The organism is Amycolatopsis ultiminotia, from assembly GCF_039536925.1.
Taxonomy (GTDB): Bacteria; Actinomycetota; Actinomycetes; order Mycobacteriales; family Pseudonocardiaceae; genus Amycolatopsis; species Amycolatopsis ultiminotia.
Genome location: NZ_BAAAZN010000002.1, coordinates 1 through 115,343, shown reverse-complemented (window position 1 = coordinate 115,343; position 115,343 = coordinate 1). Strand labels below are relative to the sequence as shown.

Sequence of the window (115,343 nt, the reverse complement as noted above, 5' to 3'; positions counted from 1 at the left end):
CGTGGAGGCATGCCGCCGGGTGACCGGGCACCCGATCCCCGCGGTGGTCGCGCCACGCCGCGCCGGTGACCCTTCGGTGCTCGTGGCGTCGAGCGAGAAGGCGGGCGACGAACTCGGCTGGAAGCCCGAGCGGACCGACCTGGACGGCATCGTCTCCGACGCATGGGATTTCACCCAGAGCCGTCGTTCCTGAGACCGAGGTTCCCGGCAGCCCCGGCTCACCCGAGCCGGAACGGTCACCCGTTCACGTCGCCCCGGCCAAGCCCAGATCCACCCCGCCGTTGCCGGTGGCCAGGCCGATGAGCTTGCCCGGGTCGACGCCGGCGTTCCAGACCGAGTGCAGGAGAGACGCCAGAAGGCTTCCCGGGTCGGCCTCGACCGCGTTGGCCACCGCCATACCGGCGAGTGCACCGTCGCCGCGCAGCAGCGTGGAGTAGGCGAGCAAACAGGCCGCGCCGGCCCGGTGAGGCGCAGGTAGTTCGCGAACGAGGGCGAGCCACACCTCCTCCGCCTCGCAGGCGAGCGGACTTCCCAGCGGAACGGCGGTGGCGAGACAGGCATCGCGGATCGGTACCAGGCTGAGAGCGTGCGCGAGACGGACGGCCTGCGCATCGTTGGGCGGGCCTTCGCGGCGACGGTGGCGGAGGAATGCGGCTCGAACCTCGGCTGCCGCGCGCTCGAGTAGGACGCCGCTGGACAACTCGGCACCGGGATCGCCCGATGCCGTGCTCGTGATTTCCGGATCGCACAGTGGTGCGGGCGAGCGCGTCAAGAGCGCCGCCCGACGCTCGAGTGCTCTGCGGGAACGGGGTTCGAACAGGGCAGCGACCTCGTCCCGGCTGCGGAACACGACGTAGCCGGCCCTCGTGGTGGCTGCTGCGATCACGGTGTCCCGCGGATCGGGCAGTATCCCGCCGCAATCGGGATCGCGATAGCAGGCCCACGGTGCGCCGGCGGCCACTTCCGCTGTCCACAGTGGATGGAAGAGGTGGAGCTCGTGTTCGGCGAGTGCGCGCCGCAGCTCGTCGACGAAATCCGCGTGCGGTGGACCGCAGTCGTCGGGATCACCGCCGACGATGACAGCGGTGACCCCGGCGTGCGCCTCGTGGAGGAAGCGCGGGACGAGTGAATCCACTTGGATGGCAAAGAGTTCCCTCGGCGGCAGATCGGCGCGCAGGATCAGGCCGATGGCGGTGCCTGGCGACAGATGGCCGAGCAGGACGACGGACTCGGTGGGACAGAACCCCAGCAGGTACGGCAGCGACGCGATGAGCTGGGCTGGGTCTCGGAGGATGACCCGGTCGATGCCGGGTGGGGTCGAGGTGGTCACGCCTCCACTGTGCGGCGGAAAGCGGATTCCGGGAGCGGCGGCGGGAAATCTGTGGGCAGCGAGGGCCGTTGTGGACAAACCGTCGGCCGGGGCACCGCCGACGCAGGAATTGTCAGTGGTACGTGCATCCGGCGACAGGACCGGCGCGGCAGGACACTGTTTCCTTGCCACACAAGGAAGATCCCAGCCGGGAGCCGGGCCCGGCAGCGGGAAAGAGATGCCCGTCGAGGTCCTGGAGGATGTGCAGGACCTCGACGGGCGCTGGTCACGGGAAACCCGGCCAGAGTCGGTACCGCGGCGAAGAGTGGGGCGTCGGCACGGCGGTGAAGTTCGGGGAAAGTACCGGGTGACGCTGTGGTGGGTGGAGGGCCAGGTGAGAGCCGACGGGTGGGAGCCGACTGACGAAGTGGCAGACGAAGGAACCAGGACAGAAGTAACAGGCAGGAACCAACCGACGAAGTGGCAGACGAACGGACCAGGACAGAAGTAACAGGCAGGAACCAACCGACGAAGTGGCCAGTAGTCCCGGGCGGCGAGCACAGTGGCTCAGGTACACCGCCGGGCACCGCGCAGTCCCGGGAGACGCCGCTGGGTGTCAGCCGCAGTGTTCGAACGGGCTTTCGTAGGTGGCGGAGCCCACTGAACCACCCCATTGCACGCAGGTCTTGCCTGCCGTCTTCTTCACCGGGCCTGCGTAGTAGGTGTAGCTGCCCTTGTCAGTGGTGCGAGCCGAACCCTTCACCTCCAGGAACGCCGAGGCCGGGCTCGCGGTGCCCAGGGATGTCGCCTTCAGGGTCGTCACGCAGTTGGCCTTCGACGTGGCGTTGTACAGCAGGTACGCCGTGCCCGCGGTGCCCAGTGCCTGCTGGTCGAGCACGGAAAAGCCGGTTCCACAGATCTCGGTGGCCGAGTACGGGTTGCCGCCGCACTTGTTCTTGCTCGTGAAATCCTTCTTGCCGTAATAGGGCACTGCGGCGCCGTTCAGGACGGCCTTCTGCGTCGCGCCGTTCAGGTTCTCCTCAAAATGCAGGTGCGGGCCCGTCACTCCGCCGGTTGCGCCTGCCTTGCCGATCTGTGCTCCCTGTCCGACGTTCTGGCCCACCGACACCTCTTGGGCGGACAGGTGCGCGTACCGGGTCCGCCAGCCGCCGCCGTGGTCGAGTTCGATCCAGCGGCCGTAGCTGGTGCTGCCCTCGTTCTCCACGCGGGTGACCTTGCCCGGCGCCGACGCCACGACCGGCATTCCGGTGATACCGGACTTCTGGAAGTCGACGGAGTTCGCCGGGTTGTGTCCGCTGAAGGTCGCCGCGGTCACGGTGACCCCGCATTTGAACGGCACCTGGAAGTTCGGCGCCGCGGACGCCGGGGCGGCGCAGGTCAGGCCGAACGCGAACACTGCCGCGGCGGCGAATGCGAACCGTCTCATGGACCTACCTCCGTGGGGCGGAAATCCCGGACGGCGCCCAGGAAAGCCGGAGCCAGTACATTTTCCGTACAAGCGGGGAGGTGCGGCCGATGAACGCGGTACGACGGCTCGAAGGCATCGACTGGGTGCGCTGGGGCATCATCACGGTGCCGACGCTGTTCGCGATCTCGTCCGCGTCCGCCGTGACCTGGCCGCTGATCGTGCTGGTCGCGGTGGTGTCCCTGCCGGTCCTGCTGCACGACCGGACCGCCCCGCCACGGTGGCTGCTGCCCGCGGCGCTGGTCCTGGTGATCGCCGCGACCGGGGCGCTGTGGGTGCTCCGGCCGAGCGGCTTCACCTCGGTGTCGATGTTCGGGGCGACCTTCTACACACTGCGCTCGTCCGGCCGCGTCGCCTCCGGGTTCGCGGTGGCCGCCGCGGCGGGGACGATCATCGCCTGGGCGATCTCCCAGCAGCCCAGCTGGCTCAACGCGCTCGCGCCTCTCGCGGCGCTCATCGTGATGGTCCTGCTGGCCGCCAACCGGCGGGGCCGGGTGGCGCGGCTGGAGCAAACCGAGCTGGCGCTGGCTCGTGCGCAGACCGCCACCGAGGAGCACGCCCGTGCCGCCGCGCTCGCCGAACGCGCACGTATCGCCCGCGAAGTGCACGACGTGCTGGCGCATTCCCTCGCCGGGCTCGCGCTGAACCTGCAGGGGACACGGCTCATGCTGGTCCGTGACGGCGCGAGCGCCGACACGCTCGCACAGATCGAACGCGCCCAGAAGCTCGCTTCGGACGGGCTCGCGGAGGCGCGCAAGGCCGTCGCTGCGCTTCGTGAGGACGCCGTACCCGTGGAGCGCACTGTCTCCGATCTCCTCGCGTCGTACCGGCTCGACAGCGGTGCGCGCGCCGACCTCGTGGTCGAAGGCGAGCCTCGCGAACTGGACGCAGCAGTGGGCACCACGCTGGTGCGCGCCGTCCAGGAAGCTCTCTCGAACACCCGTAAACACGCCGCAGGTGCCGCAGTGGAGGTCAAGCTGGTGTTCGGCACGGACGAAGTCGCCCTGACCGTCGTCGATCGGCAGGGCAGGCGCCCACCGGACGCACCGACGGCCGGATACGGTTTGCGGGGCATGGGCGAGCGCGCCGCACTGCTGGAGGGAAAGTTCGAAAGCGGACCTGGGGAGGACGGATGGCGGATTCACCTGACGGTTCCGGCGTGACCTTGCGCGTGGTGCTGGCCGACGACCAGGCCGTGGTGCGTGAAGGGCTGGTCACCCTGCTCGGCCTGCTGCCCGAGGTGGAGGTGGTCGGGGCGGCGGCCGACGGCGTACAGGCGCTGGAGCTGGTCGCCGAACACCGGCCGGACGTGCTGCTGGTCGACTTGCGGATGCCGAAGCGGAACGGGGTGGAGACCACCGAACTGGTTCGCGCGCGGTATCCGGAGACCGAGGTCGTCGTGCTCACCACCTACACCGACGACGATTCACTGCTCGGCGCGCTGAAGGCCGGCGCGCGCGGGTTCCTCACCAAGGACGCCGACGCCGAAGCGATCGCCCGCGCGCTTCGCTCGGCCGCGGCCGGCCAGTCGACTGTGGACGGCGCGTTGCAGGCACGGCTGGTGGCCGCCGCGACCAGCCGTGCGCCGGTGCGCACGCAGGAACTCGAAGGGCTCACCACGCGCGAAGTGGAAGTACTGCGGCTGATCGCGGCGGGCCTGTCGAACGCGGAGATCGCGCGCACGCTGGTGGTCAGCGAAGCGACCGTGAAGACGCACGTCAACCATCTGTTCGCCAAAGCCGGCCTACGCGATCGCGCGCAGGCCGTGGCGTTCGCCTACCGCGCCGGGATCGCCGACTAGAACGACTCCCCCAACGCCGCTTTCCCGCCCACGACCGGCACCGTCACCGTGGTCCCGGTGAGGTCGAGCGACAATCCGGCGCCCGGCCGCGGCCGAAGCGTGTAGTCGTGGTCGCTGGAAGCCAGCAGGAACTCCAGCCGGTGCCCAGTCGCCAGCACGTAGTCCTTCGGCATCAAGTCCACCCGGATGCGGTACTGCTCGCCGGGGGTGATCGGCGACGTCACCGCCGGGCTCTGCCGGTTCTGCGGGTCCGTCCAGCCGCGGCTGATCACGTGCGAGCTGCCGTCGGGGGCGCGGTCGAGCAGGACCGCGGTGACGTTCGCGGCCGGACGGTCGAACGCGAGCCGCAGGTCGGCGTGCGGAGTGCCGGACAGGCGCAACGGGCGTGTCGCGGCGGACGACGCGTAGCGCAGCCGGTTGCCCGACGACGGGGCATCGGCGAGCTGTTCGACCGTCTTGCTCGCGTCGTCGGCCAGGGATTCGACGGCCGGGTTGCCAGGCACGGGTTGTGCCGCGAGAGTCCCCGTCGCGCCGCCGCCCGGCCACGGGTGCAGCGAAGCGTCCGCGGCTCCCGGTGCGGGCCACTCGGGCTCGTCGGTCCACGACTCGTCCTCACGCTGGATCGTGACCTTCGGCTCCCGTTCGATGCCGTTGTCCACGCCGTAGAGGTAATGCGACATCCACTTGTTCAGCGTCACGAGCCACACATCGCGGCGCAGCGAGATCGGGTCGGCGTGGCCGGCTTGGTGCAGCCAGATCTTGTGCTCGACGCCGTGTGCCTTCAGCGCCTCATACCACTCCGTGACCTGATCGGTCTTCACGTTCCAGTCGTTCAGCCCGTGCACCGCGAGCACCGAAGCACGCACCTTGCCGACGTCGTTACGGTAGTTCCGTGCGTCCCAGTACGGGCTGTAGTCACCGGTCACCCGATCCTGTGCAGCGGTCAGCCCATCGATCACCGGACGGCAGATTTCCCGGTCGGCACGCGTGTACACGTAGTTCGCGAGCACGTCGGTGTCCTCGCCCTGGAAGCCGCCGGCGGCCACGACCGCGCCATCGTTGCGGTAGTACTGGTACCAACTGGAGATCGCCGCGATCGGCACGATCGTCTCCAGCCCCTCGACGCCGGTGCTCGCCACCGCCTCGGGCAGGGTGCCGTTGTAGGACACGCCCATCATGCCGGTCTTCCCCGTGCTCCAGGCCGCCGTCACGGACGCGCCCGCGGCGTCGTGCGCGGGTGCCCGGCCGTTCAGCCAGTCGACCACGGAACGGGCGCCGACGGTTTCGTTCACATCGCCCGAGGTCGGGCAGCCGGTGGACAGGCCGCTGCCCAGTGATTCCCCGTACACCACCGCGAATCCACGCGCGGTGAAGTAGTCCTGGTAAGCCCATTTGATCGGTTCCGCGGCGTGCGGTCCCGGCACGTACAGCTCCTTGTCGACGTCGTGGTTCGCGACGTCGTTGCCTCCGGCGAAATACGGGCTCGCCTCGTACACGACGGGGACCTTCATGCCCTGTTCGGTCGCTTTCGGACGCACCACTTGGGCATGCACGACGTCCTCGCGACCGTCGTGGTCACTGTCCACCGGCGCGGTGACCCACACGTCTTCGCGCACCACGTCGGCCGGGTCGAACACCGCTTGTGCCTGGCCGTCCGCGAAGACCGCCTCGGGTGGCGAAGCGGCCGCGACAAGCGGTGCCGAAAGCGTGACCACAGTGGCGAAGACGAAGGCAACCCGAGCAGCGGTCCTCACAGCACCCCCAAGCCGGACGAAGCAGACGAGTCCGTCCGACACTTCCGGCAACCGCGTACGCCGTCAACCGACTAACGTCGGAGCCATGGACGCACCTATCGTCGCCGTCACGGTCTATCCGCAGCACGCGCGGATCACCCGGCGCGGACGGGTCGATCCGGCCGCGGGCAACCGAGTGGCGATCACCGGCCTGCCGATCTCCCTCGACGCCGGGTCGGTCCGGGTCGGCGGCATCGGCGACGCGCTGGTCACCGGCGTCGACGTGGGGGCAGCCCGGCACGCCGGTCCGGCCGACACCGCGCTGCGGACGCTCGTCGAGCAGCGCCACGCGGAACAAGCCATCGTCGACGCGGTAGCCGACGAGGAAGCCGCCGCGTCGGCGCAGGTCGATCTGCTCACCGGGGTGACCCGGCGCAGCGGAGCCAGCTTCGCCAAGGCACTCGCTGCCGGCACGACCGAGCCCGGCCGCGTCGAGGAGGTCAGTACGGCACTCGGCCGGCAGCTGGCTGCCGCGCTCAAGGACCGGCGTGTGCTCAGCACCCGGCTGTCCCGGCTGCGCGAAGACCTCGCCGCGCTCGACCGGCGGATCGAAAGCCACAGTGCACAGTCCGAACAGGACAGTTCAACGGTCACCGTGGACATCGAGCCGTCCGGTGACGGGGAACTGGAACTGTCCTATGTGGTCCCCGGAGCCGGCTGGGAACCGGGTTACGACGTGCGGGTGCGCGGCGCGGACGTCTCGGTCACTTCGTACGGCCTGGTCAGCCAGCACACCGGCGAGGACTGGCCGGAATGCGAGCTGACCCTGTCCACCGCCCGGCCGGCGAACACCGTGACACTCCCGGAGCTGCAACCCTGGTACCTCGACCGGGAACAGCCTGCGCCGCCGCCGCAACGGGCGTTCGCCGCCGCGTCGGTGTCCGCGGAGAGCCGGGTGGCACCGAAACTGGCCACCGTGGAGCAGGGCGCCACCGCGGTGACCTTTCGGCCGCCCAGTCCGATCGCCGTTCCCTCCGGCGCCCAAGGACACCGGACCACGTTGGCGCAGCTGGATTTGACCGCCGAACTGGATTACCTGACCGCGCCGGCGCAGGCGCCAGAGGCCTACCTTCGAGCGAAGGTGGTCAACGCCGGCGCGTACCCGCTGCAACCGGGTCGCGCGTCGGTGTTCCACGAGTCGGAGTTCGTCGGCACCACGCGGCTGGATCTGTGGGCTCCGGGCGAAGAGCTGGAACTGGCGCTCGGCGTGGATGACCGGATCCGCGTCGAGCGGGAACTCGTGCGGCGCACGGCGGGCAAGGCGGCGCTGTCCGGGCAGCGCCGCCGCGAAGCGGAATACCGCACCACGGTGACCAACCACAGCCCACGTGAAGCAGTGGTGACCGTGCTCGATCAAGCCCCGGTGTCGCGCGACGAAGCAATCACCGTGCGGGACGTGCACAGCGCACCGGATCCGGCCGAGCGGACCGAACTCGGCGAGTTCACCTGGCGGCTCACCGTGGCGTCCGGCGCGTCCGCGGAGGTTTCGCTCGGTTACCGCGTGGACGTGGCGAAAGGCGTGCGGCCGGCAGGCCGGCGCGAGTGATCAGCCCTGGGCGATGTAGGCCTCGAGCTGTTCCTGGCTGCGCTCCAGCTGCTCCATCCGGGTCTTCACCACGTCGCCGATGCTGACGATGCCGGCCAGCCTGCCGTCGGCGAGCACCGGGACGTGCCGGATCCGCTTCTCCGTCATCAGCACGCTGAGCTGGTCGAGTGAATCGTCCGGACCGCAACTGGCCACGAGTTTCGTCATGATGTCCGCGACCGGGCCGTCGAGCACCGCAGGGCCGTGCTCGTTGAGGCGCCGCGCGACATCGCGTTCGGACACGATCCCGGCGATGCCGCCGTCGGCCGTGACCACCACCATCGCGCCGATGTTGTGCCTGGCCAGGCCCGCCAGGAGTTCCGTGACCGTGGTTCCGGGAGAGACGGTGGCAACGGTGGTGCCCTTGCGCTGGAGCAGATCCGCGATTCGCATGGCGATCCCTTCTCCTCGGTGAGCCGGGTCACCACAGGTTAGGGCCCGGATGCCGAGTGCGAAAGTCCGGCAGGACGCGTCCGTTCGTGGTATTGCGGTTCAGCCGAGCCGCTCGGCCAGCCCGTCGAGGGCCAGCCGGATGCCCTCGGCGTAGTCGTCCTCGCCCAGTGCGTCGAGCTTTTCGCGGGCGGCGGCGAGATGTCTGCGGGCGGCCGCGAGGTCACCCAGTTTGCGGTAGTCCTCGCCGAGGTTCAGGTGCAGCGACGGGTAGAACCCGCGCACCGCGAGGGTCGAATGGTGCTCCTGGACACGCGCGTCGGTGAGACCGTCCGCGGCGGCGAGTGCCCGCAGGTCCCATTCGAGTTCCTCGGCCGGGTCGGCGCAGACGTCGGCGAGGTGGTGCGCGAGCGCGCAGCGGTGCAGGGGATCGCCGTCTTCCCCGATGCGCTCCCACAGCGCGAGGAGGTCGGCCTTCGCGCCGGACCGGTCTCCGGCGAGGTGCTTGCGCAGCCCGGAGTCGATCGCCACCAGCACGTCGTCGGTCATCGCTCTCCCTCGTCGAACAACCGGCGCAACCGGGCGAGCCCCGGTCCGATCCGGTCGGCCGTGATCGCACCGTAGCCGAAGAGCAGGCCGTTCCGGCGGGTGGTGACGCAGAAGCCGCCGAGGGAGAACAGCCACACCCCGCGGTCGCGTGCCCTTCGCGCGACCGCCCGCAGGTCCTGCCCGGCCGTCGCGCTGAGGTGCAGTCCCGCGGCCGAGGGCACCGGCGCCAGCACGTCCCCGAGTTCACTGCGGAGTCCGTCGACGAGCAGGTCGTGGCGTTCCCGGTAGACCCCGCGCATCCGCCGGATGTGCCGCGCGAACCCGCCTTCGGCCAGGAAAGCCGCCAGCACCGCCTGTTCGATGCCGGGGGAATGCCAGTCGGCGAGGTACTTCGCCTTCACGATCGCCTCGGTCAACGCCGGTGGCGCGGCGAGGAAACCCAGCCGGAGCGCGGGCGAGAGCACCTTGGAGAACGAGCCGGCATAGGCCACCCGGCCGTGGGAATCCAAGCTGTGCAACGGTTCCAGCGGACGACCGGAGTAGCGGAACTCGGTGTCGTAGTCGTCTTCCAGCACCACCGCGCCGGTGCGCTCGGCCCAGTCGAGCAGCGCGCGCCGCCGGGCCAGCGACATCGCGACCCCGAGCGGGTACTGGTGCGACGGGGTCACGTGCACCAGCCGGGTGCCGGCCGGGATCGCGTCGACCACGATGCCCTCCTCGTCGACCGGGACGGCCGCGACGCGGACCCCGAGCGTGCCCAGCAGCAGCCGTGGCGGCGGATAGCCGGGATCCTCGACCGCGGCCAGGTCGCCGGGCCGCAGCAGCACGCGTGCGACGAGATCGGTCGTCTGCTGGGCACCCGAGGTGATCACGACGTCCTCCGGCCGCACCCGGACGTTGCGGGACACCGCCAGATGCCGCGCGAGTTCCGTGCGCAGCCGGGGATCGCCCTGCGGTTCGCCGTAGGTCAGCAGACCGGGCCGGGACGCGCGCAGCGACTGCGTGGTCAGCCGTCGCCAGGTGTCGAACGGGAATCGCCGCACATCCGGTACGCCGGCGCGGAAGTCGAACTCCGGCGCGGTGGCGAACGAACCCGGCGGCGCGGGCAGCTCCGTCCACTCCGGACGCGGCTGCACGCCGTCCGCCGGTGCCGCAACCGGTTCGGCCGGATCGGGGGCAGCCCCGGCGCGGACGTAGGTGCCCGCGCCTGCCCGGCCGGTGAGGAAGCCCTCGGCGGTCAGCCGGTCGTAGGCCGCGGTCACCGTGGTCCGTGAGACGGCAAGCCGCTGGGCCAGCTCCCGCGACGGCGGCAGCGCGTCGCCGTCACGGAGCCTGCCGTCGAGCACAGCCGCGCGGATCTGGCGGTAGATCTCGTCGCGGTGCCCCCGCGTGCCGGACAGATCGAGGTGGAGGTCCACCGGAACGAGTCTAGATTGGTCCACCGAAGTTCTTGTGGATGTGGTCCTCCTGCTGGGCCGATCATGGGGTTAGCGTCGGTCCATGACCACGTTCGACCTCGATCGCCAGTCCCTGCTCGTCCTCGACCGGATCGTCGCCGGGATCACCGCCGCGGACCTGGACCGGCCCACTCCGTGCGCGGGCTGGACGCTGCGTGACCTCCTGCGCCACCAGGTCGGTGAAAACCACGCCTTCGCCCAGGCTGCTCGCGACGGATCCGCACCGGACTGGGACGGCGGCCGCCTCGGCGACGACCACTACGCCGCGTACACCGCGTCGGTGGAGGACTACCTGACCGCGTTCGGCGAACCGGGCGTCGCGGAACGGTCGGTGAAGATCAACACCTTCGGCACCTTCCCCGGTGAAGTCGCCACTGCGATGCACCTCGTCGACACTGTCGCGCACGGCTGGGACCTGGCCCGGTCCGTCGGCGTGCAGTACGAACCGGTGCCGGAAGCGGTGCGGACCGCGCTGCAGTTCGCGGCGGTGATCCCCACAGATCCCGCGAAACGCGCCGAGAACGGGACTTTCGGCGCGGTCGTCCCGGTCGCAGGTGAAGCGGCCGAGCTCGACCGGTTCCTCGGGCTCCTCGGCCGCGACCCGGCCTGGCGGGTCAGCTGACCTGGTCCTCCGGGGCCGACCAGGTGTTGCACGCGACCGGCCCGGCGCCGGAGTAGCCGGCCTTCGCCCACGCGATCTGGTGGTCGCGGGTGCCGTGGTCACCGCTGTCGTCGGCCCGGCCGTAGTCGGCCACCGCGGCGTTCGCGGTGGCCCGCCCGATCGAACCGCGGCCCGCCGCGACCGCGAGAAAAAGCGCGCCGAAGCAGTTGGCCTGCAGTTCGATCCGGCGCACCACCGCCTGGTCGGCCGGATCGCTCGGCTGGGACGAACTCATCCGTTCCGCCGCCGCATCGAGGATGCCGCTCTCGCGCTGCACGTGGTGGCCGTACTCGTGCGCGATGGTCGCCAGGTGCCGGGCGCGCTTCGCCCCGGCGTCCGACATCATCCACTCCGTGGGGGCGTAGATCGTGGTGTCGCCGCCGCAGTAGTACGCGACGGCCTCTTCACGCGACGGCGCCGAGCCGCACGCGCTCACCTTCGGCAACGTGACCGAGACCTTGACGTCGATCACCGGCTCCCCTGCCCGCTCCAGCGCCGGACGCCAGGCTTGCCCCAGACAGCCGGTGAGCGCGTGGTAGTACGCCTCGAGCCGCGCGCCCGACTGGCCGAGTTCCGGCAGATCGCAGGTAACCGGACTGAGCACGACCCCTTCGCCCAGCAGCGGGTTGGTGGCCAGCTCGCGCACCGGACTTCCGCCGTCCTCGCGTGACCGCGCCGTGGCACCCCCGGGGACCGCGACCGCGTGACCGGTCACCTCGTTCGGGACCGCGGCCATGAGCCCGACCGCGACCACGACGACCACGACGGCCGCCAGCACGCCGAGCGCCTTCCCCGGCCCACGGCGACGCGGCGGCGCGATCATCGATCCCCCACGCGGTCCAGCATACGGAGGCGGCCGAGCGAGCCGGATCACGAAACGGGAACACCGGCCCACTTGGCCGGACGGCGCGCGGGCGGCGAGACTGGGCGGCATGACTGTCGAAGATCCGTACCTGTGGCTGGAGGACGTGACCGGCGAAGCGGCGCTCGACTGGGTCCGCGCCCGCAACGCCGGGACACTGGACGTGCTGACGTCGGGCGAACGGTTCGGGCAGCTGCGGGACGCGATCCGCGAGGTGCTCGACGCGGGCGGCCGGATCCCGTACGTGGTGCGCCGGGGGTCGCACCTCTACAACTTCTGGCAGGACGCCGAGCACCCGCGCGGGCTGTGGCGGCGTACCACGCTCGAGCAGTACCGCAGCGCCGAGCCGGAATGGGAACTGCTGCTCGACGTCGACGCGCTCGCCGGGGCCGAGGGCGAGAACTGGGTGTGGAAGGGCGCCGCGGTGCTGCGTCCCGGCCACCGGCTCGGGCTCGTGCAGCTCTCCCGCGGCGGGGCCGACGCGACCGTGGTCCGGGAGTTCGACCTCGACGCGCACGAGTTCGTCGAGGGTGGCTTTTTCCTGCCCGAGGCGAAGAACCGGGTCAGCTGGATCGACGCCGACCGGCTGTACCTCGGCACCGACTTCGGGCCGGGCACGCTCACCACCTCCGGCTATCCGCGGCTGGTGAAGGAATGGCGGCGGGGCACCGCGCCCGAGGACGCGGTGCCGGTGTTCGAGGCCAAGCCCGACGACGTCGCGGTCTCCGGCCACCACGATCCGACCGAGGGCTTCGAGCGCGACTTCGTGTACCGCGCGATCGACTTCTTCCGTACCGAAGTGTTCGAACGGACCCCGGCCGGACTGCTGAAGCTCGACCTGCCGCACGACGTCGACGTGTCGGTGCACCGCGAATGGCTGCTGGTGCAGCCACGGACCTCGTGGACCGTCGGAGGCACGGAGCATCCGGCCGGCGCGCTGCTCGCCATCCGGTACGAGGCGTTCAAGGCGGGCGAACGGGACTTCACCGCGCTGTTCACCCCGGACGCGCACACCTCGCTGGACTACTACACGTGGACCCGGCACCACCTGCTGCTCGGGACGTTGCGCGATGTCAAGACGGAGCTGCGCGTGCTCACCCCCGGTCCGGACGGCTGGTCCGAGGCAGCGCTCGCCGGTGCGCCGGAGTTCGGCAGTGCGCAGATCGTGGACACCGAACCCGACCTCGACGACGAGTACCTGGTCGACTCGTCCAGCTACGTCCAGCCGTCCACGCTCAGCCGCGGCGTGGTCGGCGGCGAGGTCGAGGTGCTCAAGCAGGCGCCCGGGTTCTTCGACACCGACGGGATCGAAGTGAGCCAGCACTTCGCGACGTCCGAGGACGGCACGAAGATCCCGTACTTCGTGCTCCGCCCGGCGGATGCCGAAGGCGGACCGACGCTGCTGAGCGGGTACGGCGGCTTCGAAGTGTCGCTCACCCCGTCCTACAGCGGCTCGATCGGCCGGTCCTGGCTCTCCCGTGGGGGCACCTACGTGGTCGCGAACATCCGCGGCGGCGGCGAATACGGCCCCGAATGGCACGCGCAGGCGGTGAAGGCCAACCGGCACAAGGTGTACGAGGACTTCTCCGCGGTCGCCCGTGATCTCGTCACGCGGGGCATCACCACCGCGAAGCGGCTCGGCATCCAGGGCGGCAGCAACGGCGGACTGCTGATGGGCGTGATGCTCACGCAGTACCCGGAGCTGTTCGGCGCGATCGTGTGCCAGGTGCCGCTGCTCGACATGAAGCGTTACCACCTGTTGCCGGCGGGTGCGTCGTGGATGGCCGAATGGGGTGACCCGGACGTACCGGCCGAATGGGAGTACATCTCGAAGTATTCGCCGTACCAGAACGTGCACGCGGACCGGACGTATCCGCCGATCCTGTTCGTCACCTCGACCAGGGACGACCGCGTGCATCCGGGCCACGCACGGAAGATGGTGGCCCGGATGCGCGAACAGGGACACCCCGAAGTCGAGTACTTCGAGAACATCGAAGGCGGCCACGGCGCGGCAGCCGACAACGGGCAACTGGCCTTCCGGACCGCGCTGGCGTACGAGTTCCTGTGGTCGAAGCTGACCGACGGCCGCGCGGAAAAAGGGGATGCAGCAACGAGATCGACGTCCTCGTCGCCGAGGGGAAGGGGCTCGGCCGGTCCCGACGCGGACTGAGCACCACGATCCGTCCGGCCGTCGATGGGCGTGGCCTGCCGATGCGGTTCCTGCTCACCCGGACCAGCCGGGCGACAACCGGCAACTACTTCCGTTGCTGGATGCCATCGGTGTGGCCCGGCCCGAGCCGGCCACGCTGCAGACCCAAGACGGTGATCGCTGACAAAACGTACTCGCATCGCCCGACCCGCCAAGCGATGCGCGGCCGGCGAACCACGTTGATCAGCCCGCAGCGCGACGACCAGATCGCCCGCAGAACTGCCACCGGCTCCCGCGGCGGACGACCAGCCGTGTTCGATGCCGAGGTCTACCAGCAGCGCAACGTTGCTGCTTCAACCTTGCCACCCGCTACGCCCAACGCACCGCCTGCTACCGGACCGAACCCACCATCGCCGCCATCGTGTTCCGGCTTCGACGACTTACCGGACACTGCCTAGACGAGTCCCCGGGGCCGCGCCCGCAACCGCGGTCCCGGGACCGGCGACGGTCCTCTGTGGACGTCCACGAGCACCTGTTCGAACCGTGCCCAGGTCTCGGCGGCGAACGCGATCCGCGGGACCCCCAGCCCCCGCAGTGCCCTGCCGTGTCCGAACAGGACGATCCCCACCGCGCCCGCGGTCAGCACGCGCCACACCGCGCGCACGAACCCGTGAATCCCCCGCTCCCGCAACCGATCGACGTGGAACGGGACGTGCCGCTCTTCGTCGGCGAGGATGCGCGCGGCGACCTCCGTGGTGAGCGCGTCGCCGGCGCCGTCGCGTAACGCGCGGTAGTAGCCCAGTGCGACGACCTCGGCGATCAGCAGCACCATCAGTTCCAGTCGCGGCCCGCACGCGCGGCGCACCCGGATGAACAGCGCATCGGACCAGTGCCCGTCGATGGTCCGGGCACCGGCCGCTTCGAGCAGGCGCGCGAGCAGCCGCGCGTGCGTCCGCTCCTCCTCGACGAACAACTCCACCGCAGCCCGGTGCCTGCCCGCCGAGGCGATCAGGTTCTCCCCGTCCCCCGACTCCCCGACCTGGAACCGCTGCACACTCCGTACGACGACCGGATCCAGCACTGCCCCGCAGGCCCATTCGGGCTCCGGACGCAGCTGCCGCCGCCGCGCTTGCCCTGCAAACTCCGCGTACCAGTCCATGTCGGTCATGCTGCCGACCGGATGTGCTGCCGTGGCGCGGAAAATGTGCAGGTTCGGTGCGGAAATCCGGCGTGCCGCCAGTGCAAGTCGCGCGCACCGACGGACACGAACAGGAACCGGCGCACCCGTCTGCTGCCGGGACCTGATGCTGACACCGTCGCGTTACGGCGTCCCTGCAGCTCACCACGGTCATCGTCGAGGCTGGCCGCCCACCCGGCACGGCAGACCGCACCCGGCGACAGCTGCGTCGGGTGCGGTCCGAGGGGTGCCGGTCAGCTGCAGCCGGACGTGGCGCCGCAGCCCTCGCACGCGTAGCAGGAGCCTGCGGGGCGCATCTTGGTTCCGCAGGTCATGCACAGCGGGGCGTCGGCGGCCTTGCCGAGGTGCAGTTCCATCAGCTCGGCCGTGCTGTGCGCGTCGGCTTCCGTCTCCGACTCCGGTTTCCCCGCACGCGCGGCGACCGGCGAGGAGTCCACGCTGGTGCGCAAGGCCTCCAGGTCCATGGTGCCGCCGTAGTTCGCCTCGACTTCGGCCGAACGCTCGTCGGCGGTGAAGATGCCGAGCTGAACGCGCTTCTCGTAGGGCAGGTAGTCGAGAGCGAGGCGGCGGAACAGGTAGTCCATGACGCTGGTCGCGATCCGGATGTCCGGATCGTCGGTCATCCCGGCCGGTTCGAAACGCAGGTTGGAGAACTTCGAGACGTAGAACTCCAGCGGGATGCCGTGCTGCAGGCCCACCGAGATGGACATCGAGAACGCGTCCATCACACCGGCCAGCGTGGAGCCCTGCTTACCGAGCTTCACGAAAATCTCGCCGAGGCCGTCGTCCGGGTACGAGCCGGCGTGCAGATAGCCCTCCGCGCCGCCGACGGTGAACGACACCGTCTGGCTCGGGCGCTTCTTCGGCAGCCGACGGCGCACCGGCCGGTACTCGACGACCTTCTCCGCCTCGGTTTCGGCCTCGGCTTCCTTCTTCTTCGCGGTGGACAGCGGCTGGCCGACCTTGCAGTTGTCGCGGTAGATCGCAAGTGCCTTGAGGCCGAGTTTCCAGCCCTGGAAGTAGATCTCCTCGACGTCCTCGACGGTGGCCGACTCCGGCATGTTCACCGTCTTGGAGATCGCGCCCGAGATGAACGGCTGTACCGCGGCCATCATCCGCACGTGTCCCATCGGCGCGATGGACCGATCGCCGACCGCGCAGTCGAACACCTCGTAGTGCTCCGGACGCAGGCCCGGCGCGTCGACCACGTGGCCGTGCTGTGCGACGTACTCGACGATCGCCTCGACCTGCTCGTCCTGGTAACCGAGCACGTGCAGGGCCCGCGGCACGGTCTGGTTCACGATCTGCATGGACCCGCCGCCGACCAGCTTCTTGAACTTCACCAGCGAGAAGTCCGGCTCGACGCCGGTGGTGTCGCAGTCCATCATGAAGCCGATGGTGCCGGTGGGCGCGAGCACCGAGGCCTGTGCGTTGCGCCAGCCGTTGCGGCCGCCCAGTTCGATGCCCCGCTGCCACTCCTGGGAAGCCAGCGCGCGGACCGCCGCGTCGTTGGAGTGGTGGGTGCGGATGAGCTCGTTGGCCGCGGCGTGCTTGCGCATCACCTGCTGGTGCGCTTCGGCGTTGCGGGCGTAGCCCTCGTACGGTCCGACCACCCCGGCCAGCTCGGCCGAACGGCGGTAGGAGACGCCGGTCATCAGCGAGGTGATCGCGCCGGCGAGCGCGCGGCCGCCCTCGGAATCGTAGGCGTGGCCCAGCGCCATGAGCAGCGCGCCGAGGTTCGCGTAGCCGATGCCCAGCTGGCGGAACTTGCGGGTGGTCTCGGCGATCGGCTCGGTCGGGAAGTCGGCGAAGCAGATCGAGACGTCCATCGCGGTGATGACGAACTCGACCGCCTTCGCAAACAGCGGCGCGTCGAAGGTGCCGTCCTCGGACACGAACTTCAGCAGGTTGAGCGACGCGAGGTTGCAGCTGGAGTTGTCCAGGTGCATGTACTCGCTGCACGGGTTGGACGCGCTGATCCGGCCGGACTCGGGGCAGGTGTGCCAGTCGTTGATCGTGCCGTCGTACTGCATGCCCGGATCGGCGCACTCCCACGCGGCCTTGGCCATGCCACGGAACAGCTTCTTCGCGTCGGTGCGTTCGAGCACCTCGCCGGTGAGCCGGGCACGCAGGCCGAAGTCGGTGCCGTTCTCCACAGCCTGCATGAACTCGTCGGTCACCCGGACGGAGTTGTTCGCGTTCTGGTACTGCACCGAGGAGATGTCCGCACCGGAGAGGTCCATGTCGAACCCGGCGTCGCGGAGGACCTTGATCTTCTCCTCCTCGCGCGCCTTCGTCGCGATGAACTCCTCGATGTCGGGGTGGTCCACGTCGAGCACGACCATCTTCGCCGCGCGCCGGGTGGCGCCGCCGGACTTGATGGTGCCCGCGGAGGCGTCGGCGCCGCGCATGAAGGAGACCGGTCCGGACGCGGTGCCGCCAGAGGAGAGCAGCTCCTTCGAGGACCGGATCCGGGAGAGGTTGAGGCCCGCACCGGAGCCGCCCTTGAAGATCAGGCCCTCCTCGCGGTACCAGTTCAGGATCGACTCCATCGTGTCGTCGACGGCGAGGATGAAGCACGCGGACACCTGCTGCTTGGACGAGGTGCCGACGTTGAACCACACCGGGGAGTTGAAGCTGAAGACCTGGTGCAACAACATCCAGGTGAGCTCGTGCTCGAAGATCTCGAGGTCGGCGGGACCGGCGAAGTAGCCGTGCTTGGCGGCCGCGCCGACGTAGGTCTTCACCACCCGGTCGATGAGCTGCTTGAGGCTGCCCTCCCGCTGCGCGGTGCCGACCGCGCCGCGGAAGTACTTGCTGGTGACGATGTTCGTCGCGTTGACCGACCAGAACTCGGGGAACTCGACCCCGCGTTGCTCGAAGTTGACGCTGCCGTCGCGCCAGTTGGTCATCACGACGTCGCGCTTCTCCCACGCGACCTCGTCGTACGGGTGCACCCCTTCGGTGGTGAACACCCGCTGGACGCTCAGCCCGTTCGTGGCCTTCTTCTTGCTGCGTCCGGCGGCCGCGCCGGTTCCCACGGTTTCGGTCATGCGGTCCTGTCCCTCACTCCCCACGCACCGGCGACGTTCAGTCGGCCTCGGCGCGCTCGCCTGCTGTGTCCTCCGCGCTGCCCGCCATGGCTTCCCTCAGGTCGGAGATCTCCTTCTCGAAGTCCTCGACCGAGGAGAACGAGCGGTAGACGCTGGCGAACCGGAGGTAGGCGACCCCGTCGAGTTCCCGGAGCGGGCCGAGGATGGCAAGGCCGACCTCGTGGCTCGGGATCTCCGCCAACCCGGCGGAACGGATCGACTCCTCCACCCGCTGCGCGAGCTTCTGCAGCGCGTCGTCGTCGACCGGCCTGCCCTGGCAGGCCCGCCGTACGCCGTTGACCACCTTGTCCCTGCTGAATTGCTCGGTGACGCCGGATCGCTTGACGACGGCGAGCACCATCGTCTCCGACGTGGTGAAGCGCCGGCCGCACTGCGCGCACGAGCGCCGCCGCCGGATCGCCTGACCCTCATCCACCTCTCGGGAGTCGACGACCCGAGAGTCCGCATGCCGGCAGAACGGGCACCTCATCCGCCGATCACCTTCCCTCCGCGCCGGCCGATTCCTGTTCCCGTCCGGCCCCTGCCGCCACGCTACGGCCTGAGCCCCGATCACCCCACGCGACCCCGCGCCTGGTGATCGACATGTGGACATCCGGTGGGTGAACGCCGGTCAGCTGTGGATAACTGACTCCAGTCTACCCCTACCTGTGGACCAACTACAGCGGTGTAACTACTAGATATAGGGGTAGACCTTAGATCGCCCCTCGAATGGACGCAAGCGGCACGAGCGGGTGAAAGACGGTTCCGGCGGCCCGCGACCGCACCGTTTCCGAGGGTCACGACCCGGCGCTCGGCGCACCTTCGGCAACCGGCACGGTGAGCGGCAACCCGGGCACGAGGACGGCGTCGTCCAGGCGGTTCAGCGTTTTGATGCGGTCGACCACGGCGGCCTGATCGGCGTCGGGCGCGAACCGGGCGGCGAGAGCGCTCAGCGTGTCACCGGCCCGTACCGAGACCGACGCGGTCTGCTCCGGGACCGCACCGCCCGGAACCCCGGCGCCGAAAACACCCAGTCCGGTGACGATCAGGCAGGCCGCCGCCGCGATCGCGAGCAGCCAGGGCCACCGCACCGCAGGCCGCCGCGTCTCCGGGCAGGTGGCCGGCCCACCCCGTCGCCCCGCGACGACCCGCGCCCGCGTGGGCGGCCGCACCAGTTCACCACGCCGCTCCCGCGCGGTGCGCCCCGGACCGGGCGGCGCCACAGGAACGTGCCGGACCCCGCTCCGTCGAGCCGGCACCTCCCGGATGGCCGGTTCGACCACGGACGCCTGCCGGGCACAGGCTCCGCCCGCCGACCCCGCCCGCAGACGGGACCCAGCCGCGAATCCGGGCCGGACATCGGACCCGGCCACCTGCTCGTGCCCGACACCGGGCTCGTCCACCGGCACCTGCCGGAGACGAGCTCCACCTGCCCGCGCCCGCTGAGCACGGGACTCCTCCACCGACGCTTGCCGAACGCGAGGTCCGTCCTCCGCCGGGCGAGCAAGCGACCGACCTGCCCGCGCCCGCTGAACACGAGCCCCGTCCTCAGACGCTTGCCGAACACGCGGGTCGTCCCCCGGCACCTGCGGAGCACGATGCCCGCCCGCCACCACCTGCCGAGCACGGGACTCCTCCACCGACGCGCGGCGGGTGTGGGACCCGGCCGCTGCCTGCCCGGTACGCGCGCCGTCTTCCCGGGTCGGGCGCGTCTGGGACTCGGGCGCCTTCCCCTCGCGGCAGCCGGGCTCGTCGGCCGGTGCGCGCCGTGTCGGAAAACCACCCGTGCGAGTGATCCGGGTACCGGTCCGCGGGGGGTGCGTCTCGCGGGTGGCCGACTCGTCCTCCGGTGCCTCCGCGGTGTTCTGCCGTCCGGTGCGGTCGCGCCGGGCAGCCCCTCCGGAGCCGGTGCGGTCGCGCCGGGCAGCCCCTCCGGAGCCGGTTCGGGCCGGGGTGTCCGGCGTGGTGGCGTCGGCCGCCCGGCCGGCGGGGGCGGGCATGAGCGGGCGGACGAACCCGCGGTCGGCCAGGATCGACATGACGAAACCTCCTCGTGACCTGCTGCTCCGTCCGGCCCGGGGTGCCTGCCGCGGCGATGCGACCCAAGTCGAACAGGCGTTCTATCGAACGTCCGTGCGAAGGTCTACCACCCCGCACCGACAAAATCGAGAGGACACGGCGTGTCGATCGAACAGATGTTTGAAATCGTCGCTCGCGGTGGCTAACGTCGTTGATCAGGAGATCTGCCCAGGCAGATTGCGCCGGCGCGCGGAAGCGGGGCCGGTGTGCGCGGCAAAGCGCGGGACGCCGACCGGCGGCCGCGGGAGGAGCTGGAGGCGACGCAGCGTTGGAGAAGGACACGGCTAGGAGCACTGTGGCGAAGGGGCCCGGACCCGATCCGGACCCGGCCGGCGGTGGCAAGGTCAGCGCGCTGCCGGAGGTGTACGACGTGGACGAGACACTGACCGTCCGCCAGCAACAGGTGCTGGACGTGATCCGCACCTGGGTGAGCCGGTTCGGCTACCCGCCGAGCGTGCGCGAGATCGGCGAAGCGGTGGGGCTCACGTCCACCTCCTCGGTGTCGCACCAGCTGCGGTCGCTGCAGCGCAAGGGCTACCTGCGCCGCGACGCGAACCGCCCGCGCGCAGTCGGGGTGCTCGCATCCACCGACGACAACCCGATGGGCATCGACATCGATCAGCAGCCGCCCATGCCGAAGGCGGCGTACGTACCGCTGGTCGGCCGGATCGCCGCCGGTGGGCCGGTGCTCGCGGAGCAGGCGGTCGAGGACGTCTTCCCGCTGCCGAGGGAGATCGTCGGCGAGGGCGAGCTGTTCCTGCTGAGCGTCACCGGCGATTCGATGGTCGACGCCGCGATCACCGACGGCGACTGGGTCGTGGTCCGCCAGCAGCCTGCCGCCGAGAACGGCGACATCGTGGCCGCCATGATCGACGGCGAGGCCACGGTGAAGACCTTCAAGCGCACCGAAGACCACGTCTGGCTGATGCCGCACAACGAGGCGTACGAGCCGATCCCCGGCGACGACGCGACGATCCTCGGCAAGGTCGTCGCGGTACTGCGCCGGCTCTGATCCACGGCGGGGGCGCCGGAACACGACCTGTGGTGCCCCCGCGAACGGTTCCGCGTCCCGTGCGACGAGCCCGGTCCGGCACAGCCCGGTCCGGCACGTCGCCGACCGCACGCAGTGGGAGTTCGATCCCGCCAGCGCGTCCGCCCGACGCCGAATCTCCACGCTGACGCGCCGTGGCCGGATGGAGCGCCCGGCCGCGGCGGCTGACGGCGCGGCAACACCTTCCGCATCGACAGTGTGTCCACTGAGGACGGACTACACCGCCGGCGGCAGGCTCGGCCGGAAGCAACGGCCCTGCAGCAGGAACCCCGACGTCGACAGTGCGTACCGCTCAGCAGAAGCCGACCTCCGGGCGGCGCACCAGCACAGCAGGAAAGCCAGCCGCCGCACCACGACCAGCCCGACAGAAACCCGATCACCACCCAGCACGACACAAAACCACGTGGGCGCCCGAACAGGACCCCGCCGCCGAGCGGCACACTCCGCCCGGCCGGAAAGCCACCGGCCAGACCACGGCCGGCCGGGCAGAAATCCGCCCGCCGACGGGTGCAAGCCGGCACGGCACGAAAGTCATCGGCCACATCGCGACCAGGCCCGCGGAGACGCATCGCCGCCAGCACAACTCCGCACAGTGGAACGCCACCCAGCCACACCATGGCTGGGCCAGCGGAAACCAGACGACCGCAAGCACAGCCCCACCCGACAGCGAAACCACCCAGCACCGCGCAGCCCATCCGGCACCAACCTCACCACCACAAACACACCCCACCCGACAGCGAAACCACCCAGCACCGCGCAGCCCATCCGACACCAACCTCACCACCACAAACACATCCCGCCTGACGGCGAAACCACCGACCAAGCTCACCGTCGGCAGTGCATGCTGGGCGGCGCGGAGGTTACCGGCGGCGGCGTAGGCGGCTCAGCAGGAACCAGCCGCCGAAGACCACTGCCACTGCGATGCCGGCGGCGGGCAGCATGGGTACGCCGTTGCTGTTCTCCGCCGACGATGATGACGACGCCGACGGCTGGTCGGCGGTGCCATCCGGTGGGGTGGGTGATGGGGCCGCGACGAGCGACGTCGCGTTCCGGATCGTGCGGACCGGCTGGCCGGTGCCCTCACCGGCGGAGAGCAGGGTGCCGTCCGGTTCGAATGCGAGTGCTTCGCCCTGTTTCTCGTTCGGCAAGGCTACGCGTACCGGCTCGCGGCGCAGTGCCGCGGCCACATCGCCGTCCGGGGCCGGGTACAGGTACGCGTCGGTGTAGGTGCGCACGGCGACCACCGTCCCGTCGGCGCTGGTGGCTCCGCCGGTGACGAGCACCGAACCGAACGACCCGACCGGGCCGCCCGGGGTGTCGGTGCTGTGCACCCGCAGCGTCCCCACCTGCTCGAGCGGGGTCGGGCCCGGCGATGCCAGCGGACCGGTCGGCCGGTACACCTTCGCGTCGCCCAGCACGTCCTTGGTCACGAGATACGGCGTGCCTGCCCGATCGAGCAGCAGGGCCTCGGCGTCGTGTGCGCCGTCGGGGTAGGTCAGCCGGTGCAGGACGACCGAGCCGCCTGCGGGCTTCATCTCCAGCAGTGCCACGGTGCTGCGCTGGTGCCGGTTGTCGCCGGTGTCGGAAAGCCACAGTGTGCCGTCGGCGGCGCGGGCCAGATCCTCGACGTCGTACGGGTCGGTGGGCGCGGACAGCACCCGCTGCACCGCGCACTTGCGGTCGAGCACGAAAACCTGCACCTTCGTGCCGCCGTCGTTGATCGCGTACCAGTGCGCACCGTCCGAAACCAGGCCGGACAGCTCGTTCACCCGCGAATCGGTGATCCGGCATGCCGTTTCCGGCGCCGGGGCGGCCGCCGCGGGCATCGCCCCGATCAGCATCAGCACCGCAGCCACGGCCAGTACCACCCGCACCCGCTCACCTCCGTAGTGCGCGGGCCGGGTCGCCCGCGCACTACGGAAGACGTTCAGAGCGCCGAGGAGTTGGTCTCGAACCGGCGCAGCGCCGCGGCGAGGTCCGGGCGGACCCGCACCCGCAGCCGCGTGCCGTCGGCGAGGTGCTCCTCCTCCAGCACCTGGCCCTCCGCATGCGCCCTGGCCACGAAATCGCCCCGCGCGTACGGCACCAGCACCTCGACCAGCGTGTCCGGCCTCGGCAGCTGCTCCGCGAGCACCTCGGCCAGCTCGGACACGCCCGCACCGGTGCGGGCGGACACCTGTACCGAACCGGGCAGCGCGTGCCGCAGCCGGGCCGGGGTGACCTCGTCGGCGGTATCGGCCTTGTTGATCACCAGCAGTTCCGGCGGCAACGGGTCCTTGCGGCTCCGGGTGATCTCGGCGAGCACCTCGCGCACCGCGTTCACCTGTTCCTCCGGTGCCGGATCGGAACCGTCGACGACGTGCAGCAGCAGGTCGGCGTCGGCGGCCTCCTCCAGCGTGGAGCGGAACGCGTCCACCAGCTGGTGCGGCAGGTGCCGGACGAACCCGACGGTGTCGGTGAGCGTGAACGCACGGCCGTCGGCGGTGCGCGAACGCCGCGTGGTCGGGTCCAAGGTGGCGAACAGCGCGTCCTCCACCAGCACCCCGGCCCCGGTCAACGCGTTGAGCAGGCTCGATTTACCGGCGTTGGTGTAGCCGATGATGGCAACGCTGGGCACCTCGTTGGCCACCCGCCTGCCGCGCTTGGTCTCGCGGATGGTGTCCATCGCGGCGATCTCCCGGCGCAGCTTGGACAGCCGCTTGCCGATCCGCCGCCGGTCGGTCTCCAGCTTGGTCTCACCGGGACCGCGCAGGCCCACGCCGCCGTTCGCGCCGCCTGCCCGGCCACCGGCCTGACGCGACAGCGCCGAACCCCATCCGCGCAGCCGCGGGATCAGGTACTGCAGCTGGGCAAGCTCGACCTGCGCCTTGCCCTCGCGCGAGCGGGCGTGCTGGGCGAAGATGTCCAGGATCAGGGCGGTCCGGTCGATCACCTTGACCTTGACCTTGTCCTCCAGCTGGCGCAGCTGGCCCGGCGAAAGCTCGCCGTCACAGATCACCGTGTCGGAGCCGGTCGCCACCACCACGTCACGCAGCTCCCGCACCTTGCCGGAACCGATGTAGGTGGCCGGATCGGGCTTCGTGCGCCGCTGGACGAGGCCTTCGAGCACCTGCGAACCGGCCGTCTCGGCCAGCCTGGCCAGCTCGGCCAGCGAGGCGGCGGACTGTGCGGCGGTGCCTTCGGTCCACACGCCGACCAGCACGACCCGCTCCAGGCGCAGCTGCCGGTATTCGACCTCGGTGACGTCCTCCAGCTCGGTGGACAGGCCCGCGACGCGGCGCAGTGACGCGCGGTCCTCGAGCTCCATCTCGCCGACGGAGGGGTCGTCGTACAGGTCGGTGTCGTTCGGGTCGTTGTCGTTCGGGTCGGTGTGTGTCAGTTCTGTCATCGTGCCTCCATGGTCCCACGTTTCCGCGCGGGAGCCGAGCGCATTACCTGCTGGGATAGATCGAGACGTAGACCGCGGTGCGTTCCGCGGCCGGATCGCGGGGCCGCCGGCGGAACTCGTCGAGCAGATCGCCCATCCGGGCCTTGAACTCCTCGATCTCCTCCGGCGGAAGCTGGAACACGAGCCTGCTCGCGTCGACCTCGGCAGGTTCGGCCTCGGCAAGCTCGGCGAGGAACGCCTCCAACATGGCCTCGCCGACCCCGGTCGACGGCTCGTCGTACGACAGTTCCCAGGAAAGACCGGTGGAGAGGTACGGGATCTCCTTCGCCCCGCGAGCACCTCGCCGCGGCTGTTGCGGGACGAGGAAACCGGTGTCGACCAGACGTCGCACGTGATGCAGCGTGGTCGCCGGATCGCGGCCGAGCCGCTGCGCCAGTTCCTGGTTGGTCATGGCCTCGAAAGAAGTCAACCGGATGATCCGCAGCCGTATTCCGGACGCGAGCGCGGCCGCCTCGGCCTCGGTGGAGCGACGTCGTTTCCTCGGCACTCCGCCAGCCTAGGCGGAGTGAGTAATTGACACTTTCCAATCGCTTGACAACACTCGGCCGTGTGAACCGCGACTCGTTGTTCTTCCACGCCGGTTTCCGCCGGCTCTGGGCAGGCGACAGCGCGAGTCAGCTCGGCACGTTCGTCGGGATGACCGCCATCCCGCTGCTGGCGGCGGTGACGCTCGCCGCGACGCCGTTCGAGATGGGCCTGCTGACCGCGGCCGAGACACTGGGTTTCCTGCTCATCGGGCTGCCCGCCGGGGTGTGGGTGGACCGGCTGCGCAAACGGCCGCTGATGCTGACTGCCGATCTGGTGCGCGCGGTGCTGCTGCTCAGCATCCCGTTCGCGTGGTGGGCGGGCGTGCTGACCATGGCACACGTGCTCATCGCCGTGCTGCTCACCGGTTTCGCAACGGTGTTGTTCGACGTGTCCTACCAGGCCTACCTGCCCGCACTGGTGGGCCGCGCCCGGCTGCTGGAGGGCAACGCGAAACTGCAGGGCGTGCAGTCGTCCGCGCAGATCGCCGGGCCGAGCCTGGCCGGCGTACTCGTGCAGTTCCTTGGCGCAGCGAGCACGGTCGTGGTCACCGGCGCCGGATACCTCACCTCGGCGCTGTGCCTGTGGCGCATCCGCACCGTGGAGGACCGGCCGTCCCGCACCGGGCACGATCGCCTGCTGCCGCAGATGCTGGAAGGCCTGCGGTTCGTGATGACCGACCGGCCGTTGCGCGCGATCGTGGCGTGCACCGCGACCTCGAACCTGTTCGGCGCGGCCGGGCAGGCGGTGGAAGTGGTGTTCCTGACCAGGACGGCCGGGCTCGCCCCGGCCGAGGTCGGCGTGCTGCTCGCGGTGGGCGGCATCGGCGGGATCCTCGCCGCACTGTGCGCCGGACCGGTCATCCGGCGGCTCGGACAGGCCCGTTCGATCTGGCTCGTCCCGGTACTGAGCTGGCCCGGCGCCCTGCTGGTGCCGTTCGCCGGTCCGGGCTGGCGGCTCCCGCTCGCCGGGCTCGGCCTCGCCGCGGCGGGCTTCGGCGCGATCCTCTACAACATCGCGCAGGTCTCCTACCGGCAGGCGATCACGCCGGACCGGTTGCTGGGCCGGATGAACGCCAGCGTCCGGTTCGTCGTGTGGGGCGCGATGCCGCTCGGCGGGCTGCTCGGCGGCGCGCTCGGCGAAGGGCTGGGCCTGACCGGCGCGCTGTGGGCGGCGATGGGCGGGCAGCTCATCGGTGCGCTCTGGGTGATCTGCTCGCCGCTGCGGCGGATGCGGGACCTCCCGGTCGCGCCGGAAACGCCGGCACCCGCCGCGCAGCCCGGATCCTGAGGACCGCGGCTACTGGACGCCGAGGGACGTCGACGTCGCGGAAACCCCGGGCCTTCCGGCAATCCTCGTGACGGACGAGACTGACCCACCACGCCCGGCCGGACGAGCCGCCATCGGTGGTTCGCCACCGCACCGTGGTCCTGCCCAGCCGAACGCAACGGCCGGATCCACTTCTCGCCATCCACCGGCGCGAGGCCGACGAGCATCGTCCGGTGACGGGTCCCGATGCGGACCTTCGCACCGGGGACACCGGGGCCCGCTCACCGACTTCGACCCGTCACGCCGCGGACAGCCGGGGCACGGCCGTGGCCGACGGTCAGGGCTGGATCTTCTCCAGGTCCTCCAGCAGACGCGGCTGCTTCGGCTCCCAGCCGAGCACCTGCCGGGTGTGGGCGCTGGACGAGGGCTGGTCGGCCGAGAAGATCCCGCCGAGCGGACCGTAGATCTCCGGGTCCACCTGCTCGACCGGCAGGCCCAGCCGACGGCCGATGACCGCGGCGATGTCGCGTACCTGGTCCCCCTCGTCGGCCACGGCGTGCCAGGCGGTGCCGGCTTCGGCCTTCTCCAGGGCGAGCCGGAAGAGGACTGCCGCGTCGAGCGCGTGCACGGCGGGCCAGCGCTGGGTGCCGTCGCCCGGGTAACCGGACACTCCGCTCTGGCGCGCGATATTGGTCAGGATGCCGGCGAACCCGCCCGCGCCTTCGTTGTGCACTGTGCGCGGCAGGCGGATCCCCGAGGTCCGGACCCCGCGCGAGGCCAGGTCCAATACCGCCGTGACCGCGCGAGCGCGACCTCCGACCGGCCCCTCGGTCGACAGCGGGTCGGCCTCGGTGGAGGCGCGCCCCGGCACATCAGGCGTGCCCGAGACCGTGACGATCGGACGGTCGCTGCCGATGAGCTCCTCACCGAGAGTGGTGAGGGCGGTGCTTTCTTCGGCGACCGTCTTCGCCAATGCCTCGGCGCTGCTGAAGTCATTGCCGAACGCCAGGTGGATCACCCCGTCGGTCTGCGCGACGCCGGCGCGGAGGACGTCCAGATCGGCCAGGCCGCCCCGGAGCGGTTCGGCACCGGCCTTCTCGACGGCCTGCGCGGACGCCTCGGACCGGGCGAGTGCGAGGACGGTGTGACCGTTGCCGAGCAGCTCGGCAACGACAGCGGAGCCGATCAGGCCGGTACCGCCGGTGACAAAGACGCGCATGGAACTCTCCCGCAAGTGATGGGACTCTTGTCTCGTCACCCTAGCAGAGTAACGGGACAAGAGTGCCATCACATAGGATGAACTCATGGCTCGGTGGGAACCCGGCGCACGGGAACGCCTCGTAATGGCTGCGGTCGATCTGTTCACCGAACAGGGGTACGACGCCACCACGGTGGCGCAGATCGCCGAACGGGCCGGGGTCACCAAAAGCACCTTCTTCCGGCACTTCCCGGACAAGCGCGAGGTGCTGGTGGCCGGGCAGGAGACGCTGAGCCGGTTGCTGGTCGAGGGCATCTCCGGCGCGCCCGATGACGCCGGTCCGCTCGACGCGGTCGCGGCCGGGCTCGAGCGCGCCTCGAGCGCGATGGGCCCGATGAATCGCGAGATCGCCCCTCGGCTGAAGGCGGCCGTCGCCGCCAGCGCCGAACTTCAGGCGCGCGACGCGCTCAAGACCGTCAGCCTCGCGGCCGCGATGGCCGACGCACTGGTCGCCCGCGGCGTACCCGACGCGACCGCTGCGGTCGCCAGCGAACTGGCTTCCCTCGCCTTCAAACGCGGGTACGCCGAATGGTCCGACGGCAACCGTGCCGCCGAAGACGAGCTCGCCGACTACACCCTGGCGGCGCTGGACGAGCTGCGGGCGGCAAGCGCATCGCTGAGTTGACCCGGACGCCCGGTGACCACCCCGGCACAAGGCCACGACGGCACGTTTAGAGTCGTTCCATGAACGCCACTCCCGAGGTCCCACGCAAGGTCGGTGTCGACGGACTGGAAGCGAAGTGGGTACCGGTATGGGAGCACGAGGGCGTTTACCGCTTCGACCGCACGCGCGACGAGGTCTACTCGATCGACACCCCGCCGCTCACCGCGAGCGGTTCACTGCACATCGGGCACGTGTTCTCCTACACCCACACCGACGTCATCGCGCGCTACCAGCGGATGCGGGGACGTTCGGTGTTCTACCCGGTCGGCTGGGACGACAACGGCCTGCCCACCGAACGCCGGGTGCAGAACCACTTCGGCGTGCGCTGCGAACCGGCACTGCCCTACGATCCGTCGTTCGCCCCGCCGGAAAAGCCGGGCAAGAACGTGATTCCGGTGTCGCGGCGCAATTTCGTGGAGCTGTGCCGCCTGCTGTCCGAGGACGACGAGAAGGTCTTCGAACAGGTCTGGCGGCGGATCGGGCTCTCGGTGGACTGGACGCTGGCCTACCAGACCATCGATCCGGCGACCACACGCATTTCGCAACGCGCGTTCCTGCGCAACCTCGCCCGCGGCGAGGCTTACCAATCCGAAGCGCCGACCCTGTGGGACGTCACCTTCCGCACCGCCGTCGCGCAGGCCGAACTCGAGGACCGGGAGCGGCCGAGCGCCTACCACGATCTGGTGTTCACCTCCGATGACGGCGCCGAGGTGCTGATTTCCACCACCCGGCCGGAGTTGCTGCCCGCCTGCGTCGCACTCGTGACACACCCGGACGACGAGCGCTACCGCCACCTCGTCGGCCGGACCGTCCGCACGCCGGTGTTCGGCGCCGAGGTGCCGGTGCACGCGCATCATCTGGCCGACCCGGAGAAAGGCACCGGCATCGCGATGGTGTGCACTTTCGGCGACACCACCGACGTCACCTGGTGGCGCGCGCTGCAGCTGGACACCCGACCGGTCCTCGGGCGCGACGGGCGGTTCCGGCCCGAGGCACCGCACGGCATCCGGGCCGAAGCGTATGCGCCGCTGGCCGGCAAGACCGTCCACACCGGACGGCAGATCGTCGTGGACCTGCTGCGGGAGGCCGGCGCACTGCGGGGTGAACCGCGGCCGATCACGCATCCGGTGAAGTTCTACGAGAAGGGCGACAAACCGCTCGAGATCGTCACCAGCAGGCAGTGGTACCTGCGCAACGGCGGGCGCGACGAGGACCTGCGCGCGAAACTGCTCGACCGCGGGGCCGAACTCAACTGGGTGCCGCCGCACATGCAGGTGCGCTACCGCGGCTGGGTCGAAGGCCTCACGAGCGACTGGCTGATCAGCAGGCAGCGGTTCTTCGGCGTGCCGATCCCGGTCTGGTACCCGCTCGACGGGACCGGCGAACCCGACCACGATGCGGTGCTGGTGCCTGCCGAAGCGAGCCTGCCGGTGGACCCGAGCACCGACCTGCCGCCGGGGTACACCGAGGCACAGCGCGACGTGCCCGGCGGGTTCACCGCCGAGCCGGACGTGATGGACACCTGGGCCACGTCGTCGCTCACCCCGCAGATCGCCGGCCGCTGGGGCACCGACGACGCGCTGTTCCGCCGCGTCTTCCCGTACTCGCTGCGGCCGCAGGCGCACGAGATCATCCGGACCTGGCTGTTCTCCACCACGGTGCGCGCCGAGCTGGAGGAGGGCGTGCTGCCGTGGCGGGACGCGGTGATCTCCGGCTGGGTGCTCGATCCGGACCGTAAGAAGATGTCGAAATCGGTGGGCAACGTCGTCACGCCGGCGGATCTGCTGGAGCGGCACGGTTCCGACGCCGTGCGCTACTGGGCGGCGAGCGCCCGTCCGGGCGTGGACACGGCGGTGGACGAAGGCCAGATGAAGGTCGGGCGACGGCTCGCGACGAAGCTGCTGAACGTGAGCCGGTTCGTGCTCGGGCTCGGCCTGCCCGCCCCGGACGCGGTCGCCACCGAAGCACTGGACCGATCCGTGCTCGCCGCGTTGGGCCGGGTGATCGGCGACGCCACCGCGGCGTTCGAGGCGCTGGACCAGGCCCGCGCACTGCAGGCGACCGAGACGTTCTTCTGGACCTTCTGCGACGACTACGTGGAGCTGGTGAAGGGCCGCGCGTACGGCGACCGGGGCGAGGCCGCCGCCGGATCCGCCAAGGTGGCGCTGACGACCGTGCTCTCCGCACTGGTCCGGATGCTCGCGCCGGTCCTGCCGTTCGCGGCCGAAGAGGTGTGGTCGTGGTGGCAGGAGGGCTCCGTGCACAGCGCGCCGTGGCCGAGCGCACCCGATACCGACGGGGACACCGCGTTGCTGCCGCTCGCGGGTTCGGTCATCGCAGCGGTGCGCCGGGCCAAAACCGATGCGAAGGTGTCGATGCGGTCCGCGGTGGAAACGCTCGCCGTGGCCGGGCCGCCGGACGTGCTCACCGGCTTCGCCGCGGTGTCCGACGACGTGCGCACCGCCGGCGCGGTCGGCACGGTGACCACCCGCCACGGCGACGGCGAGCTGTCCGTGGAGGTGACGATCGGCTGAGCTGCCGCGGTCGGCCGCCGGAACCACCCTTCGCCCGCTCGGCCGCAGCAGCGAGCCGCGGGCAAGGAGATCCCGGCCGGCGCGCGACCACCCGGGCACGCACCCGGGAACTCCTTACCTGCCGGCGGCGGCCCACCAGGCTTCGTCCAGTTCGCCGCGCGCAACGATCTCCGCCGGGCCGGTGAGGGTGGCCGAACCGCGTTCGACGGTAACCAGCACCCGTCCGCCCGGGATGTCCACTGTGGACTCCCCGGCGTCGGTGCCGGCCAGGTGCAGTGCGGCGGCCACCGCGGCGACCGTGCCGGTGCCGCAGGCCCGGGTCTCCCCCACGCCGCGCTCGTGCACGCGCATCCGCAGTGCGCCGTCGCCGAGCACGTTGACGAATTCCAGGTTCACCCCGGACGGGAACACGTCGTGGTCGAAATCGGGCTGATCGCGCAGGTCCAGCACGGCCACGTCGTCGTCGAGCACGGACACCAGATGCGGGTTGCCGACGTCGACGGCCACACCGGAGAACGGCCGTCCGCCGACCACCGTGACCGAGGTGCCGGTGATCGTGGCCGGTCCCATGTGGACGGTGACCGAGCGGTCCGGGTGCACGGTGACCGGCCGGTCGCCCGCACGGGTACCCACGGTGAACCCGCCCTGTCCGGCCAGGCCCGCGTCGACGAGGTAGCGGGCGAAGACGCGCACGCCGTTGCCGCACATCTCGGCGATCGAGCCGTCGGCATTGCGGTAGTCCATGAACCACTCGCCCTCCGACGCCACGCCGAGCGCGCTCGCGCGGACCACCCGCAGCACCCCGTCGGCACCGAGGCCACGCTGCCGGTCGCACAGTGCGGCGACCCGCTCCGTCGTCAGATCGAGGCGGCCGCACAGGTCGGGCAACAGCACGAAGTCGTTCTGCGTGCCGTGGCCCTTCAGGAATTCGATACCGCCCATGGGGCCAGGCTACTGGGCGAGCGCGGTGAGAACTCCCTCGGCCAGGTCCGGTTCCGCACCGTCGAACCACCGGATCCGCCGGTCGCGGCGGAACCACGACCGCTGCCGTCGCACGAACCTGCGAGTGGCCTGTGCGGTGGCCGCGGCGGCCGCCGCGAAATCCCCTTCGCCGTCCAGCTCGGCCAGTACCTGCTGGTAGCCCAGCGCGCGCGAGGCGGTCTTGCCTTCCCGTAGTCCGCGGCCTGCCAGCTCGCGGACCTCGTCGACCAGACCGGCCGCGAACATCCGCTCCACCCGCAGGTCGACCCGGTCGTCCAGTTCGGCGGCAGCCCGATCGACACCGATCAGCACGGTGCCGTAGCGCGCCGGACCCGGTTTCGGCAGATTCGCCGAGAACGGCTCGCCGGTGATCTCGATGACCTCCAGCGCCCGCACGATGCGGCGGGTGTTCGTCGGCAGGATCGCCGCCGCGGCCGCCGGGTCCCGCTCCCCCAGCCGGGTGTGCAGTGCGGCGGTACCGACCTCGGACGCCTCGGCGTCCAGCCGCGCGCGGACCGCCGGATCGGTGCCGGGGAACCGCAGATCGTCGAGCACCGCCTGGACGTAGAGCCCGGAGCCGCCGGTCAGCACCGGGGTCCGGCCTGCCGCGAGTATCCCTTCGATCGTGCTCCGGGCAGCACGCTGATAGGCGGCGACGGACGCCGTTTCGGTCACGTCGAGTACGTCGAGCAGGTGGTGCGGCACTCCCCGGCGTTCCTCCGGCGTCGCTTTCGCGGTGCCGATGTCCATCCCCCGGTAGAGCTGCAGCGCGTCCGCGTTCACCACTTCGCCATCGAGCGCCAGCGCCAGGTGTACGGCCAGCGCCGTCTTCCCGGTGGCGGTCGGACCGACGACGGCCACCGGGAAGGGCGGCTGAGCTGGGCTGATCACGCTGGTGAAGGCTACCCGGGCGGACGCGGAGGAGGGCACGGAGCGTCCGGGAGAAGTAGGATCACTGGTTTCAGGCGGCTCTTCCGGTACCACGGCGGGCGCTGAGCTGCTTGAATGCCGCTGGGGCCCCATGCCCCCGCACGACAGCGCAACCCGGCCCCGCCGCACGGTGGGGCGCCCGCAGCCGCGGGCGTACAGGCGATAAGGAGCCTGCGATGGCCCAGGAGAACACGTCCCCCGGTACCCCGGCGCCGCACCCGGTGCCGCACGCGCACGGCGCAGGCTCTGCCGCGCCGGCCGTGCCGCCCGCGGAAACCGCCCCGTCCACCTGGGGACGGATCGACGAAGAGGGCACCGTCTATGTCTTCACCGCCGAGGGTGAGCGGACCGTCGGGGTGTGGCAGGCCGGCACCCCGGAGGAGGGCCTGCTGCACTACGCCCGCCGCTTCGACGACGTGCGGACCGAGGTGGAGCTGCTCGAGACGCGGCTGAAGTCCGGTGCGGGCGATCCGAAGCACGCGCTGGCCACCGCGACGCAGATCAGGGACGGGCTCGGCGAGGCCGCCGTGGTCGGCGACCTCGCCGCGCTGGCGGCCAGGGTCGAGTACGTGCTCGGCGTCGCGGAGAAGGCGCTGGCCAGCGTCAAGCACGAACGCGAGGAGGCGCGGGCGGCGGCCGTCGCGCGCAAGCAGGTGCTGGCCGAGGAAGCGGAGAAGATCGCCGCCGAATCCACCCAGTGGAAGGTCGCGGGCGACCGGCTGCGCGCGATCCTCGACGAGTGGAAGACGGTCAAGGGCGTCGACCGCAAGACCGACGACGAGCTGTGGAAGCGGTTCTCGAAGGCGCGCGAAGCGTTCAACCGGCGCCGCGGTTCGCACTTCGCCGAGCTGGACAAGCAGCGGGCAAGCGCGAAGCACCGCAAGGAGGAGCTGATCGCCGAGGCCGAGGCGCTGTCCGATTCGGCGGACTGGGGCCCCACCGCGGGCCGGTACAAGGACCTGATGGCCGAGTGGAAAGCCGCGGGCCGGGCTCCGAAGGACAGTGACGAAGCGCTGTGGCAGCGCTTCCGCGCCGCGCAGGACGCCTTCTTCGCGCGCCGTTCGGCAGTGTTCTCCGAACGGGACGCGGAATTCGCCGGTAACGCAACGCGCAAGGAGGAGCTGCTGGTCGAGGCGGAGAAGATCGACGCCTCGGCGAACCTCGACGCGGCCAAGGCGGCGCTGCGCCGTATCCAGGAGCAGTGGGACGAGATCGGCAAGGTGCCGCGCGAGCGCATCCGTGAGCTGGACGGCAGGCTGAAGGCGGTACAGGACAAGGTGAAGGCGGCGGAGGACAGCCGCTGGCGCCGCACCGATCCGGAGGCACAGGCCCGCGCCGCGCAGTTCCGCGAACGCGTCGAGCAGTTCGAGACGCAGGCCGAGAAGGCCCGTGCCGCCGGTGACGAGCGCCGCGCGAAGAAGGCCGAGGACCAGGCCGCGCAGTGGCGGGAGTGGATGCAGGCCGCAGAGGCCGCCGTCGCCGACCGCTGATCCGCCCGCCGATGCCGGGCCGCCTCCCCACCGGGAGGCGGCCCTCACCGTCAACGACGCGAAAACGCCGTACGCATCCACAACGTCGCCAACACGAGCGTCGCGATCCAGGCGATGATCATGCCGAGGCCGGGACCGCCGCCGGTGGCCCCGCTGGCGTGCGCGGACTGCTGGGACCAGATGGCCAGCAGGCCGTCGACCGAGGCGAACCAGCCACCGGCCGCACAGCACCAGGCCACCCACCAGCGGCGGCTCACCAGTGCCACCGCACCCGCGAGCACGCCGATCCCGGTGGACGTCGCGGCGAACAGCTGCGGGATGCCGCCTGCCGCCCCGGCCAGCGCCTGCCAGCCCGCATGCCCTTCGGCCCACGGCAGCAACAGCGCGACCAGCAACACGAAGATCAGCACCGAGATGGTGAACCCGCGCCGGCCCAGTTCGACCGTGCGCGCCGCACGACGGCCCGCCTCGTCGATCTCCTCGCTCAGTTCCCGGTCCATTTCGGCCGGGGTACCCGTCTCGCTCACCGTGCACACTCGCTCACCGGGGCAGCCTGCGCGGCCGGGGCACCGAAGCCCGGCAGGCCCAGCGTGACCCCGTTCGTCGTGGGCCGAAGGCCCGCCTCGGCGTTGTCGCCCGCCCGGGTGCGGCGGTGCGTGCGGAGGTCGCCGTCGGCGACCAGGTGGTGCGGTGCTCCGTAGCTGATCACGGTTTCCACCACGTCCCCGGGCCGCACCGCGCGGTCCACGGCCGGGCCGGTCGGGGTGAAGTGCACCAGCCGCCCGTCGCGGGCCCGTCCGCTCATCCGGTGGGTCGCGGCGTCCTTGCGCCCCTCGCCCTCGGCGACCAGCAGCTCGACCTTTCGGCCCACCAGTGCCCGGTTCTCCTCCCAGGAGATCTCGTTCTGCAGCTCGACCAGCCGGTCGTAGCGCTCCTGCACGACCTGCTTCGGCAGCTGGCCGGGCATCGTCGCGGCCGGCGTGCCGGGGCGTTTCGAGTACTGGAAGGTGAACGCGCTCGCGAAGCGAGCCTCGCGGACCACGTCGAGAGTGGCCTGGAAGTCCTCCTCGGTCTCGCCCGGGAAGCCCACGATGATGTCGGTGGTGATCGCCGCGTCCGGCATCACCGACCGCACCTGCTCGAGAATCCCGAGGAACCGCGTGGACCGGTAGGAACGGCGCATCTCGCGCAGCACCCGGTCGGAGCCGGACTGCAGCGGCATGTGCAGCTGGTGGCACACGTTCGGGGTCTCGGCCATCGCGTCGATCACGTCGGAGGTGAAGGCGGCCGGATGCGGCGAGGTGAACCGCACGCGCTCCAGCCCGTCGATGCCGCCGCAGGCACGCAGCAGCTTGCCGAACGCGAGCCGGTCGCCGAATTCGACACCGTAGGAGTTCACGTTCTGCCCCAGCAGCGTCACCTCCAGCACGCCTTCGGCGACCAGCGCCCCGACCTCGGCGAGGATCTCGCCCGGCCGGCGGTCGCGTTCCTTGCCGCGCAACGACGGCACGATGCAGAACGTGCAGGTGTTGTTGCAGCCGACCGAAACCGACACCCAGCTCGCGTAGGACGATTCGCGGCGCGCGGGCAGCATGGACGGGAAGGTCTCGAGCGATTCGAGGATCTCCACCTCGGCTTCGGTGTTGTGCCGCGCGCGCTCCAGCAGCGTCGGCAGCGAGCCGAGGTTGTGCGTACCGAACACGACGTCGACCCACGGCGCGCGCTTGACGATCTCGCCCCGGTCCTTCTGCGCCAGGCAGCCGCCGACCGCGATCTGCATACCGGGGTTCGCGACCTTGTCCGGGCGCAGGTGCCCGAGCGTGCCGTACAGCTTGTTGTCCGCGTTTTCGCGCACCGCGCAGGTGTTGAACACGACCAGGTCCGGCTTCCCCGCCGCGTCCGCGGGGACGTAGCCGGCCTCCTCGAGCTGCCCGGCGAGGCGCTCCGAGTCGTGCACGTTCATCTGGCAGCCGAACGTACGGATCTGGTAGGTTTTGCGAACCTGGGTCTCGGTCATCGCCCCCCAGACTATCCCCCGTGCCACCTGTCCGGGCCGCGCCCTGCCCGCTCGTCGCCGCTTCCGCGGCCGGTCTGGCACGATCCCCCCATGCGGAGGTGTCGGAGGCGCACGGCAATGGCGGCCGCGCTGATCGCAGCGGGGGCGCTGCTGACCGGCTGCGGACCGGGGTTTCCCGGCCTGCACCTGCGTATCGCGGCGGGCGCGGCCGGCGGGGTCTACCACGATCTGGCCGGGCCGCTGGCCGACGCGTGGGCCAGCGGGCTCGGCATCGACCGGCCCGAGGTGCTGGGCACCCAGGGCTCCGGCGACAATCTCAACCGCGTGCTCTCCGGCAAGGCCGACATTGCGTTCGTCGCCGCCGACCTGGCCACCGACTCGGCCACCGCACATCCGGGGAAACTGGCCGCACTCGCCCGCATCCACGACGACTACCTGCACATCGTGGTGCGCGCCGATTCCCCCTACTCCTCGGTGCAGATGCTGCGCGGCCACCACATCGCGGTCGGCTCGCCGGAGTCGGGCGTGGAGTACATCGCCGGACGGGTGCTGCAGGTCGCCGGGCTGCGCGGTTCGGTCACCGTGCAGGACCTCGGCCTGGAGGATTCGCTCACCGCGCTCGCCGAGCGCAAGGTCGACGCGCTGTTCTGGTCCGGCGGGCTGCCCACCCCGCTGATCACGCAGTACACCCGCAAGGTCGGCCTGCGGTTGCTCGACATGGCCGACCTGATGCCGGGCATGCAGGAGTTCAGCCCGGTCTACAGCACCGCGACCATCCCCGCCGTCACCTACGATCAGCCGAATCCGGTGACCACGCTCGTGGTACCGAACTTCCTGGTCGTGCCCACCTCGATGCCCGCCGACGTGGCCGAGGAGCTGACCAAGGGCCTCTACGCCGCACGCCCGGCGCTGGCCAGGGCCAACCGCGCGGCGCTGTCCATCGACGTGCACCCGGGCATCGAGACCGAACCGGTACCACTGCACCAGGGCGCGCTGGACTACTACCGGGCCGGGAAGCTCTAGCCGGCAGGCAGCTCCAGCTCGACCCGCAGGCCGCCGCCCTCCGGCAGGGACAGCCGCAGTTCGCCGCCGGAGTGCCGGGCGATCTCGCGCACGATCGCCAGTCCCAGTCCGGAACCGGGCACGTTCTGGTGCGCGGTGCTGCGCCAGAACCGGTCCACGGCGCGCGCCAGCTCCTGCTCGCGCAGGCCCGGCCCGTGGTCACGCACGGCCAGCGTCACCCGTCCGCCGGTGCGTTCCGCGGTGACCAGGACCGAAGTCCCCGCGGCGGTGAACTTGAGCGCGTTGTCGAGCAGTGCGTCGAGGACGACCTCCAGCCCGCGGGGCGGCACCTGCACCCGTGCGCCGGGCACGTCGACTTCGCTTTCCAAGGCGACCTCGCGTGCGGCGCCGACCACCGACCAGTCCGCGACGCGGTCGGCGACCACCGCGGCGAGATCTTCGGACACCAGCTCGCCGCCTGCCGATTCGGCCCGCGCCATGGACAGCAGCTCGTCGAGAATCTCGTTGAGCCGCTGGGCATCCACCCGGGCGGCTTCGAGATCGGCGGCGGCGGTCTCGTCGCCGACCTGACCGTCCAGGTTGCCGAGGCGGATCTTCAACGCGGTGAGCGGATTGCGCAGCTGGTGCGAGGCGTCGGCCACGAAGGCGCGCTGCGCGGCCAGCGCCTCGGACACACTCGCCGCCATCCGGTCGAACGAGCGGCCCAGCTGACGCAGCTCGGGCGGCCCGCCGCTCTCCCCGACCGGCACCGCCTCGCGCCCGCTGACCACGGAGGCGACCAGTGCCCCGGTCGCCTCGTCGAGCCGCCGGACCGGGCGCAGCGTCCAGCGCACCACCGGGAGCATCACCAGCAGCGCGAGACCGAACGCCACCACGGCGCCGGCAGCCAGCAGCAGCCACCGCCACAGCAGCAGCGTGCGTGCGTGGTCGGTCGCGGACTCGGTCACGACGACCCCGCGTACTTCGCCGTCGATGAGGATCGGCTCGGCCAGCACCAGCGGATCACCCGCCCACGGCAGCAGCGGCGAACCGGGTTCCGGGGGACGGCCCGCGAGCGCCTCGTTCACCGGTGCCTCGATGGCCGCCCGGTCGATGCCGGCCGCGTTCGCGGCGCCGAGCGAACTGAGCACGGCGGCGCCGTCCTGGTTCACCACGACCACCCGGACCCCGTACACCTCGGTGTACCGGCGCAGTTCGGGTGCCAGCAGGGAAATCCGGTTGTCGATCAGCGGCTGCTGGGCGAGCGAGGCGAGCCGGGCGGTGTCGGTGAGCCGGTCGAGGAACAGCTGCTGCTTCAGGCTGCCTGCGATGCTCAGCGCGAGCGGGATGCCGAGACCGAACACGAGCAGTGCGACGAGCGTGACGACGATGCCCTGCAGCCGGACGCGCACCGCTCAGCCCTGCCCGCCCAGCCGGTAGCCGACCCCGCGCACGGTCTCGATCAGTGCCGGACGGCCGAGCTTGGTGCGCAGCGTGGCCACGTGCACGTCCAGTGACCGGCTTTCCGCCGCGCCGCGGTGCCCCCACACCTCGTTCAGCACCTGCTCGCGCGAGCACACCGCGCCGCGTGCGCCCGCCACCAGCGCGAGCACCTGGAACTCCTTGCGCGACAAGGCGACCGGCCGGCCGGCCACGAGCACCTCGTGCCGGGCCGTGTCGATCCGCACGTCGCCGACCTCCACCACGGGCGCCGCGGAGACCGACGGATCGCCGCGGCGGCGGCGCACCGCCTCGACCCTGGCCAGCAGTTCCTCCACGTCGTAGGGCTTCACCAGGTAGTCGTCGGCACCGGCGCGCAAGCCCTGCACCCGGTCGTCCACCTCACCGCGCGCGGACACCACGATCACCGCCACGTCGCTCACCGCGCGGATCCGGCGGCACAGCTGCACGCCGTCCACATCGGGCAGGCCGAGGTCGAGCAGCACCACGTCGACGTCGTGCACCCGCTCGAGCACCCCGGCGCCGGCGGCCAGCCGCTGCATCGTCAGCCCGCGGCGGGACAGTGCGGGCACGAGCGCACCGGCCACCCGGTCGTCGTCCTCCACCAGCAGCACCCGCACCGTTCGCCTCCCCGGTGATCCAGACCACGGTAGCCGCGAACTCTAGGGCACCCCCGCGCCGCCGGTGCCGGGTGGCGGGCGAGCCCGGCCCGGCTAGGCTGAGCAGCGCCCGGCCGCCACGGCGGCCGTCTTCGATACGTAGTTGAGACCCTAAGGATTGCTCAAGCGACCTTTACACGAGGGCCGACGGGAGTAGGTTTCCGCCATCGACGTGGGATCTCGTTCCCGCAGCCACCGACGAACAAGGAGCTCTGGAGGCCAGATGACCACGGACGTGGCGACGCCGATGATCAAGGCGGTCGCCGTGAACAAGTACTTCGGCGACCTGCACGTGCTGCGGGAGATCACCCTCGAGGTGCCGCGCGGGCAGGTCGTGGTGGTGCTCGGGCCGTCCGGATCGGGCAAGTCGACGCTGTGCCGGGCGATCAACCGGCTCGAGCCGGTCAACTCCGGCGAGGTCGCGGTGGACGGTGTGCCGCTGCCCGCGGAGGGCAAGGCGCTCGCCTCGCTGCGTGCCGACGTCGGGATGGTCTTCCAGCAGTTCAACCTGTTCGCGCACAAGACGATCCTCGAGAACGTGATGCTCGCGCCGGTGAAGGTGCGCAAGACCGCCGCCGCGCAGGCCCGCGCCACCGCGATGGAGCTGCTGGAGCGGGTCGGCATCGCCGACCAGGCGGACAAGTACCCGGCGCAGCTTTCCGGCGGGCAGCAGCAGCGCGTGGCCATCGCGCGCGCGCTCGCCATGCGCCCCAAGGTGATGCTGTTCGACGAGCCGACCTCGGCACTGGACCCGGAGATGGTCCAGGAGGTGCTCGACGTGATGGCAGGCCTCGCCAAGGACGGTATGACGATGCTCGTGGTCACCCACGAAATGGGCTTCGCCCGCCGCGCCGCGGACCGGGTGATCTTCATGGCCGACGGCGAGATCGTCGAGGACACCACCCCGGAGGAGTTCTTCACCAAACCGCGCAGCGAGCGCGCGAAGGACTTCCTGGGCAAGATCCTGACCCACTGACCCGTTCACCGGAATTCCGGACCGACACAGGAGAGATTCAGATGAGGATCCGCACCCTCGCGGTGGGACTGCTGGCAGGCGGTCTGCTGCTCACGGCCTGCGGCAAGGAAGGCACCCCGGACTCGTCCGGCGGCGACCAGAGCGGGGCGGCCTCGTCCGCGCCGCTGCCGACCTACCCCGTGGCGCAGAACGTGGACGTGGCGGGTTCGCCGGTGTTCGCGAAGATGAAGGCTGCCCCCAAGATCATCGTCGGCGCCAAGGACGACCAGCCGGGTCTCGGCCTGAAGGACCCGACGACCGGGCAGTACACCGGTTTCGACATCGAGATCTCCAAGCTGGTCGCGGCCGGCCTCGGCTTCGCCCCGGACAAGATCGAGTACAAGGTGGTCGACTCCGGCGCCCGTGAGCAGGCCATCCAGAACGGCGACGTGAACTACATGGTGGGCACCTACACCATCTCCGACTCGCGCAAGAAGCTCGTCTCCTTCGCCGGGCCGTACTACCAGGCGGGCCAGGACCTGCTGGTGCGCGCGGACGACGACTCGATCACCGGCCCGCAGTCGCTGAAGGGCAAGAAGGTCTGCTCGATCACCGGATCGACCCCGATCCAGCGGGTGCGCGAGCAGAAGCTGACCGACCCGGGCAACATCGTCGAGTTCCAGAAGTACTCGCAGTGCGTGGAGAAGCTGTCCACGAAGGACGTCGACGCGGTGACCACCGACGACGCGATCCTGCGTGGCTTCGCCAAGCAGGACCCGGAGAGCTTCAAGGTCGTCGGCAAGCCGTTCTCGGAAGAGCCCTACGGCATCGGCCTCGACAAGAACGACAAGGCGCTGCGCGACAAGATCGACGACATCCTGCAGAAGGCGCTGGACGACGGCACCTGGCAGAAGATCTACGACGCCACCCTCGGCACGCCCGGCTCGACCGTGGCGAAGCCGACCATCAAGCGGTACTGACCTCGAGGTCACGGCCGGTGGACGGGGCTCCCGTCCACCGGCCGCTCCACATCCACCACCAGCCCACGGACGCGGGGAAGGCTCCATGGACGTCCTGCTCGACAATCTGGACCTGTTCGGTCCGTTCTTCCTCACCACGATCGAACTGTTCCTGATCGCCGGGGTCGCCAGCCTGGTGCTCGGCACGATCCTGGCCATGCTGCGGGTGAGCCCGGTCCCGGTGCTGCGCGCGATCGGCGCAACCTACGTGACCCTGCTGCGCAACACGCCGCTCACCCTGGTGTTCGCGTTCCTCGTGTTCGCCTACCCGCTGCTCGACATCGTGAAGATCGACTACTTCCCGACCGCCGCGGTCGCGCTGACCCTCTACACCTCGGCGTTCATCTGCGAGGTCGTGCGGTCGGGCATCAACACGGTGCCGGTCGGGCAGGCGGAGGCGGCCCGCGCACTGGGCCTGAACTTCGGCCAGGTGCTCGGCCAGGTGGTCCTGCCCCAGGCGATGCGCTCGGTGGCGCCACCGATGATCAGCACGCTCATCGCACTGCTGAAGAACACCACGATCGCGAGCGGGTTCTCGGTCACCGAGGCCGGCGCGATCCGTCAGTACGTTTCCGAGCGCGGTGGCGACCAGATGGTCGCCCTCCTGTGGGTGGCGCTCGGCTTCATCATCCTGGTGCTGGTGCTGTCGCTGCTCCAGCGCAGCCTGGAGAAGCGCTGGAGCGTGGCCCGATGAGTACGGTTCTGTTCGACACCCCCGGGCCGAAGTCCCGGATCCGCTACCGGCTGTACGCGGCGCTCGGCATCATCGTGGTGCTCGCGTTGATCGCGTTCGTGGTCTACCGCTTCGCCGACAGCGGCCAGTTCGCCGGCCGCAAGTGGGAGTGGCTGCAGTACGCGCAGGTGCAGCGCGACCTCGGCAGCGCCGTGGTCGCCACGCTGGAGGCCTTCGCGCTCGGCGCCGTGTTCGCACTGGTCTTCGGCGCGATCTTCGCCGCCGGACGGCTTTCCGAGCACGCGTGGCTGCGCTGGATCTGCACGGTTATCGTGGAGTTCTTCCGCGCGATCCCGCTGCTGATCATGATGTTCTTCTTCTACTACGGCCTGCCGACGTTCGGGGTGCAGACCTCGCCGCTGTTCGCGGTGGTGCTCGGCCTGACGCTGTACAACGGCTCGGTGCTGGCCGAGGTCTTCCGCGCCGGCGTGCTGTCCCTGCCGAAGGGGCAGAGCGAAGCCGCGTACGCGCTCGGCATGCGCAAGACGCAGGTGATGTTCTCCATCCTGCTGCCGCAGGCGATCCGCGCGATGCTGCCGAGCATCATCAGCCAGCTGGTGGTGCTGCTCAAGGACACCGCGCTCGGCTTCCTGGTCACCTACCCGGAGCTGCTGTACTACGCGCGCTACATCGGCACCCAGGGCGCGTTCGGCAGGCCGCTCGTCCCGTCCACTCTCGTGGCGGCCGCGATCTACATCGTGATGTGCCTGTTGCTGACCGCGCTCGCGACGTACCTGGAAAAGCACAACCGGCGCAACAAGAAGCACATCGAGACCACCGACAACCGGGCCGAGCAGATCGTGCTCGGCGCCGCCGGCGGCGGTGCCGGCGCACCCGGCATCTGACCACAGTGGACAAACGAAGGCCCCCGGTACGCCGGGGGCCTTCCTCGCGCGCGGTCAGCGCCGCACGGGCTGTCCTGCCTGCCAGACGGTGCGGATGCGAGAGGCCAGATCCCGCACGTCGATTTCGGCGTCGCGCAGGAGCACCAGGTCCGCGCGCAGCCCGGGGGCTATCCGGCCGCGGTCGGGTAGCCGCAGCAGCCGGGCCGCCTCGCCGGTGGCCGCGCGCAACGCCCCCGCCGGTCCGAGCCCGGCCTCGGACAGCAGGCTCAGCTCGGTCAGCAAGTCGACATGGGGACGGACCGCGAGATCGGATCCGGCCGCGATCGGCACGCCCGCTTCCAGCGCGAGCCCCAGCGAACGCCGATGGGCATCGCTGTGTTCGGGCGGGATCGGTGCGAGCGTCGGCACGTACCAGCATTCGTTGCGGCGCAAGGCGGATATCGCGTCCTCGTCGAGAAAGACGCCATGTTCGACGCTGCGCACGCCCGCTTCTGCCGCCGCGGTCGCCGCAGCCGCACTGTGCGCGTGGGCCAGCACGTCACGACCCGCGCGCCGGGCCTCGTCGACGACCGCGCGCAGTTCGTCGTCGGTCGGCTCGACAGTGCGACGGGCGCGCAGCTGCGCCATCGACCCGCTCGCGCCCAACTTCACCCAGTCGGCTCCCGCGCGCACCATCCGCCGCACCGCCGCACGTGCCTGGTCCGGGCCGTCGAACACGGGATCCGGCAGCGACGGATCGGCGAACCCGTCGGCGTCGCCCACGTCTGGGCCCCAGGCATCCCCCAGCCCACCGGTCGGCGACAGCTGCCGCAGGCTGATCAGCAACTCGGGCCCGGCGATCCAGCCCTCCCGCACCGCGTGCCGCACGCCCGCGTCGGCACCCCAGGCATCGCGGGCGGTCGTGATCCCGCGGTTCAGCAACCTGGCGAGCACCGGCACCGCTTCGAGGACGCGCGCACTGCGCGGCAACGGCTCCCGGCGAGGGAAGGCGACATGCACGTGGCAGTCGATCAACCCGGGCAGCAGCAGCCCGCCCGCACCGTCCACCGCGTCCGGACCGTCCACATCGGACCCGACGGCCTCGATCCGGTCCCCGGACAGCAGTACGTCGGCGGGTTCGGCACCACCGGTCACCGGATCGAAGACCCGCACGTTCCGGATCAGCATGCCGTTGCGCGATCACCACGAAACGCCATCCGGCTCACGGCGTGTCCACTCGCGACAGCTCCGCCTCGGCGAGCGCGATGGTCTCCTCCGCCGGCGCGGCCGGCTCCGGTTCCCCGGCCACGGCGGCACCGGCCAGGCGGGGCACCGCCGTGACCCGGCGTCCGCCCGCCGGGTCACCGTCGCCGATCCGGACGAACCCGCGATCGAGCGGGCCACGAACGTCGGCGAGCCGGACCGCTGCGAGCGAATCACGCAGTTCCGCCCGCGATCCCGGGCGCGCCGCGGCGAGCGCCGGCACACTCGCGTGCGCCGGGTCCGCACGCGAGCACGTCACCGGTTGCGCCGGAAGAGCTTGTCGCCGAGCCAGACGATCGGATCGTACTTGCGGTCGGCCACCCGCTCCTTCATCGGGATCAGCGCGTTGTCGGTGATGTGGATGCCTTCCGGGCACACCTCGGTGCAGCACTTGGTGATGTTGCACAGGCCGAGGCCGTGCTCGTCCTGCGCGGCGTCGCGGCGATCGGCCGCGTCGAGCGGGTGCATCTCCAGTTCCGCGATCCGCATCAGGTACCGCGGACCGGCGAAGTTCTCCTTGTTCTCCTCGTGGTCGCGCACCACATGGCAGGTGTTCTGGCACAGGTAGCACTCGATGCACTTGCGGAATTCCTGCGAGCGCTCCACGTCGACCTGCTGCATCCGGTACTCGCCCGGTTTCAGCCCTTCGGGCGGGGTGAACGACGGGATCTCGCGGGCCTTGGTGTAGTTGAACGACACGTCGGTCACCAGGTCGCGGATCACCGGGAAAGTGCGCATCGGCGTCACCGTGATCACCTCGTCCTCGGTGAACGTCGACATCCGCGTCATGCACAGCAGCCGCGGTTTGCCGTTGATCTCCGCGGAACAGGACCCGCATTTGCCCGCCTTGCAGTTCCAGCGGACCGCGAGATCGGAGGCCTGGGTGGCCTGCAACCGGTGGATGATGTCGAGGACGACCTCGCCCTCGTTCACCTCGACGGTGAAGTCCTGCAGCGCACCGCCGGTCTCGTCGCCACGCCACACCCGGAAATCTGCCTGGTAGCTCACGCGTTCCTCCCCGGGTGGTTGGCCAGTTCGGCATCGGTGAAGTACTTCCCGAGCTCGTCGAGCTCGAACAGCTCCAGCAGGTCGTCGCGCAGCGGGATCTGGTCTTTCGCCGTCACCGCGACGCCGGGGATCACCGGGTCCTCCCCCGCGACCGCCGAACAGACCAGGAGCTGGTGGCGCCACTCGGCGTCCATACTGGGATAGTCGTCGCGGGTGTGGCCGCCGCGGCTTTCCGTGCGCAGCAGGGCCGCGCGTGCCACGCATTCGCTGACCAGCAGCATGTTGCGCAGGTCGACGGCGAGGTGCCAGCCGGGGTTGAACTGCCGATGCCCCTCCACGGTCACCCGCTTCATCCGTGCCCTGATCTCGCCGAGTTTCTCCAGCGCCCGCTCGATTTCCGGCGCCTTGCGGATGATCCCGACCAGATCGTTCATCGACTGCTGCAGCTCGGTGTGCAGGGTGTAGGGGTTCTCCGCAGTGCCGTCGGCGGGCGGGTCGAACGGTGCGAGCGCGGTACGCGCCGCCGAGTCCACATCGGACGGGGCGACCTTCGGCCGGTTCCCGCCGAGACCGTCCACATAGGAAGAAGCGCCGAGGCCGGCACGGCGGCCGAACACCAGCAGGTCCGACAGCGAGTTGCCGCCGAGCCGGTTGGACCCGTGCATGCCGCCGGAACACTCGCCCGCGGCGAACAGCCCCGGCACGCTCGCCGCACCGGTGTCCGGATCGACCTCGACACCCCCCATCACGTAGTGACAGGTGGGGCCGACCTCCATCGCCTCCTTGGTGATGTCGACGTCGGCGAGTTCCTTGAACTGGTGGTACATCGAGGGCAGCCGGCGCTGGATCTCCTCGGTGGGCAGCCGGCTCGCGATGTCCAGGAACACGCCACCGTGCGGGGAACCGCGGCCCTCCTTGACCTCGGAGTTGATCGCGCGGGCCACCTCGTCGCGAGGCAGCAGATCCGGCGTGCGGCGGTTGTTGTCCGCGTCGCGGTACCATCGGTCGGCCTCGTCCGGGCTGTCCGCGTACTGGCCTTTGAAGACGTCCGGCACGTACTCGAACATGAACCGCTTGCCTTCGGAGTTCTTCAGCACGCCGCCGTCGCCGCGCACGCCCTCGGTGACGAGGATGCCCTTCACGCTCGGCGGCCAGACCATCCCGGTGGGGTGGAACTGCACGAACTCCATGTTGATCAGTTTCGCGCCCGCGCGCAGGGCCAGCGCGTGCCCGTCCCCGGTGTACTCCCACGAGTTCGAGGTGACCTTGAACGATTTGCCGATCCCGCCCGTCGCCAGCACCACCGCGGGTGCCTCGAAGAGCACGAACCGGCCGCTCTCGCGCCAGTAGCCGAAGGCGCCGGCGACCGCGCCGTCGTCCAGCAGCAGTTCGGTGACGGTGCATTCGGCGAACACCCGGATCCGGGCCTCGTAGTCGCCGAACTCCTTGAAGTCTTCCTGTTGCAGCGAAACGATCTTCTGCTGCATGGTGCGGATCAGCTCGAGCCCGGTGCGGTCCCCGACGTGCGCCAGCCGCGGATAGGTGTGCCCGCCGAAGTTGCGCTGGCTGATCCGGCCGTCCGCGGTGCGGTCGAACAGCGCGCCGTAGGTCTCCAGCTCCCAGACGCGGTCCGGGGCTTCCTTGGCGTGCAGTTCGGCCATCCGCCAGTTGTTGAGGAACTTCCCGCCGCGCATGGTGTCGCGGAAGTGCACCTGCCAGTTGTCGTTCGCGTTCGCGTTGCCCATCGACGCCGCGCAGCCGCCTTCGGCCATCACGGTGTGCGCCTTGCCGAACAGTGATTTGCACACCACCGCGACGCTCAGCCCGCGTTCGCGTGCCTCGATCACCGCACGCAGACCGGCGCCGCCGGCACCGATCACCACCACGTCGTAGTTGTGCCGTTCGACCTCGGTCATGAAGTGCGCCACCTCGGAGCTTGTTGCTAGGTCTGCCTGCAGTGCGAAAGGGTGCCGGCGCTAGCCGACGAAACGCAGATCCGCGATCGCCCCGCTCGACACCAGCATCACGTACAGGTCGGTCAGCACCAGGGTGCCGAGCGTGGTCCACGCGAGTGTCATGTGCCGGGTGTTGAGCTTCGTGATCTGCGTCCAGATCCAGTACCGGACCGGATGTTTCGAGAAGTGCTTGAGCCTGCCGCCGGTGACGTGCCGGCACGAATGGCACGACAGCGTGTACGCCCAGAGCAGCACCACGTTCGCGACGATGATGATGTTGCCGAGCCCGAAACCGAATCCGCCGGGGCTCTGGAAGGAAACCACCGCGTCGTAGGTGTTCACCAGCGACACGATCACCGCGACGTAGAAGAAGTACCGGTGCACGTTCTGCACGATCAGCGGCAGCCGCGTCTCACCGGTGTAGCGCCCGTGCGGCTCGGCGACCGCGCACGCCGGCGGTGAGAACCACACCGAGCGGTAGTAGGCCTTGCGGTAGTAGTAGCAGGTGAGCCGGAACCCGAGCAGGAACGGCAGCACGAGCACGCCGAGCGGGAGCCAGCCGGGGAAATCCCCGAACCAGTGCCCGAAGTGGCTCGACCCTTCGACGCACGAGGTGGACACGCAGGGCGAGTAGAACGGCGTCAGGTAGTGGTAGTCCGGCACCCAGTAGGCGGTGCGCACGAACGCCCGGATCGTCGCGTAGACGATGAAGGTGGCGAGCCCCAGCACGGTGAGCAGGGGCTGCAGCCACCACCGGTCGGTCCGCAATGTCCGGTCGGCGAGCAGCGCCCGCCCCGGTGCGCGGACGCCGGTCCCGGCCCGGCTGACGTCGTTGTCAGCGGGCGCGCTCACCGCTGGTCGCGCTTGTAGCCGCCGACACCTTCGTCATCCGCGCCGCTCCACAGCGCCGGATCGTAGGGGGTGTCCGGGACTGGTACGCGATCCACCGGTTTCGCCTGCGTCGGCACCGGCTGCGGGTGCCCGTCGAGATCCGCGGTGTCGATGTCGAGCCGTTCGACGTCGTTCGCCAGCCGGCGGACCGCCGAAGCGTCGCCGTAACGGGAGCGCAAGGCGCCCACGCACTGCCGTAACTGGCCGATGGTGCGCCGCAGTTCGGCGAGTTCTGTGGTGGACATCGAAGCCTCCCTTGTCGGTGGGGCCGTCAGTGCGGGATGACGATCACCTCGTCACTCACGACTCTGCCTTTCGTAGTGCGCTGTGACAAGTAGCACATTGACTACACAAGACGTGACGAGGGTCACCCACAGAAACATTCTGAATCGATTTTGTTTCGGGCCTGTTGTCAGGTTACCGTGGTGGGCGTCACGTTCCTGCGACGCCAGAGCTGCCGTCCCGCGAACCCACCACACCCTTTGTGAGCCGGGAGCCGGACATGAGCAGCAGCCCGAATCCGCCCACCGTGGTCCACCCGATCGTCGCCGAAGTCACCGCGCGCATCGCCGAGCGCAGCGCGCAGACCCGCGCGGCCTACCTCGCCCGCAGTGCGGCGGCCTACGAAGAGGGCCCGGTCCGCCGCGGGCTCGCGTGCAGCAATCTCGCACACGGTTTCGCCGCGATGGAGGGCGTGGACAAGCAGGCGCTGCGGCAGCTGCGCGCGCCGGGTGTGGCGATCGTGTCCTCCTACAACGACTTGCTTTCCGCGCACCAGCCGATGCGGGAGTACCCGGAATGGTTGAAGAAGTCCGTGCGCACCGCCGGGGGTGTCGCGCAGTTCGCCGGTGGTGTGCCGGCGATGTGCGACGGCGTCACCCAGGGACGGCCGGGCATGGAGCTGTCGCTGTTCAGCCGTGAGGTGATCGCGATGGCCACCGCGATTGCACTGTCGCACGACATGTTCGACGCGGCGTTGCTGCTGGGCGTGTGCGACAAGATCGTGCCGGGCCTGCTCATCGGCGCACTGTCGTTCGGGCACCTGCCTGCTCTGCTCGTGCCGGCCGGTCCGATGAACTCGGGGCTGCCGAACAAGGAGAAGGCGCAGGTGCGGCAGCGGTACGCGGAGGGCCGCGCCACGCGGGAGGAACTGCTCGACGCCGAGGCGGCGTCCTACCACTCGGCGGGCACCTGCACGTTCTACGGCACCGCGAACTCCAACCAGATGGTCGTGGAGGTGATGGGCCTGCACCTGCCCGGCGCGAGCTTCGTACAGCCGAACTCGCCGCTGCGGCAGGCGCTCACCGAAGAGGCGGGGCGGCGTGTGGTCTCGCTGTCGCGCGGCGAGGAGTACACGCCGGTTTCGCAGGTGCTGGACGAAAAGGCCTTCGTGAACGGCATCATCGCGCTGCTGGCCACCGGCGGGTCGACGAATCACACGATGCACCTGGTCGCGGTCGCCGCGGCCGCGGGCATCCAGTTGAGCTGGGACGATTTCTCGGACCTCTCGGCGGTGGTGCCGCTGCTGGCGCGGGTGTACCCGAACGGCAGCGCGGACATCAACCACTTCCACGCGGCAGGCGGAATCCAGTTCCTGGTGGGCACATTGCTCGACGCGGGGCTGCTGCACGAGGACGTGCACACGGTCGCCGGCTTCGGGCTGCGCCGCTACACCCAGGAGCCGATCCTGTCCGAGGGCGAACTGGTGTGGCGGGACGTGCCTGCCCACAGCCTCGACGAGGAGGTGCTGCGCCCGGCGTGGCGGCCGTTCGCGCCGGACGGCGGCCTGCGGATGGTGGCGGGCAACCTCGGCCGTGCGGTCACGAAGGTGTCGGCGGTCGCGCCCGAGCATCGGACCGTCGAGGCCCCGGCCAGGGTGTTCACCTCGCAGGAGGCGTTCACGACGGCGTTCCGTGCCGGGGAACTGGATCGCGACGTGGTCGTGGTGCTGCGGCAGCAGGGCCCGCAGGCCAACGGCATGCCGGAGCTGCACGGCCTGACGCCTGCGCTCGGCGTGCTGATGGACCGCGGGTTCCGCGTCGCGCTGCTCACCGACGGGCGGATGTCCGGCGCGTCGGGCAAGGTCCCTGCGGCGATCCAGGTGACACCGGAAGCCGCGGTGGGCGGGCCGATCGCCCGGATCTCCGACGGCGATGTGGTCCGCTTCGACGCCCGCGCAGGCACCCTCGACGTACTGGTCGCCGACGAGGTGCTGGCCCGCCGTGACCTGGCGGACGCACCGCCGGCGGACGCGGAGTGGAGCGGCACCGGCCGGGAGCTGTTCGGCGCGCTGCGTCGCGCAGTGGGCCCCGCCGACCAGGGTGCGAGCGTCTTCGGGGCGCTCACGCCGGAGCTCGATCTCGCCCGCGGCGTCCCGGCATTCGGGCAGGGGACAATGGCCGTGCCCTCGTACGCGCTCCACACCCAGGAGGTCGGTCAGTGACCACCGGTACGGATCTGCTCACCCTCTCCCCCGTGATGCCCGTCGTGGTGATCGACGACGCAGACGACGCGGTGCCCACCGCCCGTGCCCTGCTCGCCGGCGGGATCGGCGTGATCGAGCTGACGCTGCGCACGCCCGCGGCGCTGACCGCGATCGAGCGGGTGGCTCGGGAAGTCCCGGACATCGTGGTCGGCGCGGGCACCGTGACGTCTCCGGACCAGGCGAAGCAGTCCGCGGACGCGGGTGCGAAGTTCCTGGTGACCCCGGGGTGCACGGACACCCTCCTCGACGCCGCCTTCGCCACCGGCCTGCCGTTCCTGCCGGGCGCGAGCACGGTGTCGGAAGCGCTGCGGCTCGCCGAACGGGGTCTGACCGCGCTGAAGTTCTTCCCCGCCGAGGCCAGCGGAGGCACGGCGTTCCTGAAGTCCATCGCCGGCCCGCTGCCGGATCTGCGCTTCTGCCCGACCGGCGGCATCACGGTCGATTCGGCACCGTCGTACCTGGCCCTGCCCAACGTCGGCTGCCTCGGCGGCTCCTGGCTGACTCCGGCGAAGCTGTTGTCCGCCAAAGACTTCGGAACCGTACAGACACTCGCCACGGAGGCAGCTGCGTTGCGGTGACCCGGCCCGGCCGCCGCATGGCCGTGGCCCGGCCCGGCCGCCGCATGGCTGTGGCCGGGGCACTGCATCGCCGTGGCCGGGTCACTGCGTCGGCTGGGTTGCTTCGTGGCCGGGCCGGTCACCGCATGGCCGTGGCCCGGCCCGGCCGCCGCATGGCCGTGGCCGGGGCACTGCATCGCCGTGGCCGGGTCACTGCGCCGGCTGGGTTGCTTCGTGGCCGGGCCGGTCACCGCGTGGCCGGGTCCAGGTGCGCTTCGATGATCGGACGCAGCGGGCGCATCCGGGCTCGGGTGTAGAGGATCGCGAGCACCAGCAGCACGATCAGCGGCGCCTGGGACAGCAGGAAGGACTGGTCGATTTCCTGCCTGCGGTAGCTGTACACGATGATCGTGCGCAACACGGCGTCGGCGAGGAAGGCCAGCGCCCACACCACGGTCACCGACCGGATGGTCTTCCGCAATCGTGCCGAGCGGTCCCAGGCCCGTTCGTATGCGCTGAGCATCGCGGGGTTTCCCTTGGTGGCGAACGGCTTTCCCGATTCGTACGCCAGCGGTTTGCCGACGAAACACGTGACCAGCGCGTAAATCCCCGCGACACCGATCAGGAAACCCGGTTTGAGCAGGATGATCCGCGGATCCACGGTGAGTGCCAGCAACGCGAGCGAGAGTGCCAGTTCGATGAGGACGAGCAGGCCGAAGGCGTCGATCCTCCGCGCCCGCACGGTGTTGACGACCGTGCCGATCCCGGTGGCGGTGCCGGAGATCGCCAGCGCCCAGAACTCGTCGACTCCGAAGACCTTGCTGAGCAGGAAATAGCCGCCGATCGGGACCACGAGGTCGAGCAGCAACGGGAGCGCGGCACGCATTTTCGGGGTCACGGGCGCGCTCCGGGAACGAGCGGGCGCGCGGCGATCGCCGAGTTTTCGACGGCCTCGAACGCGTAATCGCGCATGTCCCGTTCGTATGCCGCGATCGCCGGCACGAGGTCCGATTCGCCGCGCTCGACGGCGGCCAGTGCACCGCTGAGCCGTGCGGCGTCCCGCAGTGCGGTGTTCGCACCTGCCCCGCCCGCCGGGTTCATCGCGTGGATCGCGTCGCCGAGCACGGTCAGCCGCCCGCTCTGCCACGCCCCGACGCGAGCCGAGGTGCGGATCGTGATGCCGAAGGTGTCGCCGACCTGTGCGCCGGCCACGATGTCGCGGAGCGCCGGATCCCAGTCCTGCACCACCTCGAGTGCGTACCGGTGCAGCTCGGCAGCGTCGCCGGGCAGGTCCTCGGTGGTGAGCAACGCCCACATCAGGTATCCGTCGACGGGATCGAGTGCCACCTGCGTCTGCAGTTCGGCGATCGGGCGCCGCGGGTTGTATGCGCCGAACACCAGCGTCGCGCCGGCCGGGCCGAGCGCGGCACAGAACGCGGTCCGCTCGTCGTCGCGCAGCGGGGAACGTCCGTAGACGCAGCGGAGCCCGGTGTCGGTGACCTCGGCTTCCGGTGCGATCACGGTCCGCAGCACCGAACCGACGCCGTCCGCGGCGACCAGTACGTCACCGTCCACATGAGACCCGTCGGCGAGCAGCGCGCGGACGCCGTCTGCTCGTTCTTCGGCGCCGGTAACCCTGCTCCCGAACCGGACCGGCAGACCATCGAGCAGGACCTGCCGCAAGGTCTGCCGGTTCACCGCGGTGTGCTCGACCGGACCGTCCTGCACCGGCAGATCGATGGCGTGCAGTTCGGTGCCGTGGTGGTCGAGCGTGACGAGCCGGCGTGCGCCCGCTTTGGTCGAGGTCGCCTGGTAGAGGTCGAACAGTTCGGCGGTCAGGACCTGCCGCAGCGCCGCGCCGCCGTTGTCGTCGATGTGGATTCGGTAGCCCTGGCCGCGGATGGCGGAGGACGGATCGCGTTCAAGGACGGTCACCTCGGTTCCGGCGCGGGTCAGACCCTGTGCGAGTGCGAGACCGCCGATACCCCCACCGGCGACGATCACATGCAGACTCATGGATTCCCCTTCTTTTGCCAGCGCCGTCCGCCGGGAGCGCTCTCCCTGGCTTTCACTTCGGCGATGGACTCTTCGAATTTGGTCAGCAACGATCCGAACTGACGGACCTCCTCGGCGTCCCACGACTCGAGGAAGTCCGCGAACCGGTCGAAGCCGAGTGCGGTCAGCCGGCGCACCTCGTCCCAGCCGGCGTCGGTCAGCGAGATCAGACAGGACCGCCGGTCGTCGGGATCGGGGTCGACCTTCACCTGCCCCGCGTCCTCCAGCACGCGGGTGGACCTGGCGATCGAGGATTGGTGAAGCCCCAGTTCAGAAGCAATCTCCGACGGCCTGACCTGGCCCCTTGTCCCGGACTCGCGCAGAATCGCGATCTTGGTCGGATCGTAGTTGCGCGCCTGTGCCCGACGCATCCCCTCGGCGATCCGGGTGAGCGGGTAGACGATCCGCTCCAGCTCCTCGTCACTCGGCCTCATGGGAACGACCATAGATGTATTTGCGAGACGCAAACAAGTGATTTGGGGAAAGTTCAGGGTCATCCCTGAGCCGATTCAGGGTTCACATCACGAGCGCCGCCCGGCACGTTCCCGAAGAGGCCCGCCAGGCCCGCCGGTTCCGACTACCGCCTCGGCACCACTCGGCAAAGGGCCGTCAGACAAACAACCTGACGACGGCAGGTCCACAGCAGGCAACCTGCCCTCACACCGTGCCCACAGCAGGCAACCTGCCCTCACGCCGTGCCCACAGCAGGCACCCCCACCCACTCCAGTCCACGGCCCGCTGCCCCACGCCGGGCCCACGACAGGCACCCCACCCACGCCAGGCCCACGGCCGGCAACCTGCTCCATGCCGGGCCCACGACAGGCAAACCGACCTCGCGTCAGACCATCGACAGACAACCTGACTACGCCAGGCCCACGGCAGGCAACCCGCCCATACCGGGCCACGACAGGCAATCTGCCCATGCCAGGCCCGTGGCAGCCCAGCCACCACCGCGACACGCCGACTCGTCCGGTCCCCAACCACTCACCACGGCACCCCAGCCCGTCACCGGCCACCTGAACTCACGGTGCCCAGCCCATCCGCCGGGCCTCAATCCACGCCACGGCCCCGACTTCATCACAGGAACTCACCACGCCACGAGGCACCACCCACCCCAGCACCCCGACGCACCGACGCACCGACGCACCGACGCACCGACGCACCGACGCACCGTGCCAGCGCGGCGCACCAAGGGCCTCGATGTCGGCCCGGCGACTCCACCCTGCGATGCAGCGACGCGGCGATGCAGCGATGCAACGACCGCTGCGCCTGCCGTGATCTTCGCCTAGAACGACGTCCGCGCACGCGACACCATCCGGCGCCATTCCCGGGCAGCGACGTCCGGGCATGCACCACCATCGCCCGGCGCTCGCTCCGGGCAGGGGCGCTCGTTCGGGCGGGAGGCGGTCAGTCGAGGGTGACGTCGTCGAGGAGTGCGGATTCGGCGCCGTAGGTGCGGAGTTCGTCGCGGATCACGGTGTAGGCGAGGCCTTGCGGGTAGCCCTTGCGGGCGAGGAATCCGAGCAGCCGGCGAATCGCGGTCTGCTCGTCGACGGAGCCGAGCGAGCCGAGACGTTTGCGCACGAGTTCCCGTGCCCGTTCCTCTTCGGATTCCCGATCGACTTCCTCCGCGGCCTGGTTCGCGATCTCCTCGTCGACACCTTTGCGCCGCAGTTCCGCGACGAGCGCCGTGCGGGACAGGCCCTGGTGTGCGTGCCGGTTGCGGACCCACGTCTCGGCGAACTCGGCGTCGTTCACGAGCCCCGAGCGATCGAGTTTGCCCAGCAGTTCTTCCACGGTCTCGTCGTCGAATCCCTTGCGCCGCAACGTCTGCCGCAGCTCGTCGACCGTACGCGGCCGCGCCGCGAGCAGGTCGAAACAGATCTCCTTGGCCTTCTTGGCCCGCTCCTCCGGCGGCAACTCCGCCGGCTCGACCTTCGGCGCCCTCGCCACGGCTTCACTCCCCACTTCCCGGCACCGCCAGGCGGCACCCTGATCACGACACCACCGACGTCGCCGCCCGAGCTTCACACGACCACACTGCCGTCACCATGACCGGCCAACGCCAATCACCGCCACGCCGACACGACGCTCCACAGCGAGCCCACACCGCTTCACCGCGACGAAGCCCACACCGGCCCAGCACATCGGCACCGACTCCCCCGCGCAACACGAGCCATCACCGCAGCCGCCACGGCGCGAGGACCGACCGGCATCCCCACCACGACGCGAGAGCCGACCGGCTTCACACCGCAGGCCCGCTCGCACGCAACGCAGAGACCATCCGCCGACCCAGTCAGCCCGCCCCATCGCCCACGGGACGAACACCGGCCCGCCAGGCTGGCCCACCGACCAGGGCTACCGCCCCTGACCCCGCGCACACCGGCGCACCGACCAACCGGCAACCCCGGTTACCAGGTCGGCCGCTGCCGTCAGCCCTCACCGATGCAAGGCCCGGCACTCACGGCCAACGCGCCGGAAGGTGCACCGCCACGAGCGGCCAGCGCTGCCGGAAAGCCACCCGGCGCAGGCACCCACCCCGACACACTCGACCGACCCAGCGGAAAGTGCACCGCCACGAGCAGCCAGCGCCACCGGCAGGCGACCTTGGCGCACGACGTGCACCTCGACGCTCTCGGCCGGCGCGCCGGAAAGTGACCCGCCGCGAACGTCCAGCAGCCGGAAAGCCCGCCCAAGGCAAGACGTCCTACCCGGCACACTCGACCGACCGGCCGAAGGTGCACCGCCACGAACGGTCGGCGCGCCACCGGAAGCCGACCGGCCATCTTGTACCCGGAGCGTGCCAAGGCACCCGCCCCGGCGCTCTCGGCCAGCGCGTCGGAAGGTGGCCCGGCGTAAAGCGTGCATCGCCCGGCGTTCTCGGTCAGGTCGGCGGAAAGTGCACCGCCACGAGCAGTCAGCGCTGCCGGAAAGGGCACCGGCGCAAGCGGCGGCCGGTCAGAAGTCGACCGGTGCCGGCACTGCTTCGACGACCTCGGCGTCGAGCTGCGGACCGATACCGAGCTTCTCCTTGATGCGCTTCTCGACCTCGTTGGCGATGTCCGGGTTGTCGCGCAGGAAGCGGCGGGCATTCTCCTTGCCCTGGCCGAGCTGGTCGCCCTCGTAGGTGTACCAGGCGCCCGACTTGCGCAGGATGCCCTGGTCCACGCCCATGTCGATGAGCGAGCCCTCGCGGGACACCCCCTGGCCGTAGAGGATGTCGAACTCGGCCTGCTTGAACGGCGGTGCCACCTTGTTCTTGACGACCTTGACCCGGGTGCGGTTGCCGACGGCCTCGCCACCGTCCTTGAGGGTCTCGATGCGGCGTACGTCGAGCCGGACCGACGCGTAGAACTTCAGCGCCTTGCCACCGGTGGTGGTCTCCGGCGAGCCGAACATCACGCCGACCTTCTCACGCAGCTGGTTGATGAAGACCGCGGTGGTACCGGAGTTGGACAGCGCACCGGTGATCTTCCGCAGTGCCTGGCTCATCAGGCGGGCCTGCAGGCCGACGTGCGAATCACCCATCTCGCCCTCGATCTCGGCCCGCGGCACGAGTGCCGCGACGGAGTCGATGACCAGGATGTCGAGCGCGCCGGAGCGGATCAGCATGTCGGCGATCTCGAGCGCCTGCTCCCCGGTGTCCGGCTGCGAGACGAGCAGCGCGTCGGTGTCGACGCCGAGCGCCTTCGCGTACTCCGGGTCGAGCGCGTGCTCCGCGTCGATGAACGCGGCGATCCCGCCGCCCCGCTGCGCATTGGCCACCGCATGCAGGGCGACCGTGGTCTTACCGGAGGACTCCGGGCCGTAGACCTCGACGACCCGGCCGCGCGGCAGTCCGCCGATGCCGAGCGCGACGTCCAGTGCGATCGCACCGGTGGGGATCACGGCGATGGGCGGACGGCTGTCCTCGCCGAGGCGCATCACCGAACCCTTGCCGTACTGCTTGTCGATCTGCGCAAGGGCGAGCTCGAGCGCCTTGTCCTTGTCGGGTGCTGCTGGCATGGAAGTCCACCTCGCTGGTTGGGTCTTGTTCGGTTGTCCAGATCGAGCTTGTCCGGGGGTCAAACTCCGTTCCGGTCCGACGCTACGGGGCGGGACCGACAATTCCGGGCGCGGCGGCCGATCTGTGGATCGCCGGCCCGGTTGTGGACAACACCCTAGACGAACAGGTGTTCGAGCCCGGCACCGACACGCCCGCGCGCTGGTCTTTTTCGCCGGCCCCGACCGGACCTGCGAGAGAAACCGCAGGTCAGCGCCGCTCGGGCGGAACGTCGAACGCGGCGCAGACCGCACGCCAGATTTCCTTGGCCGGGACCCCCGCGGTCAGTGCCTGCTCGACCGTCCGGCCGTCGAGCCCGCTGAACACGTGGTCCTGGGAAAGCACATCGGCGCGACCGGCCCCGAACTCTTCGGCCATCAGCCGCCGGAACACCGTGATACGCATCGGCCGAATGCTAGCTCCCGTGCCGGGACCGGGGTCACTCCCCCGGCTGGACGTTCTGCTCGAAGTAGTCGGCGAGCGCACTCGGCGTGGTCGCCTGGTCCCCGGAATTCACCTGGTAGATGAACCCGACGAGCGGCCGGTCCTGTACCGCGAACACAAGCACCGCAGACGTCCGCCCGGCCGCCGAGGAGTAGTGCCCCTGCAGGTCGTTGCCCTTCCAGTCCGCCTCGATCCGGTCACCGCCCGCCGAGGTGAGCAACCCGTCGGTATAGGTCTTCAGTTCCGCTGCCGACTGTCCGTGGATGTAGGTCACCTGCGTGCCCGCCCTGCCCGGCGCAGCGCACGTCACGGTGGCACCGAGGCTCTTCGGTGGAGCTGCCGGCCCGTTGCCGGTACCGGCACGACAGCCGCCCGAATCGGCGACCTTCCCGGCAAGCTGACGCATACAGTCGGTCAGCCCGGACGAGTCGGTTTGCCCCGGCGTACGGCACTGGTCAGCGGTATACGTCTGCACTGACGAGCTGGTTGTGAAGAACACCGTGAGCCCCGCAGCGAGCAACACCACCACAGCAGCGGCAATGCCGATCCACAGCTTCGTACGGCGGTTCTTCTCCGGCTTCTCCGGCGCGGCGGGCGAGTACGTCGGAAAGTTGGACGGAGCCGGTCCCGAGGGGAATGAAGGTGCAGGCGGCGCGTACGCGGGATAGCTGCTCGGCGGAGGACCTGCAGGAGGCACGTACGCGCCCGAAGCGACCTGTCCCTCCACGTTCTGCGTACGCATCGACAGCCCGTCTCGAGCGACGTGCTGTGCGCCCAGCGCCACGGCGGTCTCCGGCTGGTCGAGGCTCGCGGGTACGACGCCGAGCTTCTCCGCGATCATCGATCCGACCAGCGGCAGCCGGCTCGAACCACCGACGAGGTAAATACCCGCGAGACGGTCCTGCGTGAGCCCGGCAGAACGCAGTGTCCGCGAAAGCAGCTCCACACTGCGCAGCATCGCCGGGCGTACCAGGCCTTCGAGCTCACCGCGCGTGACGAGCACGTCCTTGAACGGCTCCGGCATGGGCACCTCGGTCTGCGGATGCCGCGACAGTGCTTCCTTCGCGGCCTTCACGTCTTCCTGCAGCGCACGCCGGGTACGGCGGTCCGCAGTGGACTCAGGGCGCAGGAGCCGTTGCCAGCGCTGCGGATCCGAATGCGACACCTCGCGTCCGACGTGCACCATCAGCGCTTGGTCCACGTCGAGACCACCGAGGTCCGGCAAACCGTCTTCGGCGAGCACGGTGTACCCGTTCTGGTTCGCGCCCACGACGGCGACGTCGAAAGTGCCCGCGCCGAGGTCGTACACCGCAAGCGCCTGTCCCGGCGCCAGTGCGTGCCCGGGGTAGGAGGCGAAGTGCGCCGCGGCGGCGACAGGTTCGGGCACGAGTACGAGGTTCCCGCGGATCCCGGAGAGCCGGGCAGCCGACAACAACACGTTGCGCCGCACCGGGCCCCATTGCGCGGGGTGTGTGAGCCGTACCTCGTCAGGCTGGTCGCCACCGAGCTGGCGGGTGGTCTCGTCCAGCACCCGGCGCAGGACCGCGGCGAGCGCCGCGTTGACGGGTACGACGTCGGTGCCCAGCAGCAGCGTCTGCTCGTCGATCCGGCGTTTGGGGTTGGGTTCGAACCGGGTCGGGTCGAGCCGCGCGCGGCGCTCGGCGTCGCGGCCGACCATGAGCGTGCCGTCTTCGCCTGCGTAGACGGCCGACGCCATGTTGGCCGATCCGTCCACCTCCACGACGCGCGGCGGCCTGCCGTGCGCCGAAAGGACGGCGACGGTGTTGGACGTCCCGAGGTCCACCGACAGGATCCGCACAGAACTCCCCCTCGTCGTGACAGTGCTGGCGCAGATGCTGCCACGAGCCCGGTCACCGTGCGGGCGGACCCGGGAAACGCGACGCAGGCAACACCCGGCGAACCACCGGCCAGGTCACCCACACGAGGGCTGTTCGGCCCGGGTGCGGCGACCGGGGCCCGGAAATTGTCGGGGGTGCCGCGCATCATGGACGACGTGGCACCAGACGTCCTCGACCTCTTCTCCCCGGCGACCCGCACCTGGTTCGCCGGGGCCTTCGCCGCCCCGACCGCGGCGCAGGAAGGGGCCTGGCGGGCCGCGCACGCCGGGCAACATGCCCTGGTCGTGGCGCCCACCGGGTCCGGCAAGACGCTGTCCGCGTTCCTCTGGGCGCTGGACCGGCTGTCGGTGGAACCACCGCCGCCGAGCCCTCGGGAACGGTGCCGGATCCTCTACGTTTCGCCGCTGAAAGCGCTGGCCGTCGACGTGCAGCGCAATCTGCGCGCGCCGCTGGCCGGGATCTCCCAGTCGGCCCGCAGGCTCGGGCTGCCCGCGCCGGAGATCGAGGTCGGCATGCGCACCGGGGACACCACCGCGGCCGAACGTCGTTCGTTCGGCAAGACCCCGCCGGACGTGCTGGTGACCACCCCGGAGTCGCTGTTTCTCATCCTCACCTCGTCGGCGCGCGAATCGCTGAAGGGCGTCGAGACGGTCATCGTCGACGAGGTGCACGCGGTCGCCGGCAGCAAGCGCGGGGCGCACCTCGCGCTGTCGCTGGAACGGCTCGACACGCTGCTGCCGCGGCCCGCGCAACGGATCGGACTGTCCGCGACGGTCCGCCCGGTCGACGAGGTCAGCGCGTTCCTCGCGGGCGGGCGTCCGGTCACCGTGGTGCAGCCGAAACTCGCCAAGACGATCCAGGTGCGAGTGGAGGTGCCGGTCGAGGACATGGCGAACCTCGACGGCCCGGCACCGTCACCGATGGAGCGGCTCGAAGAGCTCACTTCTCTGTCGCAACTGCCGTCCGAAGGCGGCCGCAACGAGGAGACCGACGGTGCGGAAGTGCGGCGGCCGTCGATCTGGCCTGCGGTCGAAGAACGGGTGCTGGAGCTGATCCAGGCACACCGCTCGACCATCGTGTTCGGCAATTCGCGGCGGCTCACCGAACGGCTCACCGCCCGGCTCAACGAGCTGGCCGCCGAACAGACCGAACTGCCCGCAGGCAGCGATTTCCCGGCCGAGGCGATCGGCCAGTCCGGACTCACCACGGGTGCGGCGCCGGTGATCGCACGGGCACACCACGGGTCGATGTCGCGCGAGCAGCGCACGCACGTCGAAGAGGAGCTGAAGTCCGGACGGCTGCCGTGCGTGGTGGCCACGTCGTCGCTCGAGCTGGGCATCGACATGGGCGCGGTGGACCTGGTCGTGCAGATCGAGGCGCCGCCGACGGTCGCCTCCGGACTGCAGCGCGTCGGCCGGGCGGGGCACCAGGTCGGCGCCGTGTCGTCCGGCGTGATGTTCCCGAAGTTCCGCGGCGACCTGGTGTCCTGCGCGGTGGTCGCGGAGCGGATGGCGGAGGGCGCGATCGAAGCCGTGCGCTACCCGCGCAACCCGCTCGACGTGCTGGCCCAGCACGTGGTCGCGATGGTGGCGCTCGAATCGTGGACGGTGCCCGAGGTCGCTTCGCTGGTACGCCGGGCAGCGCCGTTCACCGCGCTGCCGGACGACGCACTGCACGCCGTGCTCGACATGCTCGCCGGGCGTTATCCGAGCGAGGAGTTCGGTGAGCTGCGCGCGCGGATCACCTGGGACCGGGTCGCCGGCGAACTGCGCGGACGGCCGGGATCGCAGCGGCTCGCGGTCACCTCCGGCGGCACGATCCCCGACCGCGGGTTGTTCACCGTGATGACGCCGGGCGAAGAGGGCAAGTCCGGATCGAGGGTCGGCGAGTTCGACGAGGAGATGGTCTACGAATCGAGGGTCGGCGACACGATCCTGCTCGGCACCTCGTCGTGGCGGATCACCGACATCACGCACGACCGGGTGCTCGTGGTCCCGGCACCGGGCCAGCCGGCCCGGATGCCGTTCTGGAAGGGCGACGCAGCAGGCAGGCCGCTGGAGCTGGGGCGGGCACTGGGTGCGTTCGTCCGCGAACTGTCCACTTCGGACTCGGCAGCCGCGCGCGACCGGGCCGCGGCGGCCGGTCTCGACCGTAAGGCGTGCGACAACCTGCTGGCGTACCTGGAGGAACAGAAAGCGGCGACCCGGCACGTGCCGAACGACCGCACGATCCTGCTGGAGCGCTACCGCGACGAACTGGGCGACTGGCGGATCGTGCTGCACTCGCCGTTCGGTGCGCAGGTCAACGCACCGTGGGCGTTGGCGATCGCGGCCCGGCTGCGGGAAAACCGCGGGGTCGACGCGCAGGTCGCGCACTCCGACGACGGGATCGTGCTGCGGTTGCCCGACGCACTCGACGCGGACGGCGGTGAGGTCACCATCGGCTCCGACGACGTGCTGCTCGATCCCGACGAGGTCGAGCAGCTGATCGTCGCGGAGGTCGGTGGTTCGGCGGTGTTCGCGGCCCGGTTCCGGGAATGCGCGGCCCGTTCGCTGCTGCTGCCGCGGCGGGATCCCGGGCGGCGCACCCCGTTGTGGCAACAGCGGCAGCGGGCGTCGCAGCTGTTGTCGGTGGCGGCGAAGTACGAACGGTTCCCGGTCGTACTGGAGGCCATGCGCGAGGTCCTGCAGGACGTCTACGACGTAGGCGGCCTGCGGGAGCTGATGACGGACGTCCGGACACGCAAGGTGCGGCTGGTCGAGGTGGAGACGCCGGCCGCGTCCCCGTTCGCGCGGAGCCTGCTGTTCGGCTACGTCGGCATGTTCCTGTACGAGACGGACGCGCCGCTGGCCGAACGGCGGGCGGCCGCGCTGTCACTGGATTCCGCGCTGCTCGCCGAATTGCTGGGCACCGAGGCGATCCGCGAACTGCTCGATCCGGAGGCGGTGGCCGAGGTCGAACGGTCGTTGCAACGGCTCGATCCGGAGCGGCTCGCCCGGTCCGAGGAGGATGCAGCGGATCTGCTGCGGTTCCTCGGCGATTTGTCCACAGTGGAGGCTTCGGCACGCGGGATCCGGCCGGAGTGGCTGGCGGAGCTCGTCTCGGCACGGAGAGCGATCGAGGTCCGCATTGCCGGCGAGGAGCGGTATCTGGCGATCGAGGACGCCGGGCGGGTGCGGGACGCGCTGGGGGCCGCGCTGCCGGTGGGCGTGCCCGAGGCGTTCACCGAACCGGTCGCGGACCCGTTGGGCGACCTGCTTGCCCGTTACGCGCGCATCCGCGGCCCGTTCAGCGCGGCGGCCGCGGCGACCCGGTTCGGGCTGGGCACGGCCGTGGTCACCGGGGTGCTCGACCGGTTGACCGGCGAGGGCAGGCTGGTGCGCGGCGAGCTGAGCCCGGTCGGGCACCCAGACACCCACGGCGTCGGCGTCGAGTACTGCGACGCCGCAGTGCTGCGCAGGCTGCGGCGGGCCTCGCTGGCGCGGCTGCGGGCCGAGGTCGAACCCGTGGAACCCGAGGTGCTGGGCCGGTTCCTGCCCTCGTGGCACGGGATCGGCGCGCGGGTGCGGTCCGCGCCGACCGCCGACGATGTGCTGTCGGTGGTCGAGCAGCTGGCCGGTGCGCCGTTGCCGGCCAGTGCCGTGGAATCGCTGATCCTGCCGAGCCGGCTGCCCGGATACTCGCCGGCGCTGCTCGACGAGCTCACCGCGGCCGGTGAGGTGACCTGGGCGGGGTGCGGCGCGCTCTCCGGCGGGGACGGCTGGCTGGCGCTGGCGCCCTCCGACGTCGCGGACCTGCTGCTGCCCGAGGTGGAGGAGAACCCGCCGGACAGTCCGCTGCACGAGGCGATCGTGGTGGCGCTGGAAGGTGGGGCGCTGTTCTTCCGGCAGCTCGTGGACCGCGTCGCACCCGCGTTGGAAACCCCGCCGAACGACGGTGACGTGGTGTCGGCGCTGTGGGACCTGGTGTGGGCCGGGCTGGTCACCGGCGACACGCTCGCACCGCTGCGGGCCCAGGTCGCCGGGCACGGCGCGCACAAACCACGACGGTCGGCGCCGCGGGGCCGTTACGCCCGCATGCGAGCGGGCCGGCCCGCGATGCCGTCCCGCACCGGCCCGCCCACCGCGGCCGGCCGATGGGCTCGCACGCCGGTCCGCGAAACCGACCCGACCCGTCGCGCGCACGCTCGCACCGAGGCATTTCTCGAACGGCACGGCGTACTCACCCGCGGGGCTCTCGACACCGAACGGGTCACCGGCGGATTCTCCGGCATCTACAAGGTCCTGCGCGGGATGGAGGACACCGGCCAGGTCGTGCGCGGCTACGTGGTCGAGGGCCTCGGTGCGGCCCAGTTCGCCGCCAAGGGCGCCGTCGACCGGCTGCGTGCGCTGTCCGGGCCGGCCTCCTCCACTGACCGTGGACGAGGCAGTGCGGTGGTCCTCGCCGCCGCGGATCCGGCGCAGCCGTACGGCGCCGCGCTGCAGTGGCCCGCCGCGACAGGGGACACGAAACACCGTCCGGCACGCAAAGCGGGCGCGTTGGCCGTCCTGGTCGACGGACTGCCCGCGTTGTACGTCGAACGCGGCGGCCGTTCCCTGCTGAGCTTCACCGAGGAACGAGCGCCTCTGCAAGCCGCCGCGGCCGCCCTGTCCACCGCCGTGCGAGAGGGCTGGCTGGGCCAGCTGGCCGTCCAGCGCGCGGACGGCGAACACGCCCTGACCTCCGAGCTGGCCGAAATCCTCCGGGAGGCCGGTTTCCGGGCAACGCCGAAGGGACTCCGTTTGCGCGCTTGACCACCGATACGCAACTCGCCACCGGCCGAGAGCCGGCCGCGATGGTCCGGTCACGCCGCCGGTAGGTGCACCTCGACCATGAGCCCACCGCTGTCCCGTGGCCGGGCGGTCGCCGAACCACCGTGTGCTTCGGCGATCGCGCGGACGACCGACAGGCCGAGACCGGAGCCGGGCGGCCGGGACGGGTGATCGAGGCACAACCGAAGGAACGGCTCGAACAGCCGGGTGGCGTCGTCCTGGCCGAGCGGTGCTCCGGTGTTGGCGATCTCGAGCACGCACTCCCCGGTGTCGGCCGACCGGGCTGTGCGCGCGGACAACCAACCTTCGGGCGTGTTGTACCGGAACGCGTTGTCGACGAGATTGCGGACGAGCTGCTCGAGCAGCACCGGGTCGCCGCGGACCTCGGCCGAGTCGAAGTCTTCCCGCACCTCGATCCCGTGTCCCGGATGTGCCCGTACGATCTCGCCGGTGAGCTGGGCGAGGTCGACGACGTCGCTCTCTGCCACGGTCCCGGGGTTCTGGGCCAGTGCCAGCAGGCTGTCCAGCAAACGCTGCTGATGCGCGGTGCTGACCAGGAATTTGCGTCCCAGCGCAACGGTCTCGGCAGGTGCGCCGGGGTGAGCGACGGCCACTTCGGCGACCGCGCGCTGGCCGGCCACGGGCGTCTTCAGTTCGTGGGCGGCGTTCGCGATGAATCTGCGTTGCCCGGCGAACGACCATTCCAGGCGGGCCAGCATCCGGTCGAACGTGTCGGCGAGCTCCTTGATCTCGTCGTCCGGGCCGGACATCTGGATCCGAGTTCCGAGGTCCTGGTCGGCCACCTGCTGCGCGGTGGCGGTGATGTGCCGGACCGGGCGCAGCGCGCGCCGGGCCATGAACCATCCCAGCAGCGCGGCCACTGCCGCCGCGGCCAGCAAAGCGACAGCACCGGTCCGTACCAACGAATCCTGGACGGCGGCGCGGAGGTCGACGATCTCCGTGTCCTTCGGGAACGAGCTGGCGGCATCGGCGTGGCCCGGACCGAGAGCCAGCTGCCCCTTGACCCCTTCCTCCGGAAGCACCGAACTAGCCAGGAGCAGGGTCAGACCGAGCAGCGCCGCGCCGGTGACCGCCGTGAGCACGGTGTAGATGAGCGTCAGACGAGCACCCAGGGTCCAGCGTTTCACGGGATCCGGTACCCCACCCCGGCGACGGTCTCGATCACCGGGGGTTCCGCCAGCTTCCGCCGGAGTCCGGTCATAGTCACCCGGAGCGCGTTGGTGAACGGATTGACATTCTCGTCCCACGCGCGTTCCAGGAGTTCCTCCGCCGACACCACCGAGCCGTTCGCTCGAAGTAGTTCCTCGAGCACGATGAATTCCTTCTTGGTCAGCGAAACCAGGCGGTCGTGGCGGATCACCCGGTGCCTTGCCGGATCGAGGACGACGCCCGCCCGTTCCAGTACCGGTGGCGCGGCCAGCCTGCTGCGGCGGCCGAGCGCGCGGACCCGTGCGATGAGCTCGGTGAAGGCGAACGGTTTCGGCAGGTAGTCGTCCGCGCCGAGCTCGAGCCCGAAAACGCGATCCGGGACCGTCGCGGCGGCCGTGAGCAACAGCACCCTGGTCGCCGCCTGGCCGTCGGCCAGTGCACGACACACCTCGTCACCGTGCACCGCCGGCAGATTGCGGTCGAGTACCACCACGTCGTAGTCGGTGATCTCGCACCGTTCCAGCGCGGCGGCGCCGTCGTAGACCACATCCACGGCCAGATCGTGGTCCCGCAGGCCCTCACCCACCGCATCCGCCAGCATGCGGTCGTCCTCAGCCACCAGAATGCGCACGAGACATCGTTACCACATCCGGTACGCGCCGAGCCGGCAGTGAGGGACTTAGGGGCAAGAAAGAGCCACTTTTTTCGCTAAGAAAAGGATAAGGCGACGGCTGGCGCTCAGCTGATACCCGAGCAGGCACGCTTTCCCTGGTTCCGGCGTCCGGCCGGAAACCAGGAATCCGAATATGGGAGTAATGCCATGAAATTGTCTCGTGTCCTGGGCTCGCTCACCTTGGCGGGTCTGGCGGCCTCCGGGCTCGCCGTGCTGGTGTCCCCGGCCTCCGCCGCGGAAAACGCCCCGTCGCTGACGTGCAGCGGCTCGAGTGTGCCCGGCGGCACCGGAGCATCGCCGGTAGAAACCACCCCTGGGGCACCCCTCGGGTCTCCGGAACGTCTTTTCGCCGCCACGGACGTGCCTTGCCAGCTTGGCGTGCCGGCGCTGGACGGGGTCCCGGGCGCGCCCGGTGGCCCAGGCGGCTCCGACCTGCCGGGACTGCCAGGGCTGCCCGGCAACGGCGGACCGAGCGTACCGGGTGCACCGGGTGCACCGGCGCAGCACGCCGGACGCTGACCCACCCGTTGCCGGGCGGGCCGTCCCGCCCGGCAACGGCGCTCGGCCGGCTTCGACCACGACGTCCTCCCGGCGCGCCGGCCGACCCGCGCCATCGCCGGTCGCACGGGCATTCCGGCGACCCTCGCCGGGTGCCGGGGGGTGGTCACTAGACTCTGCGGGGCCCACGGTGACATAAGGACGTTCGAACATGGCTATGCGCGAGCTGCGCTACTTCGGTGACCCGGTGCTGAAGTCCGTCTGCGACCCGGTGACCTCCTTCGACGGCAAGATCGAGGCACTGGTGAAGGACCTGCTGGACAGCGTGCAGCCGGAGGGCCGTGCGGGGCTCGCAGCACCGCAGATCGGGGTGGGGCTGCGGGTGTTCAGCTACGACGTCGGCGGGCTGAGCGGGTACGTGATCAACCCGGAGATCGCCCACCTTTCCGAGGAGACGCACGAGATCGGCGAGGGCTGCCTGTCCGTGCCGGAGCTGTGGTACCCCACCGTACGGGCGAAGCACGCCGTGGTGCGCGGAGTCGATCTGCGCAACGAGCCGATCGAGGTCGAAGGCGTCGACGTGCTGGCGCAGTGCCTCCAGCACGAAACCGACCATCTCGACGGCAAGCTCTACCTCGACCGGCTCACCGCCGAGCGGAAGAAGCAGGCCCTGCGCGAAGCACGCGGCAAGGACTGGTTCTGGAACCGCTGAACACCCGTCACGGCAAGGGCAGCCGTACCGTCACGAGGTCACCCGGCATCGGGATCGGGCGCAGGCCGGCGCGCGTGGCGGTGCGGATCATCGCGTCGTCGCCGGGGAGCCGGATCGCGGTGAGTTCCGTGATCGCCATGGACTCGGCCACCACGGCGAGCCGTGAAAGCAACGCGGTGCCGATTCCCTGGCGCTGCCAGGAGTCCTCGACGAGCAGGGAGATCTCGGCGGTCCGATCGGGCTGCGGGATCAGCTGACCCAGTCCCAGCACGTCCCGGCCGCAGACCGCGAGCACGCTCACACCCCTCGGCGGCGTGAGCAGTTTGTGCAGCCATCTTCGCGGCACCGTCCGAACCCCGGTGTGGTAACGGCTGAACAGCGTTCTGCTCGAACAGCGCTGGTGCAAGGCGACCACGGCGTCGGTGTCCCGCGGGGTCCCGCGGCGCAGGATCACCGCGGCACCGTCCGGGCGGTCGAGCACGACGGCGCCTGCCACGTTGTTCCGCGCCGCGGTGAGCAAGTCGACCAGCGCGGCCGCGCGGGTGAGTTCGAGATCGACGAACGGCGCCCACCGCCGCCGAACAACCAGCGATTTCCCCGCGCCGACCGGGAAAACGGCCCGATGTCCGCCCTCGGTACGGCCGGGGTTGGCCTCCGCCGACGGAACGCGCGTGACCAGATCGGCCGCCAGCACCTGCCGCAGCACGTCGATGAGCCGCTCCGGCGCGTCGACCGCCTCCCGCGCGGCGGCGAGCGCGGCGGTCGACGGATCCCGCAGCTCGTGCACGTCGGCCTCGACGATTCCCGAGCATTCGCACCCCTCGTCCCGGATCGCGTCGAGGAGCAACTCCTTCGGCAAGCCGGTCGCCGGACGCAGCACGATCTCGTCGAGTACCCCGCCGGGTACCGGGAGCACGGCGAGCCCGAGGATGTTGCACTCCAGGTCGGCCAGCCGGATCGCGATGCGCGCGAGCGTGCCCGGCCGGTCGTCCATCCGCACCCGAACCCGCCATGCCGAAGCCGCCGCCTGCTCCGCCTCGACCGGTTGGCCATGTCCCGGCCGCACTCGGAATGTCTCCATGTCCCCACCGTCCACGGCACAGGTAACCGGCCCTGTCTCCGGGTGTTTCGCCCTTGTCAGCGCTCCCCCCCGGTTGCGTGATCAGGGCGAAACATCCGGCCCGGCCGGTCCGCCGCGGGCACGCGAAGTCCGGCGTGATCACCGGTTTTCGGTTGACAGCCGTGCCACCGTTGATCTTCGTGGACGAACAGAACAGCGCTGCGCTCCGCGATCTCGCCGATCTGGCCACGCCGATGGCTCTGCGGGTCGCGGTCACCTTGGGGCTGCCGGATCGGTTGCGCACGGAGGCGGTCGGCGGCGACGTCCTCGCGGCTGAACTCGGGGCGTCGCCGGTCGCACTCGAGTTACTGCTGGGACACCTGGTCACCCTCGGGGTCCTCGGGCACGGTTCCGACGGGTACCGGACCACCGGCTACGGCGCGGCGCTCTGCGCGGACGCGGGCAACGGCCTGGTCGACCTTCTGGATCTGCACGCGGCAGGCGGACGGGCCGAGCTGGCGTTCACCGAACTCCTGCACAGTGTCACCACCGGCGAGGCGGCTTACCCCCGCCGTTACGGGCAGGATTTCTGGGCGGATCTCGCCGAACAGCCGATTCTGCGGGAATCGTTCGACCGGCAGATGGCGCACCGGTTCCACGATCAGGTTCCGCAGATCGTCGCCGGTTACGACTGGGGCCGGTTCGCGACCGTGGTCGACGTCGGCGGTGGCCGCGGTGCCGTTCTCGCCGGGATACTGGCGGCACATCCCGGAATGCGCGGGCACCTGGTCGATCTCGATCCCACCGCGGCCGCGGCCACCCGCACGTTCCACACACACGGTCTGAGCGAGCGGACGCGCGTGAGCGCCGGCAGCTTCTTCGACCCGCTGCCGGCCGGGGCGGAGGCCTATCTGCTGTCCGACATCCTGCACGACTGGGACGACGAGCACGCGCACCGGATCCTGAGCCGCTGCGTCGAGGCCGCCGGGCCGGCCGGCCGGGTCCTGATCATCGAACCGGTCGGCGGACGACGTGGGGAAACCGCAATGGACCTGGCAATGCTCACGATCTTCGGCAGCCGCGAACGACGAGTTGACGAATTCCGCACTCTCGCCTCCGCCCACGGACTGGCCCTCGACCACGTGACCGACCTGAGCGATCAGCGCTGCCTGCTGGAATTCCGCCGCACCGACGGCTGACCCGGCCGTAGGCGCAGCACGGACCCGGTGCTCTCGTGTACGCGGAGCGTCCGACCGGTCGGCACAACGGCTCGGCCCCGGACCATCCCGCGACACCACCGGTCGCCACCACAAGCGTTCAGCCCCAAGACATCCCACGGGTACACGCCAATCCGGCCGCGGTGTCGCAGCACCTCCCACCCCTCCGCGATACGGGAGAAGACGATGCTCGCCGAGCAATCAGGCGGCGAGTGGTAGTGCTTAGGCGGGCGGGGTACTCGCGTAGCGGCCGTGTCCGACAGGCGATCGTGCGGGATGCCTCGCCGGTCGATTCGGCTGCCGGTGGTTCTGCGCAGCGCAACCGTGCAACGAGAGCCAGCGGATGGCGACGACGGAAGTCACGGACCAGGACGGGCTGCGTCGGGTCGGCCGAGGAAGGCACAGAAGCGAGCAGTACCAAAGCCCGTCGGCCAAGGAAAGCAGTACCAAAGCAGGCCGGACCGAAGCGGATCCGCCAAGGCGGCAGTGCCGAAGCAGGAAGCAAGACCAAAAAGGCCGGGCCGAGATGGGTTGCGCCGGAACAGGCCGCGCCGAAGCAAGCCACAACGAGGCCAATTGCGCCGAAGCCAGCCGTACCAAGGCGGGCCGTACCAAGGCGGGCCGTACCAAGGCGGACCGTACCGAAGCAGGCCATACCGAAGCAGGCCATACCGAGGCGGGTTGTGCCGAGGCAGGCTGTGCCGAGGCAGGCTGTGCCGAAGCGAGTTTCCAAAGCGAGGTGCTGAGGCGAAATACCGAAGCGACCTGCCGAAGATCGGTACCGAGGCGACATACCGAGAGGCCGCGTACCAAAGTGGCGTGCCGGAGGGTGCTGCCGTGCTGTGGGTGAATCGCGGAAGCTTCCCCGCTTTCTGGCTCGCCAGCTCAGCGACTCGGCAGCTCAACGAGTCAGCGACTCGCCAGCTCGGGCAGCTCGTCAGCTCCGCCACTCGGCAGCTCAACGAGTCAGTGACTCGGCAGCTCGGGCAGCTCGTCAGCTCCGCGGCTCGGGCAGCTCAGCGAGTCAACGGCTCCGCGACTCGGCTCGGCGGCTCAGCGGGTGGCCAGGCGGAGCAATGCCCAGGTTTGGGCGGCCAGTTCGTGGTCTCCCTCGGTGTGTGTCGTGGTTACCGGGGCGCGGCCCCACAGCCACAGGTAGACCTGCGGTGCGGAGCCGGTGACCACGGCGTCTGCGGCGTCGGTCTCGGCGGGTGCGCAGCGCCAGGCTTCTGTCTCGCCAGGGCCTGCTCTGGCGATCCAGCTGTGGCCACCGGTGCGGAAACCCACTGTGCCGCGGCGGGTTCCGGAAATGCCCATCGTGGTGAGTTTGTGTCCGAAGTAGAGGGTGAGCGCCTCGTCGACGCCGTCGGCGGCCAGATCGGCGGACACCTCGGGCTCGCCGCCACCGGTGACGCGTTCGGCGTCGACCCGGTGCACGAGGGTTTCGTGGAGGGCCCGGCGGCGCCAGAAACCGTACGTCGGGTCGGCGGGCCACCAGGTGGCTGCGCGGGCGGCCGGATCGCGCCCGGCCAGCTCGGCGGCCAGTTCCTCGTGCCCCGACTCGTAGAACACGGACACGGACTGGTCCGGGCGCGGACCGCGCTGCCAGTGCTCGGGGCGGCGGCCCTCGCGCAGCCACGCGAGCACGAACCGGTGCATGCCTGCGACGTGCCGGAGCAGGTCGCTCAGCGTCCAGCCGGGAGTGGTGGGTACCGGTGCGTCGGGCGGCGCCGTGTGCGCCACCTCCCCCAGCAGCCTGGCCTCGATCCGGAACGCCTCGAGCAACCGGCCGTGGTCGACCGTGCCGAGCTCATGCGACATGGGCTTCGCCGGAGATCGCCAGACCGTGCACGACCCGGCGGACCAGCTCGAGAAACTGGCCGGTGGCCTGCACCAGCCCGGTGGCCGATTCGGCGGTGACCCGGCCGGTGATGCCTGCCTCGGCGGCAGCCCTGGTTTCGGAGTTGGCGGCGAAGAACGCCGACCACTCCCGCAGCTCGGGCGCCACCGCGTCGAGCAGCACCCAGCCGCTGGCCGGACGGCCCCGGCCGCGGCGCGGACGCCCGCGCACCGCGAGCACCGCCGCCGCCCCGCGCAACGCCGCCAGGTAGGCGGTGATGAAGCGCTCGGCCGGGTCCCGCTCGTTCACGGCGTGCTCCAGTCCGCGTTTCGCCTGGGTGAGCAGGGCGGCCGCGGCCGGTGGTGCCGGCGGGCGCAGGGACAGCGGCAGCTGCGGCTGCCCATGGTCGGACGAACGGCCGGGCGAACGGTCCGCGGAAGACACGACCGAAACCGACATGACGACCCTCCTCCTGCTCAGGCGGGCCCGGCCCGGTCCCGAGGCGCTTCCCCCACCCCGGGGCCGGGGCCGGTGCATTCCCACCGGATATCGAACGTCTGTTCGAACGCTTTCCAGAGTAGCTCCGGTGGCGGGTCCGCTCAACCCCGGCGGCGGAATCCGGGGACGTGGTGCGGGACACGGCCACCGTCGCGTGGTCTCATAACCGCATGAGCTCCCACGACCATCCCGCTGTCGCCAAGGTCACCGCCGCGTTGGCCGAAGCAGGACAGCACTCCGCCGCCGACCGCGTGCGGATGCTGCCCGCCGAGGTCCGCACCGCCGCGCAGGCCGCGGAGGCGCTCGGGGTACCGGTCGGCGCCATCGCCAACAGCCTGGTGTTCCGTGCCCGTACCACCGGCGGCGCCGAGGTGGCCCTGCTCGCGCTCACCTCGGGCGCGCACCGGGCGCGGGAGTCCCGGCTGGCCGAGCTGGCCGGCTTGGCCGAAGTGGGCAAAGCCGACGCCGGCTTCGTCCGGGAGCACACCGGGCAGGCGATCGGCGGCGTCGCCCCGATCGGGCACCCCGCCACGATCGTCACGCTCGTGGACACCGCGTTGCGCGAGCATCCCGAGGTGTGGGCCGCGGCGGGGCACCCGAAGTCGATCTTCCCGACCACGTTCGACCGGCTCGTCGAGCTCACCGGGGGCACCGCGGGCGCGCTCGCCGGCGAGGGGGAGGATGGACGACCGTGACCGCCATGTCCTCAGGGTGCTCCCGGTACGTGCAGTTCTCCCCCGACGACTTCCGCGCGCGGCTGCCCGAAGCGCTCGCCATCTACGTGAGCGCCATGCGCTATCCCGAGGGCACGGCCGAGCAACGCGCGCCGATGTGGCTCACCCACGCGCTGCGCGAAGGCTGGCGGTGCATGGCCGCCCTCGACGCCGACGGGGCGCTGCTCGGCCTCGCCTACGGATATCACGGCCGGGCCGGGCAGTGGTGGCACGAGCAGGTGCGCCAGGGCCTCACCCGCCGGGCAGGCCAGGAGGAGGCCGACCGGTGGCTGTCGGACTACTTCGAGCTCACCGAGATCCACGTGCGCCCGGAGAAGCAGGGCAAGCAGATCGGCGAGGACCTGCTGCGCCGGCTGCTCGACGGCATCCCCAAGGAGAACGTGCTGCTCTCCACGCCCGAAGGCACCAACCGGGCGTGGAACCTGTACCGCCGCACCGGATTCACCGACGTGCTGCGCGACTACCACTTCACCGGCGACCCGCGTCCGTTCGCGATCCTCGGCAGGCCGCTGCCGCTGGAGCCGCACTAGGGCACCGCGGTTCGGGCCGCCAGTAGCCCACGGCCAGCGCGGCCACCAGCAGTACGGCGCCGGTCAAGGCGGGTGCGCTCAGCCGCTCGTGCAGGAAGGCGACCGAGAGGATCGTCGCGGTGAGCGGTTCCAGCAGCGCGGACAGCGCGCCGAGCACCGGATGCGCGCCGGCGAGGCCACGGAAGTACGCGGCGTAGGCGGCAGCTGTCGGCACGATGCCGAAGTACGCAGCGACGAAGAGCACGTCCAGGTGCAGCGGCAACGCCATGCCCAGATACGCGGCAACGGGCGTCAGCAGCGCTCCGCCGACCAGGCAGCCGTACGCCGTGGTGGCCATCGAATCCAGGCCGGGCACCGGTTTCGCGGTAACGAGGGTCAGCACGGCGAATCCCGTTCCGGCGAGGAACGCCAACGCGATGCCCGCCAGGTGCGGAGCCTCAGCTGACCAACGCAGCAAGACCAGGCCACCGACCGAACCGACCAGCGACACGAGCGTGTACGGCCGCGGCACGCGACGGCTGCGAACGGCGGAAACCACCGCGAGCACGATGGGCGAACTGCCGATCGTGGTCATGGTCGCGATGCTGACGGAACTGAGTGAGACTGCGGCGAAGTAGCTGGCCTGGAAGAAGGCGAACAAACCGCCGACGACGAGCAGACGGCGTAGCGCAGCACGGGTCGGCGTACGCAGGCCACCGGTGACGGCGACATACAACAGACCTGCGACCCCACCCAGCAACAGCCGGTAGGTGGCAACGGCGAGTGGATGCAGCCCGGCGAGCTGGCCGAGCAGTGCACCGGAGAGACCGCCGGTCCCCCACAGCACCCCGGCCACGACGAGCGCGGCCGACGAACGGGCGCGCGAGGACAGGACAAACGAAACGGACATCGGGAAAACGCTCCTGCGTCGAAGGAATCCGGAAATCGACGACGCGGGGCGGCTTTCCACGGGCGACACCGTTTTCCGGCGTCACCGACCAGCCGCGGGCCATCCGGCACACGCGGCGAGGACCACCCCGCTCAGGCGCGCGGCGGTGGGGTGACGAACAAGATCCGACGCATGGAGCGGGAGTGTAGCGGGAGCCTGGAAGGGAGCCAACGGATTTGCCCGGACGGCCGTGCGAAGGAAGCGGGGCCTGCCGGACGGGCCAGGCCGGCACGCTGACCGGCAGAGCCGGGGACGGTGACCGGCAGAGCCGGCACACCGCTCAGCACGGTCAGGACTCCGGCAGGCAGGACCGGCACACTGCGCAACCGGACCGGGCACGCGGGCTGCGACCCCATCGCACCGCCGAAAGAGCCAGGACACCCGGAACCTGCTTCCCGTCGCACGGCAGCCGTAGAGGGGCCTGCCGAGCGAGCCACGAACACCGCATCCCCGGCCAGCGGCCCAGACACCCACCATCCAGCCGGGCAGGCGATCGCAGGACGCTCCAAGGGCACGCAGTCACCCGGCCGAGGTGCGCCGGGTGAGCGGCCGCATCTCCCCGGTCAGGTGGGGACGTCGTCGACGAGATAGTGCTCCAGTACGGGGCGCAGCCAGCCGATCAGCGTGCCGTCGTCCATGGTGGCCAGCGGCGGGGTGCCCAGCACATAGCGGGCCACCGCGACGCCGAGCAGTTGCGCGCCGACCAGAGCGGCTCGTTCGGCAGGGCGGTCGACGGCGATGGTGGCCAGTGCCGGGGTCACCTGATCGGTCAGGACTTCCAGCAGCGCTTCGGCCGCCACCGGGTTCGAGGTGGCCGCTCGCAGCAGCGGCAGGAACGGCCCGTCCGGTCCCCAGAGGTCGATGAACACCGGCAGCAGCGCGTCGGCGGCGCGCGAGGGGGCCGTGCCGGACAGGTTCGGCAGGACGATGTCCAGCCGGGAGATCGCGGCGAACAAGCCGTCCTTGTTGCGGAAATACCGCATCACCAGCGCCGGGTCGACACCGGCCTGCGCGGCGACCGAACGGATCGTCGTGCGCTCGAATCCGTGCTCCCCGAACTGCACCCGGGCCGCTGCCAGGATCGACGCCCTGCTGGCGTCGGCGTCGCGCGTCCTCCGGTTCATGGGGGACCATGGTAATCAACAGTTGTTGACATCGCTCGCCGGGGCCTCTACCTTCCAAGTCAACACCTGTTGACCTCACTCGGCCGAACCGGGAGGACCCCATGCCCGTGACCGTCATCCAGATCGGACTGGATGCGGAAGTCATCGACTGCACATCGCCGGATTTCGCGCAGTTTCCCGGAATTACCAGGGAAGGCCTGCGGAAAGCCAATGACGACAACGTCGCCACGCTCCGTGCGGCCGACTACCAGGTCGACAACTGCCTGATCGGCTTCGGAGAGGAAGGCGCCGCAAAAGCCCGCAAATGGCTCGAAGCAGGCCGCTACGACGCGGTGCTGATCGGCGCGGGCGTGCGGCTCGTCGCGAGCAACTCCCTGCTGTTCGAGTCGATCGTCAACGACGCGCACCGCACCCAGCCGGGCTGCCGGTTCGTGTTCAACCACTCGCCCGAGTCGACCCCGGAGGACATCCGGCGCTGGTACTCCGGCCCCGAAACCGCGGCCCCGGTCCGGTGAACGGCGTGGATCGGACCGACGTGCTCGTCATCGGCGGCGGGCCGACCGGGATGACCGTGGCGGGTGACGTCGCCCGCGCGGGCCGGTCGGCCACCGTTCTCGAGCGCTGGCCGAGCATCAACCCGTCGAGCCGGGCGTTCGCGACCATGGCGCGCACGCTCGAGGTGCTGGACGCCAGGGAGCCGGCGGACGATCTGCTTGCGGACGCGAACCGGGCGACGGGCGTCGAGCTCTTCGCAGGCGCCCGGCTGGACCTGCAGTACCTGCGTTCGCGGCACCAGTACGTCATGATCACGCCACAGACCAATGTGGACACTGCGCTCGGCAGGTACGCGAAGGCGCAGGGGGCCGACATCCGCCGCGGGATCGAGGTCGTCGGGCTCCGGCAGGACGACGACGGCGTCACCGTCACCGCTCGGCCGAAGGGCGAACCCGGGCCGCGCACCACGTTGCGGGCGAGTTACGTGGTCGCCGCGGACGGCGCGCACAGCACGGTTCGCGGCCTGCTGGGGATCGGCTTCCCCGGCAAGACGGTGTTGTCGTCGCTCGTGCTCGCCGATGTCAAGCTGCGCAACGGTCCCGACGGCGGGCTCACATTGGGCAGCACACGGGAGGAGTTCGGTTTCCTCGCCCCGTACGGCAGGCACGAACCGGACGGCTCGTGGTACCGGGCGATGGTGTGGGACCGCGGCCGCCAGGTCTCCGACCACGTCCCGGTCGAGGACTCCGAGGTGGTCGACGTGCTGCGCCGGGCGATGGGTACCGACTTCGGGGTGCTGGAAATCGGTTCGCCGTCCCGATTCCACTGCGACGAACGGCAGGTCGAGCGCTACCGGCACGGCCGGGTGTTCCTCGCCGGCGACGCGGCGCACGTGCATTCGCCGATGGGTGGGCAGGGTATGAACACCGGCATCCAGGACGGCGCCAACCTCGCCTGGAAACTCGCCGCGGTGCTCGACGGTGCCCCGGATTCCGTGCTCGGCACCTACCACGACGAACGGCATCCGGTCGGCAAGCGCGTGCTGCGGCAGTCCGGGCTCATGGCACGCGGCGTCACACTGCATCCACGGATCGCACGCGGGATGCGCAACCTGGTGGTACCGCGGCTCCTGCGCATCCCGGCGGCGCGCGACGCGATCGCCGGCAGCTTCGCCGGGACCGAGCTGCGCTATCCGCGACGCAGTGGGCAACATCGGCTCGTCGGCACCCGCGCCACCGAGATCCCGCTTGCCGGGGAACGGCTCACACTGCTGCAACGCGCACCCGGTTTCGTGTTCATCCGGGAGCGCGGCGGGCACAGACCGGACGAACCGGAGCTGCTGCACGCAGAACGCACCGATGCCGGACCGGCCGTCCTCGTCCGGCCCGATGGCTACATCGCCTGGGCCGGGTCGTCGGCCGAGAGCGCCTGGCGCGACACGCTGCGCGAGTGGACAGGCCGATGACCCGGCCGCGGCACCAGCCACGGCCGGGTCATGCGGACTCAGTCCAGCTGTGCCAGCTGTTCCCGGAGCGTGTCGAGTCCCATGCCGCCCATCCGGAGGGCCTTCGTGTGGAACTGCTTCACGTCGAAAGCCTCACCCTGGCGGCGGCGGGCGTCCTCGCGGGCGGCGAGCCACAGGCGTTCGCCCAGCTTGTACGCCGGGGCCTGGCCCGGCCAGCCCAGGTAGCGGTCGATCTCGTCGCGGACGTGCGCCTCGTCGGTGATGGTGCGGGTCAGGAGGAACTCGAGGCCGAGTTCGGGGGTCCAGCGTTCACCCTCGTGGAAGCCCGTTCCGGCAGGGATCTCCAGCTCGAGGTGCATGCCGAGGTCCACGACCACGCGGGCGGCGCGGAACAGCTGGTCCGACAGCATGCCCAGCAGGTTGCCGTCGTCGGAGAGGTAGCCCAGTTCCCGCATCAGGCGTTCCGCGTACAGCGCCCAGCCCTCGCCGTGCGCGGAGATGAAGGCCATCAGGCGCTGGTACTTGGTCAGCGTCTTCGCCTGGTTCACCGCGGTCGCGATCTGCAGGTGGTGACCCGGTACGCCCTCGTGGTACACGGTCGAGACCTCGCGCCAGGTGATGAACTCCTCGCGGTCGGCGGGCACCGACCACCACATCCGGCCGGGGCGGCTGAAGTCCTCGCTCGGCCCGGTGTAGTACGCGCCCACGCCACCGCCGGGCGGGGCGATCCGGCATTCCAGCCCCATCAACGGGTCCGGAATGTCGAAGTGCTTGCCGCGCAACGACTTCAGTGCTTCGTCGGACAGCGACTGCATCCACGCCTCGAACTGCGGACGGCCGTGCACGTGGTAACGCGGATCGGCGTCCAGCACCTCGGCGGCCTCGGCGACCGAGGCACCGGGACGGATCCGGCCTGCCACCTCGCGCATGTCGGCCTCGATCCGGGCGAACTCCTGCCAGCCCCAGTCGTAGGCCTCGCGCAGGTCGAGCGCGGCGCCGACGAAGTACCGCGACCACAGCCGGTACACGTCCTCGCCGACGGCGTCCTTCGCCGGTGCCCGCGGGGCCAGTTCGGCACGCAGGAATCCGGCGAACTCGGCGAACGCCTCCTCGGCGGCGCGAGCACCCGAGGACAGATCGTCGCGCAGGGTATCGATCTTCGCGCCGGAGACCAGCTCACTGAAGAAACCGGGTCCGTCTTTGAGACCGGCCCAGGTCTCGCACTGCTCGGCGACCTTGCCGATCTGCCGCAGCGCGGACACCTGCCCGGCGTCGGCCGCGGCGAGCAGCGATGTCCGCACCCCGGTGAGCGCACCGGGGATCGCGCGCTGCCGGGCCGCGATGTTCGCCCAGTCCTCGGCGGTTTCGGCGGGCATCAGGTCGAACACCATGCGCAGGTTCTGCACCGGGCTGTCGATCACGTTGAGCGAGGCCAGGTCGAGACCCGCGTCGTGGATCTCGAGCTCGAGGCCGGTCCGTTCGGTGAAGACCGCTTTCGCGATCCGCTCCCGCTCGTCGGCAGGCTCGGCGGCGTTCACCGCGGCGAGCGCGCGCCGCGCCAGTTCGGCCCGCGCGGCGTGCCCGTCCGGCGAATAGTCGGTCAGCCGGTCGTCGTAACCCGGGACGCCGAGCATGGTCGCCGCGACCGGGTCCACGGCCACGTAATCGTCGACGTACCGGTCGCAGATCCCCTGCACGCTCTGTTCGGTGGAAGCCATGCGGGCACGCTACCGCCCCACCCGCGCCGGCGGCACGCGATTACGCGCGCGCAGGCACGAGCCCCAGCCTGGTCACCACCTCACGCGTGGCCTTGGACCGGTTGAACGTGTAGAAGTGCAGGTCGGGCACGCCTTCGGCGATGAGCTTCTCGCACAGTTCGGTGACCGCGTCGAGCCCGGCCGCGCGGAACGCCTTGGGGTCGTCCTCAAGGGGCTCGAGGCGGTCCAGCAGCCGCTGCGACGCCGGTGCGCCGGACAGCTTGATCGTGGTCCGCAGCGTGCGCGGCGTGGTCAGCGGCATGATGCCCGGCAGTACCAGTGCGTCGCAGCCGGCGGCGGCCACCCGGTCGCGCAGCCGCAGGAAGTCCTCGGCCTCGAAGAACAGCTGCGCGATGGCGAAATCCGCACCCGCGCGGAACTTGCGGACCAGGTACTTGGTGTCCGTTTCCAGGTCGGCCGAGCGTGGATGGCCGTACGGGAACGCCGACACGCCCACGCAGAAGTCGCCGAGCGAACGGACCAGCTCCACCAGTTCCTCGGCGTAGCTGAGGCCCTCCGGATGCGGAACCCAGTCGCCGTAGACGTCGCCGGGCGGGTCCCCGCGCAGCGCAAGGATGTTGCGCACGCCGACCGCCGCGTACCAGCCGATCACGTTGCGCAGTTCGGCCACCGAGTGGTCGACCGCCGTCAGGTGGGCCATCGGGCACAGCGTGGTCTCGGTGGCGACGCGGGCGATGCTGCGGATGGTGCCGTCGCGGCTCGAGCCGCCCGCACCGTAGGTGATCGACATGTACGCCGGGTCCAGCGGTTCGAGCTCGCGGATCGCGCGCCACAGCACAGCCTCGTCCGCCTCGTCCCTTGGCGGGAAGAACTCGACGGAGAACGCGGGCGCGTCCCCCTGCAGCCGCTCGATCACCGACGTCATGGTGGGAAATGGTAGTGGCTCGCCGCGATCTCCGGCAGGTCCGGCACGTGGCCTTGACCACGGCTCGGGCGTAGCGTCGGTCCGGATCCTCCGGAAAAGGAGCAGCCGGTGAGCAGCGACGACGATCTGTCCTGGGACGAGGACGTGCGGGTGGCCGTCTACCGGGCGTTCGCCACCCGCGGCCGCCCGCCCACCGCGCCGGAGCTGGCCGACGCCGCGCACGGTTCTCTCGCGGTCGCGAAGCAGGCACTGCACCGGATGGCCGACCGGCACTGGCTCTGGCTCGACGAACGGGAGCACGTCGCACTGGCCGCACCGTTCGCCGCGGTCCCCCTCGGGTTCGCCGTGATGGGCGAGCGCACGCTGTGGTGGGGCGGTTGCGCGTGGGATTCGTTCGCAATTCCGCACGTCGTGGCCGACGAACCCGAGGTGCTGGTCGCCACGCGCTGTCCTGGCTGCGGCGAGCCTGCCGCACTGGTCGTGCACCGCGACCGGCCACCGGACGCCACGCTGGTCGCGTACTTCCCCGACTCCCCCGACCGGCTGGCCGACCAGCGCGGTGCGCAACGACTGTACTGCGCCGAGTCCTGTGTGGACAGTCCGGGAGAGGTGCTCGACCTGGGCGCACTGTGGCATCTGGCGAAGGACTGGTACACCGGCTGTCTCGAACCCGGCTACCGGCCGCGCGGCCACGAGGAGGCGGCGGACTACTTCGCTTCGGCAGGCCTCACCGGCGCGTTCTGGACGAGCTGAGTGCAGCGAAGCCACTCCGCCCGAAGGCGCCGGAAGGCAAAGCGGCTGCGGAACGGCCGACGAAGCAGCGGAAGAGCGGCCAGCGAAGCAGCAGACGGAGTGGCTGCGGCGCGGCGGGCGAAGCAGCTGAGGTGCGGCAGGCGAAGCGGAGGGAGGCCGGCCAGCGAAGCAGCTGAGGTACGACAGACGGAGTGGCGGGAGGCCGGCCGGCGAAGCAGCTGCGGTGCAACAGACGGAGTGGCAGAGGAACGGAACGCCAAGCAGAGGAAGTGCGGCCAACGAAGCGGCGGAGCAGCAGCAGAAGGGCGGCCGACGAACCAGCTGAGGAGCAGCAGGCGAAGCGGCGGAAAGCCGGCCGGCAGAGCGGCTGCGGTGCAGCAGGCGAAGCGGCGGAAAGCCAGCTGGCAGAAGCGGCTGCGGTGCAGCAGACGGAGTGGCTGCGGCGCGGCCGGCGAAGCAGCAGACGGAGCGGCGGAGGAGCAGCAGAAGGGCGCCCCACGAAGCAGCTGAGGTGCGGCAGGCGAAGCGGCGGAGCGCGTCTCGTTCGCCACATCCGGGGGCACCCGCCGCGACTGCGGGCATCCGCGTCGGTGAGGATGGCGGTATGGACGGGCCCGGATTCGATGCCGATTTCCCCGCGCACGTGGAGCGTGCGCTGGCCGAGTTCCTCGGCCGTGCGGGGAACGCGATCGTGGCCACCGAGCCGAGCGTGGCGGCGGGGATCGACGCGCTGTCCGGTTTCGTGCTGGGTGGCGGCAAGCGGCTCCGGCCGACGTTCGCGTGGTGGGGCTGGCGGGGCGCGGGCGGCGCGGCCGCCGGACCGGCCGCCGACGGCGCGTTGCAGGTGGTGTCGAGCCTGGAGCTGATCCAGGCGTGCGCGTTGATCCATGACGACCTCATCGACTCCTCGGACTCACGCCGCGGCCACCCGACGGTGCACGTCGCCTCCGCGAAACTGCACGCCGACCAGGGCTGGCTCGGTTCACCGGCGACATTCGGGCTGGCCAGCGCCGTGCTGGTCGGCGACCTCGCGCTGGCCTGGGCCGACGACATGTTCGCCGATGCCCCGCTGCCCGCGGCCACGCTCGCCGCCGCGCGGCCGGCCTGGCGCGCGATGCGCACCGAAGTACTCGCCGGGCAGTACCTCGACGTGCGCACCCAGGCGGTGGGCGACGCCTCACCGGAGGCCGCGCTGCGGATCGACCGGTTGAAGACGGCCGCCTACACGGTGCAGCGGCCGCTGCACCTGGGTGCCGCGCTCGCCGGGGCCGGCGACGAGCTGATCACCACCCTGCTCGAGTTCGGCGGCGACGTCGGCGTGGCGTTCCAGCTGCGGGACGATCTGCTCGGGGTGTTCGGCGATCCGTCGGTCACCGGCAAGCCCGCCGGCGACGACCTGCGCGAGGGCAAGCGCACTCTGCTCGTCGCGCTGGGCCTGCAGCTGGCGGCCGAGCGGGGCGACGAGGCCGCGGCGCGGGTGATCGCGGACGCGATCGGGGCCACCGACCTGGCGGGCGCCGCGGTGGACCGGGTCCGCGACGCGCTCACCTCGGTGGGCGCGGTGGCCGCGGTGGAGCGCCGGATCGACGAGCTGACCACGTCGGCGGCGGCCGCGCTGGAGCGCGCGCACCTGGCCGAGCCCGCCCCGTCGGCACTCGCCGAGCTGATCCGGCTGGCCACCCAGCGGACCTCGTGATGCGGACCGTCGGCGCGCACGCCGACCACGTGGTGGTCGTGGGTGCCGGGCTGGCCGGGCTGTCGGCCGCACTGCACCTGCTCGGCGCCGGACGCCGGGTCACGCTGCTGGAGCAGCACAAGACGCCCGGCGGACGGGCCGGGCAGCAGGACATCGGCGCGAATGCGGTCGACACCGGCGCCAGCGTGCTCACCATGCCGGAGCTGGTGGACGAGGCGCTGCACGCGGTCGGCGAATCTCTCTCGGGCACCGTGGAGCTCACCCGGCTCGACCCGGCCTACCGTGCCCGGTTCGCCGACGGCAGTACGCTCGCGCTGCGCACAGACGGCGAAGCGATGGAAGCCGAGATCCGCGATTTCGCCGGGCCGGCCGAAGCACTGGGTTACCGACGGCTGCGGCGCTGGCTGACCGAGTTGTACGCGGTGCAGAAGGACCACTTCATCGGCGCCAACTTCGATTCGCCGCTCGACCTCGTGCGGCCGGAGCTGGTGAAGCTCGCCGCGTTGGGCGGCTTCGGACGGCTGGGCCCGCGCGTCGCGCATTTTCTCCGCGACGAACGCGTACGGCGGTTGTTCTCGTTCCAGGCGCTGTACGCGGGCCTTGACCCCACGCGCGCTCTGGGCGCCTACGGCGTAATTGCGTACATGGACACAGTCGGCGGCGTCTACTACCCGCGCGGCGGTATGGGCGCCATCGCGCGCGCGATGGCCGATGCGGCGACGCGCGCCGGTGGCGAACTGCGGTTCGGCACTGAAGCAGCTTGGCTGGAGCGCGTTTCGTCTCGCGTACGCGCGGTACGCACGCGGGCGGGTGAACGCATCGCTTGTGACGCTGTGGTGCTCGCAACCGAGCTGTCGGCCGCGTACCGCCTCATCGGTGCCCGTCCACGGCGGGTATTGCCGCTGCGGTATTCGCCGTCCGCTTTCGTGCTGCACGGACACGCCCGCCGCTCCTGGCCGGAGCTGGACCACCACACGATCTTCTTCGGCCAGGCGTGGCAACGGACCTTCACCGAGATCGTGCGCGAGGGCAAGCTGATGAGCGATCCGTCGCTGCTGGTCACCCGTCCGACCGCGACCGAACCGGCGCTCGCCGGCGACGGCGGCGAGATCGTCTCCGTACTCGCCCCCGCGCCGAACCTGCGTACCGGCAGGCTCGACTGGGCGGGCGTCGGACCCGCTTACCGCGAAGAACTCCTGCGTACGCTCGAATCCCGCGGCCTCAACGGATTCTCCGGAGAGTTCACTGTGGACGAACAACGCACGCCGGCGGACTGGGCGGCCAGCGGACTCGCCGCGGGCACGCCGTTCTCGCTCGCGCACACCTTCGCGCAGACCGGCCCGTTCCGGCCGGCCAACCTGGTGCGGGCGGCGGGCAACGTGGTGCTCGCCGGATGCGGCACCACCCCCGGCGTCGGCATCCCGCCGGTGCTGATCTCCGGACGTCTCGCCGCGGAAAGGATCATCGGCCGGTGACCGAACTCGACGCCGCCGGCATCACCGATCCCGGCTTGCGGGCCGCCTACACTGAATGCCGGCGCATCAACGCCCACCACGGCCGCACGTTCTTCCTCGCCACCCGGCTGCTGCCACCCCGTGCGCGCCCTGCCGCACACGCGCTGTACGGCTTCGCTCGGATGGCCGACGAACTGGTCGACAACCCGGAACCCGGTATCGATCCGGCGGTCGCGCTGGACAAGGTCGCCGGGTTCGTCGACGAGGTCTACGCAGGCGGCGAACCGGCGCATCCGGTGCTGCGCGCGCTGGCCGACACCGTGCACCGGCACGGCATCCGGCGCGAGCTGGTGGATGCGTTCCTGCATTCGATGCGGATGGACCTCACCGTCACCGAATACGCGACCTACGCCGATCTCGCCGAGTACGTCCACGGTTCGGCTTCGGTGATCGGCCTGCAGATGCTGCCGGTGTTCGGCACCGTCGGCCCCGAGGCCGCGGCCGAACCGGGGGCAGCCGCGCTCGGCGAAGCTTTCCAGCTCACCAATTTCCTGCGTGACGTCGGCGAAGACCTCGACCGCGGCCGGCTGTACCTGCCGACCGAGGAGCTGGCGGCGTTCGGCGTGGACCGTGAAGTGCTGCTGGCCGCACGGCGCGCGGACCGTCCGGACCCGCGGGTGCGTGCGGCACTCGCCGTCGCGGTGTCGCGCACCCACGCCGTGTACCGCCGCGCCGAGGCCGGAATTCCCTTGCTGCGCCCGGAATCCCGGACCTGCGTGCGCACCGCGATCACGCTGTACGAAGGCATTCTGGACGAGATCGAGGCACTGGACTACGACGTGCTCAACCGCCGTGCGGTGGTCAGCCGCACCCGGCGGCTCGCGGTCGCGCTCCCCCGGTTGTTCGGCGTGTGGTTGCGGCGCTGAGCGGTTCTCCCCGTCCGGCGCACCGCAGGCCGGACCACGCCCACCGGCCATCCCCGCGCCCGGCCGCCGTGGTGGTATTACGCTCTGATCATGACCACTCCCACGAACCGCAAGCTGCGGGTCGGACTTCAGCTCCATCCGCAACACGCCGACTATGCGAACATCCGCCGCACCGCTGCGCAGGCCGAAGACCTCGGCGTCGACATCGTCTTCAACTGGGACCACTTCTACCCGCTCTACGGCGAGCCCGAGGGCAAGCACTTCGAATGCTGGACCATGCTCGGCGCATGGGCGGAGTCGACGTCGCGGGTCGAAATCGGCGCGCTGGTGACCTGCAACAGCTACCGCAACCCGGAGCTGCTCGCGGACATGGCCCGCACGGTCGACCACATCTCCGACGGCAGGCTGATCCTCGGCATCGGCTCGGGCTGGTTCGAGAAGGACTACGACGAGTACGGCTACGAGTTCGGCACCGCGGGCGGGCGGCTGAACGACCTCGCCGATTCGCTGCCGCGGATCGAATCCCGGCTGGCCAAGCTCAACCCGGCACCGACGCGCAAGATCCCGGTGCTGATCGGCGGCGGTGGCGAGAAGAAGACGCTCAAGCTGGTCGCGAGGCACGCGGACATCTGGCACGGCTTCGGTGACCCGGACGTGGTGCAGCGCAAGGTCGAGGTGCTCGACCGGCACTGCGCGGACCTCGGCCGCGATCCGGGCGAGATCGAACGTTCCTGCGGCGTGCAGGGCGAACCGGACGAACTCGGCCCGAAGCTCGTGGAGCTGGGCGTGTCCACCTTCACCGTCGGAGTCGGCGGGCCGGACTACGACCTGTCCGAACTGCGCAAGTGGGTGGAGTGGCGCGACCGGCAGAACGGCTGAGCTGCCTGCGGGAGGCCTTCTCGCCACGGCGGGGAGGCCTCCCGCGTTTCGGCCGGACCCTCGCCGATCGGCACCCCGGCCGTTGCCTTTCGGCCGATGTTCCGGACGCGGCGGCTGCCTACCGTCTGCGTGCGTGACCGAAACAGAGCGGGAAAACGGGTCCCGGAACGCCAGGATGCCGATCCGGGACCGGCTGCGGTCGGCGTGCCTGCGCGAATGGGTGGTGTTCCTCGGCGGGATGCCGGCCGGGGTCGCGGTGGGCGCGCTGGTGCTCTCCGTCTTCGGCATCACCGACACGGTCCTGGTCTGGCACACCACGGCCGGCGACGTGACCACCGTGCCGGCCGGGCTGCTCGGCAGCCTGCTCGCCGCGAAGCTCCTGTTACCGCCTACCGAGCAGGTGCGCTGGGCGCGCATTCCGGCAACCACCGGGGACGCGTGGCCCGGCGCCCGATTCGGCGGTGCTGCGCTGGTCGCCGCCCCGCTGCTGCTGGTCGCCGGCGAGGTGCTGCGGATCCGCTACCACTACTACTTCCCGGCGCAGCTGGCCGCGGTGGCCGGGGACCGCGGCTTGATCCTCGTTTCCTACGCCCTCTACTCGACCGGGCTGCTCCTGCTGGTACCCGCGTTCCTCGCGTTCGCGAACCTGATCAAGGCCGAGCTCCCGGGCTGGGCGTTCTGGGGCGCCACCCTGGCCGTGCTCGGCGATCTGGTCCGGCTGTTCCACGAGGGCGTGAACCATCTGGCCCTGCACCTGGTCCCGGTGGACGGGCTCGCGGCCGCCACGCACGGCGTGTCCGCCACCTACCAGTCCTGGTACGTGTTCTACCCGCTGGTGTTCGCCGACAACCTGGGCTGGCTCGTGCTCGCCATCGGGGCGTACCGGGCCCGGGTGCTCAGCCGGCTGCCGGCGATCGCGCTCGCGGTGATGGCGGTGCACTCCAGCGGGGTGCTCAAGGGCAGCGATCTCGGCAGCCTGAGCGCCGATCTGGCGATCTGCGCGGCGCTCGTGCCGCTGGGTGTGGCCCGGTACCGCCGCGCCGCACCGGCCGCGCGCACCACCCGGCTCGGCGGATGGGCCGCACTCGTCGCGCTGGCCGTGCTCTACGCCTACCACCTGCTGGTGGTGCTCCCGCACAGTCCGTAACGGGCCGGGGTCAGAAGGCCATCGCCTGGGCGCGGCGTTTGACCTCGGTGCCGTGGCTGGTGCGCAGCGCGTTGATCGGGGTGGTGCCCGGCAGCGTGTCGTCCGCGGTGAAGAGCCAGCGCAGCATCTCGGTCCGGGTGAACCCGGAGTCCGCGAGCACGGTGATGGTGCCCGCCAGGCCCTTGACCACGCCGTCCTTCACGAAGAAGGCGCTCGGCACGCAGAGTTCGCCTTCGCGCCGCACGGCGATCAGATGGCCGTCGCGCAGCAGCTGGCGCACCTTGTTGCCGGAGAGCCCCAATGCTGCGGCCACCTCCGGCAACGGCAGGACCGCGACCGCGGTGTCGAGGACGTCGTCGGCGACAGGTATCCCACTCACACGTGACACTGTGCCACATCGGCCCGGCTTCCCCACTGGTACGCACGGGTGACCCACCCCGGTCCGAGTGCCCTTCCGTACGATTGCCCACCGTGACACGCACGGATCCGTCCCTCGTCGGCACGCTGCTCGAACGCCGTTACCGCGTGGACCGGCTGCTGGCCAAGGGTGGGATGTCCGCGGTCTACCGTGGCCTGGACACCCGGCTCGACCGCCAGGTCGCGATCAAGATCATGGATCCCCGCTTCGCCGACGACCGGTCGTTCGTGGACCGGTTCGTACGCGAGGCGCGATCGGCCGCACAGCTGCATCACCCGAACGTGGTCGCGGTGCACGATCAGGGCTTCGACACCCCGGCCGGCACCGATTCCGGGCTGGCGTTCCTCGTGATGGAACTCGTCGACGGCGGCACGCTGCGCGATCTGCTGGCCGAACAGGGCAGGCTCGACGTGCCGCTCGCGTTCGGCGTGGCCGAGCCGGTGCTGTCCGCGCTGGCCGCGGCGCATGCGGCCGGTCTGGTGCACCGCGACGTGAAGCCGGAGAACGTGCTGATCGGCCGCAGCGGCCCGCTCACCGGCGGCGTCGTGAAGGTCGGCGACTTCGGTCTCGTACGAGCCGTCGCCAGCGCGGGTACGACCAGTTCCAGCGTCATTCTCGGCACCGTCGCCTACCTCTCGCCGGAGCAGGTGGCCACCGGCGCCACCACGGCCCGCGGCGACGTCTACTCGACCGGCATCCTGCTGTACGAGATGCTGACCGGCCGTCCGCCCTACACCGGCGACACCGCGCTGTCGGTCGCCTACCGGCACGTGAACGACGACGTACCGCGCCCGAGCGAGCTGCGCCCGGATCTGCCGCCCGCGCTCGACGAGCTGATCCTGCGTGCCACCCGGCGCGATCCGGAGCTGCGTCCTGCCGACGCCGACGAATTCCTCACCGAGCTGCAGGCCGTGCGTACCGGGCTGGGGGTCTCCCCGGTCGCGGTGCCGGTGCCCCCGCCGCCGGACGCGGGCCGGGTCTCCGACGTCGAGCGCACGCTGCCGCGGATCCCGGTCGCCGAGCAGACGCTCCCGGTCTCCGGGCCGCGCGGTACCCGGGCGATGACCAGGGCCGTGCCTGCCGGGCCGCCGCCGTCGGCACCCCCGCAGCCGCCCCATCCGACGCCGCCGCCGGAAGAGCCGAAGCCCGGCAACCGGCGCAAGGTGCTCGCGCTGGCGGTCGCCGGGGTGCTCGTGCTCGGCGGGCTGATCGGTGCGTTCGCCTTCATCCTGACCGATTCCGGACCGACCACCAGCAGCGTGCCGCGGCTGGCCGGGCTCACCCAGGCCGAAGCAGGCGACAAGCTGCGCGCGGCCAAGCTGAACCCGCGCTACAGCCAGGAGTTCAGCAACACCGTGCCTGCCAACACGGTGATCAAGGCGGATCCGGCCGAGGGCACCCAGCTCGAGCAGAACGCCACGGTGTCGGTGGTGGTGTCGAAGGGCAGGCCGAAGGTGCCCGACATCCAGGTCGGCGCCCCGGCCGCGGACGCCACGAAGGCGATCCAGGACCAGCAGCTCACCGTCGCACAGGGCCCGCCGGAGTACAGCGACACCGCGCCGCAGGGCACCGTGGTGAGCGTCAGTCCCGCGGCAGGCACGCCGCTGGACGTCGGCGGCCAGGTGACGCTCGTGCTGTCCAAGGGCCCGGAGCCGCTGCCACCGGTCCCGGACGTCACCGGACGGCCGAAGGACGAGGCGTTCGACCTGCTGAGCCAGGCCGGATTCCAACCGGTGGACGGCGGCGAGGAGTTCTCCCCGACGGTGCCGGGCGGCGCCGTCACCCGGACCGACCCGGCGGCCGACGCGCCGGGCACCAAACAGGTCAAGGTCTGGATCTCCAACGCGGTCCAGGTCCCCGACGTGCGGTTCAAGCAGTTCGCCGAGGCGGAGAAGATCCTCAAGGCGGCCGGTCTCGACGTCGACCGCGAGGGCGGTGGCCGCGGCGGCGGGCACGGCGGCTTCAGCTTCGTCTTCCAGCAGGATCCGCAGCCGGGCTCGCTCGTCGCGAAGGGCACGAAGGTGCACATCCAGGGCTGGGGCGGCTGAGCGCGCACTGGCGGAGCCCCCGTCGGCTGTGGTAGCACAACAGCTGGTCAAGCGCCGGCTGGGAAGCATCGCGGCCGGTGGGCGGTCTCGGTAGCGTGGCCGCATGGTGGCTCGGCACGGCGTGGACGGGATGTCGGACATGTGCACCCAGGCGTTGCTCCCCTGCGGCACCGGCCGCCGGTCGCCGGGTGCGCCCGGAAACCGGACCGGCCGGGTCGCCGCGGGCGCACGTCACGTCGTGGCCGGGCAGTTCGCGGCCGGGCAGTGATGACCTTCTTCGGGGAAAGTTCTCGCGAGCGGCCGCTGTTCCCGGTCCGGGAGCAGGAGCTCTACGGGTACGAGGGGCGGCCGTGGACCGGGCCTCCGTCCGACCACATCGTGCCGGCGTTGCTGCCGTGGGCGTTGCCGTTGGGCCGGTCCGATCGCACCGTCGTCGCGCTGCGTGCGGTGGAGGTCTGGCCGGAGGCGATGACGCTGGTGCTCGGGGTGTATTCGCGCGACGCGATGGACGGCGGGGTGCCGATCGCGCACCGCCGGATCCCGGACTACCACGCGTTGCTGGTCGGGGTGCTGTTCCCGGACGGGCACCGGGCCAGTTCGGAGACCATCTCGGTGCCGAGCGCGAGCAGGCCGGACGAGCCGGTGCTGCGCGTGCAGGGCGGCAGCGGCTCGCAGTTCCACCAGGAGCAGCGGATCTTCGTGTGGCCGCTGCCCGGCGACGGGCCGATGGAGCTCGTCGTACAGTGGCTCGACCGCGGGATCCCGGAAACCCACACCGAATTCGACGGCCGCCGGGTCCGCGCCGCCGCACGCGACGCCGGCGAGCTGTGGCCGGGGCTGCCACGCCGTCCCGGAAACGGTTCCGCACTGCGGCAGATCGCGTCTTTCGCCGAGTCGAACACAGCGGCGCACGGTGTACTGCCGCAGCGCCGCCCCGGCCGCGGCACAGGGAGCGAAAACGCGGGCAATTAGCGCCCGCGAAACACGCAGACCACCGTCCGGTCATGTCCGGGTGGTGTCGTGGGTGTTCTCCGTTCCCGCCGCCGGAGGAGGACGACCGCGATGGCGCCGACCCCGCTCAGCCCGCTCGACGTCGCCTTTCTCTGCCTGGAGCGGACAACCGCGCCCATGCACATGGGAGCGGTGCTCACCTTCGCACCCGATGGCCCGGTCGATCCGGGCAGGCTGACCGCGGTGCTCGCCCGTCGGGCGGCGGAAATCCCGCTGCTGCGCCGGAAAACCCGCGACGCACGGTTTCCGCCGGGTGCCGCGGTCTGTGTGGACGATCCGGATTTCGAGGCCGCACAGCACATTCACCACCATCGGCTGAGCGCACTGGACGGACCCGATCCGCTCGCGGAGTTCGCGTCCCGGTGGATCGCCGGACCACTCGACCCCGGCCGTCCGCGGTGGGACCTGACGGTGCTGACCGGGCCTGCGGACGACGGTTTCGCGGTCCTGCTCAAACTGCACCACGCACTCACCGACGGGGCAGGGGCTTACGCCGTCGGCGCCGGTCTGCTCGACGGCAGCCGGCCGGCGCGGCACCGGGCCACCGCAGTCCCACGGCCGCGGTCGCCGCTGGACGCGGTGCGCGACACGATCGAGACGGCAGGCATCGCCTCGTCGGTGGTCCGGGCCGCCCGGCCGCCGCGCTCACCGGTATCCGCGCCCGCCACGGCGGGACGGCGGCTCGGTTTCGCCCAGCTGCCCGTCGCCGATCTGCGGCGCATCCGCCGGGCGCACGGCGGCACCACCAACGACGTCGTGCTCGCCGTGCTCTCCGGCGCGTTGCGCGACTGGCTGGTGAACCGCGGCATCCGCGCGGACGGACGCACCTTGCGGGCGCTCGTCCCGGTCAGCGTGCGTGGCCGCGCCGCAGGGCAGACCGGCGGCAACAAACTCTCCGGGTACCTGTGCGAGCTGCCGGTCGGGCAGGCCGATCCGGTCCGCAGGCTGCAGCTCGTACGAGCCGCGATGACGCGCAACAAGGCCGCCGGTCCGGCCCGCGGCGCCGGTGCGTTCCCGCTGCTGGCCGACCGGGTGCCCGCAGCGCTGCACCGCCTGGGCACCCGCACCGCCGGACTGGCCGCACCGCTGCTGTTCGACCTCGTGGTGACGACCGTGCCGCTGCCGTCGGCCCCGCTGGCACTGGCCGGTGCGCCGCTGACGCAGATCCACCCGTTCGTGCCATTGGCACCGCGGCAGGCGGTCGCCGTCGCCGTCGCGCCGTACCGCGACACCGTCCACATCGGACTTCAGGCGAACGCGGACGCGGCCGGGCACCTGGGCTCGCTGCGGGACGCGGTCGCCAAGTCCGCGGCGGAACTGCTGCACACCTCGTGAGGGCTCAGCCCCGCAGCATCTCCGCCACCAGGAAGGCCAGCTCCAGCGACTGCTGGGTGTTCAACCGCGGATCGCACGCGGTCTCGTAGCGGCCGCCGAGGTCACCGTCGGAGATCGCCTGCGCGCCACCGAGGCATTCGGTGACGTCCTCGCCGGTGAGCTCCACGTGGATGCCGCCGGGGTAGCTGCCGAGCTTGTGGTGCACCTCGAAGAACCCCTGCACCTCGTCGACGATGCGGTCGAAGTGGCGGGTCTTGTAGCCGCTCGGCGATTCGTGCGTGTTGCCGTGCATCGGGTCGCACTGCCAGATGACCTTGTGCCCGGACGCCTCCACCTTCTCCACGACGCCGGGCAGCACCTCGCGGACCTTGCCGTTGCCCATCCGCGAGATCAGCGTGAGCCTGCCCGGCTCGTTGCGCGGATCGAGCCGCTCGACGTACTCCAGCGCCTGCTCCGGCGTGGTCGTGGGGCCGATCTTGAGCCCGATCGGGTTGCTCAGCAGCTCGGCGAACGCGATGTGCGCGCCGTCCAGCTGCCGGGTGCGCTCGCCGATCCACAGGAAGTGCGAGGACAGGCTGTACAGCTTCGGGGTGACCGCGTCGGCTCGGTCCAGCCGCAGCAGCGCGCGCTCGTAGTCCAGCAGCAGCGCCTCGTGGCTGGCGAAGATCTCGGTGGAGTGCAGCGACGTGTCACTGACCCCGCAGGCGTTCATGAACCGCAGGCCACGGTCGATTTCGGCGGCCAGCGCCTCGTAGCGCTCCCCGGCCGGGGACGAGGCCACGAAGTCCTTGTTCCAGTCGTGCACCTGGTGCAGATCGGCCATCCCGGCCCCGGTCAGTGCGCGGACCAGGTTCATCGCGGCGCCCGCGTTCGCGTAGGCGCGGATCATCCGGCCGGGATCGGGCACCCGCAGCTCCGGCTTGGGCACCAGTGAGTTGATGATGTCGCCGCGGTAGACCGGCAGGCCGAGCGCGTCGGTCGCGGCCGAACGCGGTTTGGCGTACTGGCCCGCGATCCGGCTGACCTTGACCACCGGCAGGCTCGCGCCGTAGGTGAGCACCACGGCCATCTGCAGCAGCGTGCGCAGATTGGCCCGGATGTGCGGTTCGGTGTTGGACTCGAAGGTCTCCGCGCAGTCACCGCCCTGCAGCAGGAACGCCTCGCCGCGGGCGACCATCGCGAGCCGCTCCTGCAACCGGTCGATCTCGGCGGGAACGGTGATCGGCGGGACGCTCTCCAGTACGCCGCGCACGCGGTTGGTCAGCTCGGCGTCGGGCCAGTCGGGCTGCTGGGCGGCGGGCAGGGCCAGCGCCGCGTCGAGTCGGGCACGCAGCTCCGGCGGCAGCGGCGGGAGTTCGGGAAGCGTGTCGACGGGAACGTCCACTGTCCAGTTCACACCTGCCAGGATAGGTCTCGCGGACTTCACCTGCTCCGGTGGGCGGCTGCCGCAGGCCTGCCGCACGTCGGCCCGGCCGTACTCGGCCGGTGCCCCGTCCCCTGGTCGACAGCACTTCCGCGGTTCAGCGCGACGGTTCAGCGCGACACTGCCGTCCGCAGCACCTGCGCCAGACGGGACAGATCTCCTTCGAGGTCGATCTCCGGGTCGAGCAGCCACTGGGCCTGGAGACCGTCGGACGCGGCGATGAGGATGCGTGCCGCGAACTCCGGGGTGATCCCGGCGGGGGCCGCCGGCGGCGGGGTTGCAGCCGAGCGCCGGAACTTGCCGGTGAGGATTTCCCGGAGGTGGCGGTAGCGGCGGGTGAAGAACCCGTGTGCCGCGTGGCCGGGGTCGGGCGCGGCCGCGGTCATCTCGAGGAACAGCCGGACGAGGCCGGGGGTCTCGGCGCTGTGCGCGGCGACCGCGGCGAGATCGTCGATCGGGCCGTCCGGATCGAAGGTGGCACGGTCGGCGGCGTCGCGTTCGGCGAGGATCGCGACGAACAGCTCGTCACGGGCCGGGAAGTAGTGCAGCAGGCCCCGCTCGCTCAGCCCGGCCCGCTTCGCGATCGCCTTCAGCGACGGCCCGGCGCTGTTGCTGCCCGCGTAGGCAGCCAGTGCCTCCTCCAGCAACTGCTGCCGTTTGGCAATCCCCTTGGCATAAGGACCGCGACGGGTGGGTTCGGCCATGGCCCGACGGTACTAGCCGGCCGAAAACACAGCATCACTGTGTTTTTGTGCTAGCGTGGGATTACGACCTGCGCGCTAGGAGTTCGCCGATGATCGACGCCCGCCCCGGCCCCGGCACCGGCACCGGCACCGGCACCGGATTCAAGCTCGGCAGGCTCGGCCCGTTCCTGCTGCTCGGCCAGCTCGCGTGGGCACTGCCGGGCACGGCGAGCAGCACCCTGCTCGCCGCGCTGCTGGCCACGGCCGCGCCGGGGCACAAGATCGGGATCTTCACCGCCTACGCCGTGGCGGGCGCGCTGACGAGTGCGATCGGCACTGTGCTCGGCGGGCTGCTGTCCGACCGCACCCGCAGCCGCTGGGGACGGCGGTCCCCCTGGCTCCTCGGTTCCGCCGGGCTCGCGGCTCTGGCGCTGACCGCGGCGGGGCTCGCCGGGAACCTGGTGCTGACCGGGTTCTGCTACGCGGTGTTCCAGCTCGGCATCGGCGTCTGGGTGGCCGCGCTGTCGGCGCTGATCCCGGACCACGTGCCTGCCGGGGCGGTCGGCCGGGCGTCGTCGTTCTCCGGGTTCGGGTTCCTGCTCGGGCAGACCGTCGGCGGCGTGCTGGCCGGTGCACTGGTGACCACGCCCGCCCGCGGGCTGATCGTCGTCCCGTGGGTGATGGTGGTGCTCGCGCTCGTCGTCGCGTTCGCGGTGCCCGGACGCGACAACCGTGGCGAACCCCGGCCCGGCGGCAGGCGGTGCACGCTCCGGGATCTCCTGCCGGCCGGCTCGTCTGCCTTCTGGCTGGCCTTCGCCGGGCGGTTCCTGTTCATCCTGGCGATCCTGATGATCTCGACGTTCCAGCTCTACCTGCTCACCGACTACCTCGGGCTGCCGACGGCCGAAGCCGGACACCTCGTCGGCATCGGGACACTGCTCGTGGGGGTGCTGTCCGCCGGGTCGGTGATCGCCGGCGGAATCGTGAGCGACCGGTCCGGCCGGGTGAAGCCGGTGGTCGCGGGAGCGCCCGTACTGCTGGCCGTCGGGCTCGTTCCCCTGCTCATCGCGCCAGGGGTGACCACCGACCTGCTCTTCTTCGGCGTTGCCGGACTGGCCCTCGGGGCCTATCTCGCGGTCGACCAGGCTCTGATGGTCGCTGTCCTGCCCGACACCGGCACCGCGGCACGGGATCTCGGGGTGCTGAGCATCGGTTCGACGCTGCCCGGTGTCGTCGCGCCGATTGCCGGCGGCGCGCTCGCCGGGGCGGTCGGTTACCTGGCGATTTTCCTCGTCGCCCTCGTCCTCACGGTGGCCGCGGCCGCCGTCGTTTTCGGAATCAGGAGTGTTCGATGACCCGTGCACCGCAATTTCCCCCGGACTTCCTCTGGGGTGTCGCGACCGGTGCGCACCAGACCGAAGGCGGCAACGTCGCCAGCGACTGGTGGTACCGCGATCACCTGCCGGACTCGCCGTCGGCCGAACGCTGCGGCGACGCCGTCGACAGCTACCACCGCTGGCCGGAAGACCTCGACCTCGCTGCGGGCGCCGGGTTCACCGACTACCGCTTCGGCATCGAGTGGTCCCGGATCGAGCCCGCCGACGGCCACTTGTCCACCGCCGCGGTCGCGCACTACCGCCGGATCGTCGAAGGCGCGTGGAGCCGCGGGTTGCGGCCGCTGGTGACGCTGCACCACTTCACGCTGCCGTTGTGGTTCGCCGCAGGCGGAGGCTGGCTGCGCCCGGACGCGACCGAACGGTTCCTGCGTTACGTCGATGCGCTCGCGCCGGTCCTCGAAGGGGTCGGGTTCGTGGAGACCATCAACGAACCCAACATCGTCGCCATGTTCCCGAAGCTCGCCGCCGGGGTGGCCGGTGGCCTGCCGGTCCCCGACGATGCCATTGCCGAAGCGATGATCGCCGTGCACCGCGCGACCGTCGACCGCCTGCGCGCGAACCACCCCGGACTCCGCGTCGGCTGGGGCATCTCGGTACAGGACTACCAAGCCGAGCCCGGAGCCGAGGCCGCGCTGGAGGCTTACGCCGAACCACGGGACCAGGCGTTCCTGCGGGCGAGCGCCGACGACGACTTCGTCGGCGTGCAGACCTACACCGGCGGCAGGCTGCGGGCCGACGGCACAGTCGTCGAGGTTCCGGACGCCGAGCGCACCCAGACCGGATGGGAGTACACACCTGCCGCACTCGGCGGCGCCGTACGCCGCGTCGCCCGCGTCGTGCCCGGCGTCCCGATCATCGTCACCGAAAACGGCCTCGCCACCGACGACGATGCTCGCCGGATCGCCTACACCACCGGAGCGCTGGAGTCGTTGCGTGCGGCGATGGACGACGGTGCCGACGTCCGCGGCTACTTCCACTGGAGCCTGCTCGACAACTGGGAGTGGGGGCACTGGGGTCCGACGTTCGGACTCGTCGCTGTCGAGCGCACCACGTTCGAGCGCAAGCCGAAGCCGTCACTGGCGTGGCTCGGTTCCCTGGCGCCGTCCGTCCCGAGTGGACGAGGAGGTGCCTGATGCGATCCCCGGCTGCTGCGCCCGGACTCGGCGCCGCGGCTCCGGAAGACGTCGGGCTGTCCTCCGCGGGACTGGACCGGGTCGACACCGCCGTGCGACAGAAGATCGACGACGGTGTCCTCGCCGGCGCCGTCACGCTCGTCGCCCGGCACGGCAAGATCGTGCGTACCAGCGCGATGGGGCTGGACCGGCGCTTTCCCCGCACCCCGATGCGCACGGACACGATCTTCCGGATCTTCTCCATGACGAAACCGGTCACCGGACTGGCCATGGGCATCCTCGCCGACGAGGGCCGCTGGCAGCCGGAGGATCCGATCGCCGAATACCTGCCGGAGCTACGCGGCCTGCAGGTCGCCGACGGCTTCGACGAGCGTGGCCGTCCGATCCTCGCCGACCCCGGCCACCCGCCCACGATGCGCGAGCTGCTGACGCACACCGCGGGCTTCGCCTACGGCTGGGACAAATCCGATCCGCTGACCTCGCTCTACCGCAAGGAGAAACCCTTGCGGGCGAAGGATCTCGGGGATCTCGTCGCACGGGTCGGCAGGCTCCCGCTGGCCTACCGACCGGGAAGCAGCTGGCGCTACAGCATCTCGATGGACCTGCAGGGCGCGATCATCGAGCGGCTGAGCGGGCAGTCCCTGCCGGACTTCTTCCGCGAGCGCATCTTCGAACCGCTCGGGATGGCCGACACCGCGTTCCACACCCCGCCGGGCAAGCGGCGGCGCCGGGCCGCGCTGTACTACACCGGCGGGCCGTTCCGGCTGCTGCGCGTGCCGAATCCGCTCGGCCGCGACCGGAGCGCGCCACCGGCCGCGGCACTCGGCGGCGCGGGCCTGGTCTCGACCGCCGGGGACTACGCCCGGTTCGCCCAGCTGCTGCTCAACCGGGGCGACTGGCACGGCAGGCGGATCGTCAGCGCCGGGGCGGTGACCGCGCAGATGACCAACCAGCTGCCGGAATCGTTGCTGGCGAAGGGTTTCCACGCCGGGCACATGGATCTGCGGCCCGGTTTCGGGTACGGCTTCAACGGCGCGGTCTTCCACGATCCGACGCTCGCCGGTGCACCGGTCGGCCGCGGCACCTACCAGTGGGACGGCGCTGCGGGCACCTGGTTCTGGGTCGATCCCGAACACGACCTGCTCTACGTCGGCATGATCCAGCTGCTGTCGTACGCGGCCCCGCCGCTGCAGAAGATCACCCAGTCCCTGCTCGCCGACGCCATCCTCGACCGGTGAACGCGACGTTCCCGCTCGGCCCGTTCGAGCCGAGCCCGGCCAACCCGATCCTGCGCCCCCGCGGCACCGGCTGGGAATCAGCCAACCTCTACAACCCCGCTGCGATCGTCGTCGGCGACCGGGTCGCCCTGCTCTACCGCGCGCACGCAGCCGACCGTGTCTCCCGGATCGGGCTCGCCTGGAGCAGTGACGGCATCCGGTTCGCCCGCGAAGACGATCCGGTACTGGTTCCCGAGCACGACTACGAACGAGCCGGCTGCGAAGATCCCCGCATCACGCAGGTGGCCGACACCTTCTACCTCACCTACACCGGCTTCGACGGTGCCAGTGCACAGCTGTGCCTTGCGACGTCGGCGGACCTGCGCACCTGGACGAAGCACGGGCCGCTGTTCCCCGGCTTCAACACGTGGAAAACCCTGCCGTACGGACCGAACGGGCCGTGGAGCAAGGCAGGAGTCATCTACCCCGAGCCGATCGAGGGCCGGTACTGGATGTGGTTCGGCGAAGGCACCATCCACGCGGCCACGTCGACCGACCTGCTGCACTGGACCCCGGTCGCCGACGACGACCACCCGATGCACACCCCGACCCCCGGACGGTGGGACGGGACGCTGGTGGAGATCGGCGCGCCACCGATCCGCACGGCCGAGGGCCTTCTGGTCTTCCTGATCAACGGCGCGACCGCGTCGTCGCCTGCCCAGGTCGGCTACCGATGCGGCCAGATCGCGGTCAGCCTTGCCGATCCGGCGGCCGTCGTGGCCGCCACCGAAGAGCCCTGGCTGGCGCCCACGACGTTCGAAGACACCCACGGCCTGGTCGCGAACGTGACCTTCGTCGAAGGCCTCGTCCGCTTCCGCGAGCAGTGGTTCGCCTACTACGGCCAGAGCGACACCACCCTGGCGGTCGCAGTGAGCCCGGTGTCGTGAATCGACCCGAGCCGCACTAAGGGACGTCTCGTAACTGGTGAGGCTGGTGTGGTGCAGGTGATCACGGCGCCGCGGCCGGAGTGGATTGCCCCGTCCACCGGACTGCAGCCGGGTCAGTTCGGCCTATTGGCGGACGAACGCGGGCGATCCGCCAGATCGGGCCGCTGTCCGGGTTTCGCATTCCGCGGCGGTCGTGGCCGACAGTGGTCACCAAGGCAACCCCGACGTCGTCATGCCTTATCGCAAACCCCGTGACGACAGCGACCTTGCCCGAGTGGAAGCAAGACCTCAACACCACCCACCGCAACACCAGTTACGAGACAGCCCTAAGGGCTGTCTCGTAACCCGGTGCGGGACTGGCGGGGTCGTTAGTTGATCATGTTGGTGTGGTGCAGGTGATCACAGCGTCGCAGCCGGAGTGGATTGCCCCGTTCACGGGGTTGGAGCCGAGGCAGTTCCGGAAGCTGGTGCGGTTGGTCGCGAAACGGGGTGGGGACGAGATCGCCGATGGTCGCCCTGGCCGGCAGCGGGCGTTACCGCTCACCGACCGGGTTCTGCTGGTCGCGCCCTACTGGCGGACGAACCTGACGATGCGTCAGATCGGGCCGCTGTTCGGGGTGTCGCATTCCGCAGCGCATCGGGTGATCGACACGATCGGCCCGTTGCTGGCACTGGCCCCGGTCCGTAAACGCCGGATCGACGCGGTGGCGATCGTGGACGGCACTCTGGTCCCGACCCGGGACCACCGGTTGGCCACCCCGTCGAAGAACTACCGCTACTCCACCAACGTGCAAGTCGCGATCGATGCCGACACCCGGCTGGTGATCGCCACCGGCGCCCCACAGCCGGGCAGCCGCAACGACTGCACCATCTACCGCGACTCCGGCATCGCCAAGCAACTCGCCGACCGCCGAGTCATGGCCGACGGTGGCTACCAAGGCAACCCCGACGTGGTCATGCCTTATCGCAAACCCCGTGACAGCAGCGGCTTGCCCGAGTGGAAGGAAAACCTCAACACCACCCACCGCAAGATCCGCGCCCGCGTCGAACACGTCCTCGCCAGGATGAAGAACTTCAAGATTCTCCGCGACCACCGCCGAGCTGCGAACACACTCGCCGATACTGTGTCCGGAATCGCGCACCTGCACAACATCATCCTCGCCGGCTGACCGCACCACCAGCCCCACCCACCGCAACACCAGTTACGAGACAGCCCTAGACGAGGAGTTCGTCCCGATAGAGGCTGAACCGGACGGTGCGGGCTGCCTCGGTGAGTGCGGGCCGCAGCCGTGTCCAGGTGTGGCCGGGGCCGCCGGTCAAAGTGAGCGACGCGACGACGGCGCCGGTGGGGTCGGCGATGCCCGCGGACATCGACGAGTGGCCGGCGGGATCCTTGTGCACGAGCAGGTCCCGCTCCAGCTCGGGCGGACCGTCGAAGGCCCGGAACAGCTCGGCCGCCGAGGACTCACCCGGTCGCAGCCTGCGGCCCTCGTGGACTTCGGGGGTGCCGCGGCCGACCTGCGCGAGACTGACGACCAGCGCGGCACCCTGGTCGAGCACGCTGAGGTAAGCCGTCCGGCCGGTGGTGTCCGCGAGGTCGCGAAGGTGGCGGAAGGTGTCCCGCTGGATCCGCCGCACGCACGGCGCCGAGCTGCCGATCGCCCAGACCCGCGTCGCGAGCCGGTAGCGTCCGTCGGCCTGTTGTTCGAGGCCGCCCCATTCGGTCAGTTCGCGCACCATCCGCCACGCGGTGGCAATCGGCAGGCCGGTCCGCTCGGCAATCTGGGTGACCTGCAGCGCGCCGGGAGCCCGTTCCACCGCGTCGAGCACCGACAGGACACGGGCCACGACACTGCGAGGAGACACTGCCTGCTCCTTCCCTTGCCGTACTCCGAAACTAACACGGCAGCGCCTTTTCACCGGATGGAAACGACGGCCACGTTTCCCGGTGCGGTGGTCGCAGACTCGGCCGCATGACATGGCATGACTTCACCGGCGGAGAGGCGGTGACCGCCGCCGAGTTCGTCACCGCGGCGCAGAACCTGCTGGAATCCGCGGTCACCGCAGCCGGGGGCAGCGATCAGGCACGCGACGAGTTCGTGGCCGGGCTCGCCGCCTGCTTCAGCACCACCGGCCCGTACGCGACGCTGCGGCTCGACACCGGGCCGCTCGGTCCGGACGTGCGGAATGAGCTGGCTGCGAACGTCGACGCGGTCTCGGCGTTCGTACTCGACCTGATCGGCACCGCGACCGCGCCGCGAGCGGTGGACGACGTCCACAGCACGTGCGTTGGGTACGCGTGGATCCCGCCGGTCGTGCGACGGCTCACCTCCGGCCCAGGTCTGCATTCGGCACGCAACCTCTACAACGAGTGGCTCTGGCAGCTCGTCCTGCTGCGCGACGCGCTCGTCCCGTTCACCAACCCGGGACAAGTGCGGGTGCGGGCAGGCGCCGAAGGGCTGACGCACCTGCAGGGGGCGCGCGACTGGTTCGCCGTCCAGGTCATGACCCGGCGAATCGCCCACGAAGCCATTGTGCGGTTCGCCGCCGAGACGGTCGTCGGCGAACCCGCCGGCGGGGCGTACGGCTTCCAGCACGCCGGTGCGGCCGTGCTGCCGCCGGTCGCACTCGGCGGCCCGTTGCTCGGGCCGAGGTACTTGCTTCACCGGTACGAAACCGCGGTAGTGCCGGAAGAAACGGCGTTTTTCGTCCCCGGCCCCGCCACGGCCGCCGCCGAACCATCCGGCCGGCTCGTGCCCGGTCCGCCCGGAGCGGACCGGACCAGGACACTGACCCTGACGACCGAATTCGAGGGCGCCGCATGGGCGGTCGACCTCGGCGCCGCGTTGCGTGGCCACCGGTACGCCGCGCGTCCGTCGGCTGAAGCGGCCACAGTGGACAGTCCGCCGCCGGGCAGTACGGTGATTCCCACCGGCGGCCGACGCGCCCGCACACTGGCCCTGCTCGCACGACTGCATCCGGGGAACGTCGTGCTCTACACCGGTCAGGCGGTCGAGGGAAGCCCGGTGCTGCTCGACATCCGAGGCTGACTCACCTGCCTCCGATCGCCTCCGCCACTTCGGCCGGACGTGCCGGGAACACCGCGGCGCTTTCCGGTGGGCGGAACTGCGCAGACCGGGTTGTCCGGCCACCCGGTTTCGCTCGGGGCCCGGCGGTCCTGGTCCTGACACCACCAGGATCGGCGGGGCGCTGGCTGCTCCCGCCTGCCTGGCGCACGATGGGGTCAGCCGCCGGGAAGGCCCCGCGCGACCGCATTGACCGATGCAGTGCACAGGCACTCAACAGGCACGGAAGGACAGGACATGAGCGAAACCCTCCCCGGCGGGACCTTCACCATGGCAGGCGGACGCACTGTGGCCCGGATGGGCTACGGCGCGATGCAGCTGGCGGGCCCCGGCGTATGGGGTCCGCCGAAGGACCGCGGCGAGGCGATCGCGGTACTGCGCACCGCGATCGAGCTGGGCGTGAACCACCTCGACACCGCGGACTTCTACGGACCGCACGTGACCAACGAGCTGATCCGGGAAGCGCTGGCGCCCTACCGCGCCGATCTGCACCTCGTCACGAAGGTGGGTGCGGTGCGGGACGAGAACGGCGGCTGGCCGCACGCCCGCTCCCCCGAACAGCTGCGCGCGCAGGTGGAATCGAATCTGCGCACGCTCGGCGTCGAAGCACTCGACGTGGTGAACCTGCGGGTCGGCGGCGGCGCGGACGGGCACTCGCCGGTGCCGGGTTCACTGGCCGAGCCGTTCGGGGCGCTGGCGGACCTGCGCCGTGCCGGACTGATCAAGGACCTCGGGGTGAGCGTGGTCAACGCGGAACAGGTCGCAGAAGCGCAGTCGATCGCACCGGTCGTCACCGTGCAGAACTGGTACAACGTCGCGCACCGCGGTGACGAAGCACTCATCGAATCACTTTCACAGCAAGGGATTTCCTACGTCCCGTTCTGGCCGCTCGGCGGGTTCGACCCGCTGCAGTCCGCCACCCTCGACGGCGTCGCGGAGCGTCTGGGCGCCACACCGAAGGCGGTCGCGCTGGCCTGGCTGCTGCACCAGTCGCCGAACATCCTGCTGATCCCCGGCACATCCTCGGTCGCGCACCTGCGCGAGAACGTCGCCGCGGCGGCGCTCGAACTGCCCGCCGACGCACTGGCCGAACTCGACGGCGTCGCTGCCTGAGCACAACGCCGATCGCCGGCCTCGGGAGCGGGCCGAGGGCAAGGGCGCCTGCCGTCACCGGGCCAGCCACTCCGTCAGCCCGATCTTCCCCAGCTGTGCGTCCGGCCCCGGCAACAGGCTGTCCTTCTCCAGCACGGTCCCGAAATACTGCGCTTCCGGGTCGGCCACCACCGCACGGGAGTCCGAACGCGCCACCAGCACGGCACGAACCCACTCGTCCATGGCCAGTACCTCCGGACCGCCGATCTCGGCGATGCCGCCGACCGGCTCGCCCACCGCAGTACGGGCGACCACGGCGGCCACGTCCGCGGCCGCGATCGGCTGCACGCCCGCGCCGGGCAGCCGCACCACGCCGTCGACGGTCGCGCTGTCCGCGATGCCGGCGGCGAACTCCAGGAACTGGGTCGCGCGCACGATCGAGTGCCGCAAGCCGGCAGCCACGATCAGTTCCTCCTGCGCCACCTTCGCCCGCAGGTAACCCGAATCCGGCAGCCGGTCGGCACCCACCACGGACAGCGCAACGTAGTGCCCGGCGTTGCGTGCGGCCCGCACCAGGTTGCCGGTCGAACGCCGGAAGAACTCCAGGACGTCGTCGTCGGCGAAGGACGGGGAGTTGGCCACGTCGACCAGTACGTCGGCGCCCCGCACCACGTCTTCCAGTCCCTCACCGGTCACGGTGTCCACCCCGGTGCTCGGCGCGGCGGCCACCGCCTGGTGGCCGGCTTCTCCCAGCCGGGTCACGACCTGCGAGCCGATCAGCCCGGTTCCGCCGATGACCACGATCTTCATGTTCGATCCTTCCGTTCCCGCGCCGGCCGGTCGCCGGCGGCTGCTCACCAGTCAGGACCGGACAGCATCCGGATCCGTGACAACCGCCGGTAAGCTCGGCCGGAGGGGCGCCGCCCGCCGCGCCGGAAAGGACTTCCGCGCCCATGGGGCAAACCGCCGGCGAGGGCCTGGACGAGGCGGCCACGGTGTTCGCGCAGGTGCGGCCGCGGCTGTTCGGGATCGCCTACCGCATGCTCGGCAGCGCGACCGACGCCGAGGACCTCCTCCAGGACGTGTGGCTGCGCTGGCAGACCTGCGACCGCTCGGTGGTCGGGAACCCGGGCGCCTACCTCGCCACGACCACGACCCGGCTGGCCATCAACGCGGGCCAGACCGCACGCGTGCGGCACGAAACCTACGCCGGGCCGTGGCTGCCCGAGCCGGTGGACACCTCCGCCGATCCGCAGCTGGGTGCCGAGCGGGCGGCGGCACTCGAAGTGGCCGTGCTGTTCCTGCTGGAGAAGCTGCCGCCGACCGAACGAGCGGCATATGTACTGCGGGAGGCATTCGACTACCCGTACCGGCAGATCGCCGACATCGTGCAGACGAGCGAGGTGAGCGCACGCCAGCTCGTCAGCCGGGCACGCAAGCACCTCGCCGCGGAACGCCGTACACCGGCGGAGCCTCCCGAGCACCGTCGCCTGCTCAGCGCGTTCGTCACCGCTGCCCGGACCGGCGACCTGGCCACGCTGGAGCAGCTGCTCGCCGACGACGTGGTGAGCTACTCCGATGGCGGCGGCGCAGTCCGTGCTTCGCGGATCCCGGTGCGCGGTTCGGTCACCGTCGCGAAGTACATCCGCGCGTTCGCCGGCCGTTTTTGGGACGGCGTCGAGGTTTCCTGGAGCGCGGTCAACGGCAGCCGGGCCGCCGTGCTGCGCCGGGACGGAGCCGCGTTCGCGGTGCTGACCGTGGCGGCCTCGGCCGACGGTATCGACCAGGTGTTCTGGATGATGAACCCGGCCAAGCTCACCGCGTTCACCACCCGAGAGGGATAGCCGCCGCCACGACCGGGTATCCGGGCCCCATGAAACGGCCCGGACCAGTGCGCTGGCTGCACTACGTCTACGGCGGGCGGCTCCCCGAAGCCTACCGCGAATGGGTTCTGCACGACGCGACCGCGAAAACCTGGGTACTCCGGTTCGCGTTCCGCATTTTCGCCGAGGCGCTGCCCTGGCTGGTCGCGGCCTATCTGGTGCTGACCCTGCTGACCCCGCTGCCGGTGCCGGTCGTGCTGCTCGCCCTGCTGCTGAGCCTCCTGCTGAGTCTGTTCCTCACCGTCACCAGCGCCGACGAGCTCGCCGAAGTCCGCCTCACCAAACACGGTTTCCCACCCGGAACAGGCAAAGCCGTCCGGAAACGCCGGGGCGGAGCCTCGACCTGGCCGTGAGCCGATCGCGGCGGCGGAGCTGCCCACCCGAAGCGGTGCACCGGCCCGCCACCCAGGATCACCGGTGCGGGCGAACGACACCCCCACCGGGTGCGCCCGTGCGAGGCGGGCACCTCTCTGCTGCACCGGCCGCTGGTCGGCGAGCCGACCGTCACCCGGCACGAACTGATCCCGGCCGGGCCGGTGGTCCGGCGGAACCCGTTGCACAGCAAGGGCTCCAGCCGCCACCGGACGGACGGGCTGTGCTGCGCCGGTAACCCGGTCACCTCGAAAACCCAGCAAGAAAACCGCGCGTAGACGGCGTCGGTGGCGCTGAGGCACGATGTGCTGGCTCGGCTGCAGACTCCGATCCGGGAAGGAATCATGACCGACACCACCGTGGCGACCACCGAAACCCTGCGTGCGCGCACCCGCGCGGCCCTCGACCGGATCGGCGTGGTGCTGCCGGAAGGCGCCGGCCTGCACGCCCGGACCCCGATCACCGGTGACGACCTCTTCCCGCTCCGCGCGAGCAACCGCGTCGACGTCGAGACCGCGATCACGGATGCCGCGCAGGCGTTCCGGACCTGGCGCACCACACCTGCACCGGTCCGCGGCGAGCTCGTCCGGACCTTCGGCGAACTGCTGCGCACGCACAAGACCGACCTCGCCGACCTGATCACCGTCGAAGCGGGCAAGATCGGTTCCGAAGCACTCGGCGAGGTCCAGGAAATGATCGACATCTGCGATTTCGCCGTCGGTCAGTCCCGCCAGCTCTACGGCCGCACGATCGCCTCCGAACGACCCGGCCACCGGCTCGCCGAGACCTGGCACCCGCTCGGCGTCGTCGGGGTGATCTCCGCGTTCAACTTCCCCGCCGCCGTGTGGTCGTGGAACACCGCACTCGCCCTGGTCTGCGGCGACACCGTGGTGTGGAAACCGTCCGAGCTGACCCCGCTCATCTCGCTGGCCGCCGCCCACCTGCTCGACCGCGCCGTCGCGGCCACCGGCGCGCCCGACGGCGTCCACCGGCTGCTGCTCGCCGACCGGGACGCGGGCGAACGCCTCGTCGAGGATCCCCGTGTCGCACTGGTCAGCGCCACCGGGTCCACCCGGATGGGCCGGGAGGTCGCGCCGCGGGTGGCCGCCCGGTTCGGCCGCTGCCTGCTCGAGCTCGGCGGCAACAACGCCGCGATCGTGGCCCCGTCCGCAGACCTCGATCTGGCGCTGCAGGCCGTCGTGTTCTCCGCGGCCGGCACCGCCGGACAACGCTGCACCACCCTGCGCCGGCTCATCGTGCACCACGACATCGCCGACCGGCTGCTCTCGAAACTCGGTGCGGCCTACCGGAAACTGCCCGTCGGCGACCCGTTCCTGGACACCACCCTGGTCGGCCCGCTCATTTCCGCCACGGCGGCGAAACGGATGCGGGAAGCCCTCGAACAAGCCAAGGCCGAAGGCGGCAAGGTACTCGCCGGAGGGTCCGAAGTGGACACCGGGACGAACGGTGCCTACCTGACCCCCGCGATCGTCGCGATGCCGGGCCAGACCGCGATCGTGCGGGAGGAGACGTTCGCCCCGATCCTCTTCGTGCTGACCTACCGCACTTTCGAGGAGGCGCTCGCCCTGCACAACGACGTGCCACAGGGTCTCTCGTCCTCGATCTTCACCCGCGACCAGCAGGAGGCCGAACGGTTCGTCGCCGCCGACGGTTCGGACTGCGGCATCGCCAACGTCAACATCGGCACCTCCGGCGCGGAAATCGGCGGCGCGTTCGGCGGCGAGAAGGAAACCGGCGGCGGCCGCGAGTCCGGGTCCGATGCCTGGCGCGGGTATATGCGCCGGGTCACCACCACCGTCAACTACTCCGCCGAACTCACCCTCGCGCAGAACGTCAGTTTCCTCTGAACCCGAGTTCCCCCACCTCGCCGCGAATCCGGAGTACAGTGCCCTACCGGTTACTCACGGTACTGAGGACGTGACGAGGTGCGGGCCGCCCGGCAGGAGGTCACCCCGTGGACGGAAACTCGGCCGCCGTCGCGGACCGATACGCGGCACGGACGGACGTGGAACTGCTCGACGCGGTGCGCGCGGGCGACCGCGAGGCCGGCGGCGAACTGTTCCGGCGGCACGTGGCGTTGCTGCGCGGGATCGCGAGCAGCTGGGTCACCCAGCCCGCGGAACGTGAGGACCTCGTCGCCGAGGCGTTCGCCCGGGTGCTGTGCACGGTCGCGGCGGGCGGCGGACCGGAGACGAACGTGCCCGCGTACCTCGTGGTGACCATGCGGAACCTGCTCGCGCGGTGGACGAGGCGCGACCGCAGGGTCGAGCTGCACGCGACCGTGCCCGAGCCGCCCACACCGGACCGCGGCATCGAGGACGTCGTGGTGACCCGGTCGGTCGACCGTCTGGTGTGGTCGGCCTACTGCACCCTGCCCGGCCGGTGGCGGACGGTCCTGTGGCGCACCGCCGCCGAGGGCGTCAGCCCGGCCGCACTGGCACCGGTGCTGGGAGTCTCGCCGAACGGGGTCGCCGTGCTGGCCCGCCGCGCCCGCGAAGGACTGCGACAGGCGTACCTGCAGGTACAGGTCCCGGAGGCGGAACAGCCGCACTGCGCGGAAGTCCGCCGCCGGATGGGCGCCTGGTTACGCGGCGGCCTGCCCGAGCGTCGCGCCCGGACACTCGCCCGGCACATCTCCGGCTGCGCACCGTGCCGAGCCGTGGCAGTCCAGCTGGCGGAGGTCAACAACGAACTGCCACCGATCTGCCGCGTCACCGGCCCGGTACCGGTACCCCGACCCGCGCAGGACGCACAGCGCTAGCCGGCTCGGCTCGCGACTGGCTTTCGGACCGGCGGGGATCCGGGGTTCGACGGCCCGGAGATTCCGCAGCGCGCGATTTCACTGCTCGGGACTCAGTCGACTCGGGCACTGGGGCTCGGCGGAAACCGCCGATCACACCCGCGCCCGTTGCCCGCTTCACTGCCAAGGCACTGGCGATACGCGCACCCGAACGGCTGCGAACACCACGCTCGGACGACCGTTGCGGCGTCAACCTGCGAGTGGTCGGGACGCGGACAGACCACGGGCCCGGACCGGCAATGCGGCCCGGGCCCGTGGTGCGGGCACTGCGGTCAGTGCGCCAGGTGGATGTCGTCCAGCGGGGCGGCGCCGACGTGCGACTCCAGGCCCTGGACCAGGTCGTGCGCGTGCGACTGCACGTCGCTGACCAGGCTGCTCGCGGTGTGCGTGTCCGCGAGGTCGCCACTGACCGTGTGGGACACCGCGGTGTCGGCCGTGTCGTGCGCGGCGCCCAGCACGTGCTGGGCCGGTTCCTGCACCGGAGCCGGGACGTGCGAGGTCGCACCCTCGATGCTGTGGGTCAGCGAACCGGCGTCCGGCGCGGCCGGGACGGCAGGCAGCGACGGGGTCGCCGGCACACCCGGAACCGAGGGCAGCGCCGGAACCGCCGGGACCGCGGGCACGCCCGGAACCGCCGGCACGCCCGGGACCGCGTGGTCCAGCGTGCCGGACAGGTCGCCGGCCGAGGTCAGGTCGCCGGCCGCGTGGGTCAGCGTGCCGGGCAGGTCACCCGCGGCGTTGCTGACCGTGCCGGGCAGGTCGCCGGCCGCATCGGTCACCGTGCCGGGCAGGTCACCGGCCGCACCGGTCACCGTGGCGGGCACGTCACCGGCCGCACCGGTCACCGTGCCGGCGAGGTCGCCGGCCGCGTGCGGGGCGTCCGCGCGGGCGTCGTCGGCGTTCAGGCCCACCGGGGTGGATCCGATGGCCTCGTTGACCGAGCCGAGCGCGCCGGCACCGGTCTGGCGGACGCCCTCGACGAGGCCGCCTGCCGCACCGCCGACCACGGGCAGCTGGCCTGCCTCGGCCACCGCGGCCTTCCACAGCGCAGCGTCGCCGAGGTGGTTGGTGGTCGCGTCGACCGCCGAGCCGACGAGCTTGCCGTCGAAGAGGTGGTCGCCCACCGCGTTGACGGTGTTCTCCAGGTCGACCGCACCGGCGTCGACCAGCGGGCCGACGACCGGCACGCCGGAGGTGGCACCCGCGACGCCGTCGACGACGTGCGAGACCCCGCCGAGCACACCGTGCGTGAGGGTGTTCAGACCGGTCTGGTCCGCGATGTCGCTGACCGTGCCGAAGACACCGCTCAGGTCGAGCGGACCGGCGGAGGTGGCTGCGCCGACCTCGTGCGCCGCGTCCTGCAGGCGCGGCGCCGCGGCGTCGTTGACCTGGTCCAGCACACCGGACACGTCGCCGGAGGCGAGTGCCGGGGCGGCGGACGGCGACAGCGGAGCGGTGTCCATGACCAGCGGCATGATGTCCTGCACGTCCGCCGGGCTCAGCTCGCCCAGTCCGGCGCTGTTCAGCACGGCCTGCGGGTCAGCGTGGTACTCCGCCAGCGACTGCGGGTCGTTCAGCAGGTTCAGCGCGAATTCGTGCAGCGTCTGCACCGGGCCCATAGTTCGATCTCTCCTGTAATGGCCACTGGATCGGGGAAGTCCGCACAACAACGCGGACAAGCCGGCGATCGGGCCGGCTCCGGGATGAAGATATGCCCGTGCCCGCGGCGTGCCATCGGGGGGCACCCCGGAACCGCGGGCCGGGCCGCTAGGGACTTCCCTGCTCCCCCGAATAGGGGCATTAGGGGATTTCCGGGGTACCGCCTGGTCACGGCGCCGCGGACGGTGCACCGCACCGGACGCACCGATCGGGTGGCTCCGGACGGCCGCAGCGCCTGCCGGAGCGGAACCACCCGTTGGTGTGAAATACCGGCCGGTTCAGGCGCTCCGCAGCGCCTCCACGGCGTTCGCCGCGCCGGCCGGATCGGCCAGCAGCTCGGCCTGCCGACGGCGGTAATCGTCCACGTTCGCCAGCTTGAGGTGTTCGTAGCCGCGCACGAGATCCGGCAGACCGGCCAGCTCGACCAGCCGTTGCTCGTCATGGGCGGCCAGGTCCAGCGCCCTCGTCACGGCCTCGCGGTATTCCCCGATCAGCTCGCGTTCGAGCCGGCGGACCTTCGCCGGCCCGAAGACGTCGAACGGAGTGCCCCGCAGCACCCGTGCGGCCCGTAGAACGCGCAGCACCGGCCGGAAGCTGCGGCCGCCGAGGCTGATCTTGCGCCGCATGCCGAGCGCACGCAGCACCGGTGGATGCAGCCGATAGGAGAACCTCGACCCGACCCCGAATTCCGCCTCGATCTCGGCGATCAGCCGCGGATCAAGCGAAAGCCGGGCGACCTCATACTCGTCCTTGTAGGCCATCAGCTTGTACAGGTTGCGCGCCACCGCTTCGGCAGCCGCGTCGCTGCCGGAACGGTCCCGCACGAGTTCCACGAATTCCGCGTACTGCCGCGCGTAGCGCTCGTTCTGGTAGCCGATGAGGTCGGCCACGCGCAGATCGAGCAGACGGCCCAGTTCGGTGTCCGAGTCCGTCCGGACGAGTGCCCGCACCCGGCGGACCGCGGCGCCGGACGGTGCAGCCGGTGCGGGTGCTTCGGTGGCGAGGTCCGCGGCCAGCCGGCCGGGGTCGGCGACGGCCTGCCGTCCACGGCGGAAGGCCTGCACGTTGGCCTCGACCGCGGTGCCGTTGATCGCGATGGCCTGCTCCAGGCTTTCCGCGGACACCGGCAGCGCACCGGTCTGGTAGGCCGCGCCGAGCTGCAGCAGGTTCGCGTACTGGTCGTCGCCGAAGAGCTGCCCGGCCAGTCCCCGTGCGTCGAGATAGTGCCGCCGGGTGGTGGCGTCGTCGAGTGCGGCCCGGATACTCGACTGGTCGGGGAAGGACACCGCGGTGTCCACGATCATCCGCCCGGTGGGCACTTCCGAAGTGGACACCACGGCCACCGTGTGCTCCGGATCCGTCACCCCGAGGTACGCCGGATCCGCGCCGACCAGCGGATCGCAGGCCAGGTACAGATCGCATTCCCCGGCGGCGAGCTTGGCCGCCTGCTCGAGCGCGGCCGAGGTGATCTTCACGTCGGAGACCACCGCGCCGCCCTTCTGCGCCAACCCGGTCTGGTCGAGCGTGCGCACCTGTTTTCCCTCCAGCACCGCCGCGACGGCGAGGATCTGCGCCACGGTGACCACACCGGTGCCGCCGACCCCGGTGATCCGCACCGCGGCGTCCCGCTCCGCGCGGACCGGGTCCGGCACCACGTCGCCGTCCAGCGGAGCGACCTCCCGGCGTCGCACCTTTCCGGTGGGCACCACGGTCAGGAACGACGGGCAGTCGCCACCGAGGCAGGAGTAGTCGACGTTGCAGGAGGCCTGGTGGATCTTGGTCTTGCGGCCGAACTCGGTCTGCACCGGTTGCACCGAAAGGCAGTTCGACTTGGTGCCGCAGTCACCGCAGCCCTCGCACACGCGCTCGTTGATGAAGACCTTCTCGGCCGGGGTCTCCTGCTTGCCCCGGCGGCGCTTCCGGCGTTTCTCCGCGGCGCACTCCTGGTCGTGGATCAGCACCGTGACGCCCTTGACCGCGGCCAGTTCCTCTTGCGTGCGCTGCAGTTCCGTCCGGTCCCGGACCTCGACCCCGCGCGGCAGTGCCCGCTTCCGCAGCCGACGCGGGGCGTCCGAGGTGATCACGACCTTCGCCGCGCCCTCGACGAGCAGCAGCGCGGCCACCTGCTCCACCGGCAGGCCACCGGCCGCGTCCTGCCCGCCGGTCATCGCGACGGCCGAGTTGTAGAGCAGCTTGTAGGTGATGTCCACCCCGGCCGCCACCGCCGCGCGCACGGCAAGGCTGCCGGAGTGCGTGAACGTGCCGTCGCCGATGTTCTGCGTCAGGTGCGGAGTCTCCACGAACGGCGCCATGCCGATCCACTGCGCGCCTTCGCCGCCCATCTGGGTCAGCCCGACGACGTCGCCGACCTGCTCCGGTTCCATGAACAACGCCATGGTGTGGCAGCCGATCCCGGCGCCGACGAGCGTGCCGTCGGGAACCTTGGTCGAGGAGTTGTGCGGGCAGCCGGAGCAGAAGTACGGCGTGCGCGCGAGCAATGGGACCGAAATGCGTTCCCGACGGCGCCGCGCGCGCCATGCGGTGACCGGTTCGAGGTCGCCGTGCGCGGTGAACCGCTTGGCCAGCCCGGCCGCGATGGCGTCCGGATCGAGCTCGCCCAGTTCGCTGAACAGCACCTGCCCGTCCGGTCCGGTCTTGCCGTGCACGGCGGGTGCGCCCGGCCTGCCGTACAGGATCTCCTTGACCGCCGGTTCCACCAGCGCCCGTTTCTCCTCCACCACCACGATCTCGCTGAGCCCCTCGGCGAACTCGGTCACGACGGCGGGTTCGACCGGGTGCACCACGCCGAGTTTGAGCAGCCGGATGCCGTACCGCTCCAGTGCCGCCTCGTCCAGTCCGAGCACGCGCAACGCCTGCCGCAGGTCCAGATAGGACTTCCCGGAGGCGACCACGCCGATCCGGTCGGCACGCCCGGACCGCACGATCCGGTTGACCCCGCTGGCGCGCACGTACTCCAGCGCCAGCGGAAGCCGGACCCGGTGCAGGCTGTGTTCGAGCGTGACCAGCTCCGGACCGAGCAGCCGGCTGCTCGGCCGGTGCCGGTAGGCGCCCTCGGGCAGCTCCGGGACGGTCCACTCCGGATCGACCAGCGCGGTGCCGCCGGCGTCGGCGACGTTCGCGACCACCTTCATCGCGGCCCACACGCCACTGGCCCGCGAGAGCTCCACCGCGTGCCTGCCGTAGTCGAGCACGTCCTGCGAATCGGCCGGGTAGAACACCGGCATCGCCAGGTCGGCGAGGGCGTGCTCGGACGCACACGGCACGCTTGAGGACTTCGCGTTCGGATCGTCGCCGACCAGCGCGACGGCACCACCGCGGGGATCGGTGCCGGCCAGATTCGCGTGCCGCAGGGCGTCGGTCGCCCGGTCGAGACCGGGGGCCTTGCCGTACCAGAAGCCGGTCACACCGTCCGGGCGCAGCGTCGCGGCACCGGCGGCGAGCTGGCTGCCCATCACCGACGTCGCGGCCAGTTCCTCGTTCACGCCGGGCCGGTGCACGATCGCGTGCTCGGTGAGCAGCGCGCCGCGGCGGGCCAGCTCCAGGTCGAAGCCTGCCAACGGCGAACCCTCGTACCCGGACACGAACGCGGCCGGATCGGCCCCGCCGCGCCGGTCGTGGCGGATCCGGTCCAGCACCACCCGCACCAGCGCCTGCACCCCGGACAGGTACACCGTGCCGGTTTCGCGCAGGTAGCGATCTTCCAAGGTGAACGTGCTCATCCGCCGCCCTTCCCGCATGCTCCCGGACTCCGCCGTCCGGCCGTGACCCACCTCACCGCCGGCACCGGACGCGCGCAACACACCTGCGGGGTCAGGCGGGAGAGGACGCAAAATACCGTACCCAAACCGGGATTGCCGGGGAATCCGTTGCGTACTATGCCCGGCTATGAGCGAGGATCTGCTCGACGCCACCGACCACGAAATCATCGCGCTGCTGCAAGAGGACGCCCGGCGCACGTTCTCGGACATCGCCTCGCGGGTATCGCTGTCCACTGCGGCCGTGAAGCGGCGAGTGGACCGGCTCCGCCGTGACGGCGTGATCACCGGATTCACCGCGCAGGTCGACCACGCGAAGCTCGGCCTCGGCATCGAGGCGTTCTGCCAGCTGCGTTTCTTCGGCAGCACGAAGGTGGACGAGATCGTGCAGACGACGACGCGGCTCCCGGAGGCACAGGCGGTGTTCACCATCGCCGGCGAGGCGGACGCAGTGGTGTGGCTGCGCGGCCGCGACATGGCACACCTGCAGCACACGATCGACGAACTCCGCCGCAGCCACCACATCACCAGCACCAGAACGCTGATCGTGCTCGATTCCTGGATCCGCGGACAGGCCTGGCCGAACCCGGCTTAGGCAGTGTCCTAAGTGGTGGCGTCCTAAGTGGTGGCGTCCTAAGTGGTGGCGTCCTCTGTGGTGGCCCGGGCGTTGTGTTGATCATGGTCGGGGGTCGGTGGTGGATCGTTCCGGCGGGGTTGTGCGAGGTGGCTCGGGCTGCTGCTGCCTGCGGTGTGTGTCCGCAGGGTGGTGGGGTGTGCAACATTGATGATGGAGCGGTGTTTGCCGCGATCGTGTACGTGCTGGTGCCGGGGTGCGCGTGGCGGGTGTTGCCGCCGTGTTTCGGTGCGTCGACGGTGCACCGCCGGTTCGTGCTCTGGGCCGTCTTCATCGCGCAGTGCTGGAGTGCGGCCGGGCTGGTCGACTTGTCCCGGATGCTGCCGGACACCGCCCATCGCAGGGCGAAAACGGAATGCCCCTCGTGGTCGGCGTCTCAGATGGCAACGCCGTCGACGCCGACGAGGCGAAGCCGATGGACGCGGGCCGCTCTCGCGCCACAGGTTGCCCAGCCCGCGACCACACTTGCCGGACACGCCCTGGTTGACCGGCGCAGAGCCGGGTCGATCGGGTCCGGCCGCTCCGGTGTGCGGCCGGACCCGTTGCCGTGCTTCAGTGTTTGCCCAGTGGGATGGTCGGCAGGATGGTGCGGCCCGCGGTGGTGTTGGTGACCACCGCGAACGAGCCGTACCAGGCGACGACCGCGGTCGCCAGTCCCAGCCAGCCGCCGATGGTGCCCGCGGTGCTCGCCGAGCCCAGTTCGCCGATGGTGAGGAACAGGAACGTCAGGAACAGCAACACGAACACCCCGACCAGCACCGCCGTGGTGCGCAGCGAGGCGATCGTCATGTAGGCGGTGAAAATCGTGAACACGAGCAGGAACACGCCGGTCGCGGTGGCCGCGTCGGCAGCCGGGATCTTGTCCGCGAACTGCCACACGTAGAAGGCGAACGCCAGCCAGAACGCGCCGTAGGTACCGAACGCCGTCGCGCCGAACGTGTTGTTCTTGCGGAACTCCCACATTCCGGCCAGCAGCTGCGCGACGCCACCGTAGAACAGCGCCAGCGGCAGCACGACCGGCTCCACCGACTTCGGGATCAGGCCGGCGTTCACCGCGCTGAGCACGAACGTCGTCGCGGCGAACCCGGCGAGTCCCAGCGGACCGGGATCGGCGATCGGCGCGGAGTCGGACGCGGGCGCCGCCGACGGGGTCGAGACCGGACGGACAGCGGTGTCACTCATCGGATCCTCGATTCTCTCGTACTCGTGCGGCAGATCAGCTCTCGTCGCCACCGCGTTTCAGGCCGGTGGCGATGAGGTCCATGACGGAGGAGTCGGCGAGGGTGGTGACGTCGCCGATGCGGCGGTTTTCGGCGACGTCGCGCAGGAGGCGGCGCATGATTTTGCCGGAGCGGGTTTTGGGGA

99 protein-coding genes and 1 pseudogene (1 of these 100 running past the window's edge) are annotated in these 115,343 nt (G+C 70.8%); 49 read left to right on the top strand and 51 right to left on the bottom strand.

Annotated elements, in window-relative coordinates; translation table 11 throughout:
* On the top strand, window positions 1-193 hold the 3' end of the coding sequence (gene galE / locus ABD793_RS05470; protein ID WP_344855995.1) for a UDP-glucose 4-epimerase GalE. Its footprint begins 788 nt before the window's first position; 193 of the gene's 981 nt are visible here — the last part of the coding sequence; the start codon falls outside the window, past its left edge; it ends in the stop codon at window positions 191-193.
* A gap of 51 nt (window positions 194-244) precedes the next feature.
* Here galE and ABD793_RS05465 read toward each other — a convergent pair whose 3' ends face one another.
* Together ABD793_RS05465 and ABD793_RS05460 are read right to left on the bottom strand one after the other, a co-directional pair.
* Window positions 245-1,330, bottom strand: coding sequence for a DUF4192 domain-containing protein (locus ABD793_RS05465; protein ID WP_344855993.1), 1,086 nt, complete (start codon window positions 1,328-1,330; stop codon window positions 245-247).
* Between the two features lie 595 nt (window positions 1,331-1,925).
* On the bottom strand, window positions 1,926-2,756 hold the full coding sequence (locus tag ABD793_RS05460) for a M23 family metallopeptidase (RefSeq protein ID WP_344855991.1): 831 nt from the start codon (window positions 2,754-2,756) through the stop codon (window positions 1,926-1,928).
* 89 nt (window positions 2,757-2,845) lie between these two features.
* Between ABD793_RS05460 and ABD793_RS05455 the strand changes: the two genes are divergently transcribed.
* Both ABD793_RS05455 and ABD793_RS05450 read left to right on the top strand, forming a co-directional pair.
* Window positions 2,846-3,958, top strand: coding sequence for a sensor histidine kinase (locus tag ABD793_RS05455; RefSeq protein WP_344855989.1), 1,113 nt, complete (start codon window positions 2,846-2,848; stop codon window positions 3,956-3,958).
* A complete protein-coding gene (locus tag ABD793_RS05450) occupies window positions 3,955-4,596 on the top strand; it encodes a response regulator (protein WP_344856845.1) in 642 nt (213 codons plus the stop codon). Before ABD793_RS05455 ends, ABD793_RS05450 begins: the two co-directional genes overlap by 4 nt.
* On the opposite strand, the gene ABD793_RS05445 is transcribed toward ABD793_RS05450, so the two are convergent.
* Window positions 4,593-6,350: a Xaa-Pro dipeptidyl-peptidase gene (locus tag ABD793_RS05445; protein ID WP_344855987.1), complete on the bottom strand. Its 1,758-nt coding sequence runs from the start codon at window positions 6,348-6,350 to the stop codon at window positions 4,593-4,595. The two genes, ABD793_RS05450 and ABD793_RS05445, sit on opposite strands and share 4 nt — an antisense overlap.
* 85 nt (window positions 6,351-6,435) lie before the next feature.
* Here ABD793_RS05445 and ABD793_RS05440 point away from each other — a divergent pair, with 85 nt between their 5' ends.
* A complete protein-coding gene (locus ABD793_RS05440) occupies window positions 6,436-7,935 on the top strand; it encodes a DUF4139 domain-containing protein (RefSeq protein ID WP_344855985.1) in 1,500 nt (499 codons plus the stop codon).
* On the opposite strand, the gene ABD793_RS05435 is transcribed toward ABD793_RS05440, so the two are convergent.
* The 3 genes from ABD793_RS05435 to pdxR all read right to left on the bottom strand — a co-directional run bounded on the left by ABD793_RS05435 (window position 7,936) and on the right by pdxR (window position 10,331).
* Complete coding sequence (locus tag ABD793_RS05435) at window positions 7,936-8,367, bottom strand: CBS domain-containing protein (protein ID WP_344855983.1); 432 nt, start codon at window positions 8,365-8,367, stop codon at window positions 7,936-7,938. It abuts the gene before it with no gap.
* Window positions 8,368-8,466: 99 nt separating this feature from the next.
* A complete protein-coding gene (locus ABD793_RS05430; RefSeq protein WP_344855981.1) occupies window positions 8,467-8,913 on the bottom strand; it encodes a hypothetical protein in 447 nt (148 codons plus the stop codon).
* On the bottom strand, window positions 8,910-10,331 hold the full coding sequence (pdxR, locus tag ABD793_RS05425) for a MocR-like pyridoxine biosynthesis transcription factor PdxR (RefSeq protein WP_344855979.1): 1,422 nt from the start codon (window positions 10,329-10,331) through the stop codon (window positions 8,910-8,912). The genes ABD793_RS05430 and pdxR overlap by 4 nt, the downstream gene beginning before the upstream one ends.
* Window positions 10,332-10,413: 82 nt before the next feature.
* Here pdxR and ABD793_RS05420 point away from each other — a divergent pair, with 82 nt between their 5' ends.
* The gene (locus ABD793_RS05420; protein WP_344855977.1) at window positions 10,414-10,992 is read left to right on the top strand and encodes a TIGR03086 family metal-binding protein; all 579 of its coding nucleotides are present in this window, start codon (window positions 10,414-10,416) and stop codon (window positions 10,990-10,992) included.
* On the opposite strand, the gene ABD793_RS05415 is transcribed toward ABD793_RS05420, so the two are convergent.
* The gene (locus tag ABD793_RS05415; RefSeq protein WP_344855975.1) at window positions 10,985-11,854 is read right to left on the bottom strand and encodes a neutral zinc metallopeptidase; all 870 of its coding nucleotides are present in this window, start codon (window positions 11,852-11,854) and stop codon (window positions 10,985-10,987) included. The two genes, ABD793_RS05420 and ABD793_RS05415, sit on opposite strands and share 8 nt — an antisense overlap.
* 109 nt (window positions 11,855-11,963) lie before the next feature.
* Here ABD793_RS05415 and ABD793_RS05410 point away from each other — a divergent pair, with 109 nt between their 5' ends.
* Entirely contained in the window at window positions 11,964-14,063 is a 2,100-nt protein-coding gene (locus tag ABD793_RS05410; RefSeq protein ID WP_344855973.1) for a prolyl oligopeptidase family serine peptidase, read from the top strand.
* 433 nt (window positions 14,064-14,496) lie between these two features.
* On the opposite strand, the gene ABD793_RS05405 is transcribed toward ABD793_RS05410, so the two are convergent.
* The 4 genes from ABD793_RS05405 to ABD793_RS05390 form a co-directional block, all read right to left on the bottom strand.
* Window positions 14,497-15,210 (bottom strand): ferritin-like domain-containing protein, encoded by a 714-nt coding sequence (locus tag ABD793_RS05405; protein ID WP_344855971.1) that lies wholly within the window; start codon window positions 15,208-15,210, stop codon window positions 14,497-14,499.
* A 263-nt stretch (window positions 15,211-15,473) separates the two neighbouring features.
* Entirely contained in the window at window positions 15,474-18,293 is a 2,820-nt protein-coding gene (locus ABD793_RS05400; protein WP_344855969.1) for a vitamin B12-dependent ribonucleotide reductase, read from the bottom strand.
* 37 nt (window positions 18,294-18,330) lie between these two features.
* Window positions 18,331-18,822: a transcriptional regulator NrdR gene (gene nrdR, locus ABD793_RS05395; RefSeq protein ID WP_344855967.1), complete on the bottom strand. Its 492-nt coding sequence runs from the start codon at window positions 18,820-18,822 to the stop codon at window positions 18,331-18,333.
* A gap of 307 nt (window positions 18,823-19,129) precedes the next feature.
* Window positions 19,130-19,423, bottom strand: coding sequence for a LysM peptidoglycan-binding domain-containing protein (locus ABD793_RS05390; RefSeq protein WP_344855965.1), 294 nt, complete (start codon window positions 19,421-19,423; stop codon window positions 19,130-19,132).
* 1,283 nt (window positions 19,424-20,706) lie between these two features.
* On the opposite strand from ABD793_RS05390, the gene lexA reads away from it, so the two are divergent.
* On the top strand, window positions 20,707-21,423 hold the full coding sequence (gene lexA, locus ABD793_RS05385) for a transcriptional repressor LexA (protein WP_344855963.1): 717 nt from the start codon (window positions 20,707-20,709) through the stop codon (window positions 21,421-21,423).
* Window positions 21,424-22,322: 899 nt separating this feature from the next.
* Here the strand turns inward: lexA and ABD793_RS05380 are convergent.
* The 3 genes from ABD793_RS05380 to ABD793_RS05370 form a co-directional block, all read right to left on the bottom strand.
* Window positions 22,323-23,303, bottom strand: a complete 981-nt coding sequence (locus tag ABD793_RS05380; protein WP_425548664.1) for a hypothetical protein — start codon at window positions 23,301-23,303, stop codon at window positions 22,323-22,325.
* Between the two features lie 86 nt (window positions 23,304-23,389).
* A complete protein-coding gene (hflX, locus tag ABD793_RS05375; protein ID WP_344855959.1) occupies window positions 23,390-24,850 on the bottom strand; it encodes a GTPase HflX in 1,461 nt (486 codons plus the stop codon).
* 43 nt (window positions 24,851-24,893) lie between these two features.
* Window positions 24,894-25,397, bottom strand: a complete 504-nt coding sequence (locus ABD793_RS05370; protein ID WP_344855957.1) for an ArsR/SmtB family transcription factor — start codon at window positions 25,395-25,397, stop codon at window positions 24,894-24,896.
* 62 nt (window positions 25,398-25,459) lie between these two features.
* Here ABD793_RS05370 and ABD793_RS05365 point away from each other — a divergent pair, with 62 nt between their 5' ends.
* Entirely contained in the window at window positions 25,460-26,725 is a 1,266-nt protein-coding gene (locus ABD793_RS05365) for an MFS transporter (protein ID WP_344855955.1), read from the top strand.
* A 316-nt stretch (window positions 26,726-27,041) separates the two neighbouring features.
* On the opposite strand, the gene ABD793_RS05360 is transcribed toward ABD793_RS05365, so the two are convergent.
* Complete coding sequence (locus ABD793_RS05360) at window positions 27,042-27,923, bottom strand: SDR family oxidoreductase (protein ID WP_344855953.1); 882 nt, start codon at window positions 27,921-27,923, stop codon at window positions 27,042-27,044.
* 85 nt (window positions 27,924-28,008) lie between these two features.
* Between ABD793_RS05360 and ABD793_RS05355 the strand changes: the two genes are divergently transcribed.
* Both ABD793_RS05355 and valS read left to right on the top strand, forming a co-directional pair.
* Complete coding sequence (locus ABD793_RS05355; protein WP_344855951.1) at window positions 28,009-28,587, top strand: TetR/AcrR family transcriptional regulator; 579 nt, start codon at window positions 28,009-28,011, stop codon at window positions 28,585-28,587.
* A 59-nt stretch (window positions 28,588-28,646) separates the two neighbouring features.
* On the top strand, window positions 28,647-31,160 hold the full coding sequence (valS, locus tag ABD793_RS05350; RefSeq protein WP_344855949.1) for a valine--tRNA ligase: 2,514 nt from the start codon (window positions 28,647-28,649) through the stop codon (window positions 31,158-31,160).
* 114 nt (window positions 31,161-31,274) lie between these two features.
* Here valS and dapF read toward each other — a convergent pair whose 3' ends face one another.
* On the bottom strand, window positions 31,275-32,102 hold the full coding sequence (gene dapF, locus ABD793_RS05345; RefSeq protein ID WP_344855947.1) for a diaminopimelate epimerase: 828 nt from the start codon (window positions 32,100-32,102) through the stop codon (window positions 31,275-31,277).
* Between the two features lie 9 nt (window positions 32,103-32,111).
* Complete coding sequence (miaA, locus tag ABD793_RS05340; protein ID WP_344855945.1) at window positions 32,112-33,032, bottom strand: tRNA (adenosine(37)-N6)-dimethylallyltransferase MiaA; 921 nt, start codon at window positions 33,030-33,032, stop codon at window positions 32,112-32,114.
* Window positions 33,033-33,247: 215 nt separating this feature from the next.
* Between miaA and ABD793_RS05335 the strand changes: the two genes are divergently transcribed.
* Complete coding sequence (locus tag ABD793_RS05335) at window positions 33,248-34,561, top strand: DUF349 domain-containing protein (RefSeq protein ID WP_344855944.1); 1,314 nt, start codon at window positions 33,248-33,250, stop codon at window positions 34,559-34,561.
* Between the two features lie 50 nt (window positions 34,562-34,611).
* Here ABD793_RS05335 and ABD793_RS05330 read toward each other — a convergent pair whose 3' ends face one another.
* Window positions 34,612-35,061 (bottom strand): Rv2732c family membrane protein, encoded by a 450-nt coding sequence (locus tag ABD793_RS05330; RefSeq protein ID WP_344856843.1) that lies wholly within the window; start codon window positions 35,059-35,061, stop codon window positions 34,612-34,614.
* A gap of 23 nt (window positions 35,062-35,084) precedes the next feature.
* The gene (gene miaB / locus ABD793_RS05325) at window positions 35,085-36,578 is read right to left on the bottom strand and encodes a tRNA (N6-isopentenyl adenosine(37)-C2)-methylthiotransferase MiaB (RefSeq protein WP_344855943.1); all 1,494 of its coding nucleotides are present in this window, start codon (window positions 36,576-36,578) and stop codon (window positions 35,085-35,087) included.
* 117 nt (window positions 36,579-36,695) lie between these two features.
* Here miaB and ABD793_RS05320 point away from each other — a divergent pair, with 117 nt between their 5' ends.
* The gene (locus tag ABD793_RS05320) at window positions 36,696-37,601 is read left to right on the top strand and encodes a TAXI family TRAP transporter solute-binding subunit (RefSeq protein WP_344855941.1); all 906 of its coding nucleotides are present in this window, start codon (window positions 36,696-36,698) and stop codon (window positions 37,599-37,601) included.
* On the opposite strand, the gene ABD793_RS05315 is transcribed toward ABD793_RS05320, so the two are convergent.
* Entirely contained in the window at window positions 37,598-38,992 is a 1,395-nt protein-coding gene (locus ABD793_RS05315; protein ID WP_344855939.1) for a sensor histidine kinase, read from the bottom strand. The genes ABD793_RS05320 and ABD793_RS05315 overlap by 4 nt on opposite strands.
* Before the next feature lie 3 nt (window positions 38,993-38,995).
* Window positions 38,996-39,661 carry a response regulator transcription factor gene (locus ABD793_RS05310; RefSeq protein ID WP_344855937.1) on the bottom strand — a complete coding sequence of 222 codons (666 nt, stop codon included), beginning with the start codon at window positions 39,659-39,661 and terminating at the stop codon, window positions 38,996-38,998.
* Between the two features lie 286 nt (window positions 39,662-39,947).
* On the opposite strand from ABD793_RS05310, the gene ABD793_RS05305 reads away from it, so the two are divergent.
* The 4 genes from ABD793_RS05305 (at window position 39,948) to ABD793_RS05290 (ending at window position 43,252) form a co-directional block, all read left to right on the top strand.
* Window positions 39,948-40,676 carry an amino acid ABC transporter ATP-binding protein gene (locus ABD793_RS05305; protein WP_344856841.1) on the top strand — a complete coding sequence of 243 codons (729 nt, stop codon included), beginning with the start codon at window positions 39,948-39,950 and terminating at the stop codon, window positions 40,674-40,676.
* A gap of 41 nt (window positions 40,677-40,717) precedes the next feature.
* Entirely contained in the window at window positions 40,718-41,635 is a 918-nt protein-coding gene (locus ABD793_RS05300; RefSeq protein WP_344855935.1) for a glutamate ABC transporter substrate-binding protein, read from the top strand.
* Window positions 41,636-41,720: 85 nt separating this feature from the next.
* The gene (locus ABD793_RS05295) at window positions 41,721-42,368 is read left to right on the top strand and encodes an amino acid ABC transporter permease (RefSeq protein ID WP_344855933.1); all 648 of its coding nucleotides are present in this window, start codon (window positions 41,721-41,723) and stop codon (window positions 42,366-42,368) included.
* Window positions 42,365-43,252, top strand: coding sequence for an amino acid ABC transporter permease (locus ABD793_RS05290; protein WP_344855931.1), 888 nt, complete (start codon window positions 42,365-42,367; stop codon window positions 43,250-43,252). The genes ABD793_RS05295 and ABD793_RS05290 overlap by 4 nt, the downstream gene beginning before the upstream one ends.
* A gap of 54 nt (window positions 43,253-43,306) precedes the next feature.
* Here ABD793_RS05290 and ABD793_RS05285 read toward each other — a convergent pair whose 3' ends face one another.
* The 6 genes from ABD793_RS05285 to ABD793_RS05260 are packed head-to-tail and all read right to left on the bottom strand — an operon-like array spanning window position 43,307 to window position 48,593.
* The gene (locus tag ABD793_RS05285; protein ID WP_344855929.1) at window positions 43,307-44,419 is read right to left on the bottom strand and encodes an amidohydrolase family protein; all 1,113 of its coding nucleotides are present in this window, start codon (window positions 44,417-44,419) and stop codon (window positions 43,307-43,309) included.
* Window positions 44,420-44,453: 34 nt separating this feature from the next.
* On the bottom strand, window positions 44,454-44,753 hold the full coding sequence (locus tag ABD793_RS05280) for a hypothetical protein (protein ID WP_344855927.1): 300 nt from the start codon (window positions 44,751-44,753) through the stop codon (window positions 44,454-44,456).
* Window positions 44,750-45,502, bottom strand: coding sequence for a succinate dehydrogenase/fumarate reductase iron-sulfur subunit (locus tag ABD793_RS05275; protein WP_344855925.1), 753 nt, complete (start codon window positions 45,500-45,502; stop codon window positions 44,750-44,752). The genes ABD793_RS05280 and ABD793_RS05275 overlap by 4 nt, the downstream gene beginning before the upstream one ends.
* The gene (locus tag ABD793_RS05270) at window positions 45,499-47,418 is read right to left on the bottom strand and encodes a fumarate reductase/succinate dehydrogenase flavoprotein subunit (RefSeq protein WP_344855923.1); all 1,920 of its coding nucleotides are present in this window, start codon (window positions 47,416-47,418) and stop codon (window positions 45,499-45,501) included. Before ABD793_RS05270 ends, ABD793_RS05275 begins: the two co-directional genes overlap by 4 nt.
* 60 nt (window positions 47,419-47,478) lie before the next feature.
* Window positions 47,479-48,309, bottom strand: coding sequence for a hypothetical protein (locus tag ABD793_RS05265; protein ID WP_344855921.1), 831 nt, complete (start codon window positions 48,307-48,309; stop codon window positions 47,479-47,481).
* On the bottom strand, window positions 48,306-48,593 hold the full coding sequence (locus ABD793_RS05260; RefSeq protein WP_344855919.1) for a hypothetical protein: 288 nt from the start codon (window positions 48,591-48,593) through the stop codon (window positions 48,306-48,308). The genes ABD793_RS05265 and ABD793_RS05260 overlap by 4 nt, the downstream gene beginning before the upstream one ends.
* A 257-nt stretch (window positions 48,594-48,850) precedes the next feature.
* On the opposite strand from ABD793_RS05260, the gene edd reads away from it, so the two are divergent.
* Together edd and eda are read left to right on the top strand one after the other, a co-directional pair.
* Window positions 48,851-50,791, top strand: coding sequence for a phosphogluconate dehydratase (gene edd, locus ABD793_RS05255; protein ID WP_344855917.1), 1,941 nt, complete (start codon window positions 48,851-48,853; stop codon window positions 50,789-50,791).
* Window positions 50,788-51,411 (top strand): bifunctional 4-hydroxy-2-oxoglutarate aldolase/2-dehydro-3-deoxy-phosphogluconate aldolase, encoded by a 624-nt coding sequence (gene eda, locus ABD793_RS05250; protein ID WP_344855915.1) that lies wholly within the window; start codon window positions 50,788-50,790, stop codon window positions 51,409-51,411. Before edd ends, eda begins: the two co-directional genes overlap by 4 nt.
* 226 nt (window positions 51,412-51,637) lie before the next feature.
* Here the strand turns inward: eda and ABD793_RS05245 are convergent, their stop codons facing one another.
* The 7 genes from ABD793_RS05245 to ABD793_RS05215 form a co-directional block, all read right to left on the bottom strand.
* Window positions 51,638-52,288 (bottom strand): VC0807 family protein, encoded by a 651-nt coding sequence (locus tag ABD793_RS05245; protein ID WP_344855913.1) that lies wholly within the window; start codon window positions 52,286-52,288, stop codon window positions 51,638-51,640.
* A complete protein-coding gene (locus ABD793_RS05240; protein WP_344855912.1) occupies window positions 52,285-53,406 on the bottom strand; it encodes an FAD-dependent oxidoreductase in 1,122 nt (373 codons plus the stop codon). Before ABD793_RS05240 ends, ABD793_RS05245 begins: the two co-directional genes overlap by 4 nt.
* On the bottom strand, window positions 53,403-53,879 hold the full coding sequence (locus tag ABD793_RS05235) for a MarR family winged helix-turn-helix transcriptional regulator (RefSeq protein WP_344855910.1): 477 nt from the start codon (window positions 53,877-53,879) through the stop codon (window positions 53,403-53,405). Before ABD793_RS05235 ends, ABD793_RS05240 begins: the two co-directional genes overlap by 4 nt.
* Window positions 53,880-54,852: 973 nt before the next feature.
* Window positions 54,853-55,398 (bottom strand): regulatory protein RecX, encoded by a 546-nt coding sequence (locus tag ABD793_RS05230; protein ID WP_344856839.1) that lies wholly within the window; start codon window positions 55,396-55,398, stop codon window positions 54,853-54,855.
* 1,005 nt (window positions 55,399-56,403) lie between these two features.
* Window positions 56,404-57,450, bottom strand: coding sequence for a recombinase RecA (gene recA / locus ABD793_RS05225; protein ID WP_344855908.1), 1,047 nt, complete (start codon window positions 57,448-57,450; stop codon window positions 56,404-56,406).
* 247 nt (window positions 57,451-57,697) lie between these two features.
* Window positions 57,698-57,892 carry a DUF3046 domain-containing protein gene (locus tag ABD793_RS05220; protein ID WP_344855906.1) on the bottom strand — a complete coding sequence of 65 codons (195 nt, stop codon included), beginning with the start codon at window positions 57,890-57,892 and terminating at the stop codon, window positions 57,698-57,700.
* A 34-nt stretch (window positions 57,893-57,926) separates the two neighbouring features.
* On the bottom strand, window positions 57,927-59,750 hold the full coding sequence (locus ABD793_RS05215; RefSeq protein WP_344855904.1) for an Hsp70 family protein: 1,824 nt from the start codon (window positions 59,748-59,750) through the stop codon (window positions 57,927-57,929).
* Window positions 59,751-59,936: 186 nt separating this feature from the next.
* Here ABD793_RS05215 and ABD793_RS05210 point away from each other — a divergent pair, with 186 nt between their 5' ends.
* On the top strand, window positions 59,937-64,583 hold the full coding sequence (locus ABD793_RS05210; protein ID WP_344855902.1) for an ATP-dependent helicase: 4,647 nt from the start codon (window positions 59,937-59,939) through the stop codon (window positions 64,581-64,583).
* 50 nt (window positions 64,584-64,633) lie between these two features.
* Here ABD793_RS05210 and ABD793_RS05205 read toward each other — a convergent pair whose 3' ends face one another.
* Window positions 64,634-65,749 carry a sensor histidine kinase gene (locus ABD793_RS05205; RefSeq protein WP_344855900.1) on the bottom strand — a complete coding sequence of 372 codons (1,116 nt, stop codon included), beginning with the start codon at window positions 65,747-65,749 and terminating at the stop codon, window positions 64,634-64,636.
* On the bottom strand, window positions 65,746-66,402 hold the full coding sequence (locus tag ABD793_RS05200; RefSeq protein WP_344855898.1) for a response regulator transcription factor: 657 nt from the start codon (window positions 66,400-66,402) through the stop codon (window positions 65,746-65,748). Before ABD793_RS05200 ends, ABD793_RS05205 begins: the two co-directional genes overlap by 4 nt.
* Before the next feature lie 751 nt (window positions 66,403-67,153).
* Between ABD793_RS05200 and def the strand changes: the two genes are divergently transcribed.
* Window positions 67,154-67,654 (top strand): peptide deformylase, encoded by a 501-nt coding sequence (gene def, locus ABD793_RS05195; RefSeq protein ID WP_344855896.1) that lies wholly within the window; start codon window positions 67,154-67,156, stop codon window positions 67,652-67,654.
* A 7-nt stretch (window positions 67,655-67,661) separates the two neighbouring features.
* On the opposite strand, the gene ABD793_RS05190 is transcribed toward def, so the two are convergent.
* A complete protein-coding gene (locus ABD793_RS05190) occupies window positions 67,662-68,735 on the bottom strand; it encodes a GNAT family N-acetyltransferase (protein ID WP_344855894.1) in 1,074 nt (357 codons plus the stop codon).
* 233 nt (window positions 68,736-68,968) lie between these two features.
* On the opposite strand from ABD793_RS05190, the gene ABD793_RS05185 reads away from it, so the two are divergent.
* Window positions 68,969-69,913: a methyltransferase gene (locus tag ABD793_RS05185; RefSeq protein ID WP_344856837.1), complete on the top strand. Its 945-nt coding sequence runs from the start codon at window positions 68,969-68,971 to the stop codon at window positions 69,911-69,913.
* A 1,071-nt stretch (window positions 69,914-70,984) separates the two neighbouring features.
* Here the strand turns inward: ABD793_RS05185 and ABD793_RS05180 are convergent.
* Together ABD793_RS05180 and ABD793_RS05175 are read right to left on the bottom strand one after the other, a co-directional pair.
* Window positions 70,985-71,752, bottom strand: a complete 768-nt coding sequence (locus tag ABD793_RS05180) for a maleylpyruvate isomerase family mycothiol-dependent enzyme (RefSeq protein WP_344855892.1) — start codon at window positions 71,750-71,752, stop codon at window positions 70,985-70,987.
* Window positions 71,742-72,230 (bottom strand): SAV_6107 family HEPN domain-containing protein, encoded by a 489-nt coding sequence (locus tag ABD793_RS05175; protein ID WP_344855890.1) that lies wholly within the window; start codon window positions 72,228-72,230, stop codon window positions 71,742-71,744. Before ABD793_RS05175 ends, ABD793_RS05180 begins: the two co-directional genes overlap by 11 nt.
* Before the next feature lie 209 nt (window positions 72,231-72,439).
* Between ABD793_RS05175 and ABD793_RS05170 the strand changes: the two genes are divergently transcribed.
* Together ABD793_RS05170 and ABD793_RS05165 are read left to right on the top strand one after the other, a co-directional pair.
* Window positions 72,440-72,964: a YbaK/EbsC family protein gene (locus ABD793_RS05170; RefSeq protein ID WP_344855888.1), complete on the top strand. Its 525-nt coding sequence runs from the start codon at window positions 72,440-72,442 to the stop codon at window positions 72,962-72,964.
* Window positions 72,961-73,533 (top strand): GNAT family N-acetyltransferase, encoded by a 573-nt coding sequence (locus ABD793_RS05165; RefSeq protein WP_344855886.1) that lies wholly within the window; start codon window positions 72,961-72,963, stop codon window positions 73,531-73,533. The genes ABD793_RS05170 and ABD793_RS05165 overlap by 4 nt, the downstream gene beginning before the upstream one ends.
* On the opposite strand, the gene ABD793_RS05160 is transcribed toward ABD793_RS05165, so the two are convergent.
* Together ABD793_RS05160 and ABD793_RS05155 are read right to left on the bottom strand one after the other, a co-directional pair.
* Window positions 73,472-74,422, bottom strand: coding sequence for a DMT family transporter (locus tag ABD793_RS05160; protein ID WP_344855884.1), 951 nt, complete (start codon window positions 74,420-74,422; stop codon window positions 73,472-73,474). The genes ABD793_RS05165 and ABD793_RS05160 overlap by 62 nt on opposite strands.
* A gap of 602 nt (window positions 74,423-75,024) precedes the next feature.
* Entirely contained in the window at window positions 75,025-75,585 is a 561-nt protein-coding gene (locus ABD793_RS05155; protein WP_344855882.1) for a TetR/AcrR family transcriptional regulator, read from the bottom strand.
* 101 nt (window positions 75,586-75,686) lie between these two features.
* Here ABD793_RS05155 and ABD793_RS05150 point away from each other — a divergent pair, with 101 nt between their 5' ends.
* Window positions 75,687-76,100 carry a hypothetical protein gene (locus ABD793_RS05150; RefSeq protein WP_344855880.1) on the top strand — a complete coding sequence of 138 codons (414 nt, stop codon included), beginning with the start codon at window positions 75,687-75,689 and terminating at the stop codon, window positions 76,098-76,100.
* Window positions 76,101-76,105: 5 nt separating this feature from the next.
* Window positions 76,106-77,545 (top strand): FAD-dependent monooxygenase, encoded by a 1,440-nt coding sequence (locus ABD793_RS05145; RefSeq protein ID WP_344855878.1) that lies wholly within the window; start codon window positions 76,106-76,108, stop codon window positions 77,543-77,545.
* 38 nt (window positions 77,546-77,583) lie between these two features.
* Here ABD793_RS05145 and ABD793_RS05140 read toward each other — a convergent pair whose 3' ends face one another.
* Together ABD793_RS05140 and ABD793_RS05135 are read right to left on the bottom strand one after the other, a co-directional pair.
* Window positions 77,584-79,263 (bottom strand): DUF885 domain-containing protein, encoded by a 1,680-nt coding sequence (locus tag ABD793_RS05140; RefSeq protein WP_344855876.1) that lies wholly within the window; start codon window positions 79,261-79,263, stop codon window positions 77,584-77,586.
* A gap of 40 nt (window positions 79,264-79,303) precedes the next feature.
* Window positions 79,304-80,188, bottom strand: coding sequence for a methylenetetrahydrofolate reductase (locus ABD793_RS05135; RefSeq protein ID WP_344855874.1), 885 nt, complete (start codon window positions 80,186-80,188; stop codon window positions 79,304-79,306).
* A gap of 108 nt (window positions 80,189-80,296) precedes the next feature.
* Between ABD793_RS05135 and merB the strand changes: the two genes are divergently transcribed.
* The 6 genes from merB to ABD793_RS05105 all read left to right on the top strand — a co-directional run bounded on the left by merB (window position 80,297) and on the right by ABD793_RS05105 (window position 87,043).
* Complete coding sequence (gene merB / locus ABD793_RS05130; protein ID WP_344855872.1) at window positions 80,297-80,941, top strand: organomercurial lyase; 645 nt, start codon at window positions 80,297-80,299, stop codon at window positions 80,939-80,941.
* Window positions 80,942-81,545: 604 nt separating this feature from the next.
* Window positions 81,546-82,637 carry a polyprenyl synthetase family protein gene (locus ABD793_RS05125; RefSeq protein ID WP_344855870.1) on the top strand — a complete coding sequence of 364 codons (1,092 nt, stop codon included), beginning with the start codon at window positions 81,546-81,548 and terminating at the stop codon, window positions 82,635-82,637.
* Entirely contained in the window at window positions 82,637-84,112 is a 1,476-nt protein-coding gene (gene crtI, locus ABD793_RS05120) for a phytoene desaturase family protein (RefSeq protein WP_344855868.1), read from the top strand. The genes ABD793_RS05125 and crtI overlap by 1 nt, the downstream gene beginning before the upstream one ends.
* Entirely contained in the window at window positions 84,109-85,017 is a 909-nt protein-coding gene (locus ABD793_RS05115; RefSeq protein WP_344855866.1) for a phytoene/squalene synthase family protein, read from the top strand. The genes crtI and ABD793_RS05115 overlap by 4 nt, the downstream gene beginning before the upstream one ends.
* A 90-nt stretch (window positions 85,018-85,107) precedes the next feature.
* Entirely contained in the window at window positions 85,108-85,896 is a 789-nt protein-coding gene (locus ABD793_RS05110; RefSeq protein WP_344855864.1) for an LLM class F420-dependent oxidoreductase, read from the top strand.
* A gap of 133 nt (window positions 85,897-86,029) precedes the next feature.
* Entirely contained in the window at window positions 86,030-87,043 is a 1,014-nt protein-coding gene (locus ABD793_RS05105) for a hypothetical protein (RefSeq protein ID WP_344855862.1), read from the top strand.
* A gap of 10 nt (window positions 87,044-87,053) precedes the next feature.
* Here the strand turns inward: ABD793_RS05105 and ABD793_RS05100 are convergent, their stop codons facing one another.
* Window positions 87,054-87,422 (bottom strand): Rv2175c family DNA-binding protein, encoded by a 369-nt coding sequence (locus ABD793_RS05100; RefSeq protein WP_344855860.1) that lies wholly within the window; start codon window positions 87,420-87,422, stop codon window positions 87,054-87,056.
* A 92-nt stretch (window positions 87,423-87,514) separates the two neighbouring features.
* Here ABD793_RS05100 and pknB point away from each other — a divergent pair, with 92 nt between their 5' ends.
* The 4 genes from pknB to ABD793_RS05080 all read left to right on the top strand — a co-directional run bounded on the left by pknB (window position 87,515) and on the right by ABD793_RS05080 (window position 91,855).
* Window positions 87,515-89,509, top strand: a complete 1,995-nt coding sequence (gene pknB / locus ABD793_RS05095; RefSeq protein ID WP_344855858.1) for a Stk1 family PASTA domain-containing Ser/Thr kinase — start codon at window positions 87,515-87,517, stop codon at window positions 89,507-89,509.
* 103 nt (window positions 89,510-89,612) lie between these two features.
* Window positions 89,613-89,777: a hypothetical protein gene (locus tag ABD793_RS05090; RefSeq protein WP_344855856.1), complete on the top strand. Its 165-nt coding sequence runs from the start codon at window positions 89,613-89,615 to the stop codon at window positions 89,775-89,777.
* The gene (locus ABD793_RS05085; protein ID WP_344855854.1) at window positions 89,777-90,481 is read left to right on the top strand and encodes a hypothetical protein; all 705 of its coding nucleotides are present in this window, start codon (window positions 89,777-89,779) and stop codon (window positions 90,479-90,481) included. Before ABD793_RS05090 ends, ABD793_RS05085 begins: the two co-directional genes overlap by 1 nt.
* A gap of 90 nt (window positions 90,482-90,571) precedes the next feature.
* On the top strand, window positions 90,572-91,855 hold the full coding sequence (locus ABD793_RS05080; protein WP_344855852.1) for a wax ester/triacylglycerol synthase family O-acyltransferase: 1,284 nt from the start codon (window positions 90,572-90,574) through the stop codon (window positions 91,853-91,855).
* Window positions 91,856-91,859: 4 nt separating this feature from the next.
* On the opposite strand, the gene ABD793_RS05075 is transcribed toward ABD793_RS05080, so the two are convergent.
* Together ABD793_RS05075 and ABD793_RS05070 are read right to left on the bottom strand one after the other, a co-directional pair.
* Complete coding sequence (locus ABD793_RS05075; protein WP_344855850.1) at window positions 91,860-93,251, bottom strand: class II 3-deoxy-7-phosphoheptulonate synthase; 1,392 nt, start codon at window positions 93,249-93,251, stop codon at window positions 91,860-91,862.
* Window positions 93,252-93,388: 137 nt separating this feature from the next.
* On the bottom strand, window positions 93,389-93,982 hold the full coding sequence (locus ABD793_RS05070) for a TetR family transcriptional regulator (protein ID WP_344855848.1): 594 nt from the start codon (window positions 93,980-93,982) through the stop codon (window positions 93,389-93,391).
* 89 nt (window positions 93,983-94,071) lie between these two features.
* Between ABD793_RS05070 and ABD793_RS05065 the strand changes: the two genes are divergently transcribed.
* From ABD793_RS05065 to ABD793_RS05040, 6 genes and pseudogenes are all read left to right on the top strand, one after another.
* Window positions 94,072-95,316, top strand: coding sequence for an MFS transporter (locus ABD793_RS05065; RefSeq protein ID WP_344855846.1), 1,245 nt, complete (start codon window positions 94,072-94,074; stop codon window positions 95,314-95,316).
* The gene (locus tag ABD793_RS05060; protein ID WP_344855844.1) at window positions 95,313-96,491 is read left to right on the top strand and encodes a glycoside hydrolase family 1 protein; all 1,179 of its coding nucleotides are present in this window, start codon (window positions 95,313-95,315) and stop codon (window positions 96,489-96,491) included. Before ABD793_RS05065 ends, ABD793_RS05060 begins: the two co-directional genes overlap by 4 nt.
* Window positions 96,491-97,729, top strand: a complete 1,239-nt coding sequence (locus tag ABD793_RS05055; protein WP_344855842.1) for a serine hydrolase domain-containing protein — start codon at window positions 96,491-96,493, stop codon at window positions 97,727-97,729. Before ABD793_RS05060 ends, ABD793_RS05055 begins: the two co-directional genes overlap by 1 nt.
* Window positions 97,726-98,655 carry a glycoside hydrolase family 130 protein gene (locus tag ABD793_RS05050; RefSeq protein ID WP_344855840.1) on the top strand — a complete coding sequence of 310 codons (930 nt, stop codon included), beginning with the start codon at window positions 97,726-97,728 and terminating at the stop codon, window positions 98,653-98,655. The genes ABD793_RS05055 and ABD793_RS05050 overlap by 4 nt, the downstream gene beginning before the upstream one ends.
* Window positions 98,656-98,845: 190 nt before the next feature.
* Window positions 98,846-98,960, top strand: a pseudogene (locus tag ABD793_RS05045) (IS5/IS1182 family transposase); the annotation flags it as partial.
* An 84-nt stretch (window positions 98,961-99,044) separates the two neighbouring features.
* Complete coding sequence (locus ABD793_RS05040; protein WP_344856835.1) at window positions 99,045-99,824, top strand: transposase family protein; 780 nt, start codon at window positions 99,045-99,047, stop codon at window positions 99,822-99,824.
* A gap of 46 nt (window positions 99,825-99,870) precedes the next feature.
* On the opposite strand, the gene ABD793_RS05035 is transcribed toward ABD793_RS05040, so the two are convergent.
* The gene (locus ABD793_RS05035; protein ID WP_344855838.1) at window positions 99,871-100,521 is read right to left on the bottom strand and encodes a helix-turn-helix domain-containing protein; all 651 of its coding nucleotides are present in this window, start codon (window positions 100,519-100,521) and stop codon (window positions 99,871-99,873) included.
* 107 nt (window positions 100,522-100,628) lie between these two features.
* On the opposite strand from ABD793_RS05035, the gene ABD793_RS05030 reads away from it, so the two are divergent.
* Both ABD793_RS05030 and ABD793_RS05025 read left to right on the top strand, forming a co-directional pair.
* On the top strand, window positions 100,629-101,705 hold the full coding sequence (locus ABD793_RS05030) for a hypothetical protein (protein WP_344855836.1): 1,077 nt from the start codon (window positions 100,629-100,631) through the stop codon (window positions 101,703-101,705).
* A gap of 273 nt (window positions 101,706-101,978) precedes the next feature.
* On the top strand, window positions 101,979-102,854 hold the full coding sequence (locus ABD793_RS05025; RefSeq protein WP_344855834.1) for an oxidoreductase: 876 nt from the start codon (window positions 101,979-101,981) through the stop codon (window positions 102,852-102,854).
* Window positions 102,855-102,908: 54 nt separating this feature from the next.
* Here ABD793_RS05025 and ABD793_RS05020 read toward each other — a convergent pair whose 3' ends face one another.
* Entirely contained in the window at window positions 102,909-103,643 is a 735-nt protein-coding gene (locus ABD793_RS05020; protein ID WP_344855832.1) for an SDR family oxidoreductase, read from the bottom strand.
* Window positions 103,644-103,786: 143 nt separating this feature from the next.
* Here ABD793_RS05020 and ABD793_RS05015 point away from each other — a divergent pair, with 143 nt between their 5' ends.
* The 4 genes from ABD793_RS05015 to ABD793_RS05000 all read left to right on the top strand — a co-directional run bounded on the left by ABD793_RS05015 (window position 103,787) and on the right by ABD793_RS05000 (window position 107,870).
* Window positions 103,787-104,677 carry an RNA polymerase sigma-70 factor gene (locus ABD793_RS05015; protein WP_344855830.1) on the top strand — a complete coding sequence of 297 codons (891 nt, stop codon included), beginning with the start codon at window positions 103,787-103,789 and terminating at the stop codon, window positions 104,675-104,677.
* Between the two features lie 29 nt (window positions 104,678-104,706).
* A complete protein-coding gene (locus ABD793_RS05010) occupies window positions 104,707-105,069 on the top strand; it encodes a DUF5313 family protein (protein ID WP_344855828.1) in 363 nt (120 codons plus the stop codon).
* A 363-nt stretch (window positions 105,070-105,432) separates the two neighbouring features.
* Window positions 105,433-106,956, top strand: a complete 1,524-nt coding sequence (gene amaB, locus ABD793_RS05005) for an L-piperidine-6-carboxylate dehydrogenase (RefSeq protein WP_344855826.1) — start codon at window positions 105,433-105,435, stop codon at window positions 106,954-106,956.
* Window positions 106,957-107,063: 107 nt separating this feature from the next.
* Complete coding sequence (locus ABD793_RS05000) at window positions 107,064-107,870, top strand: sigma-70 family RNA polymerase sigma factor (protein ID WP_344855825.1); 807 nt, start codon at window positions 107,064-107,066, stop codon at window positions 107,868-107,870.
* A gap of 311 nt (window positions 107,871-108,181) precedes the next feature.
* Here ABD793_RS05000 and ABD793_RS04995 read toward each other — a convergent pair whose 3' ends face one another.
* Complete coding sequence (locus tag ABD793_RS04995; protein WP_344855823.1) at window positions 108,182-109,528, bottom strand: IniB N-terminal domain-containing protein; 1,347 nt, start codon at window positions 109,526-109,528, stop codon at window positions 108,182-108,184.
* 318 nt (window positions 109,529-109,846) lie between these two features.
* Window positions 109,847-113,326 carry an indolepyruvate ferredoxin oxidoreductase family protein gene (locus tag ABD793_RS04990; protein WP_344855821.1) on the bottom strand — a complete coding sequence of 1,160 codons (3,480 nt, stop codon included), beginning with the start codon at window positions 113,324-113,326 and terminating at the stop codon, window positions 109,847-109,849.
* Between the two features lie 148 nt (window positions 113,327-113,474).
* On the opposite strand from ABD793_RS04990, the gene ABD793_RS04985 reads away from it, so the two are divergent.
* The gene (locus ABD793_RS04985) at window positions 113,475-113,939 is read left to right on the top strand and encodes an Lrp/AsnC family transcriptional regulator (protein WP_344855819.1); all 465 of its coding nucleotides are present in this window, start codon (window positions 113,475-113,477) and stop codon (window positions 113,937-113,939) included.
* Between the two features lie 83 nt (window positions 113,940-114,022).
* Window positions 114,023-114,589 (top strand): transposase, encoded by a 567-nt coding sequence (locus tag ABD793_RS42625; protein ID WP_425548651.1) that lies wholly within the window; start codon window positions 114,023-114,025, stop codon window positions 114,587-114,589.
* Here the strand turns inward: ABD793_RS42625 and ABD793_RS04975 are convergent.
* Window positions 114,531-115,160, bottom strand: coding sequence for an acetate uptake transporter (locus tag ABD793_RS04975; protein ID WP_344855817.1), 630 nt, complete (start codon window positions 115,158-115,160; stop codon window positions 114,531-114,533). The two genes, ABD793_RS42625 and ABD793_RS04975, sit on opposite strands and share 59 nt — an antisense overlap.
* Window positions 115,161-115,343 lie beyond the last annotated feature (183 nt).

Bases quoted from the DNA above. Each gene is read 5' to 3' on its own strand.
- ABD793_RS05335 (WP_344855944.1), top strand. From the start codon at position 33,248: ATGGCCCAGGAGAACACGTCCCCCGGTACCCCGGCGCCGCACCCGGTG.
- ABD793_RS05415 (WP_344855975.1), bottom strand. From the start codon at position 11,854: ATGATCGCGCCGCCGCGTCGCCGTGGGCCGGGGAAGGCGCTCGGCGTG.
- ABD793_RS04975 (WP_344855817.1), bottom strand. From the start codon at position 115,160: ATGAGTGACACCGCTGTCCGTCCGGTCTCGACCCCGTCGGCGGCGCCC.
- ABD793_RS05405 (WP_344855971.1), bottom strand. From the start codon at position 15,210: ATGACCGACATGGACTGGTACGCGGAGTTTGCAGGGCAAGCGCGGCGG.
- ABD793_RS05190 (WP_344855894.1), bottom strand. From the start codon at position 68,735: ATGGAGACATTCCGAGTGCGGCCGGGACATGGCCAACCGGTCGAGGCG.
- ABD793_RS05070 (WP_344855848.1), bottom strand. From the start codon at position 93,982: ATGGCCGAACCCACCCGTCGCGGTCCTTATGCCAAGGGGATTGCCAAA.
- ABD793_RS05260 (WP_344855919.1), bottom strand. From the start codon at position 48,593: ATGTCCACCACAGAACTCGCCGAACTGCGGCGCACCATCGGCCAGTTA.
- ABD793_RS04985 (WP_344855819.1), top strand. From the start codon at position 113,475: ATGAGCGAGGATCTGCTCGACGCCACCGACCACGAAATCATCGCGCTG.
- nrdR (WP_344855967.1), bottom strand. From the start codon at position 18,822: ATGAGGTGCCCGTTCTGCCGGCATGCGGACTCTCGGGTCGTCGACTCC.
- ABD793_RS05185 (WP_344856837.1), top strand. From the start codon at position 68,969: ATGGCTCTGCGGGTCGCGGTCACCTTGGGGCTGCCGGATCGGTTGCGC.
- edd (WP_344855917.1), top strand. From the start codon at position 48,851: ATGAGCAGCAGCCCGAATCCGCCCACCGTGGTCCACCCGATCGTCGCC.
- ABD793_RS05125 (WP_344855870.1), top strand. From the start codon at position 81,546: ATGGACGGGCCCGGATTCGATGCCGATTTCCCCGCGCACGTGGAGCGT.
- ABD793_RS05290 (WP_344855931.1), top strand. From the start codon at position 42,365: ATGAGTACGGTTCTGTTCGACACCCCCGGGCCGAAGTCCCGGATCCGC.
- ABD793_RS05455 (WP_344855989.1), top strand. From the start codon at position 2,846: ATGAACGCGGTACGACGGCTCGAAGGCATCGACTGGGTGCGCTGGGGC.
- ABD793_RS05065 (WP_344855846.1), top strand. From the start codon at position 94,072: ATGATCGACGCCCGCCCCGGCCCCGGCACCGGCACCGGCACCGGCACC.
- ABD793_RS05430 (WP_344855981.1), bottom strand. From the start codon at position 8,913: ATGACCGACGACGTGCTGGTGGCGATCGACTCCGGGCTGCGCAAGCAC.
- ABD793_RS05320 (WP_344855941.1), top strand. From the start codon at position 36,696: ATGGCGGCCGCGCTGATCGCAGCGGGGGCGCTGCTGACCGGCTGCGGA.
- ABD793_RS05030 (WP_344855836.1), top strand. From the start codon at position 100,629: ATGACATGGCATGACTTCACCGGCGGAGAGGCGGTGACCGCCGCCGAG.
- ABD793_RS05170 (WP_344855888.1), top strand. From the start codon at position 72,440: ATGAGCTCCCACGACCATCCCGCTGTCGCCAAGGTCACCGCCGCGTTG.
- ABD793_RS05355 (WP_344855951.1), top strand. From the start codon at position 28,009: ATGGCTCGGTGGGAACCCGGCGCACGGGAACGCCTCGTAATGGCTGCG.
- ABD793_RS05300 (WP_344855935.1), top strand. From the start codon at position 40,718: ATGAGGATCCGCACCCTCGCGGTGGGACTGCTGGCAGGCGGTCTGCTG.
- ABD793_RS05410 (WP_344855973.1), top strand. From the start codon at position 11,964: ATGACTGTCGAAGATCCGTACCTGTGGCTGGAGGACGTGACCGGCGAA.
- ABD793_RS05175 (WP_344855890.1), bottom strand. From the start codon at position 72,230: ATGTCGGTTTCGGTCGTGTCTTCCGCGGACCGTTCGCCCGGCCGTTCG.
- ABD793_RS05420 (WP_344855977.1), top strand. From the start codon at position 10,414: ATGACCACGTTCGACCTCGATCGCCAGTCCCTGCTCGTCCTCGACCGG.
- def (WP_344855896.1), top strand. From the start codon at position 67,154: ATGGCTATGCGCGAGCTGCGCTACTTCGGTGACCCGGTGCTGAAGTCC.
- ABD793_RS05285 (WP_344855929.1), bottom strand. From the start codon at position 44,419: ATGCTGATCCGGAACGTGCGGGTCTTCGATCCGGTGACCGGTGGTGCC.
- ABD793_RS05295 (WP_344855933.1), top strand. From the start codon at position 41,721: ATGGACGTCCTGCTCGACAATCTGGACCTGTTCGGTCCGTTCTTCCTC.
- ABD793_RS05015 (WP_344855830.1), top strand. From the start codon at position 103,787: ATGGGGCAAACCGCCGGCGAGGGCCTGGACGAGGCGGCCACGGTGTTC.
- ABD793_RS05220 (WP_344855906.1), bottom strand. From the start codon at position 57,892: ATGCGTATCACGGTGTTCCGGCGGCTGATGGCCGAAGAGTTCGGGGCC.
- ABD793_RS05240 (WP_344855912.1), bottom strand. From the start codon at position 53,406: ATGAGTCTGCATGTGATCGTCGCCGGTGGGGGTATCGGCGGTCTCGCA.
- hflX (WP_344855959.1), bottom strand. From the start codon at position 24,850: ATGACAGAACTGACACACACCGACCCGAACGACAACGACCCGAACGAC.
- ABD793_RS05110 (WP_344855864.1), top strand. From the start codon at position 85,108: ATGACCACTCCCACGAACCGCAAGCTGCGGGTCGGACTTCAGCTCCAT.
- ABD793_RS05330 (WP_344856843.1), bottom strand. From the start codon at position 35,061: ATGGACCGGGAACTGAGCGAGGAGATCGACGAGGCGGGCCGTCGTGCG.
- ABD793_RS05160 (WP_344855884.1), bottom strand. From the start codon at position 74,422: ATGTCCGTTTCGTTTGTCCTGTCCTCGCGCGCCCGTTCGTCGGCCGCG.
- ABD793_RS05400 (WP_344855969.1), bottom strand. From the start codon at position 18,293: ATGACCGAAACCGTGGGAACCGGCGCGGCCGCCGGACGCAGCAAGAAG.
- ABD793_RS05150 (WP_344855880.1), top strand. From the start codon at position 75,687: ATGCCCGTGACCGTCATCCAGATCGGACTGGATGCGGAAGTCATCGAC.
- ABD793_RS05435 (WP_344855983.1), bottom strand. From the start codon at position 8,367: ATGCGAATCGCGGATCTGCTCCAGCGCAAGGGCACCACCGTTGCCACC.
- ABD793_RS04995 (WP_344855823.1), bottom strand. From the start codon at position 109,528: ATGGGCCCGGTGCAGACGCTGCACGAATTCGCGCTGAACCTGCTGAAC.
- ABD793_RS05140 (WP_344855876.1), bottom strand. From the start codon at position 79,263: ATGGCTTCCACCGAACAGAGCGTGCAGGGGATCTGCGACCGGTACGTC.
- ABD793_RS05360 (WP_344855953.1), bottom strand. From the start codon at position 27,923: ATGCGCGTCTTTGTCACCGGCGGTACCGGCCTGATCGGCTCCGCTGTC.
- crtI (WP_344855868.1), top strand. From the start codon at position 82,637: ATGCGGACCGTCGGCGCGCACGCCGACCACGTGGTGGTCGTGGGTGCC.
- ABD793_RS05380 (WP_425548664.1), bottom strand. From the start codon at position 23,303: ATGCTGATCGGGGCGATGCCCGCGGCGGCCGCCCCGGCGCCGGAAACG.
- ABD793_RS05460 (WP_344855991.1), bottom strand. From the start codon at position 2,756: ATGAGACGGTTCGCATTCGCCGCCGCGGCAGTGTTCGCGTTCGGCCTG.
- ABD793_RS05305 (WP_344856841.1), top strand. From the start codon at position 39,948: ATGATCAAGGCGGTCGCCGTGAACAAGTACTTCGGCGACCTGCACGTG.
- amaB (WP_344855826.1), top strand. From the start codon at position 105,433: ATGACCGACACCACCGTGGCGACCACCGAAACCCTGCGTGCGCGCACC.
- ABD793_RS05025 (WP_344855834.1), top strand. From the start codon at position 101,979: ATGAGCGAAACCCTCCCCGGCGGGACCTTCACCATGGCAGGCGGACGC.
- valS (WP_344855949.1), top strand. From the start codon at position 28,647: ATGAACGCCACTCCCGAGGTCCCACGCAAGGTCGGTGTCGACGGACTG.
- ABD793_RS05235 (WP_344855910.1), bottom strand. From the start codon at position 53,879: ATGAGGCCGAGTGACGAGGAGCTGGAGCGGATCGTCTACCCGCTCACC.
- ABD793_RS05180 (WP_344855892.1), bottom strand. From the start codon at position 71,752: ATGTCGCATGAGCTCGGCACGGTCGACCACGGCCGGTTGCTCGAGGCG.
- ABD793_RS05055 (WP_344855842.1), top strand. From the start codon at position 96,491: ATGCGATCCCCGGCTGCTGCGCCCGGACTCGGCGCCGCGGCTCCGGAA.
- ABD793_RS05010 (WP_344855828.1), top strand. From the start codon at position 104,707: ATGAAACGGCCCGGACCAGTGCGCTGGCTGCACTACGTCTACGGCGGG.
- ABD793_RS05135 (WP_344855874.1), bottom strand. From the start codon at position 80,188: ATGACGTCGGTGATCGAGCGGCTGCAGGGGGACGCGCCCGCGTTCTCC.
- ABD793_RS05210 (WP_344855902.1), top strand. From the start codon at position 59,937: ATGGACGACGTGGCACCAGACGTCCTCGACCTCTTCTCCCCGGCGACC.
- ABD793_RS05085 (WP_344855854.1), top strand. From the start codon at position 89,777: ATGACCTTCTTCGGGGAAAGTTCTCGCGAGCGGCCGCTGTTCCCGGTC.
- ABD793_RS05090 (WP_344855856.1), top strand. From the start codon at position 89,613: ATGGTGGCTCGGCACGGCGTGGACGGGATGTCGGACATGTGCACCCAG.
- ABD793_RS05060 (WP_344855844.1), top strand. From the start codon at position 95,313: ATGACCCGTGCACCGCAATTTCCCCCGGACTTCCTCTGGGGTGTCGCG.
- ABD793_RS05440 (WP_344855985.1), top strand. From the start codon at position 6,436: ATGGACGCACCTATCGTCGCCGTCACGGTCTATCCGCAGCACGCGCGG.
- miaB (WP_344855943.1), bottom strand. From the start codon at position 36,578: ATGACCGAGACCCAGGTTCGCAAAACCTACCAGATCCGTACGTTCGGC.
- dapF (WP_344855947.1), bottom strand. From the start codon at position 32,102: ATGGGCGGTATCGAATTCCTGAAGGGCCACGGCACGCAGAACGACTTC.
- ABD793_RS42625 (WP_425548651.1), top strand. From the start codon at position 114,023: ATGGTCGGGGGTCGGTGGTGGATCGTTCCGGCGGGGTTGTGCGAGGTG.
- ABD793_RS05155 (WP_344855882.1), bottom strand. From the start codon at position 75,585: ATGAACCGGAGGACGCGCGACGCCGACGCCAGCAGGGCGTCGATCCTG.
- ABD793_RS05020 (WP_344855832.1), bottom strand. From the start codon at position 103,643: ATGAAGATCGTGGTCATCGGCGGAACCGGGCTGATCGGCTCGCAGGTC.
- ABD793_RS05080 (WP_344855852.1), top strand. From the start codon at position 90,572: ATGGCGCCGACCCCGCTCAGCCCGCTCGACGTCGCCTTTCTCTGCCTG.
- ABD793_RS04990 (WP_344855821.1), bottom strand. From the start codon at position 113,326: ATGCGGGAAGGGCGGCGGATGAGCACGTTCACCTTGGAAGATCGCTAC.
- ABD793_RS05270 (WP_344855923.1), bottom strand. From the start codon at position 47,418: ATGACCGAGGTCGAACGGCACAACTACGACGTGGTGGTGATCGGTGCC.
- recA (WP_344855908.1), bottom strand. From the start codon at position 57,450: ATGCCAGCAGCACCCGACAAGGACAAGGCGCTCGAGCTCGCCCTTGCG.